This is a genomic window from Acidobacteriota bacterium, assembly GCA_026393755.1.
Classification (GTDB): Bacteria; Acidobacteriota; Vicinamibacteria; order Vicinamibacterales; family JAKQTR01; genus JBAXOX01.
The window spans coordinates 57366-172708 of record JAPKZO010000005.1 but is presented as its reverse complement, the minus strand read 5'-3'; the positions used below and the strand labels follow the sequence as shown (position 1 = coordinate 172708).

Below are 115343 nucleotides of genomic sequence, written 5' to 3'. Positions count from 1 at the left end.
CCTGTTCGGAGGCCTCGAACACGCCCGCCTGTCGCCCCTGATCGAGCAGCACCTGGAGCTCTTCCTCAGTGATCGGCACGTCCGGCCGGGGCGTGACGCCGACGAGACGCAGCACCACGCTGGTCGACGAACTGAGCACCCGCACCAGGGGCGAGAACACCCGCGTGAGCACGCCCATGGGCTGCGCCATCGCCGAAATGATCGCCTCGGGGTTCTGGAGCGCGAGCTTCTTCGGAACGAGCTCGCCGACGACCAGCGTCAGGAACGTGATGACCAGCACGACGATGCCCAGCGCGAGAGACGAGGCGTACGCCGCCAGCACGGGGATCCGTTCCAGGTGGGTTGCCAGCACACCCGCCAGCGTGGCGCCGCCCATCGCGCCGGCCAGCACGCCGATCAGCGTGATGCCAATCTGCACCGTCGAGAGGAAGTCGAGGGGGTGGGCGAACAGCGCGAGGGCCTTCTTTGCACGCGCGTCTCCGTCATCCAGGCGCTGCTGCAGGCGCGCCTTGCGCGACGACGCCATCGCGAATTCGGCGAGCGAAAAGACGCCATTCACCAGAATCAACACGATGATGAGAACGACTTCGAGGCTCATGTCAGACATGGGTATGTTACCTGTGCGCCGGTGCGCCCCAGCACCGCGGCTTCGGCTGTGCGGTTCGGTCGGCGGTCGTCGGAGAGCGCCTTGATTATACGACTCCGCCGTCTCTTCATCTCTTGAGCGCGGTCATCGCCCGGCTCAGGTTGGCGCGAGCCTCTGTGAAACCTGGTTTGAGACGCACCGCCTCCTCAAAATGCGTCATCGCTTCCGCGAGCCTGCCCAGGCGCTCCAATGCGACGCCGAGGTTGTTGTGCGTTTCGGCCGAGCCGGGATCATACCTGAGCGCCTCGCGGTACTGGGCCACCGCCGCCTCGAAGCGCCCGGCCCCGTAGAGGACGCTCCCGAGGTTGTGATGCGCAGGGGCGTAGTCGGGCTGAATCCGCTGCGCCTCCCTGAAGTGGATCACCGCTTCTTCCACGCGCCCCGTCCGCAGCAGGGCGTAACCCACGTTGTCATGGATCCTGGCAGAGCCTGGAGCGAGCTCCAGGGCTTCACGATATTGCGCGAGCGCTTCGTCAAACCTGCCCAGCGATTCCAAGGCGGTGCCCAGATTGTTGTGTGCCTCGAGGTGGCCCGGCTGGATCCGCAGAGCCTCCCTGAACTCCGCCACGGCTTCCTCGATCCGGCCGGCCTGCCGCAGGGCATTTCCCCGGTTGTAGTGGGCATCGGCGAAGTCCGGCTTGAGCCGCAGCGCCTCCTCGTGCTCTGCCAGGGCTTCTTCGACACGCCCCATTCTCGACAGCGCCACTCCCAGGTTATTGTGTGCTTCGGGGAAATCCGGCTTGAGCCTGATCGCGGCCTGGTACTGCGTCACCGCCTCGTCGAGCTTGCCCATCCCCTGGAGCACATTGCCCAGGTTGTCGCGGGCGTCTGCGTAATCCGGATCGATCCGGAGAGCCTCGTGGGCGTGCGCCAGGGCCTCCTCGCTCTTGCCCTTTCTCCGCAAGACATCACCGAGGTTGTGGTGCGCTTCCGCGAGAAACGGGTTGATCGCCAATGCCTCCCTGTACCGAGACTCCGCTTCCTCGAGCCGGCCCAGCCGCTGAAGATCCACGCCGAGGTTGTTGCACGCTTCGGCGAAGCGCGGAATTCGCCGCAGCGCTTCCTGGTGATAGGTCATCGCCTCTTCGAAGCGACCCAGCCGCTGCAATGCATATCCCAGATTATTGAGGGCCTCCGCCGAGGTCGGATTGAGCTTCAGGGATTGATTGACGTGCCGCATCGCCTCCGGAATGTCCGATATCCCGCCGCGAAGCTCTAAGGCGCCCAGATTGTTATAGGCGAGCCACGAGGCCGGATTGCGTTCGAGCGTCGTGCGATAGAGCAATTCGGCGTTGGCGTACTGGCCGCTATCACTCCACGTCAGGCACCCCAGCGGCGCGACCAGCATCAGCATCCCGGCGGCTGCCAGGGCTGGCCGGTTCCGGATCTTCCATCGTCCGGCAACCTCGGCCACTCCGGCGGCAAACACGGCAATGATGAACAGGCTCGGCAGGTATTGAAAGTGATCCGCTACCAACGAGTACCGGAACGGATACACGTTGAAGAAGCCCAGCACCGGAAAGAGCGTCCCGACGAACAGCAGCATCGCCGCCAGCGGCGCCCTCGTGCGCCTTCGCAGCAGCCAGAGGGCCGCGAGCAGCACGACCACGCCCAGCGGATAGAGATACTGCCACGCGGCGGTCTGGTCGATCTGCCAGCGGGGATAGCTGAAGATCAAGTCCGCCGGCCAGAGCAGTTTGGCAAGATAGAACCAGACGACGCGTCCGGCGATCAGGCATCGTTCCACCAGAGTGAACTGGAACTCGATCCCTTGAGCGCCGATGAGCGTGCGCTCGATCCACGCGGTCAGCAGGCCGCCGGCCGCGCCCAGTCCGAACCAGGGCAGCAGCGGCACGACGTCTCGCCGCCAGGTCAGCTGTCCGCGCTGCCACCAGAACACCACCAGCAGGGCGGCTGGCAACGTGGCGGTAACGGTCTTGCTCAGCAGCCCAAGGACGAACAGCCCGGCGGCCAGCGCATAGACCCGCCTCCTCCTGCTGTGGTCGAAATGCAGGTAGGCGAGTGCGGCGCCCAGGTAAAGTGCGCCCGACAGGGTGTTCTTCAACTCGGTGATCCATGCCACCGACTCGACGTGCACGGGATGCAGCGCGAAAAGGAACGCCGCCAGCACGGCTCCCGGCACTGCAAGTCTGCGCAGCGTCAATGCCAGCAGGAATGCCGACAGCGCGTGCAGGATGATGTTGACGAGGTGATACCCGAAGGTGTCGTCACCCCAGAGTCTGTGCTGGAGCCAGAATGCGGAGTGGACGACGGGGTAGTATTGCTGGGTCGCTCCCATCTCAAACCAGATTCGTCCCAGTCCTTCCGTCGAGCGCAGATCTCTGCGGGTGATATGGCCATCATCGTCCCACAACATGCCGCCATGCCACGCCGGATGATAGGCGGCCAGCGTGACCAGCAGCAATGCCGGCAGCAGAAGCCATATGCCCCACGTGCGACGGTTCGCCGCAGGTGGCGCCCGGCGAGTCGCTTTCATCCTAACGGGCCACTTTTCTGAGTGTGCGAACCACGCGTCCCGTCGTGCCGTCCTCGAGCCGGACGATGCCGCGGACGACGTAATCGCCCGGCGGCAGTGCGCCGAGGGGCACCGCGCCCGTCGCCACGACGCGCGATTCACCGGCGCGCGTCAACGCCAACGGCACGGCAACCAGAGCCGGCCCGTCCGGATCGCGGGCCACTTCCAACCTCGATGACAGGCGCATGCCCGCCGGGCCGCCGTAGATGTCGAATGACGCGATGGCCGCAGGTTCGGAGCCGAACTCGAGCCGCGGGCCCACGCCGCCGTCGCGCGAGACGCCGAGCATCAGAGAGCCAAGCGACAGCGGACCGACAGGAATGAGGTGCACCTCAACCACGTCTTCGGCCGCTCCCGGCCGGCCGGCCTTGTCGATGGCCGCCACGCGCAGCCGGTACGTTCCGGGCGGGACCGTCATCGCGCCCATGATCGGGCGCGCGATCGTCTCGGAGGCGAACCAGCGGGCAACGATGCGGCCGTCGCCGTCGACAAGGACCGCTCCCACCGAGTCGAGCGGCGCCACCGGATCGACCGGCTCGACGACGACTCCCACGCGGAGCCGCCCGTCCGGCTCGCTTACGGTGAAGCCGGCCGCGCGCAGAGGCACGTCCGTGAACGCCTCGCGGGAGCCGAGCAGTTCGGGGACAGTGAGCCGGGTCGCCGCCGTCCGCCGCGGCTGTTCGACAAAGGTGATCTCCGGACGAACGCGCACCGTGACGCCTCGGCGAGCGACTCGTATATCGAGAGACCGGCTGCGGCCGGACACGTCGCCGCGTTCGGGCTCGAGTTCGGCCATGTAGTATGCCGACGTTTCTCTCGCCACGCGGAGCAACGAGCCGGTACCCGCCGTATCGAGCGGCAAACGCGCGCCACCTGTGGCGCCTGCGAGGTGCTCGATGCCCTCGAGCGGGTTGTCTGATCCGAGGTAACCGACGCCGCCAATCGACTCGCGCCAGATCCCGCCGCTTATCCCGATATCGGCTGGCTGACTCACGTAGAAGTTCGCGCGCGCGGCGCTCGCAGTGATAGTGATGCGCCGGAAGTGCTGGACCAGCAATTCGCACATGCCCGGCCCGAGGGCCAATGGCGCATCCCGACGCGGGGCGGCGAGCCCGGCCGTAAACAAGACCACCGTGAGGGGCGACTGTTGGCCGGCCTGCCCCTGGAGGAATCCGTCGAGCGATTCAAGGAACTGGCGCGTGCGGCAGGCCAGCTCCGATCCGGTCTCGGTGCTGGACCCCTGTCCCGACACGCTCTCCATCGCCAGCCGGACGCGGGAAGTGTTTGACGTGAAGGGCACCGTCACGCCGCCAAAGGGTAGAGCGACGACCATGGTCTGGTCGGCCGAGGTCAACTGCGTCAGCAGCCCCTCGACCGCGCTGCGGAGGAGCGGTTCGCGTCCGCCAACGAACGATTCCTGATCGACAATGAGCGCGAGGCGCCGGCCGACCGCCACGTTCGCGTTGGTGCCGAACGGGGGTGGCAGGCGGGCAGCCGAGCCTGGCGCAGGGGGGGCCGGTGCGGTCGCCACCAGCCGCAGTACGCGGACGACTCTGACCCGGCTGTTGATCCGAACCTCCACCTCCTTCGACTGAAGATCGACCACGGGCGTGCCGTCCGCCTCCACGGCGACGAAATCGACCATGGGGCCAACCGGGCGTTCGGCGGCGAGACGAGATTGACCCGCCGACGCGGATTCGGATGCGGACGGAGGTGCACCCCGTGCTGCGACACCGGCGGCCAGTGCCACCACGGTAAACAGAAGAACCCCGCAGGGACGGCCTGGCGATGACATCAGCGGCTCCCGAGTGCTTCGACTCACAATCAGAGTAGCGTATCCCCGCACAGCTGCCGGTCACAACGCTAGCTCAGCATGTAGTCCCGAGGGAACAATCTTGTCACCGAACCTGTGCATCGAAGGACCGAGGGCAAAAAGAAAAGCCGGTGGAGCCCCGATGGGCCCCACCGGCCGGGTTGACGGGCCCGCCTCGTGGGGGAGGCGGGCCTTACAACACGACTACCAGGTGAATCGAACCATCAGCTGGCCGATCCGGCCGCCCGGATCGTACGTGTTGCTCGCATCGGTGTAGGCGCTGGTCACCTTGAAGTTGTTCGCCGCCCCCCAGTAGTTCGAATTGTTCGTGGTGGTGCTCGGGACGGCCGGGTTGTAGTTGGGTCTGTCGAAGACGTTGAGCACGTCGAGCCGCAACTCCATGTTCATCGAGCCGTGGATGTCGATGCGCTTGGTCACACCCATATCGAAACGGTAGAACCACGGCGCAAGCAGCAGCACATTGCGCGGCGCGCAGTCGCCCGCTCTCACTTGGACGCACGCCGCCGAGTTCGCCGGCGCGAGGTACTTGCCCGAGGGCGCCCCGAGGCTCGTGGAGTACCCATCGACCGTCGTGGGGCTCGTGTTGAACGCCCGCCGCGTGTTCAGGATCACGTCCGGCGGCAGCATCCAGATCTCGGTGAGGCCGCTCACCGACGTGCTCGCATCGACCGTGTAGTACTTGTACATCTTCTGGAGCTCGGACTTCGTCATCCCGACGAGCCGCACGTTGCCGAGGTCCTGCATGACCGTCTGCATACGGCCGACGCCGTTGACGCTCCAGCCGCCAATCAGAAGGTTGGCGATGGGGTTGACGTCGCGGCCGAACCGCTGGCCCCGGCCGAACGGGAGCGTCCAGTCCCACTGCATTTTGATCGCGTGGCGGACGTTGGCCGAGGGTCCCATCACGCGGCCGAAGCTGAAGCCGTCAAAAGACGACCCGCCCTCAGCCGCGAACTGGTAGTTGATGCTGGCCGACAAGCCATGCGACAGCCGCCGCCGCAGTTCGATCTGCAGCGCGTTGTAATTGCTGAACGCTCCGCTATCGGTGACGTTGACGTTGTTCACATCGGGGTTGAGCACGAAGAAGTTTGCCGGATATCCGACCTTCGCCGCGTTCGCCCGGCGTGTTGCGGTGCCGTCGAGATCGGTGGCTGCCGCCGTGGTGGGGTTGGGGTTCGAGGCGACCAGCCGACCGGCGATCGTCGTACTTGAGAACGTCGACGATCCGCCGGTGTAGGCCGCCGCGTTGTTGTAGTCCGTGCTGCCGTTGAGATAGGCCAGATAAATAGGCAGCGGGCTCGTGCCCGTGCCAGAGCCGAAGTAGGCAAACGAGCCCAGACGGGCCGGGTTCGAGCCTGCCGCGGCGTTGTTGGCCGTCAGGTTCGCCATCGCGAGCTTGAACTCATTCATGAACCCGTTGGCGACGAGGTTTTCACCCCGGATCTGGTTGTAGTTGAGCGACGACCACTGGTTGTAGCCGTGGTTGCCGATGTAGCGGATCTCAAGCGCGGTGTCCTTCGAGAGCGACCGCGCGAAGCCAATCATCCAGTTGTTGACCCGGGCGATCTGGATGTCCGGCGCGAACGCGTTGAGACTGTCGACCCGATTCGCCCGGATGGCGATCGGGTAGCTCGGATCCGGATTGAAGGAAGCTGAGTAGAGACGGCTCGGCTGGGAGAGCAGAACCGGCCACGACTCGCCCGCCGGCACCAGTCCCGCATTGGCGTTGCGCGTCAACGTCGTGCTGCCTCCGGGGTTTCCCCCGTACAGGCTGGTGAACACGGTCAGGCCCTGGCGCTCGTAGGACACATTGAAGCCGGCTCTCAACGTCGCCTGGTCCGGGTCGCCAAGGATAGTCCGGAAGAGGCCGGTCTTCCTATTCGGCCGCCACGCCACGCTCACCGAAGGTCCAACGTTGTTCCAGTCTTGCTTGTACCCTTCCGTGCCCTTCTCGAGCAGAACGAACTGGGGCGTCACGCCGCCGGTGGCGCCTGGCGTGAGGAACTTGCACTTGCTGTACAGCCCGCCGCTACCAGGGCCCGAGACGCCGCACACGCTCGCCATGGTGACCGACGACATCACGTTGGCGGACGGGGCAAACGGCGTTTGCACTTCCCAGCGCACGCCTCCCGTGAAGGTGAGAGTCGGCGTCGCCTTCCAGGAATCCTGCGCAAAGAGCGTGAAGACCTTGATGCCTCCCGGGTTGCTGACCGGGCCGAGCTCCACATACTTCCCGGATGCGTCGAGCACGGCCGCGCTGTTGATGCTGGTCACGCGACCGGTGAGCACGGCATACACGGCTCTCGCGGAGGACAGCACCGACGAATCGATTCCAGAACCGGTGAACATCGCGTTCGCCGGATCGTTGTTGGTATCAAACCCCAGCCGTATCCCTGAAACCATCTGCTGGCTGCCGGAGTCGGCGTTCGAGATCATGCCCGACGCGCCGAACGTCATCGTGTGCGCGCGTTTCTGCCACGTGAGGGTTTCGTCCAGGGTGTAGGTGGGCGAAGTGCGCCAGCTTGGGCCGTTAGAGGTATACCAATCTGTCGTGCTCGTCGGGGTCGTGATCGCGAAGCCTCCCTGGTCGGCGAAGCTGCTCGGCGCGTTGCGTGACGCGTTGGCCGCCGGTTGGCCAAAGGTCGACCCAGAACCGTAGGCCGTCGCCCCTCCCCGCAGCTCGTTGATGATGCTCTTGGACAACACCGACCGCACAGACAGCGACAGGAGCGGCCGAACCGACTTGAAATCGCGCTGGTTCGGCGCACCCGGGAAGCGGGGGTCGGCCGAGTTGAGGTAATCCGGCGTGCGTTTGGCCCTGATGACGGACCACGTGCCGCTCAGCCGGTGCTTGCTGGTGAGGTTATAGTCGAGGCGAACAGTCGGCTGCTGCTCGAACAGGGTCGCGGGGCTGTTGAACACGTACGTGTCGTACAACGGATCCTGTGCGGTGCGGGTGCCGGTCGTCTTCGTCGCCGCGTCGATCATCGACATGATCTTCGCCATCGTCGGATCGATCGTCGCGATCTGACCGTTGGCTCTCGCCAGATCGAGAAGGTTCTTCTCGCACACCCCCGTGGCGCACTGCCAGCGGAACACGCCACTGTAGACTGCCGAGTTGAAGACGGTGCGCGTGCGCGTGAAGCTGTTCGGGTAGACGATCTCCTCGTAGTGGACGAAGAAGAACGCCTTGTCCCGGCCGTTGAAGAGGCCCGGGATCATGATTGGGCCGCCGACGCGCCCGCCGTACTGACTCAGCTTGACCTGGTTGATCGGCAGGTGGTTGTAGATGTTGAAGATGTAGGGCGTGTTCATCTTGGGGTTGCGGTAGTACTCGTAGAGGCTCCCCGAGAACTTGTTGCCCCCCGACCGCGTCTGAAACGCCATCGTCACGGCGCCTGCCCCGGCGCCCGCCGTGGCACCGCTCGCCGCCAGGGTCACCGACACGGCTTCGACCGCATCCTGGCGCGGCGTGACGGAGGCGAAGAACGAGTCCGTGTTGCGCAGGAAGTTGTCGTTGTTGCTCACGCCGTCAAGCGTGATGCTCAAGAACCCTTCGGGCAAGCCGTTGATCGTCGAGTCCCGGTTGGTCCCTGGCGTGTTGACGCCGGGCAGGAACGTGATCGCGTTCAGCGCGTTACGCGTCGGGGTCGGCATCCGGGTGAGCTGGTCCGAGTTGAGCGTGGCCGCCACGGTGGCGGTCTCGGTGTTGATGAGTTCAGAGCTGCTCATGACGGTGACCGTCTCCGAGAGCTGTCCGACATCAAGAGTAAGCGTCACGGTCACTGGTTGACCTGGCGCAAGCCGGACTCCCTTTGCCACCGCGGTCTTGAAACCCGCCAGCGACGCGGTGACCGTGTACGACCCGGCCCCGAGCGCCGTCACCTGATACCGGCCATCCGCGCCGGTGACGGCCTCGCTGGCGTTTCCCGTTGCGTCATCCTTCACGATGACCGACACGCCGGGCACGACGCCCCCGGCGGAGTCTTTCACGACGCCGGAAATCGAGGCGTTGGATTGTGCGTAGGCTCCGGACACGCCGGACACGACCATGAGCAAGACGATAAACCCGCACCATACCGAACGTGACATGTCTGCACCCTCCCCCACAGAGGTACGAACGAGCCGTGCGTCCCTATAGCGCTGCCGCCGCTGGTTGGGAGCCGGCGATTGAGAAAGATATACGCGGGAGTCTACGTCCCTACCGGAGGACCGTCAATCACATTCTTCAATCTGACCCGGGAGGACCGAACGCCCGTTCTGTGAGTGAATCGTCGCGGGATGATCTCCCCTGGCCAGCATCCCGAAACTCTTGACTCGGGGCATCATGTGACCGCGCTTTCGAGCATCGTGATCGTGCCGGCATCGGCGTCGAGTTCCACCTGGACGCCAATCGGCAGCGTGAACTGGCGATCGACGTGGCCGATCATGGCGCCCGAGTACGCCGGAACGCCGAGCGGCTTGACATGGTCGTCGAGCACATCGGGTATCGTCAGCGACCCGAATCCCGCGCTCGGTGTGCACTTGTCACAGGTGCCCCAGACCACGCCTCTGACCTGGCCCAGAATGCCCGCCAGCTTGAGCTGCGTGAACATACGATCGAGGCTGTAGGGCTCCTCCTCGACGTCCTCCACAAAGAGGATGCTGTCGCGGAAGTCCGGAAGATAGCCCGAACCGATAATCGTCGTGAACACCGTCAGGTTGCCGCCCAGCAACTTGCCCCTGGCCTTGCCGCCCGTAATCGTGCGCGTGCGGTTCTTCACCGGCACCAACGTGTCGTTGGCCTCTTTGAGGTTGGCGAAAACGGCCGCCTCGCCGTTCCACAGCACCCGCTTCATCCAGTCGAGGTTGAACGCGTTCCACGTCGACGACCCGAGCGGGCCGTGAAAGGTGACCAGTCCGGTCCTGGCGTGGGCGGCGAGCAGTAACGCCGTGATGTCGCTGTAGCCGATGAGGATCTTTGGCGACTTCGCGATCGCGGCCCAGTCCAGCAGCGGTAGCAGGCGCGCCGCGCCCCATCCGCCGCGAATGCAGTGAATCGCGTTGACCGACGGGTCGGCGAACATCGCATTCAGATCAGCGGCCCGGTCCTCGTCCCGGCCGCCGAAGTAGCCGCGGCGATCGAAGACGTGCTGGCCGAGCTTGCCCTTGAGCCCGAGCGCGGTCAGCGATTCCAGCAGAATATCGACGGCGACCGGATCCCACTGCGCGCTCGACGGGATCACCAGACCGACGGTATCGCCGGTCTTCAGCCGCGGCGGCTTGACGATGGCGGGCGGGGGCGACGAAGGAGCGCGCTGGCGAATCGGGGGCGCCGCTGCTGCCGGTCGTGTGCCGGCCAGCAACGAGCCGGCCAGGGCGATGGTCGTCGATGTCAGGAGTTCACGGCGAGTTGGCATGGCCGCATCCTACGCCGTGAACAGAATCCGTGTAAAGGATACTCAAGGTCTGTGCCGGGCAGTGGCGCCCACGCATGAGTCCGCCGTTTCGTGCCATAATCAGCTGCAGTGCTGTCTGCAGTTTTCCTTGGAGATTCCGTGAAACTGGCGCGCATCTTTCAGTCGGCGGCGGCGTTGGCCGCGATCAGTCTTTGTGCCTGGGCGGTCACCGGCTGCAATGGTTCGCCGACTGCACCGTCAAGCGCCGCTGTGTACAGTCAGACCGACCTGCGGGTGGGGACCGGCGCCGAAGCCGTCAATGGCAGCTCGGTCACGGTGCAGTACACCGGCTGGTTCTACGACGCGTCGAAACCGAACCAGAAGGGCGTGCCGTTCGATTCATCGGTGGGCGGAACAGGGTTCACGTTTACGCTTGGCGCCGGCACCGTGATCGCCGGCTGGGACCAGGGCGTGGTCGGCATGAAAGAAGGCGGGCTGCGCCGGCTGGTCATCCCGTCTTCGCTCGGCTACGGGAACATTCGCTACCAGTCAATCCCGCCCAATACGACGCTGGTGTTCGAGATTGAACTGCTGACGGTGAATGTGACGCCGACGGTCGCGACGCAGCCGTCGGATCAGATCGTGACGGCAGGGCGAACCGCGACCTTCACGGCGTCGGCCAGCGGGACGCCGCTCCCATTGGTGCAGTGGCAGGTGAGCCGCGATGGTGGTTCGACCTGGACGAACATTGCGAACGCGGCGCCGTATGACGGAGCGACGACCACCACACTGACGGTGGCCGGAGTGACGACCGCGCTTGACGGCGCGATGTATCACGCCGTGTTCACGAACGTCATGGGCACGGTGACCTCGAACGCCGCCACGCTGACGGTGCAGTAGCGGTTCGCGGGTCTGTTTGGGGATCTCGCGGTCCCCGGCGCATAGGGTTCGCTGGCTCTCACCGGCGGGTGTGGGCGCTACTTCCCGAACGGGCGGAATCTGATCCCGATGCGATAAGCGGTCAGCGCGTCATTCATCCGGCCTTCGTCGCCGTCCCGCGATGCCCCCTTCAGAGTGGCACGCTCCACTTCCGCAAAGAGCCCGATCTTGGGCGCCGCCCAGACTTCGATGCCACCGCCATACAGCAGGCCCCATCCAGCCGTCCGCAGGGTAAATGACTGGGTGCCGCCGGTGAAGGTCTGCACGACGCCATCCGCGTCGGTATAGGTCCAGTCGTCGTGGGTCTGGACAGTCGTAGACGTGGCGCGGTGGTAATCCGCCCCGACCTGCAGGTACAGCCGGACCACCCCGAGCGGGAGCGCGACCTTGCCTTTCGCGGTAAACAGGGTGGTGTTGAGCGAAGACTTGAAGTTGAAGGACTGACCGGTGCCCCTGATGCTGACGTCGGCGGGCTTCGCGTAACTCGCCTCAGCCCCCAGGAACTGGGTGACCCACACGGTTACCCCCGCGGCATAGGTGAGTCTGGTGTCCTTGCCCGTGCAGTCGGTGACGTCCCCGCACGCGACGGCCGTCGCATCACGGTACGTGGCCAGGCCGCCCCCCGCGAAGAGGATCAGACCCGTCGGTGACGGTCTCCGCCCCCCCCGCTTGGAACTGATGCTTCCTGATTCCTCGCCGAGCCATTCTGTCGGCACGGGCCCCTGTCTCAACCACACGGCTGGCGCCGACGCTGTGACCTCGACGACCATCGTCGTGGCCTGGCGCATCAGGAAGACACCTGGCAATTCGCGCCGCGCGCATCCGATCTGTGGCAGTTCCGGCTGCAGTCCGGGTTCGACCAGCAGCACTCGCCGAAGCGTGCCGCACACATCGACGAAGATCTGGACATCGGCCTCGGTCCGGCCCCCGCGGGAAGACAGGTTCACGAGCAGCGTGGCTTTGCCGGTGTTGTCGGCCGTGGCGGTTCCAATCGTGGCTGCATTCAGCGCGAGCTCAATGGTTGCCCCTCGCGGCGCCTTCGTCACCATCACGGTCTGGGCCGTCGTGACGCCGACAACCAGGGTCAGATTGAGCGCAGCCGCAAACGCCAGCGGCCGCCAGGGTGCCATCATGCTCGCCTCCGTAAACTCATGGATACCGACGAGAGTCCAATCGCGCGTCTTCGTATGTTACCCCAGGTACGTTTCGCCGCTGGCATTCCGTCCACGGCGCTCGTTCACCGGCCGGATGGCCGCTGACGTTTCGCTGTAGAATTATCGAATGAGCTCGTTATCACCGGCTGCCGCGGCCGACGCTGTTCTGCGGGCGTTTCGCGAAAGGGCGCCGCTCGTCTGGCGCGATCGTGAACTTCCTGTCGACCTTATTCTGGGAGCCGGCGGTCTCGATCTGGATTCGATTGCGATCGTCGAGTTGCTCATCGCGTGCCAGTCCGCGGTTGGCATCCCGTTTCCGCCGGCCCTGTTCGATGAGGGTCCGCTCACGCTCCGCCGGCTGATCGATCACGCCACGCAGTCCGCCACCTGACCAGATGGACAGGCAGACGGCCAACCCTCTTGTCAGCACCGCGCACGACGACCGTTGGTATGCCAGAGAATCCCGATGGCAACGCGGGTCCCGGGTCGTGTACGACCGCGCGGCGAGGGCGCTGATCGGGCGAGGTTTCGCAGCGGGCGTTTGCCCACTCGGTTGGATTGGCTGCGCTCTGCACGCCTGCGGATGCCAGCCGCCGACGCGTCACGACGTGTCAGCCCTGTTTCCGGGTCTCTCCTCGCGCGAGGCGGTGCGAGTCGCCCGGGCGAGTGCGGCACTGCGTTTCAGGAATCGGGCAGCCATCGCGTTGTATGAGTCGAACGGCCTGACACGGCTGGCGCGCCTGGTCCGGGCCGAATGCGCCGGAGCACCGCCGCGGGTGATCGCCGAACGCACCAGCGGCCTGATTCTCCTGACGTTTCATATCGGTGCGCAATTCGGGGTGGCTGCGGCCGCCACAAGATGGGGCGTGCCGGTCGCGAGCCTGCGCATCTCGCCCATTGATGACGCCAACAGCCGCGCGCAGGCGTTGAAGCAGGCGATCGACACCGTGCAGGCGGGAGGAATCGTGTCGGTGACCGCAGACGGCCCGGGAGGCGCAAGCTGCGAGCCCGTCGCCTGCCTCGGCCGACAAATCCTGCTACGGCGCGGACCGATGGCGATCGCACGTATCACGGGCGTGCCGGTGATTCCCGTCGTGGCCCGATGGACGTCAGACGGCCACATTGCGGTGCGGGCCGGAGAGCCGCTTGTCCACGCGCCACTCGCGGCGGGAACCGAGTGCGATCGAGCGCTGGCGGCGGCGGCGGCGGGCTGGTTCGAGCAGCATCTGCTGGCGCACCCGGAGGACATCTGGCCGTACACGCTGCGCAATCTGCTCGGCGCGCCGATCCTGCACGACAGGCCACTAGGACACGAAGTACGCCCCGCGCAGAAAGTCGGGGTTGCCGACAGCCTTTCGTAGCTCCGCGTGGCGCAGTTTGCCTCCCGCCGTCCGGGGAATGGCCGACCGGGGAACAATCAGAACCGAAGACGGCATCACGCCGACGGCGGCAGCGGCGACTCGCTGGACGTCCAGCGCCAGGTGCGCCGCACGGCCACGCTCTGCTTCCAGCATTTCGACGACGACCACAAGGTCTTCGGTGGCACCTCCCGATCGGGTGATCCCGATCGCGGCCGCGCCTTGCACCCCGGCGATGCGCTCGACGGGTTCTTCGATTTCCCTCGGAGAGATTCCAACGCCGCCGCGCTTGATCATCGCCCTCGTGCGCGACCGGAGAAACACGTGCCCGTCACCGTCAATCATGGCGCGATCGCCCGGTTGAAGCCATCCATCGCGAAGCACGGCTCGCGTGCAGGCCTCGTCTCCGTAGTAGCCAGAGAACAGAAGGTCGCCCCGGATCTGGATCTCGCCCTCGACACCAGGCTGGCACGGCGTACCCGCCTCGTCCACCGTGCGGATGTCGACGCCCGACAGTGATCGGCCGCACGACACATTGCCGGCCTCATCAACCCGCAAGGGATCACCGGGCGAGCAACTGGAGACCGCGAGCGTGCCCTCGGTGAGGCCGTAGGCCGGCTGCACGATGCGCGTGAGGCCGAAGCGCTCCTCGAACGCCGTGATGGTGCTGGCCCGTATGGCCTCGCTGCCGTTGGTGGCAATCCGGAGTGAGCGCAGATCCACGTCTGACGGCGAGACGATCCGCGCCGCCAGCCGGTACGCGAAATCTGGTGACGTCGTCATCGTGGCCCGCACGTCGGAAATCAAGTGCAGCCATCGCCCGAGGCCCGTCGCCGACGGCCTGATGAGAAACGATGGGCATCCGTGGCCGACCGTCCCGAACAGGTGGCGCACGAGCCCGGAACTGTTGTGCAGCGGCAGCCAGTTCGCCAGCACGTCCCGCGGCGTCAATTCGTAGCGCTCCTGCATGGCCGCCAGCGCGCATGTCAGCGCCCGATGCGACACCGCACAGGCGCGCGGATCCCCGGACGTGCCGGACGTGAACTGGAGGTACGCTATGTCGCCGGGTTCGGGTGTGGCCAGGACCGATCGGTCGGCGGGACCAATCGATTGGAGCGCTGAGCGCGCCAGCACGATTGGCCCGCCAGTTCCTCCAGTTCCGCCAGTTCCGCCGATGTCGTGCTGCCATTGCTTCGCGCGTTCGTCGGTCGTCATCACGACCGACGGGGTGGCGATGCGGCAACGAAGATCCTGCGCGGCGCGGGTGAGGCCCGGATCGATGGCCACCGGGATCGCCCCGATCATCTGCGCTGCGTACACCGTGCGGACGAAGTCGAGGCTCGTTGGCAGCACGATCACGCAACGGCCCCCAGGCGCGAGACCCGCCGCCGCCAGTCGACAGGCCAGCCACTCCGCATCTTCATGCAGTTGACGATAGGTGAGGGCCTCGCCCTCAATGACGAAGGCCGTCTTGTCGGGGCAGTCGGTCGCACGAGCGGCGAGCGCTTCGATGATTGTGGCGTGTGTCATCGTCGACCGATCAGCGCGTCCTTCTGTGCGCGGGTCCAGCTCTTGATCTGAGCCTCGCGTTTCTGGGCGGCCGAGCGGGACTCGTGGGCCTCGACGTAGACGACGCGCACCGGGCCGCGTCCTGCGGTGTACTTCGCGCCGCGGCCCTCGTTGTGCGCGCGTTCGCGGGCGCCGACGTCAGTGGTGAATCCCGTGTACAACGTGCCGTCCGCGCAGCGGAGGATATAGGTGTAACAGGAGGAACGAGGGTGAGCCCCGGCCGCACCAGGTGCGTCCGCGCTGCCTGATGCGGTCGGGATAGACATGCGCTCGCCAGGGCGCTACGCGACGACCCTGATGACGACGCGGCGGTTCTGCGCGCGCCCCGCCTTGGTCGTATTCGGCGCCACCGGCTTCTCGACGCCGTAGCTGATGACGCTGATCCGGTGCAGAGGGATCTGGTGCTGCGCGTACAGGTAGCGCTTGACTTCCTCAGCCCGTTCCAGCCCCAGACGCTCGTTGAAGTCCTTGGGTCCGACGTTGTCCGTGTAACCTTCGATCTCGAAGTACGCGCCCTGGGGATTGGCTTTGACCTTGGCGATCAGTTCGTCGATCCGCGCCTTCGCTTCGGCCGGAAGTGTCGTCCGGCCGAACTCGAAATTCCCCTCTTCGGAGCTCAGCACAAGCGTGTAGATGATCCGCTTCGAGGCCCGGTCGAGCGCGTCGGCCTTGGCATCCACGGCCCCGGCCCTGGCGTCGGCAGCGCCCGCTGCCTTGCCGGCCTGGTTTGCGGCCTGCTGCGCGGCGTCGGCCTTACCGTCAACCACGCCGATCTTGCCTTCGTTGGCCTTGGTGCGCTCCTGGGTCGCCTCGATCGACTTGCCCATCGTTTCGACCTTGTCGTTCACCGTGCCGATGCGGGATGAGACGTATCCCTTGGTGGCGCAGGCCGATCCTCCGGCGATAGCCACGGTCAACAGTGCGACGATTCCAAGCGACGTTCGCATACAACCCCCTTCTCTATTTCTCACTGATGTTCTGACCTTTACCAGTCGGAGAACTGCCCGCGACGTACCCGCTTCTGGCCCTGATGAGGAGGCCCTTCTGGCGGGTCCGAAGCGTCAGGGCGTGCCAGCCCGCCTGGCTGCCCGGTTCAAACGCTATCTGGTACCACTGATGAAGCTCCGCCGCAATCTGGCGCGTCGCGAGGCTCGATTGGGCGGGGGCGCTGGCCGTAAACGCCAACCCGCCGGTGCGTTGCGCAAACAATTCGAGGGGCCGCTCGGCGGACGCCGCCGTTCCGCCGGACGCGCGCGCGACCTCCTTCGGATCGTCGAGCGGGGTCACCACCGCGATGACGTACACGGGCACGTCGATCGCGCTTGCGAGCTGTGAGGCCTCGGACGCCGACAGCCGGCTGCTGGTGTCGACGCCGTCAGTGACCACCACCACGGCGCGGCGCGAGCGTCCCTGAGCGACCACCCGCTGCCCGACCTCTGCGATCACGTCGTAAAGTGACGTCGAGCCATACGCGTCGAGGGGCTGCAGTTGCCGCAGCGCCGCGGCTGAGGCTGGCGCAAACGGCTGCTGCTGGCGAAGGCACGAATCAAACGTGTAGATCGCGACTTCGTCGGTGTCCGGATCGAGCCAGCCCACCAGCTGTCCCATCGCCTCCCTGGCGTGCGCCAGCTTCGATCCAACTTCCATGCTGCCGCTGATGTCGAGCACGATGGCCACGCTGGCGGCGGCGCGCTCGGAACTGAAGTCCACGATCGTCCGGCGTTCGCCGCCATCGAACAACTCGAAATCGGCACGCGACAAGCCCTGAACGGGCCGGCCTGATCGATCGCGCACCACGGCCGTCATCGCAACCATGTCGACCCCGCTGCGGTAGGTGGGATGCTCCTGCCGTGGCGGCGCCTGAGCCGCCAGGCTCGTGTCCAGGAAGATCAGACCGATAATGACGAAAAAGAAGGGTCGCACACTCATTCAGTACTTCAACAGGCTTGCCAACGGCTGCCGTGAAGTATATGCGATATTTGGGCCGGAATCACGCCGTTTCGGTGCGTGTCGCCGGGGGCGCCACGTCGTGTTTACCCGGTCTCCAGCCGAAGGATGTAATATCTACATCAGGCCATCGAACTTATGAATCTCCGATTGATTGCTGCAGCATCGCCGCCCCAAGCGGGGCGTCTGATCGCGATCGCCTTCGTGGCGGTGTCTGCTGTGGCTGCCGAGCAACCCGGAGCGTTGGCGCGCGCGCGGGCCGCCTACAATCTGCAGCATTACGACGAGGCTATCGCCGCGGCGCGCGAAGCCACCCGTGTTCCTGAGACGGCGGTTCGAGCGCAGTTGCTGATGGCCCGAGCTTCGCTCGAACGGTTCCGGGTGTCGGGTGAAGCCGCCGATCTCGCGACAGCCCGGACCACGCTGGCGGCGATCGAGCCGTCAACGCTCGCGTCCCGCGACCGCGGAGAGATGCAGATCGGTCTGGCCGAACTGCTGTTTTTCGACGACCGGTTTGGCGCCGCGGCCGATCTGTTCGAGGACGCGCTGTCACGGACGAGCGAACCGGCGTACGGCCCGCGGGAACGGCTACTCGGGTGGTTCGCGACGTCGCTGGATCGGCAGGCCCGGTTGGAGGAGACACCGGGACGACGGCGCATCTACAGGCGGCTGCTGGACCGGATGGTGGTCCAGCAACGGACCGGACCGGGCTCCGCCGCGGCGTCGTACTGGATTGTCGCGGCGACCTTCGGCATCGACAACGTTGAGGATGCGTGGGACGCGGCCGTCGCGGCGTGGATCCGGGCGCCGCTGACTCCCGGTGATGGCGTCGCGTTGCGGGCCGATCTCGATCACCTCGTGCTGGAGGTCATCATTCCGCGGCGGGCGAGGCTGGCCTCGGCGGGCGGTGCTGTGGAGCCGGCGGCAGAGGTCTTCCGCAAGGACTGGGAATCGGTCAAGCAGACGTGGCCGCGCCGGTAGGCGGTGCGGACTCGTGGCGTTTCGCCAGCAGCCCGGCCAGCGTCGCGGCCTTGTCGGCGAGCTGTTCAGCAAACGCCAGGTTCTTGACTTTCAGTGCGGCTTCCGCCTGCTCCGCGAATCGTCTGGCCTCATCGTACTGCGCGCGGCCATCGACGCTAAGCGTCCGAACGTCGATTCTGTCAAGATCGCGAGCCGCGCCAGTGAGCGTGGTCCGGATCTTCTTCTCGAGCTCACCCACCCTGGCCGTCGTCTGGAGCAACGCCGCCGGCGGCGCGGCGTCGGCCGCAGGCTTTGCCGGCGTGGCCGGCAGCGGCTCGGTCTTGTCCGGCTTCTCAATCCTGGTTGCGGGCGCCGACCTCTGGAGCGTGGCGCGCGGCGTGCGCCGCGCAGGTTTGGCATCAGCCGGCACGCCAGACGGCTGCGCTGCGGGCAGATCGGGCTCGCTCTCGAACGGCTCAATGATCAGGGCCGGCGGCGGCGGTACGTCGAGCGGAGGTCCCTCGGGCAGCGTGCGCGCATGCACACCAGCGCAGGCCATCGAGGCGGACGCGAACAGCACGACCAACGCGGCGCGCAGCAGGATCTTCACGCATCCATTATGAACCAAGTAGGGTGCGGACGTGCGGCGCCTGCGCCCGCGGCAGCAGCAGCCGAAACACCGTCCCGCGACCCGGGGTCGAATCAACTTCGATGTCGCCGTCGTGCAGCTGGACCGTCCGGTAGACGACCGACAGGCCGATCCCGCTGCCCGCCCCCTTCGTCGTGAAGTAGAGATCGAAGATCTTACCCAGGTGCTCGGGCGTGATGCCGACGCCGGTGTCTTCGAACACGACCGCGACGCGCGAGTCCGCGACAGCGGCGCCCGCGATCCGCAGGCGCCCGCCCTCCGGCATCGCCTGCACGGCGTTGAGGGCGAGGTTCAGGAACGCCTGCTCTAGCATGCCCGGGTCCCCGCGCAGCGCGGGCAGATCAGTGGGACAGTCGATCAGGATCTCGACCCCCTGGTTCCGGGCTTCCTCCGCGATCACCGCGACGACGTGTTCGACCAGGCTGTGAAGCGACACCGCCTGCAGCTTCAAATCCTCCGGCCGCGCGAACTTCAGGAATCCCTGGACGACCAGATCGAGCCGGCGCATTTCTCCGGCGATGATGGCCGCGTGGCCCAGTGCCGCTTCCACGTCTGGTCCGGCTTTGCGTCGTTCGGCCGCGCCATCTGCGGGCGATCCCGCCGGAGCCGACAGCCGCTGCTTCAGCAGTTCGAGATGGATCATCGTGGCGTTCAACGGGTTCTTGATTTCGTGGGCCACGCCCGCCGACAGCCGGCCGAGCGCCGCCAGCTTGCGCGAGTAGTTGAGCGTGGACTGGACTTCGCCGAGATACTCGAGATTGCGTGCGACGAGCATGATGCCGACGGTCCGGCCATCGCGATCCGTGATGACATTGGTCAGGATGAGCCTCTCGCCCTCGGCGGCCGACAATCCGACCGATCCCGGCTCTGCCGCCGCGCGCCGCGGCACCGTCGCCGACACCGGGCCGCACGACTGACCCGACCTCAGTGTGTCCTCCACGAGGTTCCGGTAGGGATGTCCCGGCGGCAGCAGCTCACTTACGGTCCGATCGCTCGGCTCTGGCGGAAGTGCGTCGCGCATGGCGGGGTTGGCGAAGAGCAGTTCCCCGTCAGGCGTGAACATCGCGACGGCATCTTCGAGGTGTTCGACCACCGATTCGAGGTTGGCTTTCTGTCCCGCCAGTTCCGATCGATCGGCGGATAGCTGTGCGCTGACGGTGTTGAAGAATCCGCCAAGGTCGCCGAATTCGTCCTGTTGCGGCAGGTTCACTGCCACGCCGGACTCCCCGCGTCCGAGCCGCGTGAGGCCGCTGCGAATCACGTGAATCGGCCGCAGCAGAACCTGCGCCAGGAGCATCGCGACAAGCGTGGCCCCAATGATCGCTGCCAGGTCGGTCAGGAGGGCCGGCTTCAGGGCCTTGGTCACCTCATCCTGTGTGAGCAGCATCGACACGCCAATCCGGATGGATCCGAATCTGCTGCCGTCCATCAGGAGGAGCGGGCGGTCGACTTCGAACCTGCGGCCTTCCCGCCCGTAGATCGCACGGAGCTGGGCGATCGCGCCCTGGTCGACGAGCGTCGTGAGTTTCGGGAGTTGGGGGAGGGTCTGTCCAATCCTCGCGGCATCGCTATGCGCGATGACGATGCCGTCCGCGTTGACCAGTGCGGCGTAGGTGAAGTTCTTGTAGTACGCGTTCGATTCGAGGATCGACCGCAGGCCCCCATCCGCGCGCAGGGTCTCGTAGCTGTCGCCCCCCTGCGCAACGACCTCCTGGGCGCGCTGATAGATGGTGCTTGCCAAGGACTCCGCGCGGGCGGCGCTATCCTCGACGGCCATGCGCGCCAGAGACGTCAGGTAGAACCCGCTCAAGACGACGACCGCGAGCCCCACGATGGACGTGACGCCCGCCACCTGCTTTGCCTTGACGCTCAAACGCATCCGCGCTACCCGCCTTCGCTCTCGCCCAGGATCCGGAAGCGGTTCAGTTTATTGTGCAGAGTCTTCAGGCTGATCCCGAGCATCGAAGCTGCGCGGGTCTTGTTGTTCTTCGTGAACTCCAGGGTCAGCAGAATCAGCCTTCGTTCCGCCTCGTCGACCGTCGTGCCCGGTGTGAGCGCCGCTGCCGGCTCGGATCGGGGTGCGGAGCCGGGCAGCCCCGGCAGGTCGCGGGCCTCGATGAACCGGCCCTTCGCGACGATCGTCGCGCGCTCGATCGCGTTGCGCAGCTCGCGGATGTTCCCGGGCCACGAGTACTCCTCGAGGATCCGCATGGCCTCGGGATCGACGCCTGCCACCGACCGGTCGTTCGACGCGTTGAACTCCTTGATGAACGCCTGGGTGAGCAGCGGCAGATCCTCGAGTCGATCCCGGAGCGGCGGCAGCCGGATCCCGAACACGTTGAGCCGGTAGAACAGGTCGCCGCGCAGCGTGCCTCGCTGGACTGCCTCGGCCGGATCCGCGTTGGTCGCGGCGATGACGCGGATGTCGACCGCCTGTTCGGTGCGGCCGCCGAGCCGTCTGAAGGACCGCTCCTGCAGCACCCGCAGCAGCTTGACCTGTGTCGCGGGCGTCATTTCCGCGACCTCGTCCAGAAACAGCGTGCCGCGGTGAGCGAGTTCGAAACATCCCTGCCGGCGCTCCAGCGCGCCCGTGAACGCGCCCTTCTCGTGGCCGAACAACTCGCTTTCGAGCAGCGTGTCGGGAATCGCCGCGCAGCTGATCGGCACGAAGGGGCCGCTGGCCCTGGGGCTGAGCCGGTGAAGTGTCTGCGCCACCAGTTCCTTCCCCGTACCCGACTCGCCCGTGATGAGGATCGAGGCTGTGGTCGGTGCCGCCTGCTCGATGATGTCGTAGACGGCGCGCATCGGCGCGCTGCTGCCGACCATCGATCCGAACGAGCCGTGTTCGCGCAGCTGGCAGCGCAGGACCTTCACTTCGCGGAGGGTCTGATGGCGCTCGACGACGTTCTCGAGGAGGATTTTCAGGCGCTGCAGATCGACCGGCTTGGTCAGATAGTCGTACGCGCCCTGCTTGATGGCCTCGACCGCCGACTCGACGGTCCCTTGTGCGGTCAGGATGACCGTGGTCGTGTCGTCGCCGCGCTTCTGGATGGCGCCGAGCAGCTCGAGCCCGCCCATTCGTGGCATCACCAGATCGGTGAGCACAATGCCGGGCGCGAACGTGTCCAGCTGTTTCAGCGCCTCGTCTCCGTCGCTTGCCGAGGCCACCGCGTAGCCCCACATGCCGATCAACTGCTCGAGCCCGACACGCGCGGCCTGATCGTCCTCGACGATCAGGATCCGCTCTGCCTCCCGGTTGCCGGGGCCGACGTCCACGATTCACCACTCCTTCGGAGGCCGAGTAGCCTCGTAACCGAGGTTGCCGCGCGGATGACGCTGAGACTGTTCCCTCGCTCCATTGTCCCGCGAGCCAGACCTCGCTGACAAGGGGAGGGTCGCGTTCCGGCGTTCCCCTGTTACGTTCAGCACACCTCTCCAGAAGCGATGCCTGCTACGCTGGATCATTGCGGAGAACGACAGGTGGTACCGTCGAATCGCCGCCGAGGCGGCGCTTTCGTCTGACGACGCGCTGCCGACGGGGAGGATTACCTGAACGAGGTGCTATGAACCACGCAGCCGGTCTTTGGATCGATCACAAGAGAGCGTTGATCGTGTCTGCCTCGGCCGATCGCGTCACCACCAGGACCGTGGAATGTGAATGAACATCGAGGTGATTCTCAATGCCAATTCGGGCGCTGGTTCCCCGACAGAGATCCGGCAGCGCCTGGCCGAGGCGTTCAAGGCGGGCGGGGCGGATCCGCGAATCTGGCTGGCTGGCAATGGAGTGGAATTGATCAACCTGGCGCAACGGACGGCCAGGAGCGATGCTGACATCGTGGTCGCGGGAGGTGGGGACGGCACGATCAACCTGGTCGCCACGACCATGATCGACTCCGGCAAGACGCTCGGAGTATTGCCGTTTGGGACCATGAACCATTTCGCGAAGGACCTCGCTATCCCGCTCGACCTTGAAGGCGCGGTCGCCACCATCATCGCGGGCCACGCCATCAGCGTTGATGTTGGTGAAGTCAACGGCCGCATCTTCCTGAACAACTCGAGCCTGGGTCTGTATCCGCGTATCATCCGCGAACGCGAGAGGCAGCAGCGCCTCGGCTGGGGAAAGTGGCCGGCCTACCTCTGGGCGGCGATCGGAGTGCTGCGGCGTTATCCGTTTCTGGACATCCGCCTGGACGTTGACGGGAAGGCGTTGACCGGTCGCACGCCGTTTGTCTTTGTCGGCAACAACGCCTACGACATGGAGCGGCTCGACATCGGGGGCCGAGCCTGTCTCGACAAGGGCGAACTCAGTCTGTACATGGCGAGCGGCACCGGGCGACTGGGATTGATCCGGCTGGCGCTGCGCGCGCTGCTCGGCGGCCTTCGTCAGGACAGAGATTTCATGGCTTTCGCGACTGAAGATGTGTGGATCGGCACACGACATCGGCGTGTGCGTGTGGCGCTCGATGGAGAAGTCACCATCATGGAGCCACCGCTTCACTATCGCGTGCGGCCGGGGGCATTGCGCGTGCTGGCGCCCGTCCACGACCGCGCACACTGACCGGCGAGGCCGGAGTGTCAAGGCGGAAGTGCGCATCCCGGCCATACTGCGAGGCACCTCGTGCGTTCGATAGTCCATCTGTCCGACCTCCATTTCGGCCGCGCCGACCATCTGGCCATTTCTCCGTTGATTGAGGCGATTGCGGGCATCGCCCCCGATCTAGTTGCCGTGTCGGGAGATTTGACGCAGCGGGCTCGCGCGCACCAGTTCAGGGACGCGCGTGCGTTTCTCGACCGCTTGCCGACACCTCAAATTGTCGTGCCGGGCAATCACGACGTGCCGCTCTACAATGTGGCCGCTCGATTCCATCACCCGCTGCGCAACTACCAGCGCCATATCACCGACGATCTGCGACCGTACTACGATGACGACGAGATTGCCGTTCTGGGAGTCAATACCGCGCGCTCGCTGACGATCAAGGAAGGACGCCTCAACGCCGATCAGATCGCGTGGATGAGTGAGCGGCTCTGCGCCCGCGACGCCAGAGTCGTGAAGATCGTGGTGACCCACCATCCCTTTGACGTGCCGGACGGTCTTGACGCCCGCAACCTCGTAGGGGGTGCGCGCACGGCGATGGAAGCGCTCGCGCGCTGCGGAGCGGACGTGTTTCTCGCGGGCCACCTCCACGTCAGTCACACATCACACAGCGCGACGCGCTACCGGATCAAGGGTCACTCCGCGCTCGTCGTGCAGGCAGGAACCGCCGCCTCCACACGCGGTCGCGGCCAGGCACACTCCTTCAACGTCCTGAGGATCGATCGGCCGCAGATCGCCGTGGAACGTTTCGAGTGGCAGCCGGAGCGCGGGGCGTTTGGCCTGGCGAAGCGTGAACGTTTTCGGCACACGTCAGACGGCTGGTCTCGACTCGACGTGGCGGGGGAGTCAGATCGCTGCGGCTGACGCGGTGTCATCGACCGATGGGTTGAGCGTGGTTGTCATGTCGAGGAGAGCAGATGCGCAGCCGCAGTCGCAAGCGCCCCGATATACTGTCAGAGGATGCGTTGCGACGAGCTTCGACTGACCGGGTCTGGCGGCGCGAATCGCGTCATGGAGGCCGAATTAAAGCGCCTCGTGATGCGGTCACCCTTCGAGGTCCGGGTTCCCAAACCCAGGCGCGAAGGCGAGTCGACGCTTCTCTATCCGTTCGATGCCCGCATCAGCTGGGTGGCCGCGTGCCATCACCGGACGTCTTCGAGGATCTCGTGGGACTTGTTCTCAAGTACCGCCGTGCGGCTCGAGCCGCTTTTCGAGGAGCTTCTACCGGCCCTGCAGGCAGACGATCGCCTGCCGGCCGCAAACCCCCTGCGCTTCTCGGTGGACCTCGGATCCGCCCATGATTTCGAAGCCTCGCCGCTGCAGCTGCGCGGGGTGGTGAAGAACGCGGTGGTCGAAGCGCTTCGGTCGCGCGGCGTGACGGCGGAGGTCGATGCCGACTCGCCGGACGTGGTGTTTGTCGCGCGGCGCGTCGGAACGCCGGAGAGTCGCCGCACGGTTCTCGGAATCGACATCGGTCTGGGCGCGCGACATCGCCGGGGCGCGCGCGTCGCCGCCGGCCCCGCTCCGCTGCGTGAGACGATGGCGGCGCAGTTGATCATGCTGTCGCGGTGGGATGCGCGATCCGAGCCGCTCGTGGATCCGATGGCTGGAGGCGCCACAATCGCCATCGAAGCGGCCGGCCTGGCAGTCGGGGCCGCGATCCGGCGTCCGGCGGATCTTCCGTTTCGGCATCTCGCGGCGTTTGACGGGCTGCCCGCCGAGACGCCAAACCTGTTTCCCGGCACCGTGCCGAGGATCCTCGCGCTCGACATTGACGAAGAGCGGATCTCCACAATGGTGGGGAACCTCCGGGCGGCGGGTCTGACCGGGCGGCCTCACGAAGACTCGATTGTCATCGGGCAGAAGGACATGCGCGCGTTGACGCCGGAATACGTCGCCGCCATGCTGCCGCGAGCGGCCGGCATGAAGCCGGGCGTCTTCTGCTTCAACCCGCCATACGGCGTCCGCATCGGCGGAGAAGAAGGGCAGGAGAAGCTGCTCGACCTTTACGAGGGAATGGGACGCGCCCTGGCGCGCTTCAGGGGCTGGCGCGCCGCCTGCTTCGTGGCCAACCCGGCCTTCGTCGGGGCGTTTGGCCATGTTCCGACGATGACCAAGCCGGCTACGAACGCCGAATTGCCAGGCGCCTTTCTCGTCTACGACCTGTGATTTGCGCGCCAGGTCAGTGGTCTTTGATCCACGCGCGGAATATCTTGGCGCTTCCCTCCATCAACGCCTGATGCACTCGTGAGTGCTGGGTCGACATCTCCAGGTCGCCCATGTCGTGGGCCCACTTGGAGTCGATGATGCCGAACGAGAACCGCTCGAGCAGGTCCGGGGGGCCGTAGATCGGATCCGGGATCATCTCGCCGAAATCCAGCACCTTCTTCGGACGCGCGCCGGCGACAAAGTCCATGTCGCAGCGCACCTCGTTGTTGTCCCGCAGCAGAAACGAAAACGTCTTGACCGCCCAGTCGAACTTGCCCGGGCCGAACCCGAAGAAGTTCGGCACCGGCGCGTAGTCGATGAAGGGGTACCCGATGGCCACTTCCAGCTTGTAGCCCGGCTGCGGGTGCTCGACGACGTGGACGAAACCGGGATGCTGCACCACCGAGACCGCTTCTTTGAGGACCTTCTTGAATGGGCCGAGCTTGATGACGAAATCGTGCAGGTAGCAGTTGTACAGCGACCACCGGTAGGTCGGCCCGATCAGGTTCCAATCCTGCACTTCGTTAAGTTGATCCTCAGGGTAGCGTCCGCAGTGGCCGTCGGCGGTGCAGTACAGCAGTTGCTTGAACGTGAACCCGCCGGCGTCGCCGTCGGAATAGACCCAATGCGACGAGTTCAGGAAATGCCGCAGCACGTAGTCCGTGAGCCGCTGCTCCGCGTTTTCGCCCGGGATCTTGCCGAACTCATTGTGCTGGAGCGCGCCGATCGCGGTGAGCGTGCGGCCGCCGATCGTCACGTCGGCAAGGTAGCCTAACGCCTCATTGTGCAGATCGTACTCACGATTCAACTTGAGACGGTGGAGCTCGATCTTCCGATTGGGATCGCGGGTCCAGCGCTCCAGTTCGAGGCCATCGGCGATTGCCACGTCGGTCTTTTCGACGAGCGACCGCTCAAAATCTGAGAAATCACGTGGGATGGAGGCGTCAGCTGGTGTCGGTTTTGTCATTTCTGATCGTCCTTCAGGAGCCTGGCCGAGTCTGATCCGTGTCGGGGCGGTGTGTCAACAGGGAAGGGAAGGGACAGGGAAGCGAAGACGTGACGAAAAACCCGCTCGACAGCGGCTATACTGACCTCGATTCGGCACGTCCCGGCCAGGGAGATCTGCGCCAGACGTGCCGCCAAGTCAAGGAGCCACGACGCTATGAAGTCCAGCCGCATCCTTCTCACGCTGGCGACAGCCTGCCTGTTGATCCTCGGGTCGCACGTCTTCGCTCAGGGGGGACAAGGCCGCCCGGGCGCGGCGGCTCCCGCTGCCGCAGGAGGCGCCAGGGCCGGCAAAGAGGCCGACCTGCTGCCGGCCGACCCCGTCATCTCGCAGCACACGGGCCGGTTCAACGGCCAGACTGTCGCCTACACCGCCGAAGTCGGATGGCTTCCCATCCGCGACGAAGGCAAGGTCGTCGCGAAGATGTTCTACGTGGCGTACACCAAGAACGGTGTTACCGACGCGAGCACCCGTCCGCTGATCATCTCCTTCAACGGTGGCCCGGGCACGGCGTCGGTCTGGATGCACCTTGGGTACACCGGTCCGCGCCATGTGACGTATGACGACGAGGGCTTCCAGCAGAGGCCTCCGGCGGGGCTCGAAGACAATCCCCAGTCGATTCTCGATGCGGCCGACATCGTCTACCTCGATCCGATCGGCACCGGCTTCAGCCGCATGGTCGAAGGTGAGGACCTCCACAAGTTTCACGGCAAGCTCGCCGACATCCAGTCGGTCGGCGACTTCGTCCATGCGTTCATCAACAAGAAGGACCGCTGGACGTCGCCGAAGTTCATTATCGGTGAGAGCTACGGCACGACGCGCGCCGCCGGCCTGGCCGCGTCGCTGCAGAGCCGCTTCCAGATGTACCTGAACGGCGTGATCCTGGTCTCATCCACCGATCTCGACATCGACCGCGGTCCGGAGATCGACTTTGCCACCAGCCTCCCGACCAAGACGGCCACCGCGTGGTACCACAAGCGCCTGGTGCCCGATCTCCAGTCGAAGCCGCTCAAGTCCGTGCTCGCCGAGTCGGAAGCGTTTGCGATGGAGGAGTACCTGACGGCTCTTGCGAAGGGCGATCACCTGACCGGCGAGGAGCGCGATGCGATCGCGGCGAAGGTGGCGCGTTACACAGGCCTCGGCAAAGACTTCGTCCTGCAGGCGAATCTGCGCGTCAGTTTCGATCGCCACTGGAAGGAGCTGCTGCGCGATCAGCGCCTGACAGTCGGCCGCCTCGACACGCGTTATCTGGGCATCGACAAGGACGCCGCAGGCGAGCGTCCCGAGTACTCCCCCGAGCTCGCGGACTGGAACGGGCCCTTTGGCGCGGCCATCAACAAGTACCTTCGTTCCGAGCTCAAGTACAACCCCGAGATTCAGTACAACGTCTGGGGGAATGTGCGTCCGTGGGCGGCCGACGACGGGGTGAGCGTCGGCGACATGCTCCGGACGGCGATGCGGGATAACCCGTACCTGAAGGTGCTGGTCCAGGGCGGCTACTACGACGCGGCGTGCGACTACTTCAACGCGATGTACACGATGCAGCACCTCCAGCCCGGCGGCGAGTTCAAGGATCGGTACCGCTTCGCGTGGTACGAGAGCGGCCACATGATGTACCTCCGCAAGGCCGACCTCAAGAACGCGAACGACGACCTCCGGAGCTTCATGGCCTGGGCGCTCGAGGGAGTGAAGGACTATCCGCGGAAGGTGAAGCAGGTCGAATGAGGAGTGCGCCGTGAGCGAGCCCGAAGAAGATTTCGCCTCGATGTTCGAGGCCTCAGTCAAAGCGACGCATTTCGACAAGGGCCAGACCATCGAGGGCACCATCGTCGCCATCGGTCCGGAGGTGGCGTTTGTCAACGTCGGCGGCAAGGGCGAGGCCGTCATCGACATCGAGGAACTGAAGAACGCCGACGGCGAACTCGAGGTCGCTCCCGGCGACCGTGTTCAGGCGATGGTGGTGTCGACCGAGGGCGGGCTCAGGCTTTCCCGGAAGCTGGCGCGCGGGGCCGCGACCGACAAGCAGCTCGAAGACGCGTTCCACTCGGGGCTTCCCGTGGAAGGCAAGGTCGAACGGGCCGTCAAGGGCGGATACGAGGTGCGCATCCCCAAACAGCGCGCCTTCTGCCCGATGTCTCAGATCGACACCGTTCGGAACGCCGCCCCCGCCGAGTACGAAGGTCATGTCTACGCGTTCCGGATCATCGAGTACAAGGAAGGCGGCAGAAACCTCATCGTCTCGCGGCGCGCGCTTCTCGAGGAAGAGCAGCGGGCAAACGCTGCGGAGATCCGGCGATCGATCGTCGCCGGCGCGGTGCTGACCGGCCGCGTGACCTCCGTGCGCGACTTCGGGGTCTTCGTCGACCTCGGGGCCGGAGTGCAGGGCTTGCTCCACATCTCCGAGATGGGGTGGTCCCGTGTGTCCGACGCGTCGCAGATCGTCTCGCCCGGTGACGAGATCGCCGTCAAGGTGTTGCGCGTCGACGACGAGACGCAGAAGATCGCGCTCGGGTTGAAGCAGCTCGGCACCGACCCCTGGTCGACGGTTCACGAGAGGTACGAAGTGGGCCAGGTGCGCACCGGCCGCGTCACACGCCTCGCGGAGTTCGGGGCGTTCGTCGAACTGGAGCCGGGGGTCGAGGGGCTGGCGCATGTGTCGACGTTCGCGTCGACGGCCCGCGCGGGCGGGTGGGCCCGCGCGGTCGCCGTGGGGACGATGGGGGCATTCGAGATCCTGAGCCTCGATCTCGAGAAGAAGCGGATTGGCGTCGCGCTGGTTCAGGAGGATTGGGCGCGGGCCGGCGCCGACGCCGAGGAATTGCGCGAGTATTCCGAGCGCCAGGATGTGGCCTCAGAGGAAGGATTCGGATCAATTGCCGCCAAGTTCCGCGGCGTGCTCAAGTCGCGGCAGAAATAGCGTGTCAGAACCTTGGCTGCGGTTCAGAGGTACCGTTGGAATTGTCCGCCACGCTTGGCCCCGCCGTCAGTCCTCCCGCAACGCGGACGTGGGCTGCAGGCGTCCCGCACGTAGCGCCGGAATGATCGTCGCGGCCGCGCCTATCGTCGCCAGCGTGACGGCTGCCGCGACGAGCGCGAAAGGGTCGGTGGGCGTGAGGCCGAACAGCATCGCCTTCGCCGCCCTGGACGCCATCGTCGCCAGCAGCGCGCCGAGCCCCAGACCGACGGCCACCAGCAGGATGGCCTCTCGCATCACCATCCGGATGATGGACTGCCGATCGGCTCCGAGCGCCAGGCGGATGCCAATCTCGCTTCGGCGACTGGCCACCATGTACGCCATCACGCCGTAGAGGCCGATGCTGGCCAGCAGCATGGCCAGTACGCCGAAGAACCCCGACAGTGTGGCCATCAGCCAATCCCGAAGGAGTGTCTCGCGCACCATGGTCGGAAAGGCGCGGAAGCTCAACGTGATCTCGGGATTGTGCCTGGCGGCGATCTTCGTCACCGCGGACCGGACGCTGGCCAGCGACAATCCCGAGCGCAGCACGACACGAAGATCCGAGCCGGGGTCGCGCTCCTGAGCGGCGGCCCTGTAGACAATCGGCTGAAATGGCTCCCTCAGGTCGACGTAGGTCGTGTCGTTCACCAGGCCGACGATCTCCGCGGTTGACCACTGCCGTGGCCCGGTCCGCATCTGGATCCGCTGTCCGATGGCCGACGTGCCCCCGAGATACCGCCGGGCGAACGTCTGATTGACGATCACGACGGTTGGAGATCCGCTGGCGTCCCGATCGTCGAAATCACGGCCGGCGACGAGCGGTGTTCGCATCGTCTCGAAGTACCGCGCGCTGACGTCGTTCATGCTGGCGGGGAGCTGATGCTGCGGGCGTCCCTCCAGCCGCACCTCGTCGCGCGCGCTCCACCCGCCGAACGGCACCATGGACACCTGAGCAGCCGACGTCACGCCGGGAATCGATCGCACGCCGTCGAGCAGCTCGCGCTGCAGTCGCAGTCGACGATCGGCAGGAACCGCGAGGCCGCCGAAATCGATGTCGGTCACCACCAGGTTGTCGAAGCTGAAACCGGTGTCCACTCCGGTCAGATTGCGCAGGCTGAGCGTGAAGAGCAGTGCGACCGTCACCATCACGAGCGACAGGGCGACCTGTGCCACGACGAGCGCGCGCTGCCACCCAAACCGCCCGCGGCTCGCCGTCAATCCCCGGCTGCTCGTCCGCATGACCGACTCGAGCGGCGCCGATGTCGCACGCAGCGCCGGCGCCAACCCGAAGAGGATCGTCGTCGCGACCGCCGTTGCCGCGGTGAACCCGAGGACCCGCCAGTCCAGGGCGATGGGCACGGACAGCGGATCGCGGCCGGTGCTCAGGAACGAGACCAGCGAGGCGCTGACGACTCGCGCCAGGATGGCCCCCAGCAGGGTGCCGATGGCGGCCAGCAACAGGCTTTCGGACAGCAACTGGCGGACGATGCGGCCCCGCGACGCGCCGGTTGCCAGGCGCACGGCCATCTCACGCGCGCGGGCGCCAGCCCTCGCCAGCAGCAGGTTCGCGAGATTGGCGCACGCCACGAGCAGGACCAGCGCGGACAACCCAAGGAGCAGCCAGAGCGGTGCCTCGTACCGCGTGCGCAACGAGGAGAAACCGCCGCCACGCGGGACGGCTTCCAACCGGAACTTCCGGTACGCCTCGATCTGTTCCGGATCCAGGCGCTGCGACACCGTCTCTCGGAACAGGGTCGGGGAGATCGTCTGCAGGTAAGCGGTCGCCCGTTCGACCGACCAGCCTGGCCGAAGGCGTCCCATCGTGGAGAGCCACCAGATGAAGTTGTCATCGAGCACGCCGGAGTCGCCGCCGAGAGCCCCGGCCGCGCAGATCGGGACCGCCACGTCGAACATGCGACCCACCTCGACGCCGTAGAAGCCTGCGGGCGCGACGCCCACGATGTCGAGCGCACGGTTCTCCAGCCTGATCGGCCGCCCGACGATGGTCGGGTCGCCGCCGTACTCGCGCTGCCAGAACGCGTGGCTGATGACCGCCGCACGGGAGCTGCAGCCACGCTGGTCGTCGGCGGTCGCAAGGAGGCGGCCGCGGGCAGCCGACACGCCGAGCATCTCGAAGAAGTTGCCGCTGACGAAGATGGCCTGTGCATATCTGATCTCGCCGCCCGACGCGAGATTGAGACGCATCGGAGCCCACGCCAGCATGCTGGAGAACGCGCGCTGGTCGGCGCGGAGCCGCTCCCACTGCGGGTTGGTCAGCTCGGCATATCGCGTGGTGACGTTGCCGGGGCGTGGCTCGGTGCCGGCAAGCCGCACCTCGACGAGCTGGCTGGGTTCCTTGACCGGGAGCGATCGGAGGCGCACGGCGTCGAGCAACTGAAAGATCGCCGTGTTGGCGCCAATGCCCAGCATCAGCGAGAGAAGGGCCACCGCGGTGAACGCGGGGTTGCGTCGCAGCAGCCTCGCCCCATAGCGGAGGTCCTGCCAGACGGTGTCGACGACGGCGAGCGTGTTCATTTCGTAGATCTCCTCGCGGATTCGGAGCACGTTCCCCAGCTTGCGCTGCGCGGCCCACCGGGCCTCGTCTGGCGCCACACCGCGCGCGATGTACTCGTCGGTCTCGATCTCGAGGTGCGCCTCGAGCTCCCGGGCCCGTTCCTCGTCCCACCGGCTGCGTCGGAAGAAGCGCGTCCAACTCATGCGATCACTCTGTGGCGGGCTTGACGATGCGGTTGACGGCCCGCACGAGGGCATCCCAGCGGTCTTCCCGCTGGACGAGGTGCTTACGCCCAATCGGCGTGAGGCGGTAGTACCGCGCGCGACGGTTGTTTTCCGAGGTGCCCCAGAAGGACGCGATCCATCGCCGGTCCTCGAGGCGGTGCAGGGCCGGGTAGAGGGATCCGTATTCGACCTGCAGCACCTCGTCGGATCGGCGTTCGATGGCATGTGCGATGGTGTGGCCGTGGGCGGGGCCGAGGACGAGCGTCTTCAGGATGAGCAGGTCGAGCGTCCCCTGCAGCAACTCGCCTTCGAGCGCCGCACTTCCTCGTTTTGGCATGTGGACGATCCCACTCCAGTAGATTATCTTCTGAACCGACCGACTAAGAGATTAGACGAGGGAGCGAGAGAAAAGGATCACGCGTGTTCGAACAGGAGATGATCCAGCGACGAGTGTGGATCCGGCGGTGACGCTCCTGCGCGATTGAGAGGCGAGAGACGGGGTCTGGAGCGCCTACTTGAGTTCCTTCAGCCTTGCTGCGGCCGCGGCATGGCCAGGCGCGATCGCAATCGCCCGCGTGTAGCACTCGCGCGCCTTGTCCAGGTCGCCGCTCTGCCGATACGCGTCACCAAGACCGACCTGTCCATCGGCGGAACGGGGATAGCTGGCGGCTCGATACGCGAGGACCTCAAGCGCTTTGGCGAACTTCTTCTCGCCAAGCAGACTGTTGCCAAGGCTCTTGAGCGCGTCTTCGTCGATCTTGCCCGCAACGCCGAACCGCTCGAGACGACCGTCCACTTGGGCCCGGATTTCGGCGAAGTTGCTCTCGGTGAGTGGGCGGGTGATCTTCCAACCCTGGAACAATGCGCGTAGCCCTTCGACGAGCGCGTCCGGAGGAACGTGTTCGCCATTCTCGATGACCCGGAGTCGACAGGTGAGTCCGGCAGGCGCTTTGATGCTGATCGTCTCCTTGAGCGCGCCGTTCAGGCTCACCACCGTCGGGTAGTCGTGCTCTCCCATCACCAGAATCAACTCGCGCCTGCCACCCTTGAAGCTGCCTACCAGGTTGTCCCGCGCGGATCGAAACGACGGCACGGAGAGCGTCGCGCTCGTCGCGATGTACGCGTTGGCGAGATCGGGATTTCGAAAGAGAGCATGCACGGCGGTGAACCCGGTATTCGACGTCCCGTAGAGGATCCGATAGTCCTCGGTGCGGTAGGCCTTTGCCACGCGAGGAAGCAGTTCGTCGCGGACGAAGTCCAGGTACTGATTGGCGCGCCCCCCATCCTTGCTGCCGTCCGGGTACGAGACTTCTTCCGGAAAGATGTCCTTCGACCGATTGGTGTTCTTGATCCCGACGATGATGAACTCGGGAATCTCGCTCGACCAAGCCGCCTGCCGGACGCCGCCGATGACCCCTGAGTTGAAGTTGTGCTCGCCGTCCATCATGTAGATGACGGGGTACCTTTCGGTGGACTCGTTGTACCGATCGGGCAGCGAGACCCAGAACTCGCGTGGTTCGCCGACCTTCGCGGATATCAGCGTATCCACGCGGACGGGAAGGGGCAGAGACGGGCTTTGCGCATCGGTCGAAGCCTGACCGAGCATCAGAGCGGCAAAGACGAGGAATACGGTTCGACCGACCATCGGCATGACTCCTTTCCTATTTCCGAACGGAAATGTCTTTCGGGACCAATCTCCCGAGCATGATGTAGGTCGGCGGAACTCGAAAAGCGTCACTGCTTACGGGGAAGTCCGTCCCCGGTACTTCACGCACTCCAGCTTCTGCGATAAAGCCGAGGTTTCCATGGGTGTCAGGGAACACCTGGAATCTCACGCCCGCGCCGAAGAAGGTCGAATAGACGAGTCGACTCTTCTTGATGTCAACAACAGAGACGAAGAACCTCCTCTTGCCAAAGAACGTGTTGTTGAACGTCTTGTCGCAGACCGGGTACTGGGAATACAGGGCGTTCTCGGTGAGGGGGAAATCCGGCGAGTTCGTCTCTCCACTGAGCACGACGCGATCCTCATCCAGGAAGAACGCACTCCTGACGAAGTCGAATTGACTGCCTCCAAACAGCGTCGAGTATTCCACCTCCATGTTGTTGGAATTGAAGATCGAGATGAAGCCATCTCTCTCTCCCTTGGATTCCCTGAAATACGCGCGATCTGAGAGTGGAAGACTCTTGGTGTTCGTGCTGCCGTAGATCATCAGTCGACCTGGCCTGGTCCAGATGAGATCGCTTGAAAGATAGCTCCCTCCACCGATATAGCTGAGGTAGAGGAGAGCCGTTCCGCTGTCATTCACTTTCGCGAGGAACAGATCCATGCCGTTCTCGAATCCGCCCTTCTCGGCCAGTTCGACCTTCTTTCGAATGGCATTAGCGGTTGCCGGCAGATCGCTCGACGCCGTATAGCCTGAGACGTAGATGTTGTTGTGGTCGTCGAGCGCCACACCGGTGATGCCGTCCTGGTCATTGCCTCCGATCAGGGCAGAGAACAGGAGTCTGTTGCCATTTGCGCTGAGCTTGGCGAGGAACGCATCCTGACCCGCGCCTCTTCTGCTGATGGTTCCACCTGTGACAGGGAAGTCCGGCGAGAGTGTCGCTCCCGCAATGACGACGTTGCCCTGGAGATCGACGGCAATTCCCGTTGCTGTCTCCTGAGCACTTCCACCAATGAAGGTCGAGAAGACAAGGCCACTTCCAGATGGGTTGATCTTGGTCACATAGACGTCGCCACCCCAGTCCTTCTCTCCATTGAAACTGGTATCGTAGGCCCCGGCGGTGACGGGGAAGTCGGCGGAATGGGTTCCTCCGACCAGGTAGATGTACCCATCCTTGTCAACGGCCAATCCAGTGTGATGTTCCCTTTTCGTGCCGCCAATCAACGTGGCGAATACGATCGTGCCCTCGGGTGTGAACTTGGCCACGAAGGCATCCGCCTCTCCCTTGAGTTCTCTTTGGAACGCTCCTTCGGTGGTGGGGAAGTTCCTGTCCCTCGTGTTCCCCGAGATGTAGATGTATCCCTTGCTATCGGTCACGATATCGAAGGCCGCACCATATTGGTCTATGTGCGAAAGGTAGGTCGAGAACCCAATGGTGTATGCCATGCTGTCCGCCGGCCGACCGGTTTGAGCGAGCGCAGCTCCCTGTGCAAAGAAGAGTCCAACGAGAACAGCAGCAGTCTTTCTCAACATCACCTTCACCTGTTTCCACTTGTATTCGTCTTGCCGCAATGTCGCCGAGAACGATGGCGGCCCGCCCGGCTGTCAGCGGCAGATTGCACGTGCCGCGTTTCCTGGAAGTGTTCGGTAGTCACGTACCGAACGCATGCAAATTGTGACCGGACCGGGATTACCAGGGACGAATCGGCGCCTCGCCGGGTCGGGTCGTCGGTGACTTGGCGGAGACGGGGCGGGTGTTCGAATATGGGACGACCTGGTCCACCAGAGGACACATGGTGGCCCAGGCTGCGTCATTGATCTCCGGAATCGTGACGCGCAACTGGCGCGCGCTGGGCAAGGACGAGCCAAACGGAGCGTGTCCCCGGTGCCCCGACCGTGCGGCCGCCCTTGGCACGATCTTGGCTTGACTCCTGTGTAGCCGACTCCGCGCCATGCGAGTGGGCCATTGAACCAAATAGGCAGCAATCCCGTCGATGAGACTGAGATGGATATCCAACGCCCTGCATCCGTCGCCCGGGCCCGCCGCAACCGCCGCATCTCCTGGGCAGCGGTCGGCCTCATTGCGATAGCTTCGGTCACCGTGGTGCTAGCACGCCTGAAGCCGGCGGCACCCACCGTCGACCGGGCCGCGGTGTTGACCGACACGGTGAAGCGCGGCCCGATGGTCCGCAACGTCCGGGGTCTTGGCACACTGGTCCCCGAGGAAATCCGGTGGATCCCGGCCGAAACCGCGGGTCGCGTGGAACGGATTCTGATCCGGCCTGGCGCCCTGGTGAAGTCCGACACGATCGTCCTCGAGCTGAGCAACCCGTCGGAGGCGCAGGCGTTGGCCGAACTCGAAGGCCAGAAACGCGCAACCGAAGCCGAATTGACGACGTTGCGCGCCCGCATCGACAACGAACTGGTGTCGCAGCAGGCGATGGTGGTCTCGATCGACTCCGAGTTCCGGCAGGCGACGCTGCAGGCGACGGCCGACGCGGAACTGGCGAAAGAAGGACTCAAATCGAGTCTCGAGAACAAGCTCTCCGCGATGAAGGCCGAGGCGTTGAACTCGCGGGTCGAGGCGGAACGCAAGCGGCTGGCGCAGATGCAGGGGTCGGTGGACGCACAGCTCGCCGTGCAGCAGGCGGCGGTCGAACGCATGCGGACGCAGGTCGTGCTGAAGCAGTCCCAGGTGAACGCGTTGAAAGTGCGCGCGGGAATTGCCGGCGTGCTCCAACTCGTGCCTGTCGAGGTGGGGCAGCAGATGGCACCCGGCGCGAACCTCGCCCGCGTCGCCAATCCGAGCCGCCTGAAGGCCGAACTCAAGATCCCGGAGACGCAAGCGAAAGACGTGCAGATTGGCCTCATCGCGTCGATCGACACGCGCAACGGACTCATTACGGGTCGCGTAGTCAGAATCGACCCGGCTGTTGTCGGCGGAACCGTCACCGTGGACGTGTCGCTGGAGGGTGAGCTGCCGAAAGGCGCGCGGCCCGACTTGAGCGTGGACGGGACCATCGAGATCGAGCGGCTGGCCAACGTGCTCTTCACGGGTCGCCCCGCTCTGGGTCAGGAGAACAGCACCATCACGCTGTTCCGGATCGGCCCCGACGGCGTCACGGCCGAACGGGTCAAGGTCACGCTCGGGCTTGCGGCGGTCAACACCGTCGAGATTCGCGGCGGCCTGAAGGAAGGCGATGTGGTAGTGCTTTCCGATACGTCGGCCTGGGATACCGCCGATCGGATCAGGCTCAAATAGGAAAGAATGTGGCCGGCAAAGACGGCCGGCTCTGACGCAGGCAACCATTCTGGAAGGGACCACGACGATGAGTGCGACCGCAGAACCGCTGATCAGGCTGGAGGGCGTAACCAAGGCCTTCTATACGGACGAAGTCGAAACCCACGCGTTGTCGGGCGTCCACCTCGAGATCAAGCGGGGCGAGTATGTGGCCATCGCGGGACCGTCGGGCTGCGGCAAATCCACGCTGCTCTCGATTCTGGGCCTGCTCGATACTCCGACCGCTGGCACGTATACGCTCAACGGTCATGCGGTGTCCGAGCTGAACCTGGCGCAGCGGGCCCGCATCCGCAATCGCGAGGTGGGATTCATCTTCCAGAGCTTCAACCTGATTGGCGATCTCACGGTGTTCGAAAATGTTGAGCTGCCGCTGACGTACCGCGGCATGGCCGCCGCCGAACGGAAGACGCGCGTCACCGCCGCGCTGGAGCGGGTAGGGATGGCGCATCGCGCGCGTCACCTGCCGAGCCAGCTCTCTGGCGGTCAGCAGCAGCGTGTCGCAGTGGCTCGGGCCCTGGTTGGCGAGCCGGCGATCCTGCTGGCCGACGAGCCGACGGGCAACCTCGACTCGCGCAACGGCGAAGCCGTCATGGAATTGCTGACCGAGTTGCACCGCGGGGGCGCGACCATCTGCATGGTGACGCACGACTCGCGGTTTGCGCGCAGCGCCGACACGACGGTCCATCTGTTCGACGGGCGCGTCGTGGACGAGAGCGTCGAGGCGACCGTCTAGACCGATCAGGTTTCCGGCCCTGCCCTGAGCTCACCCGAGTTGAAACCTGCGACTTGTCACGCGATTCCCAGATGAGCCGAGTCGAAGGGTAGAATAGGCCGCGCCGATCATCATGCTGACCCCGCAAGACTCGCCGCCCCGCGTACTGATTGCCGACGACGTACCCGACGTGCTGGAGGCGCTGCGCCTGCTTCTCAAGGGCGAGAAGTTCCAGGTCGTCACGGCCACGTCTCCCGATGCGGTGATTGCCCAGATTAGCGACAGTGACATCGACGTCGTGTTGATGGACCTGAACTACACCAGGGACACGACCTCTGGACAGGAAGGCCTCGATCTTCTTGCGCGGATCAAGGCGATTGATCACACCGTTCCCGTGGTCGTCATGACCGCCTGGGGCAGCGTCGATCTTGCCGTCGAGGCGATGCGCCGGGGGGCTCGGGATTTCCTGCAGAAGCCATGGGACAACGATCGCCTGCTGGCCGTGTTGCAGACGCAGATCGAGCTGGCGCGCGCCCTCAGGCGCAGCGTGCGGCTCGAGGCCGAAAACGAGGTGCTGCGGGCTCAGCCCCGGCCGACGCTGGTGACGGCCTCGCCCGCCATGGCGCCGGTCGTGCGGACGATCGAACGCGTGGGGCCGTCCGACGCCAACGTGCTCATCACCGGCGAAAACGGCACGGGCAAGACCCTGGTGGCCCAGGCGCTCCATGCAGCGTCCAGTCGCGCCGGGCGCGCGATGGTGACCGTCAATGTGGGCGGGCTGCCCGAAGGCGTGTTCGAATCGGAACTGTTCGGCCATGTGAAAGGCGCGTTCACCGACGCGAAGACCGATCGCGTGGGACGCTTCGAACTGGCCGACGGCGGGACGCTCTTTCTCGACGAGATCGCCAACCTCGGCATGGCGCAGCAGGTGAGGCTGCTCCGTGTGCTCGAAACGGGCGAGTTCGAACGCGTCGGCTCGTCGCGCACGCGGCGAGTCAGCGTGCGGATTATCGCGGCCACCAACGCGGAACTTGGCGACAGTGTCGCGGCGGGATCGTTTCGCCAGGACCTGCTGTTCAGATTGAACACGGTGGAAATTCGGGTGCCGCCGCTTCGAGAGCGGCGCGAAGACCTCGCTGCGCTGGCCACCCTGTTTCTGCAGCAGCACGCCCGCCGGTATCGGAAGGCCGTGACGAGCTTCGACGCCGGTGCCCTGCAGACGCTCTCTGAGCATCACTGGCCCGGCAACGTGCGGGAACTCGACCATGCGGTCGAACGGGCGGTCCTCATGACGCCGGGGCCGTTGATCCGGGCGGCCGACCTCAGCCTCAAGCCCCCGAAGGACGGCGTGACGCGCCTCGAGGAGATGAGCCTCGAGGAAGTCGAGGCCTTCCTGATCAAGAAGACCCTGGCCCGCTACGACGGCAACGTCAGCCTCGCGGCCAACACGCTTGGCCTCAGTCGCAGCGCGCTGTACCGACGGTTGCAACGCTACGGGCTATGAGCGATCCCGAGCCGCGGCGCCGCAGGCTCAAGTACGAACGTCGCATCCTGCTGATGACGATGGCCGGCGGAGCCCCATCGGTCGCGGTGGCTGTCCTGCTGATGTGGTCCGCCGGCGCCTCCGCCAGAGTGATCGTCACGGCGGCGCTCGCCCTCGGCCTCTGCTGGATCGGGTGTGCGTTCGCCGTCAGGCGGGCGGTGGTGTTTCCGCTCCAAACGCTGGCAAACCTGCTGGCGGGACTCCGGGAGGGTGACGCGTCGCATCGCGCGCGCGGAGCCGAGGCGGGCGACGCGCTCGGCGAAGTCATGATCGAGGCCAACGGCCTCTCCGCCGTGATCCGGGAACAGCGCCTCGGCGCGAGAGAAGCGACGGCGCTGCTGCAGCGGGTGATGGCCGAGATCGATGTGGCGGTCTTCGCGTTGGACGCGGAACGTCGCGTCAAGCTCGTCAACCATGCCGGCGAACGAATGCTGGGCCGTTCCGCAGAACGGCTGATCGACGCAGGCGTCGATGAGGTGGGACTCGCGTTGTGCATGGATGCCGACCCCGCGGTGTCGATGCCGATTTCAATTCCCGGCCACCCGGGTCGCTGGGAAGTGCGCCGAAGCGGCTTCAGACTGGGCGGTCTGCCGCACACGCTCCTCGTCCTCACCGACGTCAGCCGGTCGCTGCGCGACGAGGAGCGGATGGCGTGGCAGCGGTTGATGCGCGTGCTCGGTCACGAGATCAACAACTCGCTGGCGCCGATCAAGTCCATCGCCGGCAGCCTCGCGACGCTCGTCGCGCGCGCCTGGGGTCAGGAAGACTCGCGCGACGACATGAGGCGCGGCCTCGAAGTGGTGGCATCGCGCGCGGAATCGCTCGGGCGCTTCTCGTCCGCCTACTCACGCCTCGCCGGTCTGCCGCCTCCGCGCCGCCGGCCCATCCTCCTCGCCTCGATCGTCGCCCGCGTCGTCAACCTGGAGCGACGGCTTCCGGTGACACTGGTCGAAGGGCCCGAGGTGACGATCGATGCCGATCCCGATCAAATTGAACAGCTGCTCATCAACCTCCTGAAGAACGCGGTCGAGGCGTCCATCGATTCGTCGGGCGGTGTCAGCCTCAGATGGACGCGAGCCGATGGACAGGTCGAGGTGCTGGTCGAAGACGAAGGTCCGGGACTGGCCCAGACGGCCAATCTCTTTGTGCCGTTCTTCACAACGAAACCGGGCGGGTCGGGCATCGGTCTGGTGTTGGGCAGACAGATTGCGGAGGCGCACGGCGGGTCGCTGGTCCTCGAGAACCGGCAAGACCGGACCGGCGGCATCGCCCGCTTGCGTCTCCCCACGATCAAAACAATCTGAGAGGCAGAGATGCGGTGACGACACTGCGCTGCGAATGACGCGAGTCCTCAGACGGTGGCCCCGGCTCTGCTAAACGGTACGAAACGGGTCGAGGATCTTCCTGTCAGCCCAATAAATGTTTCCATCGTCTCCGCAAAAGAACAGATATTTTCCGTCCGGCGAGAGCGAGGGAAATCTGCCCGGGATCTGACTGACCCTTTGCGGGGCCGACCACGTGCCATCGCTCTTCCTGAAACTGACATGGATGAACATCTCTTCCTTGTCGCCGTTGAGGGGACGGTTCGAGGAAAACAGCAGGAAGGACTCATCGGGTGAGACATAGGGCGTGTAGTCGATCGCGTTTGGACGGTTGATGGCCTCGCCCAGGGGTGTGACGTCTGCATAGCCGTCGGCCGCATATCGGGCCCCGAAGATTCCGGTATTCCAAATCTTCGTCTTCATCTGCCCGGAGTAGTACGCCCGACCCGATCTAGTGAAGGAGGAACTCCCGTTCGGAACGAAGCCGTCAGCGCGAGCGGTACTCCATCCAGCATCTGTCTTCTCGACGTACTTCCTGACCCAGCCGTCTCCGGTATTGACACTGAAGAACAACTTCTTCCCATCCGGCGAGAACACGGCCGCTTGGGTGTTTCCATCTTTGGCAAACGGCGGCGGCTGCGGAGCCGACCATTTTCCGCTGACATTCTTCATGGACAGGATCTGCGTGGAGAACGTCTTCATGTCGACGGTGTTCCAGAACATCTCCCGACCGTCGGGGGAGATTTCCAGACGGCTGTGGATATTCCCTTTGGAAATGACTCCCGGAGCAAAGATGACAGGAGTCGTGCCAGGCGGATTCTGGCCCAGGTAAGACCCCGCCTCGGGAGTGGTTTGAGAGTGGCCGATCGAAGCCACAATCAAGAGGGGCAAGAGCAGAAGAGTCGTTGTCTTCGATTGACGTGCCGTGGCGACAAAGAAATTGTTCCGAGTGCCGGTCATCGCAACCACCTTTCACTCCCCTGAATCACCGTTGGATCCTCCGCGCGTCGAGTAGTAGAGTTTGGCACCCGAGTAGTCAGGGGCGCCGACCGACACGAACAACTGCGTTCCGTCGGGAGAGAACGCCGTGCCTGCCACCCACCGACTGATCGACGTCAGAATCTCAGGAGCAAAAGGCACCGGCGTGTTTCCTGGCAGTGTCTGGCCGAAGTAGATCCCCTTGAGGCGCGTCTTGAACGTCCCGACGGCTGGCTGAGTGGCCTGTCCGGAGACTGGGACTGGCCTGCCTGGACCGAAACCCCTGCCTGGGCGGGGCGGGTGCCGGCCACGAGCAGCGTCGCGAGGCAAATGACGGAACCGCATTTCATGGATGACCTTTCGGTAAAAGACGCGTCCATCCAAGCCTAAGCACTCCGCCGCGGGGCTTCAGGTCATTTGTGACCAACCTCGGACCGCGCGGGACCGATCGTGACCTTGCAGGGATGAATCCGCGTCATCGTGGGAGCGGCGGGTTCTCCCACACGCAATGGGATGTATCGAGAGGCGGCGGGCGCGAGTCCAGCCGTGTACGGCGTTCCGGTCGCTGCGGCGTCCCTAGAGTCCGTCGCGACGACAGGCCCACCATTCGCCGGTCGGCGCCTACCCGAGAAAGGGATCGAACACCTTCACGCCGGCCCGTTGGAAGTCCCGGGTGTTGTGCGTCACCACGGTGAGACCGTGATGGAGCGCCGTCGCCGCAATCATGCTATCCAGCAGCGGAAGGGACTGGCCTTTCCGCTTCAACTGGGCCACCAGGCGGGCCCACCGCAGGCTCACGCCTGCGTCCCATGGCAAACAGTCGATCACCTGGACGACAGACTCGAACCACGCTTCCAAAGCCGCCCGCTTTCGACCAGCCGGGTACCCGAGGACGCCGACACTCAACTCGCCGAGCACCACGGCATCCACGACGACTTGCCCTTCGTGGGAGGTCAGCCACTCCACGACCCTGGGATCGGGAGCGGGCTTAGTCGGCTCGCTCAGGACATTGGCATCAACCAGATACATCATCGTCGTCCAGGCGTCGCGACGTCATCGGTGGTCTCGCTGCGATCCATCGGTCGGAACCGGCCCTTGACCGGACAGGCGAGCAGCAGCCTCACGAGTCCCGCATTGCGCCGCCGCGCCAGGCGCGTCAACCGGTACTCCCCGCGCTCGACGCGTTCGATGTCGAACCGTTCGCCGGGACGGATGTCGTCCCGTTGGCGAAGCTCCGCCGGCAGCACCACCTGGCCTCTACTGGACATCGTCGTCGTCATGGCATGTAAGATAACGTCTTACCTTCGGCTCGTCAAGGCAACGCGGCATGCAGATGCCTGGTGAAACGCCAGCCGAGAGTCTCGACTCCGTGACTGGTCCATACTCCCACCGAGATGCCTCGAGTTCCCGTCGCTCATCGTGCTGGCGCCGTGGCAACCCTCTCCGCCATGGCCCTGCTGGAGTGAGCCGTTACTTCTTCCGGCCCAAGATCTTCTCCATTTCGTCCATCACGCGGTTCATTTTCGCCATGCACAGCTCGAACGGCCCGGAGGCCGCCATATCGACGCCCGCCTTCTTCAGCAGGGCGATGGCATAATCCGACCCGCCCGCGGAGAGGAAATCGAGGTATTTCCTCGTCGCCGCTTGGTCACCGCTCAAGACCAGCTCCGACAACGCCGCCGAGGCCGTGAACGCCGTTGCGTATTGATAGGCATAAAAGCCGGAGTAGAGCTGCGGAATAACCATCCATTCCGATTGGACGCCGTCATCCACGACACAAACGCCCTGATCGTGACCATAGTACTTTTTCGTGATCGCCGCATAGAGGTTGTTCAGCGTGTCGCCCGTGATCTGTTCGCCTTTTTCCGCCATCTCATGGATGCGCAGCTCAAACTCCGATATCAGCGTCGCCCGGAAGATCTTGATGGCGAAGCCGTCCAGGTAGTTGCCGAGCATCGAGAGCCGGGCCCCATCGTCTCCGCTCTGCTTCAGCATGGAATCAACCAGCAGCGCTTCATTGAACGTGGAAGCGACTTCCACAACGAACCTCGGGCAGGCGGCCGTCGCGAACGGTTGGCGAGCATTCGAGAGATGACTTTGCAGGGCATGACCGAGCTCGTGAGCCAATCCGCTCATGTCGTCGTACTTCCCGCCGTAATTGATCATGACGTAGGGATGGACATCATAGGCCCAGCCATTGGCGTATCCGCCCGAGCGCTTGCCTTCGGTCGGATAGACGTCGATCCAGCGGTCGGTAAACGCTTTCTTAGCCGCCGCCCCATAGGCATCACCGAGCGGCCGGAACGCCGCCAGAAGATGATCCCGCGCTTCCTCGAAGGTGTAAGACCGGGCGACGTCCGCCACGAGCGGCGCGGGAAGGTCGTAATAGTGCAGTTGGTCCAGGCCGAGAATTCTCTTCCGGAGTTTCAAATAGCGATGCAGGGTGCCCAGGTTCTCATTCACGTTGGCGACGAGGCCGCGGAACACCTGGCTGGGGATGTTGTCTCCATCCAGCGAGCTTTCGAGGCAGGAGTTGTACTTCCGCGCCTTCATCTGGAAGAGATCCTTCATGACCTGGGCGTTCAGGAGAGCGCCGAACGTGCGGCGATAATCATTCAGCTTTCCCATATACGCCGCCAGCGCCGTCTTTCGGTCTTCGCGGTTCGGCGATCTTCGCTCCTGAGAGAACCCGGATGGATCGAGCTTCACCCGCCTCCCGCCACTCAGGGTCACCTCGGGGTACGGGAAGTCCGCGTTGATCAGCAGGTCACGAATGCCGGACGGCGCAGCCGCCATCAATTCCGCGTCGGCGATGATCTTCTCTTCCCCCTCCGTGCCGGTGTGCGCGTGGCGGCGAAGAATGTCGTCCAAGTAGTGACGGTACGTGTCGCGTCTCTCATCGTTCTTGAGGAACGATTGAACTTTGGCGGGATCGATCGCCAGAATCTCGGGCTCGATGAAGGCGGCCTTTTCTCCAAACGCCGCGCCCAATTGGTTCAACTCCTGCTGGAGCGCCGCGGACGATGGGACGCGCATGTCCTGATCCAGACGCAAGTTCGCGTAAGTAAACAGCCGCGCGAATTCCTTGTTGAGATGCCCGACGAGATCGAGACATCCCAACAGCCGGTCGGCCGATTTGTTCAATGTGCCCTGATACTTCTCGAGACCAGGGAGTTCATTGGCGAACTTCTGTTTGGCTTCCTTCCAAGCCGCATCGGACGGATAGATATCGGCGAGGTTCCATTTATAGGGATCGGAGATCTTTCCACGGTCACGTTCCTGCGGCGTCGGTGTCATGGGCGCCCACGCCGCCAAACAGAGAAACGACAGAGTCGACACGAGGAAGGAACGCATGCCACCACCTCACGCGGAATTCGATCAGATGCATCATGTCACGGACCGGGCCGAGAGCCAGAAGGTCGACTCATACTCTTCGCTCATCGACTGGCATGGATGACCTTTCGGTGAAAGACGCGTCCATCCACGCCTAAGCACTCCGCCGCGGGGCTTCAGGTCATTTATGACCAACCCCGGTTCATTGATCGATGTATCCAGGAAACCTCTCTTGAGAAGAGGCACCATTACTCCCCGGCAGGAGCTGACCGAAGCAGGTCTCCTTGAGGCGCGTCTTGAACGTCCCGATGGCCGGCTGGGCAGCCCTTCCGGAAACCTGGAAGTGTTCTGTCCGGGCCTGAGGCCATGCCAGAGCAGGGCGGGCACCGACGACGAGCAGAGTCGCGAGACATATAACGGCACCGTACCTCATGGATGGCCTTTCGACGAAGGAAGTGTCGATCCAAGCGTAGGCACGCCCGGGAAGCGATTCACGTCATTTGTGACCAACGTCTGTTCGCGCGGGATAGATCGTGACCTTCCAGTGGCGAATCCGCTTCACCGCCGGAGCGCGCGTCGGCTCCAGTAAGGCCAGAGCCAACGAGCACGTGTGCCGCGGTCGAGGATGAGGAAGCACGGGTCGGGTTGCATCCGCATGCACATGCATGTATTCTGTCGAGTGAGGCTGGGACATATGCGGACGACCATCGAGCTCAAAGACGAATCGAGGGCGCGACTGCTGGACATCGCCGCCAGGCGGGGCGAAAAGGGCTTCTCGGCCCTCATCAATGAAGCCGTCGACCAGTACCTCGAAACAGCTGCCGCCGACGCTCAGCGGCGACGCGCGGCCCTCGGATTGCGCGGGCAGCTCGGGCGGGATGACGCGCGGCACTTGCGGGCGGCGACACAGGCACTCCGGGAGTCGTGGAGATGAGCATCATCGCTGACACCGACGTGCTGATCGACTACCTCCAGGGCGCCGAACCCTCGGCTGCCCGCGTCGCGCTCGAACTCGAGTACGGGGGCCTGGCGACCACCGCCGTGTCGCGATTCGAGTTGATGGCCGGGGCGCACAGCGTGCGGCAGCAGAAACTCGTGCGGGCACTGCTCGACGCCGTCCCGGCGCTTCCGCTCGACGGCGCGAGTGCCGACCGCGCCGCCGACGTGCGTCGAACTCTCGAAGAACAGGGGACGCCCATCGGCATGGGCGACAGTTTGATAGCCGGCATCGTCCTCGCGAACCACGGCGTGTTGCTGACGCGCAATACCAAGCACTTCGAGAAGGTTCGTGGCCTCCGCATTTCGGGACGACAGGAGGAGTGACCGCGTCTCGATGGCCGATACGGCGACCACGTAGATCGCGTTCCCTTGCGGCGTGTGGCGCGTGAAGAACAGGTACTTGCCGTCGGCCGACAGGTGAGCACCGTACTCATCGCAAATGCCTCGCGCGGGTGAGTTGTTGGGCAGGCACTTCTCTATCGCTTCCTCAGCGTCTCCAGCAAACTATCACATCGAATCCAGTGGATATCGACTCGGGTGAAATCGGAGGAACGCGAATAGAACAGAGGAGAATTCAGTGGCCTCCCGAGACTGCGACAGGCGCTTGCGGCGTCGGTCTTCGACCGAACCGTGTCTCATGGATGGCCTTTCGAAGAACGAAGTCTCCACCCAAGCCTAGGCACTCCGCCGCAGGGTTTCACGTCATTTGTGACCAATCAGGTACGACGCGGGACAGATCGTGACCTCGCAGGGGTGAATCTTCCGCTGTGTGCTCTACCTGAGTTTCGGATCGACGCAGTTTCCTCTCGCTCGTGTCAGTCAAGGTCGCACTCGCGCGTGCCTTTCGGCACGCGTCCGGCACGTGTCCATCCCGCATTCTCCCTATTCGGTCACATTTCGGCTGCACCTTCGCGATGGGTGCCGGAAGATCGAAGTACGGGCGAGTCACGTCGCAGGCGCTACTTCGCAGCGACGGTGGAACCTTCCAAGACGTCCAGCGCCTAAGACGCTGGCGCCGTGCAAGCTGGCACTGGGCGCTCAGCCACGACCAGCCCGCCGAGTGCACCGACGAGGAGATTTCTGATGCGACGAATGACATTGGTTGCGGCGAGCCTGTGCATGGTGGCCGCGGCCGAGTCCCCGCTTCTGGGGCAGACGACCGACACATTGAAGAAGCTGAACGCTGTCCTAGCCTCCTCCTGCTACAACAGCCCAGTCCTTCATCTCTCCGCCGACGGTACCGTTGTTCGAAAGGATGCTGACGGCGGGACGATGACCTTCAAGCTCGCGGAGATCGGTAGCATGACGGTCGATGCGGACAGCGAAGCCCACGTGCTGCTGAAGTGCAAGGCGGACGCGGAGTGCATCGAACGGGTCGTGGCGCCTGGCGCGACCAAGACGTCGATGAAGCTGCTCGCGTTCAGCATCAACTCGCTGGAGGTGGGCGACTCGGCGCTGCGCCTCTTCCAGGAGCTCAAGGCGCCAGTCGTGAAGACCGCCGTGAAGACGCGTCCAATGTCCTCGGCGTATTCAACGATCTGACCGAGATCAGTCGGATCGTGCACCGATACGGGGCACGCCTGCTGGTGGATGCGGCGCAGTTGGTCGCCCACCGCAAGGTTGCGATGGAGAGCAGCGGCATCGACTATCTCGCCTTCTCCGCCCACAAGGCGTACGCCCCGTTCGGCACCGGAGTGCTGGTGGCCAGAAAGGGGCTTCTCAACTTCAGCCCCGCCGAGACGGAACTGATCCGGTCGTCAGGCGAGGAGAACGTCGGGGGTATTGCTGCGCTCGGCAAGGCGCTCGTGCTTCTGCAGCGGATCGGCCTGGACGTGATCCAGGAGGAGGAGCAGGCTCTGACCGCGCGAGCATTGCTCGGCATGGGGCGGGTCCCTGGCCTCAAGATCTACGGGATAGCGAACCCGGGGTCGTCTTCGTTCGTCCACAAGGGCGGTGTCATTCCCTTCGACCTGAAGGGCGTCATCTCACACAACGTGGCTCGGAACCTGGCCGCGCGCGGAGGGATCGGCGTGCGATCCGGCTGCCACTGCGCTCATCTGACGGTCAAGCGCATGCTCGGCGTGCCACCATGGGCGGAGCGGCTTCAGGGCGTGATCCTGACCGTCCTCCGTCGTTTCGAGCTTCCCGGCGTTGTCCGGGTGAGCCTGGGCATCGAGAACAGCGAAGAGGACGTGGACACGCTGATTCACGTGCTGAGCGGTATCGCGCGGCAGCCGAAGGGCGGGCCTTCCAAGAAGAAGGCCCGGCAGCAGATGGACGAATTCTCTGAGGCTGCGGCCCAGAGAGTCTACTGCTGACCGACGACGCGAAGATCGTGTCCGAGGTGCATGGTGGGACTACCGCAGGATCTTGGTCAGCACGTGGTGGTATTGCTGGCCCACCGGGATCTTCGTCCCGTTGCGGGTCAGCAGAATCCAGCCGCCCTTGGTCCAGGGTTGCGCCTCGCGCACCTGCCCGAGGTTGACGATCCAGGAGCGGTGGACGCGGAGGAAGCGTTGGGGATCGAGCCGCGTCTCGACGGCTGAGAGGGTGCTGCGCAGGAGGTGGCTCGCGCGCTCGCATTGGATGCGGACGTAGTTGCCGGTGGCCTCGAGGCAATGGATGTCTGATGTCGGCACGAGGACGTACCGTTCGCGTTCGCGCACCACCAGATGCGGCCTGACCGACTGCCGGCGCTCGTGCATCTCGAGCATGGCCTGGATGCGCTCGTCGAGTTCGTCCCGGTTCGGCCGTCGCACGAGTTCGCGCACCCGGCCCAGCGATTCGGAGAAGCGCTCCGGGTCGATCGGCTTGGTCAGGTAATCCAGGGCGTGCAGCCGAAAGGCCTCGAGCGCGAACTGATCGAACGCCGTAACGAAGATGATGATCGGCAGCGGGCCCTCGTTGCGCCAGACCTCCGCCACTTCCAATCCACTCAGCCCCGGCATCTGGATGTCCAGGAAGACCACATCGGGAGTCAACTTCCGCACCGCCTCCAGCGCCGAGGGCCCGTCAGCCACTTCGCCCACGACCTCGACGTCGGCGTGGTCGGCCAGCAGCGTGCGCAGCCGCTCTCTCACCAGCGGCTCGTCATCGACGATCAGGGATCGAATCATGTGCGTTGCTCGCGAAGAGGAATCTGGATCGTCGCGCAGAAGCCACCGTGTGGCGACGTGTCGATGCTCAATGTGGCCCTCTCACCATAGATGGCAGCGAGGCGCTCCCTTGTGTTGCTGATGCCGAGGCCGTGACGCAGAGGAACAGCCGCACCCAGTCCGTCGTCCTCGACCGTCAGAAGCAGCGATGAACCGTCGGATCCGGCTCCGATCTTCAATCGGCCTGGACCGACCTTCGCGGAAAACCCATGGCGAATGGCATTGTCCACGAGCGGAAGCACGATCAGGCTGGGCACCTGGACGTCGAACAGGGAGTCGTCCACGTTCCATTCGACGTGCAGGCGCTCTCCGAATCTGACCTGCTCGATTTCCACGTATTTCCGGGTCAGGTCCAATTCCGTCCGCAGGCTCAGGGTCTGGCTGGACGCGTCGTCGAGCATCGCGCGCAGCAGGGAGGACAGGCGGACGAGAAGCTTGTCAGCGGTCCCGGGATCACGATGGAGCAAGGTCGAAATCGCCTGAAGCGCGTTGAAGAGGAAATGTGGATGAAGCTGGCGCTGCAGCAGCGCGAGGCGGGCTTCGCTAAGCTGACGAGCGAGCCGCCCCGCTTCGATCTCCTCCTGCTGCCGGGCCTGTGCATGCTTCATGGCCGCGGACCCGAGGAGGATCACGAAGTAGACGAAAGGGACGTTGAGGAAGCCGCCGACCAGATTCATTGTTGTCGGGATCAAGGCAGTGAGTTGGGACACATTCCACCCCGACTCGCTGCACTTCCAGATCAGACTGATGGTGCGCAGGATGAGCCAGTACGGGACGAAGACCAGGACCATGCCGAGCATGTGCGCGCCCAGAAAGCCCCCCGCGCCGAGCCGTTTGCTCTGGATGCGCCTGTCGAGGGCGAGGACCATCGGGGTGAGAAAGGCCCAGGGCATCAGGCCTCCCACCTCGGTCAGAACCAGCTTCTGCCAGGGCAGGCCCGCCAGCAGTCCCTGGAGGATCCAGGCCAGGGCCAGGCTCCCGAAGACCACGAGACGGAATCCCAGCCGGTCCCAGGACAGGAGAAAATCCGGCACGCGCCGGGTGTTGGTCGCCGAGTCGGCCATCATCATCGAACCTGCCGGAACAACTCTACGGCATTCTCCCCGGTTCGTGTCACGGTGCCGGGACTATTTGTCAAGGGACCATCTCGACGCGCCGTTCCGGATCGCGCTGGGTGAAGGCGGCGGCTACGACAACGTGACCTCGAAGACGCACCGCTTGCTCCCGCCGAGTTTCGACTCCTTGAGTGTCGCCTTGACCGGTCTTCCGAAGACGCTCTCGAACGATTCCTTCTGATACCCCACCGAGCAGTTGCAGAAGAAGGGCAGTGTTCGCTTGGCGTCCACCAGCGGGCAGCTGCATTCGCCTTCAGCCACCGCAACGGTGATGATGCCCTTCTCCTTGTCCCACGAGAACTCGGTGCCCCAGTTCTTCCTGGCCGTGGCGAAATACCCTTCGGGATCGCCCTTGAACTTGGCGGCGAGTCCGCCCAGCTTGGCGCATTCCCGGCCCGTCTTCTCGAGGATCTCCGCGCACGCGGGCGCCGTCGGTCCGGCGGCCATGAAGCCGACCATCTTTGACACCTGATAGCGGGCGAATGCCAGGCGCTGGTCCGGGGCCTGAGCCGTTGTGGCCGCCAACACCTCGGATGGGTCGAGCACGCTCAGCACGCATCCGCACACCCCGAGCCCGCACGCGCTCTTCAGAAACTCTTTTCGATCCATTTCTCCTCCTTCCCGAGCGTTGTTGTCCGCCGCTCGGTGATTCGCTAGGAGGATTGTCTGGACTCCGTGACCCCAACGCAGCCCAAATGTGACGGGCGCGGGAAAAGAGGGGATGAAACCACTACCGCGCGACCTTGCTCAGGATCGTGATGCGAACTTCGTTGCCCGTATCCGCGAGTTCCACTTCCGGCGCATTCGTAGTCGCCCAGCCGGTCGCGTGCCTTCCGGCACGCGGCTGGCGCGTGTTCATCCTGCGTTCTCCTGATTCGGTCACATTTCGGCTGCATCTCCGCCCTGGGTGACGGACAATCCAGGGACGGGCGAGCCACGTCGCAGGCGTTTCTTCGCGGCGACGGGCGATTCTTCCGCGGCGCTCCGCGACGGGCAGCCCGCCGAGTAAACCGATAAGGAGGTATCCGATGCGCCGAATGGCATTGATTGCGGCGAGTCTGTGCATGGTCGCCGCGGCCGGGTCCCCGCTTCTGGGGCAGACGGCCGACACGTTGAAGAAGCTGAACGCTGTCCTCGCCTCCTCGTGCTACAACAGCCCAGTCCTTCAGCTCTCCGCCGATGGTACCGTTGTCCGAAAGGATGCCGGCGGCGGGATGATGACGTTCAAGCTCGCGGACATCGAGAGCATCACGATCGATAACGACCGCGGAGCCCATGTGTTGCTGATGTGCAAGGCGGGCTCGGCGTGCATCGAACGGATCGCGGCGCCTGGCGCGACCATGACGTCGATGAACCTGCTCGCATTCAGCATCAACCCGTTTGAGTTGGGTGACTCAGTGCTGCGTCTCTTCCAGGAACTCCACGCGTCCATCGTGAAGACGCGCGGGTGATTGCGCCGAATCGTACCTCCCGAAGGACTACGAGGCGGATGCCGTCAGGAAGTGGCCGCTCGTGATCTACCTGCACGGAGGCTCGGACAGAGGGACCGATCTGAAGAAGCTGTACTCATCCGGGATTCCCGATCAGGTCTACAGGGGACGGGAGTTCCCGTTCATCATGCTCGCCCCGCAATGTCCGGAGCATCTCAGGTGGTCGACAGATGACTGGTTCGAGAACTTCTACAAGGAAGCGGCCGCCAGGTACAGGATTGACGCCGACCGGATCTACCTGACCGGGCCGAGCCTTGGCGGCTCGGGCACTTGGTACATCGCCGCACGGTATCCCGGGACGGTCGCGGCCATCGCCCCGATCAGCGGATTCACGAGCCATCTGGACTACATCGACAAGAACATCGACAAACTGGTGGACATGCCTATTTGGGCCTTCCACGGGAAGCTGGACACCGTCGTCCCGTTCGGAGAAACGGAGCGAATCGTCACCAGGCTGGAGGGAAGGAACCGGATTCTGAGATTCTCGGCCGAACCCGACATCGGCCACTCAATCCACTGGCAGATCTATCCGGGCCGGGAGATCTACGACTGGTTGCTCCGATACGACAGGAAATCGAGAAAGTGATGGCCCGCGCCCGCGAGCCGCGATTCTTACCAGGCCGCGTCATACGACCGGGGCGTCCAGGCCGATACGGACGAACTCCCGTGCCCCGGGGATTCGCGCCTCGAGCCCGGCCGCGAGAGTGTTGAGCATCTGGATCAGGTGCCGGCAGATCTTACCGTGCGAGACGCCAGCCAGCTTTTCCAACGCGGCGCGGGAGCGATCGATGCTGATGAGCGCGATCTTCGCAGAGCCTTGCGCATCCTCCAGCTCGCCGAGGATACCGCGATCGGCCCGCGCGGCGGCCACGAGCGCATGACCAGCTCGTGCCGCGAGAAAGACGTGGTACCAGGCGAGCACTTCTTGGGGACATGGCGGCCGGCCAAGAACACCCGACGCGGGCGGTCTCCAGCCTGTTCTGGTCAAGAGGAACGCGGCACCGACGGCGAACTGATTCGCAGTACGGACCATCTCCTCGTCAGCGAGGATGGGCTGGTATTCTCGCTTGGCGTCTCCGGCCAACACGGCATCGAGGCCACGCGTCGTATCGCCGTCCGCCGCCGCGACCTCGCGCGTGAAAGCGATCAGGTCCTTCCTGTCCATAGGGGCGGCGGCTCCGCGCCGCGCCTCCCATTCCCGCTTGACGCGATGGGACGCGCATCGGGCTGTGACACGGCAGTACTCGCACCAGTCGTCGCAATACTTGTAGACGCCTCGAATCTCTTTCACCGAAGAACTGGCGGTCATCGTGGCTGTCGACATGGTTCCTCCTCGAATGAGTGCTGCAGTGGCCACCAGCGGCATGCAGTCCGCCCGTGCAGAAAGCACCGAGCGTGCCATCCCGGAATCCTGGGACAGGCGGAGGATCGTCATGAGCCGAGATGCAGGAATGATCAACGTGGCCGGGGCCTGACGCCGCACGCTGGTGCGTCTCCTGCACACTCAAGTTGATCGTCCCGCGGGGAAGGATGGCAGAAATCTCAATCGGGAGGTCTGCGAGCGGTGGCAGAAACTGCCAAGACAGCACGGCGATCCGACACCGCTCTCTTCATCGCGTGAGCCCAGTCCCGCTCCGGTCGCGGAGGACCCGTCTGGATCTTCTTCGACAATGCCATCCCTGTCGCGCTGGCTCGCCGACTCGGTTCGCTTCTGCTGACGGAGACAATGGAGGGACGGCGGGATGTCGGGCTCGATTCGGTGGACGGCGCCACCCTCGCGTCACCACAAGGCCCCGCCTCCTGTCGGACCGCTGCCGCAGACGATGGAGGTAATGCCCGGCAATCAGCTCTACATCGCGAAGGAGGGTCTGAACCCTGGTCTCCGGGACAGACTGCGTCGCCTTGCGGCATTTCAGAACCCTGAGTTCTACAAAGCACAGGTGATGCGGTTGTCCACGTACGGCAAGCCTCGCACCATCGCCTGCGCGGCCAGAAAGAGGGGATTCGAGCCCAACGACTCGAGCCACGACCTCAACGCGGCCCACGCACTTCAGCCCCAGACCTGCGGCGACAGAGAACACGAATTGGTCGCCGGAGTCCCCTGGAGTCGACCCCGGTTGTGGAGACATTGTGGAGACGCGTTGCCTCTAGATGGCGTCCTCGAAAAGGCAAGTCATTGATAGAAAAAGAGTTGGTCAGTGGAAAGGCAGCCGGACGGTGTCAGCGGGGAGGTCCACCTTCGCAACGCTGCGGCTCGATGCAATCCTCACGTTGCTTCGGCGAGACAGACTTCGCGTGTCAGGTGGCTTGCCAAGACGAAGCTCACCCGAGGCTCAGGCAAGCCGAGGTTGAGCGAAGTCTGGAGGCGGCGGGAGTCGAACTCTCAGGAGCACCTTTTTCGCAACCCATTGATGGCGTCCGACTTCTGGTCTAAGTGCTTGCTGGAAAAGAAACTACCCGCCGTCTTCCGAGTGCGCCCGCGTTCTCCCTGGTCCTCTCAAATCGACCCCGGTTGTGGAGATATCGTGGAGACGTCAAACTCGCCCCCGCGCGCTCGGACCGTAGCCAGAACACCTACTCGTGGGGACACTCGGTCGTAGAGCCGGTCGGCCTCCCAGGCACCTTGAGCGTTTGCTGTGGCGCATTTCTATCCGCATCGCGCGATCCTCGCGCGAGCTCAGACACTCCGATCCTCCAGGTTATTCCCTCTGCCCTGAACTTAGGTAGTGCGCCAGCGTCTCGCGCCGGGCGAAAAGACCGCTCTCCTCCGCGGTATCCAGCGCCGACTGGAAGCTCTCTAACGCGTTCACGTCTCCCCACATCATGCGTCCCTGCCCAATGGCCTCGTGCAAGTGGGTGGCCAGAACTGGAAAGCGTTCGAGCCCCTCTGCGACTTGGTCCACGAAAGCCTGCGCCTGATCGAACTGGCGCAGGTCCATGTGAGCCTTCGCCAGCTGTATGAGCGAAAACAGGACCCACGGATCCATTCCCTGGTTCCGGAAGTGCAATATCGCCTGCTCCAGATGCGCGATCGCGACCTGTGCTACCGATTCGCCGCTCGCTTCACGTGCGATGGCGAGTCCGCCGACTCCGACATGCCAGCGTCCGATGGCCAGCTCGCGCATGCCCAGCGCAAAACCGTCACCCACTCGCACGGCGTCCGCGAACTCGGCATCGTCCGCCGTGAGAAGTCCGGGAACGTCCTCGGACGTTGCGCTTAGGAGCAGGGCGTGGACGGCGACGACGCGAGCGGCACGAACAACGTCGCCGCTGCGACGTGCGCCGTCCAGCGCCCTCTGAGCGGTGGCCACGCCAATGGACACCATGCGCTCGTTCGCATTCAGGACGCAAACCTGGGCCGCAGCCAGCCAGGCGTCGGCGAGCTCCTCATCCGATCGCGGCTGAAGGCCTTCCCACTTGCCCTCGAGGATTCCCCTCAGCAGGGTGATCGCAATGACGCTGGCCTGGTGGCCGTCGTTTAGCCAGAGCCATAGGCACGCCAGCCACGATGCCGCAGCGAATCCGGCCTCACTGCCGTGGAGCCTCAACAGGCTCTGAGTCGTTTCGACACTGGCGTTGCTCTGGGCGCCGTTCATGTCGGGCACAGCGACGAACCGGCCCCACGCAGCGCCGAGCCGTCCGTATTGGAGCTGCATCGTGCAGTAGTCGGCTGTGCCCCTCTCTTCGTACAGTTCCTTCCGGACGAGGCGATCCAGGATGCGTACGGCAGCGTCCGCCTGTCCGATGGCCTCAAGGAGCGCGGCCAAGCACAGTCCAGCGGCGACGGGGGACAGAGCCTGCGCCCACTTCTTCAGGTTCTCCTCGAATTTGGCGAGTCCCGCCGTCGTCTCCTCTCGGTTCCACACCGGCTCCGATATGCCGAGGGTCTGGCAAACTGGTGCGAGGTAGCCGGGAACCGTCGCAATCTCGAAGTGGCCGTTCGTCCCGTACGCTTCCTTAAGGATCTGCGCGCCCCTGCGCGGGCCGGAACTGCCAGGGTGCACGAGGAAGGTCGCGCCGGCGCTCCTCCGCGCACCGGCCACGAGCCCCAGATAGGACGGGTCGGCTTCCAGGTCGTCTGCCGAGAATCCCGCATAGACCCAGTAGCCGGCACACAACTCGTTCAGACAGGCCACGAGGTGCTGCGAGCGCCCCAACTTGCGCTGCTTGAGCGTGTCGATCATTGACCGGTGATCGCTCACGCATCCGTGGATCTTGATCACGGGCAACGGCCCACCACCGGCGCGGAGGCGCTCCAGCATCCCGACGTATCCGGCATCGTCGTACGCAACTAGGCACGCTACGCCACGCTGCTGCAGCGCGCGTTCGATCAGCCGATCGAAGTTCGTCGTTACCACGGCTCTGAGTGCGCCGCCGGCCGCCAGCGCGGCGATCGCGTCGTGTGAGGAGTTCACGACATCGACATCGAGAGACTGGAGCGCGCGGAAGTAGCGGTCTCCACACATCTCCTCGATGAGCTGCGCCTGGTAGTCGGGAGGGAACCTGTCGGCGTCACGCTCCGCCGCGATCACCGGCATGAGCTTCGACAGCCAACCAGGCCTGTCGACGGATGATTCGAGTCGCCGACAAAGTGCGGACGCAATGGCGGCATTCAACGCCTTCCACCCGGGAAGCGCAGACGGCCTCCCGGCCGACACCCCCGCCCCGGCCAGCACAACGACAGCGCCCTTTCGTGCGGACTCTTCGAGTTCGTCGGGCATAACCCCCTGGGACCGCTGGCGCCCGCCCGGCGGAGAATACGCTCCTGTTAACTTAAGCGAACGGCCGTTGGGACGTTACGGTCTGCAAGCGGGAGTGGTCCGGCCCGGCTCCAAATGATCGCCCCGAGATCGAAGGCTTCTCCTCGTCGGCTTCGACAAACCAGCCGGAGCTCCCCAAGTCACACTTTCCGCCACGTTACAGCGAACCACAGCTCGCTCATAGCGTTTGTCTTGAAGTAGAGGTCCAGCTCCCCGGTCGGCCCGTCGAAGGTTGAGGGGAGCTTGTCGAGTTCACACTCATGAATACCACCGAGCACGGCGTTCTTCTTCAAGACTCCGATGGCGTCTCCGCCACGCTTGTCTTCGAAGACGTTCACAGCGCTGTGCAGGCCGCTCGCGAAGAGCCTGACAGCCTTCACCTCGTCGAGCATTCCTTGGCTCCAAAACGGGTAGTGCACCTCATCCAGTTTGATGGCCAGTTTGAAGCCGTTATCCTCAGCGGTGGCATTCTTGAATGCCGCCCACTCGGACGAGAATTCGTGCCGGACAGAAAAGAGCCGTACTGAGCCGGCGGCGCGTGCCTCTTCAATCGCGACCCTGACGTTCTCCGCCGCCGCCGTCTTGAGCTGCACGCCACCGTCGCGCGCCGTGTACTGAATGTGCAGCACGACGTCGGAAATGGTGTCGTAGTCGAAGAGCCTCGGCTCCCCCTTGCTCGGGTTGGCGGGCAGCTCGAGCTGCCAGTCGCCTACGGCGCCCTTGCCTTCGAATAGCCCACGCTGGATGCCGTCCAAGGTGCTGCGCTCGGGCTCGAACCGTCCGCTGTCGTTGCTTCCTCGGCTCGCGACCATCGATTCGAGTTCGTAGTCGTCCTCGAACCTCGGATCCTCGTCCCCGTTGCGCGCGTAGCCCTCAGTCGCCACGGCGCTCTTGCGGACTTGGCTCTTGATCAGCCGCAGCGTGCAGTTGACACCCGTATAGGGACCAGTGACGCACGGAATGCCCAACGCGACTGAGTGGATGCGGCGGAAGTACATCCCAGGGAGGTTGAGGTCAAAGAGCTCCTCTGGAACGGAGAACGTGCAGCGGCCCGTGGCGCGCAGCTGGATGACGGCCAGAGGGTCCAGTTCGAGCAGGCTTGCATTGAGGTACAGATTGGCCTCGTGTGCGGACTCGCTGTGCGCCATTTCCATGCGCTTGATGTCGAGGTGCAGCTTCTCGCCGGCGAGCAGTCCTTCCTTCCCGCCGAGGTATCCGGGCTGCACGAAGGCGAGGCTCTTGTCGCCCAGTTCATGCTGCAACGCGCGCTCGGCCTTCTTGGCGACCTCGAACGCGAACTCGTAACACTGCCGGTACACGCCCTTCAGCTCTCGTTTCATCCAAGCGTATAGAGCCTGATTGGTGTTCTTGCCGCCCCGCTCGCCCTTGAGGAACTCCTCGATGCGCTTGCTCTGCTCGATCTGCTTCTTGTGGTTGCGCCATTCTTTCTCGGCAATTGCCTCGCGGATCCATGCGGCCACGTATTGCCGGTAGATCTGGTTGATATCCCCTGCGGCCAGGTTGCTCTGTAGCGCCCAGTCCTGCTGCCTGCGCGCGTAGCCGCCGATCTTTGCGGCGCGGCCCGCCTCATAGCCGCGGTGGGCGCCCACCGCTCGTGAGATACCAGCTGCAATCTGCAGCACAGCCGCGATGTCCGCGCCGCCGATGCTAAAACCGGCACCAACGCCGAAGGGCTTGATATCGGTGGCTATCGTCGGGATCGGGCGCAACACCGCAGCGATTGTGTCCAGCGCTGCCGCTGTGTCCTGCGACCTTTGTGCATCGGCGAGCTTCTCGAGCTCCTCCACTTCGTAGCTGCTGAGCGTCTCGATCTCGCCGCCAGTCGTTCCGCCCGCCTTCTCCGAGATGTCCATCTCGATGGCGCGCCGCGGGAGATCAGGCTCCTTGGACTCGAAATCCATCTTCGCCAGGCGGTCCTTGGACAGGTCGAGCTCGTCCGGGTCGACAATCTGGATGTCGCCCTCCTTCGCCCCAAGCAGCATTTCGTAGTACTCGTAGCGCTCGACTGCGTTACGGAACGACTGCCGCAGGGCCTCGCGCGACTTCGCCGCCTCTCGCCATTGGGCGTACTTCACGGACTCGGAGAGCGCGAGGATGGTGCCTTCGTGCTGCGCGCGCATTATCGCCAGGACCTCGCTGTCTTCCTTCTCCATCGCTGCAAGCAGGTTTGCGCCTAGGGACTTAACCTCCTGGCAGAGCTCGGCCGCCTTCTGTGCCAGGTACTGGAATCGCACCAAAGGCAACGGCTGGGTCAGTCCGGCGACGACTGCGGTGACATCGAGCCCCGCCGCTACGCCTTTCGCGAGCAGAGCCGGGTCGATCGGTGGCTCGAACAGCGGAAGCTGCCGATAGGCGCCGGCGAAGTTGAGGCTGTTGCGGATCTTGAACAGCCGGTCCGCAACCGTGTCCCAGTAGCCGATCAGCTTCTCGTTCGCAGGTGCACAGAAGTAGAGCGCTTCCCGGCCGACCCCGGCGAGTTGCTCGATCGACGCGCCATCCGATCCCGCTTCCGTCGTGACGCCGGCGAAGGGGAGGTCGGATTCAATCTCGGTCAGGACGTTGCTGAAGGCGTCGAACGCTCTTCCCGACTCGCGCGCATCTCTCTTCAGCGACGCGTAGGTGGCGGGTCCAACCTTGCCCTTTCGTGGTACGACCTGCGGTCGGGGTCCCAGAATGCCCGCCGCCTCGACGTACCGGTCTGCCGCGTCATCGACGGTTTCCGGCCGATCCTGTCGGAATAGGCTATCTCCCCAGGCGACGAGATTGTCCAAGTACGCCATCACGGCCTTGTGCATGTAGGCCGAGGGACGGAAGCGCGCGACAAGGTGCGGGCGAAATGGGTTCGCCATCCACCTTTGGATACATTCAACAGTCCGCTGCTTCAGCGCGAGATCGGTGCCGGTCGAGAGATTGACGAGGATGTCTGCGATGCTTCGCGTGTCGGTGGTCCGCAACGGCCGGAATTTCCAGTAGCGCTCGGGGGTCAGGCCATCGCTATCATCGGTCGGATCAAAGATGTACTGGAACCACTTCTGTGCCTCGTCGAACCGTTCATTCCGGCTGAGATGAATCGCGACCGCGAGGGGGATGTGGTAGAAGAGTTCCCAGTTGTAAACGGCATATCCACTTGCCGGACCGACCGGGTCGAACGCAAGCTCCCTCATCGGGTACGGCGGCCGAACGAGGGCGGACGGACGGTATCCGAGCCACGAGAAGACCGGCTCGTGGAGTTCGGGCCGCGGTTGCCATTCGACCAACGTGAGCGTTGTCCCAGCCATGAGTCCGAGGGTCGTGCTGGCTCCAGCCAACTTGAGCTCGGGGTTGAACGTCAAGAGCCGCAGAAGATGCACCCCGGTCAAAGTGACCTTGGTCCCCGCGGGCAGCGTTCTCGCTATGTCCTCGGTCATCCGTACGGGTACGTTCTCGAGGTTGAGACTCAGCCTAACATCTGCCGGGAGCGCCACACGTACGCCGAAGGGCAGAACGCCGTACTTGCCGTCGCCCGTTCTCACCGGGATTCCTTTGCCGGCCGTGGCAAGACCTCCCTGCTCGTCCCTGACCAGGATCAACTCCGTGTTACCGGTGTCGGCCTCCTGCACGTTGGCAACGCCGCCAACTCGCGCGCCGGCAGCACCGGCGAGGCGCGCGACGAGCCTGTCAACGAAAGGATGAGAATGGGGGTAGAACCGGAAAGTGACATCACCTGCGATTGGCTTCGGCTCCGATGTCCCCGGCAGGAAACGTTGAGTCCGCGCTATTCGTGGCATCGTACCTCCTGCGGTCCGTTCATCGAATCACCTTCAGCATGAACGGGTCGTCAAGGCGAAACCTCGGCGCCCAGCCGTTGAATTCTCTCAGGCCTTTGTCATGACTTGGCTGGACGAAGAACGCGTTGGAGCCGTCCTGATAGAAGAAGGGCTTTGAGTGCACCCAGGTGTACTGTTCCGAAGAGTCTACCGAGTCCACTCCTGAGTAGTCCGGGAATGTCAGACTGGCGCGATGCGCGCTCCTGACTGTCGGCAGAGTAGGCATCCCGAACTTCGTGAGAATCTCCTGCTGGTCGATCTTGAGCGGATCGCCGACGCTGTACCTTGCGAACTTGCGGCCTTTGTGCTGATAAGGAATCCAGGGCCAAGCGGGGTTGGGCACCAATTCCGGGGGGCAGTTCCTGTTCATGAGGCGAAATGCCTTGCCGAAGGTGTAATCGCATTCGCCGAAGGCAGTCCTGTGGGCAGGCACCACGACAAACACGACTTCGGACCTGTCGGGTGAGCGCCCCTGTTCCGAAACGACCCTTCGATATATCTCGAGATCGATGTAGTAGGAGCAACTGCCGACGTCAGGGACTTGCACGCTTCCGCAGTACACTTTCTTCAGGTACGAATCCCAGAAATGCGAGAGCCATTCCAATGCAAGCGTTGCCGCATCAACCGGAACGGTGACCGAGTACCATTGCTCGAAGGTGCTGACGTTGAGCACCGACTTCGGGATGTACTCGGCGCCGACGTTCAGTGTTCCGTTCAGGCAGAAACGGATAAGCACCGCACCGTCGGCGCTTTCCTTCGCGGCAGAGACCGACGCTGAAGCGGTGTCGTAGACGGACAACTCCGGGCCAAAGTCCGGGTCGACGTATCCGCTTGCCTGCTGCGAGCCCCACTCACCCTGGAAGTGATCACACCAGTTGAGCTGTACGTCCATGCGCTTCCGCGAGATCTGGCTGGGGACTGACTTTGCCATGTCTTCAAACGCCTTGTTCCCGCTGTTGTTGTCCTCAACTGCCCGCTCCATATATGTCAGCCAAAACAGATGCACCCTCTGCTTCCAGACGATCACGACGAGGTTGTTGCCCTGAATCTCAACCGGCACTGGCTCCCAAGGCGTCCACTCGGAGCCGTCGTAGCTGCGATAGAAGTGTTTGTGCGGAGGGTTATGCGTACGGCCGATGGCGTGTAGCGTTCCTGGACGCGGATCGTCTTTCCCCTCCATGTATGTCGTGACGATGTCCAGTCGGGCGATCTGTTCAAGCCCCTTCAGGTAGGCGAAGTAGGCATCTTCCGCCAGTTCGTCGGTCACGTCGCCCTGCAGGAGACTCGCTTCCAGATCCTTGAACAGGTGCGTCTTGTCGTCCCGGAACTCAGGTTCAAGCCAGTTCTGTGGGAACAGCCAGATCTTTCGATTTGCCTCGAAGACCCGGTAGTGCTTCCGCCAAGCCCACTGGTCTTTATTAATGGCGGCAGGCGAGACCCAGGGCTCTTTGCCGTCGAGACAACGTTGGACAAACCTGCGCACCGATTCCAGCGCGAGGCGAATGCGAGAGGTTCGTACCACCGGCTCCATCTGCGGGTCTATCAGGAAGTGTTCAAACAGCGCTTCGGCTGTCGGGAACCGTTCCGGGTCGCTGCCCATAGCCGAGGCGACCAGCGCATCGCGCTTCATACGCCTGAGACGATCTGATATCGGCTGCACGATGCGCAGCCAAGCCTGCGGATCGTAGTTCGCTCTTACGGCAGAGCGCAGGTGTGTCGCGATCGGGAAGCCGCTTTCGCCCTCACTGACGATGGCCATCGTTCTGAAAAGCTCGTCGGCCGACAAGCCGAACCGTTCGACAATCTGCAAGGCTTCCCAGATCCTCCAAAGCCCTTTCTCGTTGGCGAAATCGCCCCGGGCCTTGAGCTCCAGCTCGCTACTCACCGACACGGTTCTGGCATCGATGAGGCCGAACCTGGTCGCGATCTTCCGTACGACTGAAGGATTGCGTTGCGTCAGGTCGGCCATCCGCTTCCAGGGTGCGTCCGCGTCTGCGTTGGAGGACTGGCTGGCGTCGTCGGGTTCGCGCAACGGATTGCGCGCGCTCTTCTCGACGCATTCGAAGATGCCGATGAGTTCATCCTCGCCGCCTGCTATCTCGCGCTTCAGGCGGGCGTAGTTGATCACGCGCAGGATCTGCTCGAAGAGCGATTGTGGTGATGGCAGATCCTCGTCCTCTGCCGCGTCCGCAGCCATTTGCTCGATCGGCAGCGCACCCCAGTCGAGCCCGTCGAAATCGTCCCTGTGGCTGAGGAGATAGCGCGCTTCTCTGCTGTTGAGTTCGAGTGTGCGGACGATCTGCAGCGCCTTGCCCATGAGGATCCTGGCACGCTCGAACCCCTCGATCGCGGCCGCCGGATAGAGAGTGAGACGACTCAACGGGCCGCGCGGCAGGTTCTCGCCGAGCACCTCGAGACGCGCTTCGCCATTGCCGAGGTTCCTGAAGAGAACGCTCAGGCGATAAGGGACGCCCCGGTGGAGATCGACGAGTACGCCCACCTCGTCGGCATCCGTCTCGGCGGTATGCTCCACGACCACTGGTTCGGGTTGCAGATCGATCCTGAACTCAACGCTCGCTGCCTCCTTTTCGACAAAGGCGAAGAACCGGTAGGCACCGTTCCTGGGCACTTCCAGGAATCCCTCGAACCGGGCGCTTCTCGCGGCGGTCGGCCGAAATGTCTCCGCGGTGCCTGGGTGAAGCTCAGTGGTGTCGATCGAAGCGGTGGTAAGCGGATCGTCATTGATTCGGGTCGCCTGCGTCGCCGAATCCGACCGGAAGTAGGTCGCGCTCATCCCACTTCCTGGGAACCGGGAGAAGGAGTCGAGCACCGGCCTGTTCTCGCGGTCAGCCATAAGGGTGGAATCGCCAAGCAGTAAAGCGGTCGTGTCCGGATCTGCGGCGAAAGTGGAAGCCAGGCTCTCGGCCGCGAACCGGTGGATGAGGCTCCGGCGTACTACTGCCGAGACCGATTTCCACAGGTCCACCCTGCCTTGTTCCAAGGTCTGCGGGAAGGCGCCGAGTTCCGGGGCATCGAAGATGCCGTCAAAATCCATGGCGTCGAGAACACCAGCGCGAAGTCCTTCGACAAATAGCTTGCCCTGGGTCTGCACGCTGGCAGGCGACACGTCTTCCGAAGACGTCTTCCCGAGAAGCCGCGCCGCGACGGTCGGGTGTGAAGCAACGTCAACCAGGTCGTCGCGTTTGGCGTTGCCGAGCAACCCACGATATGAGAGTTGCTGCTCACCCTGCGCGGCATCCGCCGGATCCGGTATGAAGGATACCCATACCGCGGGCTCGAGGACGAAGTCCCTCGGGTCGAGGCTGTCGATTGCCCTGATCGGAAGACCCGCCGCGAACTCTTGATTGGCGGCAGCACGTCCTACGCATGCCTGGATCACGGATCGGGCAACGACGGCGCCCTTCGTTTGGACGTCGTCGAGCAGGCGTGCCAGAACCCCTTCCACCGGGCTTCCTTCCGTCAGTTGGAGAATTTCGGCCTTCTGCTCGTCGAGCAAGACGCCGTAGTAGCCTAAGCGTTGCACGCGCCGGGCCTCGTCGTAGCTCGCTCGCAACGGGTACCTGCCCGAGAAGAGGCCGGGGAATGCCTCCGAGTCGAGCTTCTCGTCGGGATCCACATCATCGGCGAGCGCTTCGTTCTCGAAGGCGTCGAGGATCATCTTCACGGCCTCGGCGAAGGCGAGGCGCGACTTCTCTGCGAGTTCGTCGAGCATTTCCTTCAACCGCACGCGGAAACTACCCACCTCGGTACCAGCCTGCACCGAGCTCCTGAGCGCCTTGAGCCGCTCTCGGCTCAGTATCCCGCGACAGGTCATCCGCAGCTCGCCCCTGATGTCGTCGTAGTGCGCCGAGATCGAGGCTTCCCCGTCGAAGAGCGAAAGGCGCGCCCTGCTTGCCTCGGACAACTCGGTTGACCATGTCGCCACGACCTGCTTCTCACCCTTGAGGACGTCGAAGACCTCCTTGGCGGCCGCGGGACTGAGGTAGAGCTCCATCATTTCCAGCAGCAGGTCATCGGTCACGGCGGCCGGGTTTTCCAGCGCCTGGACCTGGACGTCGATGTTTCGGATCCCCTGCGCGGTCGCCCGGGCAAACGCCGACATCGCGCCGATCTCCCCGCGATACCTGCCCACCGGGTCGAAGCGGTGACGAAGCAGGTAGTCAAGGACCTCCACCTTGAATCCGCCTTGCTTGATTGTTGTAGCCGCCGCAACGAAGCGGATGGTCTGGCGGAACGGATGGTCGTCGTCCAGCTTGGTGATGTGAGCAACCTCGAGCGGCTTGAAGGGATTCAATCCCGACAGCGCCTTCAGCGTGATGAGCTCTTTGATGGATAGCTTCAGCAACTTGCTGAGCAGGCCGTAGCGGTATAGCAGCGAGACGTTGGCGAGCGTCAGTTCTGTGGCCAGGTCGAGGCCGGCATCTTCGAGCACGCGTCGGACGTCGCCGTCCTTTAGCCCCAGCGCGCCCTGGAGCACGGCGAGCTGTCCCTCCATCTTCACCTCAGGGTTCTGGAGGTATTCGCCGAGAGGGTCGTCAAATATGGGGTCCGCGTCTGCCTCACGGACAAGGCTCGGCGCGAGAAAGAGCTGCGCGTAGAACGACGCCCTTCCCGACGTGGGGATATCGGACCACAGGCAGATCAGCTTTTGCAGTCCGTCCTTCCCCGGATTGAGCTCTTCGGCGAGGTACTTGAAATGCGCCAAGTACAACAGCGCAGTGCGAAAAGCGTCGGCGCGGTTGTCCTCGGTCACGGGAAGGGAGGCCTTCGGCCAGAAGGCCGCCAGTGCCATGTCGGTTTCCTCGATGGTCCAGCCAAGCCTGCGCCACAGCCTTACGAAAAGGTTGATGCGGAGGAAATCGAGGCTCTCGGCGGGATGGTCTTCCGCCGCCTCGGAATCCGCGTACTCTAGATAGGTGTTTCCGAAGTCGCAGCGCACGACGCGCGGATCGAAGCCATGCCGGTCGCGGAGAACCAGGGCTTCTCGGAACTTGGATGGCCAGAGCTTCTCCAGTTCCTCCTGGGCACTTGTGTGGCGGGCCGCAAAGGACTGCTGGTACTTCAGGCCGAGCTCTGCGAGCCGCTCCTCGAATAGGCGCTGTGTCCCTGCGTACTCCGACGTGCCGGGAGCGGCAGCGGTACTGCGGTTCTCGAAATACCGGACTGCATCCCCGACCTCAACGCCGAGCTTCCAGAGCAGGCCGAGGTCCGGCAGGCCGGGATTGACGAAGCGCGTCTTGACGACGTCCACAAGTTCGCGGTAGGTGACGCCGAGCCGCCGCGAGAGGGTCTTCGCCGAGCGCAGCTCGCGGCCAGCCACAGTGGGCGACGCGTAGCCGTAGAGCTCGTACCAGCCGTGCCCCGACGAGCCTGTCAAGATCGCGTATTCCGACGGCGAGAGGCTCAGGCATTCTGCGCAAATCTGCGCCCGGTAGTACTGCCGGGGTTCTTCGCTGGCAAACAGTTCCAGCTCATCGACCTGGCGGAAGGCCTCCAGCGCCTTCCACATTGGAGTGTCAAAGTGGTCAAAGAAGAGGCGCACTGTCTCCAGCCAGAGGTCGAACGGTAACGCCAGGGGATAACAGTCCTCGTCGCGCAGCTTCTTATAGGCATCGGGAAGGAGATTCTGCGGTTCGGCCAGCAACTCCGCGGTCGTGGCCTGCCCCGTGTCGTACCTGACGTAGGACTGCATCAGGTCGTCCTCGGGGGTGTCCGCGGCCTCGGGATTGAGGAGCCAGTACTCGAGGATCTCGTTGACGAGGTCTATGTAGGGAAGGGCCGTGTGCGTATTCTCGCAGGTGAGCGGGATGTGGGGCAGGTCCGGCCTGTGTCTCAGGAGGATCTGGTACGGCGTCAGTTCCACCAGGGGGGGGTCGGCAGGGTGCGCGGAATTCCAGGTCTCGAGCCTTTCCACACTCGTAAAGGGATATGGTGCGCCGCCGTGCCGCTCCTTCCAGCCCTGCGTGAAACCCGCCCAGGACTCATTGGTACTGTCGTAGGGATTTGGGTCCGCGTGCTCGAGGAACCGGAGCAGGTCAACGAAGTACGCCGCCGGGCTCAAGACCGACCGGCAGTCCTCGCACTCGCAGAAGTCGGTCGAGCCAAGCAACTGCTCGAGCGTCGGATACTGGGAAACGAGCTGCTGCATCGCCATCCGGCGCGGATTGTCCGTCGCAAGACCCTCACCCGAGCCCGTCGTCGGGTCCCCGGAAGATCCGGAAACCGCGGCGGCCGAGGGACCCTCCAGGGTCTGTGCGATCGCCACGACGTTGAGAGCGGTAGCGTGGATTAGCGCGGCCTTCCGCTGCACCAACTGCGCCAGGCCCGCCAGGCGTTCTTCCGACACCCGTCCCTGCTTGAATGCGGCGAGCTTCTTTCCTTCGCGCAGGAACGATTCCTTGAATACCTGCGGAGAGAACGCGCTCACCTCCCTTGCCGAGTGGAGGCCGAGCTTGTAGAGCACCTGAAGCACCTCCCCATCGGGGGCAATCTGTGAAAGGCGTACGAGCGTCTTCACGCATTCCACGACGCGGCGCTTGAACCGAGCCTCCGCCCGTCCCCCGAATCCCGCCTGCTCCTGCTTCACGAGCGCGGCCAGGGAGTTGCGCAGTCTGGCCGCATTGGCCGTTCCGCCGATGGCCTTCGCGAATCTCGGGTTCCTCGATTCCTTCTTGAGGAAGCCAGACACGGTCAGCCGCTGCAGGTCACTGCGCCGGAGTGCCTTCGTCACGGCCGCTTTGGCTGTCTTCGCCTCTCCTCCCCTTAGGCCGCTGAACATCTCCCGTGCAATCTGCTTCCAGTTGGCCTGCATGAAGCGGAGGGCCGCGCGCCGGTCGAGGTCCTTCCGCTCGCCCGCGATCATCTCGGCGCGCAGCTCTCGTGTCGGAGCCACCCTCTTGAAGAGGGAACCCTCGTTCTCCTTGAGGAACCGCCCCAGCGCGGTTCGTCCGAGCTCGAACCCCGCTCTTTCGGCGTCGGTGAGGAAATCGACCACGTGGCCGCTGATCTCGTCGTGCTCCTTGCGGCTCCTTCCGAGGAGCAATTCGGGGTCTCTCCCCTGGATCCTTCGCCGCAGCGCCTGCAGCGGATAGCTCTCGCGCACCTTCGCAGCCATCTCGACGGCATAGCTGCGGACGCGTTCCCGAGCAGTCTCGCCCGGAAAGCCTGGCGGAACGAGGTCCTCCTGTTTCTTGCCCTCCTCGCGGGCGACCTTGGCGACCAGGGTCTCCCACTTGGCGGCATCGTCGTACCCGCGGTCTGCCAGCCAGGCAAGACCAAGCGGTGCGGCCGCCTTCCTTGCCTCCGCCTGCAGCCGCTCGACGAGCGTGAGGTTGTTGAGCGTGAGAAAGCACAGCTTGCCCTGAAGCCTGAGCTCCTCGATCTGTGGCGCCGGAAGCTTGTCCTGCAGCGATTCCCAGAGCGCGGCGTCGTCGCCCTTGTGCGTGAAGTAGGTCTGGGTGAAGGTGTTTTGCTGAGAAGGCGTCAAGCCGGAGATCTTAAGGAGATTTGCATAGCTCGCACTGGAGCCCGGCAACTTGAGTGTCGGCAACGTCTTCTGCGCGAACTTCGTGAATGCCTCTACAGCAGCCCGAACGCCGCCCTTGCCTAGCGCCACCTGGCCCGATGCTGCCGCCTCGGTCAGTGTCTCCTCCACCGTTCGAGGATCGACCATACACAGGCGCTGAGGTTCGCCGGGCAACCCAGAGCGCATGAGGGCGTACAGCGGCTCGACCTTCATGCCTGTATCCGCCTTGAGCTTGACCGCCATCGCGGCCTGCGTGATCAATGCGCGATTGACCTGCGCCGACTTGGAGAGCAGCGTGCGATCGCTCCTCTTTCCGTCCTCGTGCAGGTTGGCAAGTGCGTCGAGATTCGGAAGGTACGGGGCGAGGGACTCCTTCAGTCTCTCGTACTCGGTCGTCGGACGCTGGACCTGCCCCATCAGCTCGATATTGAGCACCAGATACCTGGCCGCGTTGTGCTGTACCTCCGAGATAGAGGACTCCCTCTGGTTCCTGCCGTTGCCCCGAACCGACCGTACTTCGGTGTTGAAGACCTGCGCGGGCTCAGCCTGCGCGGAGACGCGATTCTTGCCCACCCTCTTCGGCTTCGGTTGCGGATGGTAGTCGAGGGAGTAGTAGCCGCCCTCCTGGGTCAGGCAATCGCATAGCATGACCGGTGCAGCACCGAACGCATGATGGTAGAGTCGGAGCCGCAGCCCCTTCTGGGCGGGACGGTTTCGCAGCAAGATGCGTCCCACGACAGAATGCTTGCCAGAAGCCTTGGTTGCAGTCTTCGTCAGAGCGGCAAGCGTTGCGTCATCATAGATACCTGTGGGTGTCAGACCGCTAGCATTCTGGAAAGCGAGCAAGGCATCGTGCGTTCCAATGCCAAAGTCGCTGGCGGCAGCTTCCGTAAGTGGAACGTCGTTGCCGATCCAGCGCAGCAGACCCTGGACCCGCTGCACCTCCGGCCCGCTGGCGTTCATTCCGATATTCATCGCGGAGTTCGCCATGTGACTGCCTTTCCTGGAAACAGAAGAAGTCGATCACGCCGACGCTGAACTTCTGCGCTTCCACCCTCATGCCGTCACGCGCCTCAATACCAGCTCGTCATGGTCGCCACGTGCTTCAATCCGCGGGATCCAGCACAGTCCGTCTCGGCTGCCGGAGTCTTCAGAGACTCGATGGCAATGTCGCAGTATTCGGATGTGCCTCCCCCCGGCTCGACCACTGGACACTCAGCCCGAGCTCGGCGTGAGGCAGCAGCCGCAACTCCACGGCGAAGGGCCAACCCTTAGTTGATGAAGCAACGAACACCCAGAGTCGTTCCGTCTTCACCTCGGAACTCTGCATCCCCTTCGCCGACGCTCCAACGGCCTGAGCGGAACGCCCAGTCACTGGTCTATTGCACCCCTCGTTAAGCACCATGGTGTCCCTTGGTCTCTGTCGCTGCCGCCTCACTCGACAAGCGATTCAAGGAGCCCGAAGAAAGGATTGGCTTGTCGCTGGCGCTCCAGGTACTCATTCTGGGCGATGCGCCGTTGTTCGAATTCGTGCTCTTGTTCAATACGTTCTGCTTCAGCGTTCCACGCCTCCGCCTGTGGATAGGCGGCGAGGATCTCCTGCCGCTCCGCCTCCGAGAGACACCTTCCCTGTTGCTGTTCGAGATCGCTGATTTCAGCTTCAGCGCGTGTCATCTGGCGGCGAATGTACTCACTCTCGTCAGCGACATCGCTCGGCGCGACACCGCTGTGCACGCTGATCTTCAGAGCACCCAGCTCCTCCAGGGTCTGCTTGGCGTTGAGCTCCCGTGTGAAGTAGTCGATTCTGGCCTCCTCTCCTGGAGCTAGAGTCGCCAAGACACTTGCGCGGGTGGCGACCCGCTCCTTCCGACGCGACTCGAAGCTCTGCTTACCGCTCTCCTGCAGCAGGTAGAGATTCGCAGCCGCGACAGGGAAGGCTTCAATCGCCACCTGCCACCTGACCTCCGGCGTAGGGCCGATGAACTCCGACGTTGTCAGCGGGGTAGCCGGCCGACCAAGGCCCGGGCGCTCGGGGAGCTCGGGCACGCGATTCCCGGCCACGCCGAGTTCGGCTACGCCGACGTAAGGACCCCCACCTGACGGCACCCTGATGGGCGCCGTGGGCGGTCCCTTGGCCGGCGGAGCTGACTTGCTACCTGCAGGCGGTGGCGCTTGACCCTTTTGCCAGCGCTGGTGGGACGGCGTCTTCTCCACTTCGCTCTTGAAGTTGATCCGATCATGGCGCTGTGGCTCGAACCCGGAGTCGTCCTTGTAGGTGACCGGAGAGTTGCGCATCGCCGCGTACACATTCGGCGCGACGACCGGTCCCGCGGGATCCGCAGCTATCCACCTCCCGATCCACCCCGCGTAGTACCTCGCTCCGTGGTAGTACAGGCCCGTCTCCTCATCCCGTTCCTTGCCCGTGTAGCGATACCGCTTCGGAGTCTCCGTCTGACTGCGCACCGCCTGATACGACGTGCTGCCATAGGGCGCGTACTCCTCGTAGGAAATGATCTGCGCGTGGTCGTCCAATTCCAGGCAGGCCGAGCCGAGGTGGTTGCCGAATTGGTAGCGCGGAAGTTGCTGCGGTACGCCCGGCTCGTTGCCCTGTGTACGCGTTTCCACCAGGGCGATGCGTTCCTTGTCGTCCATGATGTGCAGCGTCTCACGCACGAGGGGGTTCACGCCGTTCTTGCGACAGATCTCGAAGCCACCCAGATAGATGCGCTCGTTTGTGACCTGGCCCGTGCCTGACTCAGTCACCTTGCGCACGCGCTGCCCGGCGGGATCGTAGACATACCAGGTCCGCTCGCCTTGGTGGTGCAGCCCGTCCGCGTCCCTAACGTTGACCTTCTGGCGTTGCGTCATTTGCAGCTGGTCTTTGAAGTCCCATTGCATGACCTGCAGGTGCGGCATGCGCAACATGTTGCCGTGCACGTCGTACCCGTCGCCGAGGGTGCTGTACGTCTCGGTCGTGCCTCCGACGGTCGTGCTGCTCAGGCGATTGCTCTTCTTCGCCGGTTGCGCTGGTGTACCGGCACCAGCCGGGATTGACGGCTCGGTGAGGCTGTCTTCGTCGTGACTGTAGGCCCGCGTCCAGCCCGGATGAACCGGATCAGTCCCGCGGTGCTCCATCGTCCGGAAATTGCCGACCTTGTCGTAGGCGTAACGCTCCAGGTAGCACCCCATCACGTTGGCGTCGTTGGGACTGAAACGCCCCGCCAGATCGCCACCGAGAACGCCCACTCGTGGCGCGTCGTTGTAGGAGTGAGGAATCGGCGATCCACCGACTTGCCCCAGGTGTTCGCGCCCCGTGGCCTCGATCAGCCGGTAGACGGCATCGTACGTGTACTCCGCACTCGGTTCGACGCGCTTGTTCTTGAAGTAGATGGTCTGCAGGGCATCGTCGCGGATGTGGGTGATGTTGCCGGACGGGTCGTAGGTGTAGTGAAGATTCTGCAGGCCGCACGACTTGCCGGGTGGCGGATTCTGGGGTGCCGCAATGGTCGCAGGGGGAGGTTGGGGGTTGTCGCAATCGTTGGTGAACGACGCGGCTTGCCCCGTTAGAGGATCCACTCCGCGACGCGTGTACAGGTGTGTCAGGCGGAAGGTCTCGGGGTCGTAGGCGTAGCTCGTCCTGATGATCCTGCCGTCTTGGCAACCACGATCGATGGACCTTCGCTGTCCCTTGGCATCCCAGTCGATGTTCGTCACCGCATGGAGGTTCGCGGTGGCTGGATCAAGCCAGCCTGCTGGTTCGGCGTTCTGGTTGAGCCAGGCGTGCACCTGCTCCAGCAGGTTGGCCTCGTTGTAGATCTTCTGGATGATGTTGACGGTGCTGCCCTGCTGATTGCTGTGGGGCGCAATGAACTGGGAAGGGCGGTTAAGTGCGTCGTACCGAGTGCGACTCGAGTAGGTGTCGGTGTCCAACTGAACAGCAGCCGACCAATCCACGGTGGTCCTGTAGGCAGGGATTGACTGGGCAGACCTGGCAAACTGGCGCTGAGTGCGGAGCGAGTTGCCTTTGAAGTCGAAACTGGTGTTCGCGGCAACGCCTGCCTGATCCAGGATTTCAACCACCTGGCCTCGCAGGTTGGCGACTTCCGGGTTCGGGCGAGTCTCACCGTACGTCGTCCGCCCCACCAGGAGTTCGGCAGCCGAGCCCTCTTGCAGGAAGGAGCCCGTTGGCCGCCGCAATGGGTCGTAGGAGGTGCGCAACCGGTGGTTACGGCTGTCCCAGGCGCAGAGCGGCTTGGCGGCCACGTCGTTCAGCGTCCAGCGCTCGCCCGCTTCCATGCTGGCTTGATGAACTCGGTTGCCGAGCATGTCGTACTCGCAGCGCATGACGACCCGGTCCTTTGCGTCGATGACCTCGCGCTGGTTGCCTTCGATGTCGAGGATGATCCGGGTGTGATGGAGTTCTTCGATGGGCGGAGCGGCTGAGGGCGTGTCGCTGTACTTGGACTTGTTGCGTGCGACGGTGAGGAACGTGCGGCCGAGCGAGTCGGAGTGGGCGACGGTGGGTGTCGCGGCGTGAACCCTCGTCTTCTCTGCCGTCCGTGTCTCGTTGGTGCGATCGGCGGGATCGGGATACCGCGCCGCGAGGGCAGCCGCATTGGCCGCATTGGTGCGGAGAGCATGCCACGTGGGCAGATAGTTGGCAGTCGTCAGGCGGCTGAAGAAGTCGCCCACATCGGTATCGGTCTTCGGGTCGGCCACAAGCACGGTGTCATTGACATCCCAGGTCTCCTGCCGCCACGGGTCGAAGACCACCTTCTCCCAGGTGTGGTTGGGGTGGAGGGTGGCGACCACGCGCTCGACCGGGTCGTAGAAGAGCACGGGGCTGACGCCGATCTGGACGTCGAACTCAAAGCGGTGGGTATCGGTGAAGAAGGGCTCGTACTGGCGCAAGGGCTTGCCCTTGTTGTTGAAGACGGTCCAGCCGCTCCCCACCCAGCGCGGGCTCATGTCCTTCCGGGTCGGGACCGGCTGGCCATCCGCGCCCGCGATGATCTTGCCTGTCGGGTCGCGCGTGGGACCGGGTCCCGGCTCGGCCTGGATCTTCTTCTGGATCTCGCGCCCGAATCCGTCGGAGTAGGAGAAGCTGACTTTGATCCGCAGGCCGCCAACGGGCACCGGTTCGCTAGCATGTGTCTCGCGGACGAGGGTCGCGGCGAAAGCGGGTGTCTTCTGTTCCGGATCGGGCTCACGCCAGTAGGCGGTCAGGTCATAGACGGAGCGAGTAGTGGCGTCGTCGAGCAGCGTGGCTGCGATCGGTCTGGGATTCGCGAGGAACTGGTCGATCTCCGCCTGAGTCAGGTCCCGGCGGAACGTTGCGGTCAGTCGGTCGCCGGGGACCGGAACCTCCTCCGGCTTCCCCATCACCGCGGTGCCAACGACCATGCCGAGAGCGTCGAAGGCTGCGGCAGAGAGGTTGCGGTTGGGGTCCATAACCAGCGCGGGCTGCAGGACCCGATAGTCCTGCATGCGACGAACGAGTGGCTGCACCGGGTCGACATTGCGTTCCCCGACGGTGACGCGGTTTCCCAGGACATCTCCTAGAGCATCGCGCGTCTCCTCGACGAGGAGGTCATAGGTATCGTAAGAGACGAGGCTTTCGGTACTGACTGCATTGGTGTGGAAGGGGTCGCGGTAGCGGTGCGGCAGAAAGAAATGCTGCCGGGCGTACGCCAACTCCCGAGGCGAGGCATCGCCCGAGTTTGGGGAGTAGAAGATCTGCCCGGAGGGAATCCACCAGTCGGCGTCGCCCTCGGTGTGCACGTAGCGGCCTTCGTCCTTGAGCATAGCGTCGCCAACCCGGCCACCGTACACTTCCGCGACCAACCCCGGCGTGAAGGCGAGCTTGTAGCTTTCAAAGGGCGACGCCAGAGCGTGCAGCTCGCCCAGCGGCAACGGCCCGGCCAGGTTGTCTCGCCGGTAGTAAGTGCGCACGTGCTCGATCAGGCGCTTCTCGCGCCGTCCGGCGGTCGGGTCCTTCGCGTACTCGATGGCGGTCGCCGTCGTCCCAGCATCGAGAACCTCCTGGAAGGTGAAGCGGTTCCCTTCCGCAGGAGGAATCAACTCGGTGACCTCGTACGTGCGCGATTCGCAGGGGAGGGGCGTGCGGTGATCGTAGTCGGCCTCGACGGCGTTGGTGGACCGGTTCTCGGTGTAGCTGATGAGGGTCTTTGTCTGCTTCTCTTGGTCTCTTGGATCAAGGTCGTTCAAGGCGGGATTCGGCACCTTCGTCACTCTTCGCTCATCGTCGACAAGGCGAATCTCCTTGCGGCGCCCGTATCCAACCGCAGCGGACTTGAGCACGTTGCCGAATTCGTCCACTTCGAGCGTCAGCGCGTGACCGATACGCGGGTCGGCTGGGTCGCGCTCGTAGTGGTAGCTGATCGATTCACGCGCGTGCGTGAAGAAGATGCCGTGACGATTGTCTCCCTGGGGTTGTAGCCTGCGAACAGTGAAGTTCTGCTCCGTGACGGTGTAGGGATGTCCGTGGGGGTATTCCGCCGTGCCGGGCCCGTCTAGGGCGTAGACTTCTTGGCGCAGCATGGAGCCCTTGAGCGCACGACAGGCTTCGCGCTCCTCGGCGAGAGTCAAGCCATCGGGCAGAACGGTGTCGTCGAGCAGGAGCGCACTCGCCTCGCGATTGTCCAAACCAGGCTCGCGGTAGTACTCCCCAGCATCGTTGGCGTCGAGGAGGCCAGCGAAGTAGTTGGAGACGTGGGCGCGCCCGAGGTACACGCCGGTGTGGAACCATGTCTTCGTGAGAACCGGTGGCACATGGGAGGACGCCTCGATGTTGGTTCCTGCAGGCGCCTGACCACCGGGGTTGAGGGCGGCGAATTCCTCGGTGTCCCATTTCTCTATCATGCCGAAGCCGCGCACCTCACGCTCGGCATCGCCGTCGAAGTAGCCATGGTGGTACGCATAGCGCGTGACGAACTGGTTGCCACTGATGCGATCGCGAGTGACGACACGCTCGACGACGTGCACAGGGAAAGGCAGGCGCGTCACCCACGGCCGGCCACCGCGCTTGTCCGCCAAGTAGAAGCGCGTCGAGGGCGCGTAGTGAACCTGTGTCTCCGCACCAAGGTTGTTGACCGACTTGATCAGGAGATGGGGCTTAGCGCAGCGGAACCTCGCCAGCTCCAGCGGGTAAGCGTCTTCCAGCAGAAGTCGAGTGAGGTGTACGACATCGCTTCCGCTGGGGCTTTGGCCGACCAGTGTCTGAGTCTCAAGACGCAAGCCTACGCCGGAGAAGCGCTCAGGCGTATAGATGGATGAGCCGAAGAGAAGCCGGTTCAGATCCTGTAGCAGAGCGCTTTGGAGCGGCGTTGGGTCAGTTCCGACGCCGTGGTAGGTCGCGAGTGCTGCGACCGTTGACCCAGACAACTGACCAGCAAGCCAGGAGTCAACCGGTCTTCCCGGGCTTGTCAACTTGCGTGCCAGTGAGGGGAGAGCGACGAGATCATTCCGTGAAAACGCAGAGGAAGAGCCCATTAGATCGACGCAACGCAGTGGCTGGCGTGCATTGGCAGATAGAGGTGACGACCACACCAGACAGGCGGTGCCGTTGCCAAACAGGTCAGCCGTCGTGACTGAGGAGGCATTGTCGACACGCGGGAAGCTGTCCAGGCGGCGCGCGTCGCTCAACCGGTTTCCCGACTGGTTGAAGTAGAGACGCACTCCATCGCGAGCCAGGTAGATGATGTCGCTGGTGCCCGAGCCGTCGATGTCGGCCACACGCACGCGGCGGTGGTCGAAGTGGTCTGGATGATCGAACCCTCGGACGTTGTCCAAGGTGACCTTGGGGCCAAACCAGCCGTCCTTGCCCCCACCCAACGGCCAGTAGCACACCTCGTTGTTACGGATGCGAACAAGGTCGGTGAGCCCGTCGCCGCACATGTCGGCGAGGTAGATGGACTGCGTGCCGTCCGCGAAGACGACGTGCGGGCCGCGTTCTTCGTCCCAGGATTGGCGGACCCTTCGGGCAGACCCAAATCCTTCTTCCGCCAGGGACGGGTACCAAGTGAAGACATCGTGCTCCGTGATCAGAACGTCGGCATGGCCGTCCCCATCCAGGTCGACAAACCGAAGGTTCGGGTCATCCCAGCGGATGTTGGGCAGCTGGCGGAAGCTCCGGAACGGTGCCCAATCCTCGTCATAGGTGCGCTCGTAGAAGCCCGGTGTAGAACCGGCGAGAGTCACCAGATCCAGCTGTCCGTCGCCCGCCAAGTCGAGGAGTTGCTGGCGGCCTTGGCCCAGTGCTGCCATCGATGGTTTGGAAGCGACCGTTTGGAGCGGCCCGAAGCGGCCACCCCCCAGGTTCGGCTTGTAGAACCAGCCACCCGCCTCTTCCTTCAGGATCCCGGAGACGCCCTCGCCCTCCAGGTCCACCCACTGTGTCGATCCGTCCAACCCTCCGGGCAGGTTCTCGAGACTCTCAGCGTCGAGTTTGAGGACCTGATCCTGGATGGTCGACTTGCTGTACTCGAATTCTAGCGGCGGTAGGGACTTCTTGAGGTACGTGGAATAGGGGACGCCTCCGCGCACGACTACGCCCTGGGTGTCATCCCGCACGTATCCCGACTGCGTGACGGCCCGAATGAACGATGCGAAGCGGGTGCTCCCCTGATGGGCCAGCTCGTCTTCGATGGTGATGGGCTTCGTGTAGTCAAGGTCGGCGTATTCGAACTCGGTGGACCGAACCAGGCCGTCGTAGCCCTTCTCTCCCGTAGGAAGGTCGGGAATGTGATGGAACATGAGGACCCGGCGGACGCGACGGTACGTGCGTAGCTCCGCGACCCCGGCGCGATAGGAGCTGAACGGGTCCGGGCGGACTTCCCACGGACTCCGCGGAAGGGGTGAGGCCAGGACATACTCATGCTTGTTGGCTTTCGGCTTCGCTGGGCTGAGATCGACCTCCTCGTAGTGGCCCTCGTCGTAGTCGAAGACGACTTCGAACACCCATGTATCGCTGGGGAGTTGACGTGGGTCTGTGGCCTGCCAGGTTGCGCGATCGCGATTCGGTTTCCGGTTCCCGTACCAAATGCGCTTGAGGTAGCGATTGGCCGTCCGCACACGATTTCGTTCGTTGGCTTGGCTGCGGTCCACCTTCGCGTCGTTCTCCCTGGCGTATACGTAGACGATGGCGTTGCCCTTGTCGTCGTAGCTCTGGCAGATCAACCAACTGAAGACGCGCGTCCCGTCAGAGGGGTTGAAGATCCGCGAGTCGTCGTCCTTCCCGTACAGCGTCGTCACGTTATCGCGTGTAATCGAGCGCCAGTGAGTCTCGCCGGTTCCCTCTTTCGTCCAGCGCTCGATGCGGGCAACGAGCCCTTCGATGCGTGGCCGATACCGGCGCACGCGGAAGCCGTCGCGTTCGTCTTCGTGAATCACCAAACCGCCCTCTTGGTCGCGCACCCAGAATCCGTCTGGATCTCGCTGGCATGCTGGGTGTTTGGCGGTCCAGAGTCCGTCGAGGTCTTGCCGGTACACCGGTACCAGGTCTTCAGCGCCGGAGAGAATGAAGACATCCGAGTCTTCCGCATCGCAGTACCGGGGCAGCCCCTTGTCGGTCTTGCGTGCAATCGACGGAAGCGAAAGGCTCCAGCCGAATCCGAAGGGGCCGTTCCCGGAGCCGGAATCGTACGAGAGCGAGAGCTGAGGTCCGAAGCCCGATCGCCCGGGGCTCGTGACGATCGGCACGGACATGGAGCCCGTCCCCGTCACCGGGTTCGCGGCGAACTTTTCGCCCATGCCACGGATTGCTCCGCCGCCCTTGGGAAGTGAGATGGAGGGCGCGGCCAGCCTCTGGTCGGCGTCAGGACGACTCGACGTTCGTTCCGGCGAAGCCATGGTTGTTCAACCTAAGCTGGAACTCGTCGCCTTGGAATCCTGACAGGGCCAGTCTTGCGACAAGATCTTGGTTCCATGAAGACTCCACTTTCGCCGACCACTCCGCCACGACGCACACGAATTGCGTACGCGGGCATGGTCCCGCCTCGGTCGCCGATCGGGTTCTCATGAGACGACGCGAGATGTCCGAAAGGAAGAGCGCGAACGCGACGGAAGCCGCCGAGGCCCCCGCTAATCGGTGGTGGGACTCCCGTTCTTCGCCCGAACCGCCCGCCGACTCCTCCGAGCAGCATTACTGCGATGCCCGCAAGAACACCGACGAATACTGGTCTGGGAATGGTGATGCGGCCGACCCAGAAGGGGGCCGACGCGAGCGCGAAGCCAACTCCACCGAAGATGAGCAGTGAACCGCCGGTGATAAGCAGTTCGAACAGAACGAATTGCGGGAGGCTAGAGAACTCTCCAACAGGACGAAGACAGAACGACGCGAGAGTGCAGGCGAGTAGCGGACCGGTGGAGAGTCCCATCACGAATCCAGCGGTTGCCACCGTGGGCCGCTTCGCGCTTTCCATGCCTCGAACCTCCACACTCGCGCGGTAGTCCGGCTAGAACGAACGCATCATACACCTGCGACCGAGCGAATTCTCCCCGAGACTCGTGGAGGTGGCGGGATTCCGCCCGGAGTCTCTAACGTTGGCGTACACACGTATTCCGCACGCAACGGGTGGCGTAAGTTTCCCCATCAAGTAGACAGGCTGAAAGTGGACGCCCCAGCAAGTTGACGTTGGTCCGTAGACGAGACAGCTCCAGGGTAGAGTCGGAGGCCCTCTGGGAGTCCCTGACGGGCCGGGATCGCGATTGAGGGATGTCGGAGCAATAGTTGCGGGTCGCCCGGATCCGAGATGTCATGGTTGATTCTTTCCGGCCACCCCGGGCTGGGCCTCGAGCAGCCTGATCGCGCTGTCGATCGCCGACGGACTCAGGTGCATGTACCGCTGCGTTGTGCCGAGGTCCATGTGGCCGGCCAGTTCTTGGATCGCCCGAGCCGGCGCACCGCGCATGGCCAAGTGTGAACAGAACGTGTGCCGGAGCATGTGGACGCCAGACCGCGGCAATTGCGCACGACGCGCCGCGCGACGCACGTAGACCTGCACGATCTTCTGTGTGAGCGATTGCCCGCCCTCCTGGCAGAGGACGCGTTCGCTCCGCAGATGCCTGTGGGCTCGAAGTGCCGCCGCGAGGCGGGCTGTCATCGGCACGTAGCGCAACCGGCCGCCTTTGGTGGTCGTCACGTAGCCTCTCCAGTCCGATCGCTCCACGCAGATCTGCTCCTTTCGGAAGTTCACGTCGCCCCATCCGAGTGCCATGATCTCGCCGCACCGCATGCCGGCCTCCCCACCGAGCAGCACGACGAGATGGGCACGGTTTGATCTGGCGGCTGCCGCTATTCCGCGAAGTGGCGCCGCGCGAATGCTCGGCCGGAGCCGGACTTGAGGTAGCGTTCGAACTTTGCCGCCAGCGATTTACTCGCAAACTCGACCACGGCGGTCACTCGCCACGGCCCGTACTTGGTGGAGTGGAGCGCCCGTCCATTGTTGTGCGCAGCAAGTCGGTTCGTGACGTTCGACGTCAAGCCGACGTAGTGCCGACCATGAACACGTGTGCTTTCGAGGACGTAGACAAAGCGCTTGGGTTCCGTGGACACACTGGCCTCGGTAGCAAATTCGGAGCCAGCGTTGGGACGCCGTTTCTGGAGCGTTTCCGCCGAACTGTGGAATGAGTGCGCAAGATCTGCAGCGGAGGAGATTCTGGGGAATCGCAGATTTTGCCAGATGGCCGAGGGCGTGGAAAGCAAAGGTCCGCCATTCGCGGCGGTCCGCCTTCGCAACGCTGCGGCTCGATGCAATCCTCGCGTTGCTTCGGCGAGACAGACTTCGCGTGCCAGGTGGCTTGCCAAGACGAAGCTCAACCAAGGCTTAGGCAAGCCGAAGTTGAGCGAAGTCTGGAGGCGGCGGGAGTCGAACCCGCGTCCGAAAGCACATCGCCGACGGGATCTACATGCGTGTCCACTCTTGATTGGTTCGCCGGCCGCGTGAAAGAGCAGCGAGAAACCGCGGCCAGCTAGCCCCGATGACGATTCGCCAAACGCGCGTCGGAACCGCTCGCGCCAGCTAGCCTGCGAAAATGACATCCAGCCCTGCCGTACAGGCCCGAACAGAGTGGACGTCGCGGTTAATTAAGCCGCGAGAGCGAGCTGCGTGTTCGCAGTTAGGTTGTTTTCCACCGGATTAACGAGTCGATGGGGCTCGGCATGCACCCTTCGGTCCAGTACCCCCGTCGAAGCCGTATCGCCCCCACGTGAGACAGGACACATCCGCCTTCGCAACGCTCCGGCTCGGTACTCTCCTCGCGTTGCTACGGCGGACTTCGTCGCCACTCCAGCGCCAGGAGTCGCTCAAGCTCCGTCACTGGTGCCGCGACCGCCATCCGCCTTCGCAATGCTTCGGTTCGATCCTCTCCTCGCATTGCTACGGCGTGATGAACAAGTTCAGTATGCGCTTCGGTCGAGAAACGTGTCAAACCGCGGCACCAGCGGCGTCTCGCGAGACGAAGAGTCATTCACCGACGTACCCTCGCGCCAGAAGTCGGATCACCCAGCGACAGAGAGGGAGAACGTCGGCTGGCCGCAGCATCCCGTCAACCCGCTCACCTGCCTGCGCTTGTGGCATAATCGGTCCGACAACGGCACGACAGAACAGGATGCGGATGGGTATGACACTCGACGAGCAACTCACCGACATCATCGCGGCGGCCAGGCGACAGATCATGGCCCGGGTCGACGAACGCATCAAGAACTTTGCGGGGGAAGTGGATCAGGCCGCTGCCTCAGATTGGGAGGCTGCCATCCGCGAGGTGCGGCTTGCTGCCGACGGCGAGATCGTCGAGCGCTCACAGGCAGCCATCGCTGCCGCCCGGACTGAGGCGGACCGACGCGCGCAGGAAACCGTGGCTGCCTCCCGGACCGAGGCGGACCGACGCACGCAGGAGGCCGTGGCCGCCGCGCAGGCCGAGGCCACCGAGCGACTGGCCGACGCCGCCGCCGCAGCCCAGGCCGATCTCGAGCAGCGCGTCGAGCAGGCAGCCTCCGCCGCACGCGCGGCCGCCACGCTGATGGCTCGGGCCGAGGCTGAACGGCGTATCGCCGCAGCCGTCGCCGACGCCAGGCGCGAGACCGATGAGACGGCCCGACAGACGGCAAGCCAGGCGCTGGTCGAAACGCACGCGGCCGCCCGTCAGTCCGAACTCGCTCAGATCGACCGCCTCGTCGACGCGGTGCGCCGCCTGGACGGGGCCCGATCGCTCACCGACGTGCTCAACGCGCTGGGCGAGGTGACGTCACGCGAAGCGCCGCGCGTCGCGCTGTTCCTCGTTCGTGGCAGCCGACTTGCGGGCTGGCGGGCGACGGGCTTCGGAGCCGCGGCCGATCCGCACCCGATCGATGTGGCAAGCGATCAGACCAGCCTGCTATGGCGAGCCATTGCGACGGGCCAGCCGCTCGGCACTGCGGGTGCGGCTTCCGGTGATGGTCTGAAGCCGCCATTCGGGGAACTGGGTCCTGACGCGGCCGGACTGGCGGTTCCGGTGCTCGTGGGCGGCGAGGCGGTGGCGGTTATCTATGCCGATGACGCGGCAGAGGGGCCCCGCACGGTACCGAGCGCGTGGCCGGAGGTGATCGAGGTACTGGCGCGCCACGCGGCACGCTGTCTCGAGGTGTTGACCGTGAGCAGGGGAGTCTCGCCGGCCGCGACCGCACAACCCCTGCCGGGTGGCCCCCGCGTCGCGCCTGCTGACCGCAGCGTTCCGGCGCCCCGCGCCGAAGACGACGAGTCCGCGCATCGGTATGCGAGGCTGCTGGTGTCCGAGATCAAGCTGTATCACGAGGCGGCTGTCACTGAAGGGCGGCAAGGACACAATCTGGCCGAACGACTCCGGACCGAGATCGACCGCGCCCGCACGCTCTACGAAGCGCGGGTGCCGATTGAAATCCGGACCCGCACGGACCACTTCGGCCAGGAACTTGTGCGCACGCTCGCCGACGGAGATCCCTCGCTGCTTGGGGCCTCCTGGAGATGAGGCATGCCTGGCGATCGGGTCAAATACTCCTGCTCACATGTTGTTGTACCCTGGCGGTCGCCAGCGATCCGGCCGCGCGCGCACGCGGTCTCTTTCAGGATTCGGACACGGCGCAGTCCGAGTTGCGTCCGACGGTACACCCCGCGCTCCCCGCGCAATTGAATCGCTACTGGCTGGTGCCTCCCGATGGATGGCGTCCGGGTCCGGCCACGATCGTATCGGCCTCCAGCGACCTCGCGCATGCTGGTGACCTGATTGCGCTCAACCAGGCGGCCAAGGCGCTCTTGATCATCCGTCCGACCACGCTCAAGCCGACGCCGCTCTATCACTACGCGTTGTACAACAAGGGCCTGGCGGAGCTGGCGCTCGAACGATTCGAGCCGGCCCGGCAGACGTTCGCCGGATTGCGCGCGCTGGCGCCGGCGGGCTACCTGTCGGAAGGAGCCGCGCTCAAGGAGGCCGAAGCGGCCGAAGCGCTCAATGACTCTGGGGCCGCGGTCGCTCTCTATGAGGCCGTGCTGCTGCACAAGCCGGCCGCTCCCGACACTGTGCTGATGCGCCTGGCCCGCGCCGCGCAAGGCGCTGGAGACGGGGCGCGCGCGCTCCGAGCCTACGAGCGGGTGTACTACGAGTGGCCAACCACGGATGCCGGCGATGCGGCGGCGCAGGCGCTGGCTTCGCTTCGCCGGGAATCGATCACGGCGGCGTCAGCGCGATTCAAAGAGGAACTGGCGCGTGCCGAACGCCTGTTCACCGCGCGCCGCTTCGCGCAGGCTCGCGAGGGATTCGAGCCGCTCCTGCCGCACGCGACTGGCGAGGTGGCCGAGCGGATTCAACTTCGTCTGGCGGAGTGCGACTACTCGCTCCGGCGCTATCAACGCGCGAAAGACGCACTGGCGCCGCTGCTTCCAACCGGGGCGTATGTTGCCGAGGCCCGCTACTACGCGATGCTGGCCGCGAGGGGCCTCGGGGCCGACGACGAGTACACCGGGCTGGCCAGAAAGCTCATCGACGAATTCCCGACCTCGTCGTGGGCCGAGGACGCGCTGAGTCAGCTCGCGTCCCACTGGATCGTGGCCAACGAGGACGAGCAGGCCGACCAGGTCTTCCATGAACTCGTCGCGCGCTTTCCCGCCGGGCGTTACAGCGAGCGCGCGTATTGGAAGATCGGCTGGTGGGCGTACAGGCACGACCGGTACCAGGAGGCCGCCAGCGCCTTTGATCGCGGTGCCGTGACGTTTCCGCGGTCAGACTACCGGCCTTCCTATCTCTACTGGGCCGGCAGGGCCTGCGAGCAACTCGGCAGTCGGGAAGCCGCCGACGTGCGCCTTCTGTTGGCCGTCGCCGACTACGCGAACACGTACTACGGGCGTCTGGCCGCGGGCCTCTTGCGCGCTCGTCACGTTCCCGTGCCGGCTGGCGCCGACGCCGCTCGCCGGTTTGCGCCCGAGCTGCCCGCGCCTGCGCCGGATGCGGCCGCCGACGTTCCCGTGGAGACCATCCGGTGGTTGATCTCGGCCGAGATGTACGACGAGGCGCTCGACGAAGTGCAGTTCGCCGAGCGCACGGGGGGACCGACGCCCGTGCTCCAGGCCACGCGGGCGTGGCTGCTCAGCCGTCGAGGCGATCTGAGGCCGGCCATCACGCTGATGCGCCAGGCGTACCCGCAGGTGCTGGCGGCCGGCGGCGAGACGATCCCCGACGCGGTCTTGAAGATCATGTTCCCCCTCGACTATTGGCCGGCGCTCCGCAAGTACGCGGCGCTCCACGATCTGGATCCCTATCTGGTGGCCGCACTGGTCGCCCAGGAGTCCACCTTCGATCCGAACGTGAAGTCCGCGGCGAATGCGGTCGGCCTGATGCAGATCCTGCCGTCCACCGGGCGGCGCTACGCCAGGATCATCGGCCTGCGGGGGTTCACGGCCAAGCAGTTGACGGTGCCTGAGATCAACATCCGGATCGGCACGGCGATCTTCGGAGACCTGATACGCCGGTTTGGCGGGGAGCACATCGCGCTGTGCGGGTACAACGCGGGAGACTCGCGCGCGGCGCAATGGGCCGCGAAACGTCCGGGCATGCCGCGCGACGAGTTCGTCGACGACATTCCGTTCCCGGAAACCCAGAACTATGTCCGCCGAATCCTCGGAACGGCCGATGATTACCGGCGGCTGTACGGCGGGACGGATGCGGCGACGAGAACGCGGCCCCCGAAGTAGGGCGCGATTGATCGCGGCGGGTTGAACCCCGGGTCTGACGCACAGGAGTTCAAAACCGCACGACGCCGCCGAAGTACAGGCCGCTCAGCATGGCCGCTCCCTGCACCGTGGAGTCCTTCACGTTGTCCACCGTGACCGCGACGTCAATCTTCCGATAGCCGGCTTGTGCGCCCAAATTGTTCGTGAGGTTGTACGTCGCGCAGACGTCGTACTCCGTGTAGTGCGCGGTCGTGTCCTTGATGAGACTCGAGGGCAGCTTGAAATACGAGTACTCCCCGGTCACCGAGAACCCGGGCGCCAGGTACACACGGCCGATCACGCCGATGGCCGGGATGGGGACCTTCGCTTCGGCGACCTCGTTGCCGACCACACTGTTCAGTTGAATCTGCGCCTGGGTGATCTTGGCCTCGAGCACGACACCGAAGAACCCCGAGTGATTCGACACGAAGTCGTACTCGTAGCCCAGTCGATAGGTCTTCCACTGGAGATCGGATTCGACCGGGAGACCGGCCGTATACTGCCGGCCATTGAAGTACACGGTGGCGTTCAGCGTAGCCGTCGACGTGTAGGTCAACGGGAGATAGGCGAAACGGAATTTGTGATGGGTCGCGGGTCTGAGTACGACGCGGATGTCGTAGATCCGTTTCTGCTGAATGCCAAGATCACCTTGGGCGTCAATCGTGGTGCCGCTGATACCAAGTCCGTCACTCGACACGACAAAACTGGGAGCGGGATTCCACAGATTGGCGCTGATTTCAACGTGGTAGTTCTCACCCTTCTGGCTGGCCGACCCGTAGCCCGGAGCCGGGAGAGGGCGATACTGAGCGTTGGCCGGGGATGCGGCGATGCCCGTGACCACGATGAGGATCACGAGGCACGGCAGCAGCCGATTCAGCAAGCAGGTCTTCATAGCGCAGACTCCTGGCGGAAGAGGAACCGCGATTGGGCACACACCCCCGTGTGCAAACGAAGTGCCTGCTGGGATAGGCATGAGGAGAATATCACGAGAGACACGAGAGACCATCACTCCCGGAGTGATTGTCCCTCCGCGGCTGAGATATTCACTCCGGGAGTGATGGTCACCCGGTATGCTGAAGAGGACGCATGGCGACCGGACACGTCCGACAACTAATTGAGTACGCGCTGCGCTATCGCCGCAGTTTCGGCCTCGGCCTCGTGTGCACGGCGCTCTCGACCGTCATGTCGCTCACCGCCCCGTGGGTATTGAAGTACGCGGTGGACGACCTGACTGCCGGCGTGTCGATGGCCAAGCTCCGGCTCTACGCGAGTCTGGTGCTCGGTCTCGCGCTTGTCGGTGGAGTGTTCCGGTTCCTGATGCGACGGATCCTGGTGGGTGCCTCGCGCCACATCGAGTACGACCTGCGCAACGCGTTCTTCGCGCACCTCCAGCGCCTCCCGCCGGCCTACTTCCACGCCAATCGGACCGGCGACCTGATGTCGCGCGCCACCAACGACCTCAACGCGGTGCGCATGATGATCGGGCCGGCGGTGATGTACTCGGCCAACACCCTCATCGTGTTCGTGGTGGCGCTGGCGCTGATGCTCCGCATCGACACGAGACTGACGCTGATCGCGCTGATTCCGCTGCCATTTGTCTCGGTCGGCGTGCGGTATTTCGGCGCCCTGATCCACCGGCGCTTCGAGCGAATCCAGGCGCAGATGTCCGACTTGAGCGCCGTCGCTCAGGAGGCAATGGCCGGCGTCCGCGTGGTGCGCGCCTACTCCCAGGAGTCGGCCGAACTCGACCGGTTCCGAGATGCCAATCGTGAATATGTGCGCCGCAATCTCAGGCTGATTCGGCTCCAGGGCGTGTTTTACCCGGGCCTCGGGCTGCTGCTCGGCATCGGCGGATTGCTCGTGCTCTGGCTGGGCAGCCGCGAGGTGATGGCCCACCGGATGACGATTGGAGAGTTCGTCGCGTTCAACGCGTACCTCGGCATGCTGACGTGGCCGATGATCGCGTTCGGCTGGGTCGTCAACATGCTGCAGCGCGGCACGGCGTCCTGGAAGCGGATGCTCGAGGTGATGTCGGCGGTGCCCGCCGTCTCGGACAGACGAGCCGGAACCGCAATCCGGGAATCGGGGGACATACGCGGGGCGATTGAGATCCGGAACCTCACCTTCAGCTACAACGGACGCCCGGTCCTGCGCGACGTGTCGCTCAGCGTCGCTCCCGGCCACACGCTCGCCATCGTCGGCGCGACGGGCTCGGGCAAGAGCACCCTCATCAATCTGCTGCCGCGGCTGTACGAGCCGCCGCCAGGCTCGGTGTTCATCGACGGCGTCGATGTCGGCGAGATCCCGCTGCACGTGCTGCGCGGCGCCATCGGACTGGTGTCGCAGGAGCCGTTTCTGTTCTCCGAGAGCATCAGTGAGAACGTCGCGTTCGGCGTGCCGCCGCGCAAGAGCGATGCGGCCGCGACTGGTGCCGCAGGAGAAGAGCATTCCGTCGAAGGCGCATCGGCGGTCGCCAGGCTCGACAAGGACGTCGAGGGGTTTCCAGCCCGCTACGAGACGTTGGTGGGCGAACGCGGGATCACGCTGTCTGGCGGACAGAAGCAACGGACCGCGCTGGCGCGCGCCGTCATGACTGATCCGCGCATCCTGATTCTCGATGATGCGCTGTCGGCGGTGGACACGTATACGGAGGAGGAGATCCTGTCGCGGCTGCGCCACGTGATGAGCCAGCGCACGTCGATTATCGTGTCGCATCGGATTTCGACCGTGCGCGACGCCGATCAGATTGTCGTGCTCGGCGACGGGCGGATTCTCGAACGCGGCAGTCACGCCGAACTGGTCGCCGCAAACGGCGTGTACGCCGGGATGTTCCAGAAGCAGAGGCTCGAGGAGGAACTGCAGGAGGCATTGTAGGGGCGCGATTCATCGCGCCCGGCACACATTCCATGTCGACTCAAGACGACGAGATTGTCGGCAAAGCCTATGACGCCGTGCTGATGCGGCGGCTGATGGGATACCTGCGCCCGTACTGGCTGTTCGTGCTCCTCGCGTTCGCGGCCATCGTCGGCGGGTCGCTGCTCCAGCTCGCCCAGCCCTATCTGATGAAGCTCGCCATCGATCGGTACATCGCCGCCGGCGACGTCGCCGGGATGAACCGCATCGCGCTGCTGTTTCTTGGTGTGCTGGTGGGGTCGTTCGCGCTCGAGTACATCCAGACCTTCGTGCTGCAGATGATCGGCCAGCGGATCATGTACGACATGCGGATGCAGATCTACGGGCACCTGCAGCGGCTGGACATCGCCTTCTACGACCGCAATCCCGTGGGCCGCCTGATGACCCGCGTCACCACCGACGTCGACGCGCTCAATGAACTGTTCACCTCCGGCGTGGTGTCGGTCTTCGGCGACATCTTCACCCTGGCGGGCATCATGATTGTGCTCGTCACGATGAACTGGCGGCTCGCGCTGGTCGCGTTCTCAGTGCTCCCGCTGATCGTCGTTGTCACCCAATGGTTCCGCCGCAACGTGCGCGATTCGTACCGTACCGTTCGCGCGTGGATTGCGAAGATCAACACCTTCCTCCAAGAGAACATCACCGGGATGGCCACGGTGCAGCTCTTCCGGCGCGAGGCGCGCAACTACAGCCGGTTCGACGACATCAACCGGGGGCACCGCGACGCGAACATCGAATCGATCTTCTACTACGCCGTGTTCTATCCGGCGATCGAAGTGGTCGGCGCGCTGGCGACGGCGCTGATCATCTGGCGCGGCGGAGGCGACGTGGTCCGGCACGCAGTGACGCTCGGCACGCTTGTGGCCTTCATCCAGTATTCACAGCGGTTCTTCCGGCCGATCAGCGACATGTCGGAGAAGTTCAACATCCTCCAGTCGGCCATGGCGGCCTCCGAGCGGATTTTCACGCTGCTCGATACGCCGGTCGTGATTGCCAGCGCCGCACAGGCCAGGAGCGCGGCGTGGAGGGGGCACGTCGTGTTCGACCACGTCTGGTTCGCGTACGCCGGCGACGACTATGTGCTGCGCGACGTCTCGTTCGAGGTCAAGCCGGGCGAGCGAGTCGGCATCGTCGGCGCGACGGGGGCCGGAAAGAGCACGATCATCAACCTGTTGATGCGGTTCTACGACGTCGGCCGCGGGCGCGTGCTGGTGGACGGCGTGGATATCCGCGACATCGACCTGGCGGAACTGCGGCGTGTGTTCAGCCTGGTGCTCCAGGACGTGCACGTGTTTTCGGGGACGATTGGCGGCAACATCCGCCTCGGCGACTCGAGCATAGACGACGAGCGCGTGCGCGCGGCGGCGCGCGCCGTGCACGCGGACCGGTTCATCACACGACTGCCGCAGGGGTTCGACACCGCCGTGGCCGAGCGGGGCGGGACGCTCTCGACGGGCCAGAAGCAGCTACTGTCGTTTGCCAGGGCGCTCGCCTTCGATCCGCGGATTCTCGTGCTCGACGAGGCGACATCGAGTGTCGACACGGAGACCGAACTCCTGATCCGGGACGCCCTGCACGTGCTGATGGCCGGCCGCACCACCATTGCGATCGCGCATCGGCTGTCGACCATTCAGGACGTAAACAAGATCCTCGTCCTGCACAAGGGCCAGCTGCGGGAATCCGGCACACACCAGGAATTGCTGGCGCTGCGGGGGATCTACTACCGTCTGTATCAACTGCAGTACAAAGACGAGGAGCGGTCTACTTCTTTACGATCTTAATGTCCCCGCTGAACGACGTGACTTGCAGCACCGCGGATCCGTCGCCAAACGTTCCCTGCAGGGTCTGGCGCATCCGCCGGCCGCGGCCACGCGTGGAGTCCCCTCCCGCTTTCGGTGTCAGTGCCAGATCGCTTGTCACCTCACCACTGAAGGTCGAGGCGGAGAGCTCGATCCCCATCTTGTCGCTGACAACGATGCTGACGTCGCCGGAGTGCGAGGTCAGCTCGTACCGTCCTCCCTTGGCCAGGGGACCGCCGAACGTGATGTTGCCGCTCACCGACTTGAGCGCCGCGCGTGGCGTGACAATCTGGTCGCACGTCACATTGCCACTGATGCTGTTCACTTCCAATTCGCTGGCCCTGACGTCCATCAGCTTGACGTTGCCGCTCACGCTGCTCGCGCTCAACGCGCCGGTTGACTTCGACGCCTGGACGTGGACGTTGCCCGAAATCGACTTGACCGCGCGCACGTCGGCCGCCGAGGCCACCGTCACGTTCCCGCTGATGCTGTTCAGGTGCATCTCACCGTCCACGGCTGAGACCTTCTCATCACCCGAGATCGACCTCACGATCAGCGCGGCCCCACGGGGCACTGTCACGGTGTAATCGACCGACACGCTGTTGCTGCCTCTCCGCTCGGGGTAGCGCGTCCGTACTTCGACGCGATTGGCCGCGGCCGTGACTTCGATCGTCACTTCCTTCAATTCCTCGGCGGTCCGGCCCTTCTTGACGGCAGCGATGATCACGTGATCACCCGATCCGCCCGTGATGACGATGTCGCCGGCGATGTTCGAGAGCTCGAACGTCCCGCCCTTGGCAAGCGGAACCGTCTTCGAGAACGCCTCGGTCTGCTGCGGGGCGTCGAGAAGGGACAGTCGGGCACCGGCCGGCGTTGCCGCACGGCCCGATCCCGCCAGAAGCAGAACGTTGACAACGACAAGCGCTGAAATGAGTCGACAGATCTTCATGGTGGCCCCTGATTACGATTTGCTCAGGCCCCCGATGAGTCTGGCCGCGCCCGCCTGGTCGCCCCTTCTCATGACGTTGATGAGCGCGACGGTGTCTTCGAGCAGCGCCACCTTCTGCCGCAGCGCGTCAAACAGGCTCGTCTGGGCGAGCTGACTGGTCGGCTGTGACGTGATGGCAGCGCGGCTCTCGCGGATCGCCTGATCGATGATGCCGAGATTCTTCTGAAGCGTGGCGGCCACGGCCGGATCGAGTGCCGCGTGCTCGGTCGCGACGATCTTCTCGAGTCCGGTAATGGCCTGCTGGTAATTGGCATCGGCGATCCGCAAGTGCTCGTCAACATCTTTGACGGTGTCAGGCGCGGAAGGGTGCACTGCCGTGGCAGCACTTTCGGTGGACGGGGTTTGCTGCGGAGACGGCCGAGGCCCTCGCAGCACGACGACACTGGTCACCACCGACAACACCATGACAGCCGCCATGGCCAGCGCGACGCGGGTGGCGGTCCAGAATGCCCGAGGTCTGGCGGGCGCCTCAACGGCCAGTTGCTGCGCGATCCGCGCCCACACTTCGGGCCGTGGCCGGCGGGCCGGCAGATCACCGGCGCTGCGCCGGATCTCACGCAGGTCGTCCGCCGTGCGCCGGCACGATTCGCACTCGGCGAGATGGGATTCAAGCTGCTGACGCACGGCAAGGTCCAGCCGGTCGTCGACCAGGTCGTCAATCAGCGGGCCCATCCGCTCGCACTGACGCGGTCCGGGTTGTGTGGTGTCCATCACCAGGTTCCTCGTCTCCCAGCCGAACCAACTCCGTCTGCCGGAGCCGCCACGCGCACGGCCTCATCGGCAGAGCCGCCTCGTAGATACGCCCGCAGGCGGAGGCGGGCCTTGTGCAGCAGCGATTTCGACGTGCCTTCCGCGATGCCGAGCATGTCGGCCACCTCGTGGTGTTCGTGTCCCTGAACGTCGTGGAGCACGAATGCCGCCCGGTAACTTGGGGGCAGTCGCGAAATGGCCGATTCGAGATCAATCCGGTCGAGCGCCCGATCCGGTCTCCACGACGGGCTCGCCACCGGTTCCAGGCTCTCGACGTCGTCTATGAAGTCGGTGACCTTCCGCTCTCGGCCCTTGCGGCTTCGCAGGTGATCTAGACACGCGTTCACGGCCATCCGGTAGAGCCACGTGCCGAGGGCGGCCTCGCCACGGTAACTGTCGATTCGGCGGAATGCCTGCAGGAACACATCCTGCAGCAAGTCCTCGGCATCGGCCGCGCTTCCCGTGATCCGGCAGGCCACCGTGTAGAGCCGGCCGCTGTGACGTCGATAGAGTTCCTCGAACGCGACCATCTCGCCGCGCCGGCACCGGGCCGCCAGATCCCGGTCCGATCGATCGGCTTCTGTCTTGTTCGACGTAGTCATGGCCCCTCTGAGTTGCCTCGCGCGCGGGGGAAATCTGCACGCGACCGCTGCTCCGACGATACGGCGCGTCTGCCGGGATGGTTCCCGGCGCCGGTCGTCAGAACCGGAGGCGAAGGCCCGCGGTCGCCTGGACGCCGCCAAGTCTGACGCTTGTGGAGCTGCCAGGCACGGGCGAGAATGATGCGGTCGCCCGCGAGAACCGGACGAGGCCGCCAAACCCCACGTGCCGGTTCACCAGATAGGACAGGTCCAGGCCGGCAGTAAAGCCAACCCCCGTTTTTCGGACCGTCCGGGAGTCGACGCCGGTGAGCGTCGCCGAGTCGAAGGGATACACCTCGGAATATCGGGGCAGCGTGGCCATCTCCTGGCGCGTCGTGAAGTACGCCGGCCCGGCAAACAACATCACATCGACGGCCCGTGCCGGCCGGACGAGCCAGGACAACTCCGCCGACGTCATGACCTCGTCCCGATTGAGGTCGTTCACCACCCCCGACACGTTCCGAAACTGATTAAAGTAGAACGGATTGGGCAGCCGCGCGGTGATGGCGGCGGACCCGGCCCGGTCGAACCGGGAGACGCCCACGCCCAGATACAGATTGCCCCCGATCCGGACGCCCGCGCGACCGGCGACAACTCCTGCGCTGACAAACCGATACGAGGCGGTCATCGTCCCGTCCTCACCGTTCAACTTGAATGTCACATTCGATGTGAATGCAGACGTCCCGGCTTGGACCCCGCCATCCACGTGGATGTACCCGGTGTCGGCCCGCTTGCCTGATGTCTGGGCATCGACGCGCCCCGCCGCCATCGCCACCAGGGCTGCCGCCGCCAGCGTCAAGAGAGAATGTCGTTTCATGTCGTTGTTCCTCTGAGTTCGTCCACGTCGTTTCCGCGTCATGATACTCCGACGGCCGTCCACGCCTGGGTCACGGCCTGCTCGACGTTGCTACCCACTCCATACAAATCTCGTGCCGCCTGAATCGTCGCGCCCCGCGCCACCGAAAATGTCGCACCCGCCGGGAGCATCTGCGTGAAGGCCCGGAAAAACACTTTCTCGATCTTGTCGCGCGCGGCGCTGCCGACGCCGGTGACGCTGAGCCCGGACGTGCGATCGGTGCCGCCTTCGATCGCCAGGTAGAAGGCGTGATTGGAGATGCCCGAGTTCGTGTGGACCCCGCCGTTATCGGACGTGCCCAGGTACCGCTTCGAATAGTGATCCGGATCGCCGAACGCCGCGGGGTTGGCCATCGACCTGAACCCGCTCATCGGCGTCGTGAGATCCTCGCCGAGCGTGTAATCGGCCTTCAGATAGCCGCTGCCGGCCGGCTGAAAGTAGAATTCCGCGCTCGTGCCCATCATGTCTGAGAACGATTCGTTGAGCGCGCCGGATTCGTTCCTGTAGATCAGGCTCGACGAGTAATCGGTGATGCCGTGCGTGAGTTCGTGCGCGACGACGTCGAGGGCCCCGGCGAAGTAGTTCCACCTGTATCCGCTCACCGTCGCCTCAGGCGGCAGGCCCTCGCCGTACACCATGATTCCGTCGCCGGCGTAGAACGCATTCAGGTAGTAGAGATTCAGTATCGGCGAGGTGACCGTCTTCCAGTCCGCGCGGTTCACCGGGTGCACCACACTCTTCATCGTCAGGTTGTGCCCATCGAGGCCTGATCGATCGAACCGTTTGTAGAAGAAGTCAAACGTCCACCCGGTGTACGCGTGCGCGTCAACGGTCGCCGGATCGGTCCAGGTGGTGTCGGTGCTGGCGCTCATGTCGGAGAGGCCGAGTGTGATCAAGCCGCTCAGGAGCTTCTGAGTCCGGGACAGATCGCCCTTCAGATCGAACGTATAGATCGTCGCGGGCCTCATCTGGTCCCACGCCACGTGAGCGCCGCTGCTGAGCGTCACGCTGACCTTCTTCTGATCGCCCAGCACGCCGATGCCGGTCCCGATCTCTGTCTGGAGGTCGCTGTAGCTCGACACCAGATCACCGGTGTGCGCGTCGATGAAGTACACGATCAGATCGTCAGCGGTGGCGAGGCGGACGCGGTACGCCAGGGCGAAGCCGCCGGCGTCGCGGGGCACCACGAGCAGGTCTGGCGGCCTGGTTGGCTCCTGCCTGATCCCCGCAAGCCTCGAGGCGGCCGCCGAAGCATCCTCGCCGCTGAGCGTCGGCGACGTGTCAACGTCGATCGCCGGGTACACCGTGCCGAACGCCGATATGAGTTCAGTCCCTTCGAGCTGGCGGACGATTTCTCCCCCGAACACGCGGACGCCCCGATGGTACTGGTCGAGCCGCTGGTGGCGGCGTCCGCCCATCAGTTGATCGCGTTCCGAGGTGCGCAGCCGCAGCTCGCCTCCGCGCATCATCCGGCCGATCTCGGCATCCCAGGTGCGCAAGTCGGCCGCCCGCGTCGCGCCGATCTCCCGTGGCCGAGCCTGCCGCGAGTCCTGCGCGGGCCCGCCTTGCGTCGGTCCGGCCATCAGCAGGACCGGCGCCGCCAGGCAGATCGCCAGCAAGGCAATCGGCCAGCGTCGGCCTCGTATCAGCGCACGCATTGCACCTCCGTGTCGTGAGCGTAGGCGAGCCGCTGCGGCGTGTCAACAGGGGTCGGGCGCATCGCGCAGGCCGTCGCGCTGGTCTTCGCGCGGATCTTACGCCGGCGCCGGCGGGAGGAGGGGTTCACGCGGCCGCCTCATCGAGAAACGTCAGTGGATCGATACCGATGTCCTCCGGATCGACCGGGGTCACGATGCGCGGCGGCGGCCCGATCATGGTGTCGTCCATCCAAAGCGCCAGGTCCACCGGCGTCGTCAGGCGGCGTCCATCGGCGTCGATGACGACGCGGACGGCTGGACGAGACGGATCGGGCGCGTGCGTGCGCAGAACGACAGCCAGCGCGCCGGTGTCGAGTCTGACGACGTTGCCGGGAGGATAGATCCCGAGCAACTGGCTGAACCGGCGGACCAGATGCCGGTCGAACCGGGTGCCGTCGTTCTGCTGCAGGACGGCCTGGATGCGGTCGGTCGGGAAGGCCTGCTGGTAGGTGCGCTGCGACCGCATGGCGTCATAGACGTCGGCGATGCCGCAGAGCTGAGTGGCCAGGTTCAGGCCCGCCCGAACGGCGGTTGCCGGGTACCCGGTGCCGTCAATCCGCAGGTGGTGTTCGAACGCCACCACAGCCGACAGCGGCGGCAATTCGAGCTGCCGTCGAAGAATGTCGGCCCCATCCACCGGATGCCGCTGCATAACGGCGAACTCCGCGTCAGTGAGCTTGTCGGGTTTGGTCAGGAGTTCGGCCGGCGTCCTGATCTTTCCGATATCGTGCATCAGGCCGGCGGCCCCGAAATGGCGCAGCGGCGTGCCGTCGACGCCGAGGCTCTTGGCCTGCGCCATCGTCAGGACGCTCACGTTCACCAGGTGCGTGAACGTGTAGTCATCGTACCGGCACATGGCAGTCAGGGCCATCATCGCCCGACGGTTCTGCCCGACTCCGCAAGCGAGATTCTCGACGATCGCCATCGTGGCCACCGGATCGGGCGCGCCTTCAGCGCGCGTCTGCTCCCACAGCGCACTGACGCTGGCGACCGCCTGCTGGTAGGCCTCTCGAAGGGCGCCGATGTTTCGGCGACCGGTCGACTCACCGTGCTTCTGGAGGTACAGGCGCCCAACGTGAATGTGCGTGGTGCTGTCGACGGCGGCGACAGCGCGGTCGCCGTCGCCGGGTCGGGCGCCGGCCACGGCCAGGGCGTGCACGAACGTGAGGAGTTCGTCTTCCGTCACGCCGGGGTCGATGGCCAGACGCTCGATGCCGGCCGCCCGGAACCGTTCAGCGATTTCAGCCGCACCCGTCGCCTCCAACATGGGGATTCCGTCCACCACGATCTGCCGGTCGACCAGTCCAATGACCACGGCAGCGTGTTCGATCTGCAGGCGCTCCAGCGTCTCAACCAGCTGCCCGGTGGCGCGCGCCACGATGGGGTGATCAGCCGAGTACAGCTGAATCGCCCTGGTCGCGGAGGCGAGCCCCTTCAGCAAACTTTCCGAGATCTGCACCTGGCGGGCATCATCGGTCATAACGGATCTCCCGGCGCTCTTCGATTCACGACTCTGGTCACTGCTCTCCCTGGCGCGCCGCAAGGAGGCGGCGCGCGGCCGATCTGGCGCCTCGTGGTCCCGCGCCGGCGGCGGCGCGAAGCGCCTCAAGCGCGTCGGGCGTGCCGATGCGAGCGAGGGCCTGGAGTGCCAGGCGGCGAAGCGCGACGATCTTGAACGGGGCCCAGACACCTCGCTTGTTGGTCACCTCGGCCAGCGCCTCGACGGCGGTCCGGCCGCCGATGGCGCCGAGTCGGAGCACCGCGCGTTCGTACACCTGCCACATCGGGCCACGGCAGGGAGCCAACCGAACCAGATGTGCCAGCATCGGCAGCGCATCTTCGTTCGGAAGGGTGGAAAGCATGCCAGTGATGACCGAGCGGGCATGTTCGGTTCCCGTGCTCAACGCACGCGTGAGCGTCTCGAACGCGGCCTCTGTGCGCATCATGGCAATCGCGCGCGTCGCGTCTCGCTGCACCTGCGGCTCCGCATCGTCGAGCAGGCTCTCGAGATCGAGCAGCGCGTCATGACCGCCGAACTCGCGCAACAGTTGCACCGCCGTTCGGCGGACAGCCGAATTCGACGATTGCTTCAGCCGTTCGACGGCCTGCCGCCCCCCGGCGCCCAGGTCCAGGAGAACCTCGACCAGGTGCTGGCGCGCCCGCGTGCGTTCTTCGCGCGAGAGCACTTCGGCCAGCGGCCCGACAATCGACGTGCCGAGGGCGTGGCAGAAGTGCTTGGCGGCAGCGACGATGTTCTTGTCGGTCGTGTCGAGGTGGGTCGCGACGTGGCGCATCACAGCCGCGTTCAGCGTGCGATCCAGGAGGGATCCGGCCAGCGTCTGCACGGAGGGATCGGGGTGGTCCTGCGCCTGGCGGTGTATCGATCCGACCAGGAACGTGGCTGACGGAAAGTCGCCGAGGACCACCAGCGTGTCGACGCGGGCGAGAGCCAGATCCGCCAGTTCGCGCCAGCGGCTGGCATTGAGCTGCAGACGCATCAGGTCCACCAGCATCTGTGAGTCGAGCAGTCTGACGGCCGATTCGTCCACCGAGCTGATCCAGGCCGCCACGCGGTCAGGCGGGTCGGTTCGGTCCTGATCCAGGTCCACGGCGCGGTCCGCAATCCGATCGAGTTCGGCGCCGTACGTGTCTGGGACGAAGCGCTCATCGGAGTACGAGAGGAGGAACATTTCTGATGACTGCCACGCGACGGCGGCCGTGTCGTCGACGGGCTCACCGGTTCTCTCGACCGACTTGCGCGCCAGATTCAGAATGGCCGAGCGCCGGGAGCGGTCGGGCGCGAGGCCGCAGAACGCGTCGGCAACTGCCGGCGAGGTGCCGCGGCCGTTGCGCACCTCTGATGCGATCAGCCCGGCGATCGCGGCGTCGTCGATCCGGCGCGCGACGTCCGCGATGAACCGGCCGAAGCTGGCGCGCGTGCCTGTTCTCGACGCGTTCACCATCGGGCCGAGGGTGGCCAGGGGCAGCCGCGCCGCGGCGTCGGCGATGGCCGACATCACCGAGTCGAGCGCGTCAGGCTGTGTTCGCGCCACAAACTGTGCGACCGCGTGGAGCAGTCCCGCCAGCTGCTCGGCGCCGCCTTCCCGATTCCCCACGGTCCGTTCAGTGATCGCGGTGAACAACTCGCCGATCTGCCCCGGACGATCGAGGACCTCGCTGATCAGATCTATCGTCCAATCGTCCAGCGCGACCCGATCTCCCTCGAGACACTCGGCGACGATTTGGTCCCACGTGGCCCGATCGCCCCGGATGCGCTCCCGAAGGAGCTCCTGGAAGTCGATGCGGCGCAACTCAATCCTGGATTGACCCTCCGAGGACCACAGACGTGCCAGCCCGCCCCGAAGCCGAGCCTGTCCGGGAGGTACGCCGAGGACGGTGAGGAAGCGGCGCCACAACGCCTCGTCAGTGTGCGGCTGGACGACGACCTGTGCGACCTGATGGGCGTAGAGCAGCGCTGCCAGTTCGGCGACGGCGGCCTCCGGTTTCGCGATCTGGCGGCCGCCAACCAGCAGCGCGTCCGGTGTGACCGCGAAGCCGAGCGGACCCGACGTTGTCGCGGCCTCTGCGGCAGCGGTGAGAGCGAGCAACGCGCTCGAGACCGTCGGATGTTCCCCCGGATAGAGCACCACCGCCCGGGAGGCGGCCTTACACGCGCGCGCGAAGCTCGTGAGCAGCGCGGCGGTCTCGGCCGGCACCGGTTCGAGTGTGACGCCGTCGGATTCAGCCTTCTGCGTCATGCGGGCACCTGGCTGGGCGCGTCGAGTCCCAGGCTCTTCGCGTCGACCGCTTCGAGCACGGAGTAGGGATGCCGGCCTTGATCATCACGGTCGGCCGTATCCACGATCCATGGCCGGTCGACCCGATCGTTGTGCGAGTCGATGAGGATCCTGACAATCGGCCGGAATGCGTCGGTGGCGTGCTCCGCCGTGACGATGCCGAGCTCTCCGGTCTTCAGGCGCACGCAGGTGCCGACGGGGAAGATCCCGACCAGCGAGATGAACCGGCGAAGCAGCGTCGGTTCGAACGCCTGGCCCGACTCTTCCGCCAGCATCCTGCGGACACGAGCCGCCGGCAGCCCGTCACGATAGATCCGTTTCGTCCGCAGCGCATCGAACACGTCGGCAATCGACACGAGCATCGTGCAGAGGTTGAGCGTTCGCGCCCCGACGTTCTCGGGGTAGCCGCTCAGGTCCTGTCTCAAGTGATGCTCGAAGGCGACAATGGGTGCGAGCGGCGACATCTCCGGTATGTGACGGAGAATCTGAGCGCCGTCCACGACGTGCCGTCGCATGATGGAGAATTCCTCGGGGGTGAGCTGCTCAGGCTTGTTGAGGATCTCGCGGGGCGTCTTCACCTTGCCGATGTCGTGCATGAGGCCCGCCAGCCCGAATTCGCGCAACAGTTGCCCCTCGATGCCCAGCGTGCGCGCCTGCGCCATGGTCAGCAGCGACACGTTCACCATGTGTGTGAACGTGTACTCGTCGTGCCCCTTGAGTTCGGTGAGCGCGAGCATCAGCGTCCGATCCTGGGTCATCGACGTCGCCAGCGCGTCGATGATGAGGTGCGCGGCGTTCGGATCGGGCTCATCGCCGGCTACCGCAGAGCCCCATAACGCGTCGGCCGCGGCCACGGCCACCCCGTACACCTGCCGGGCGGCGCCGACATCCATGATGTCGGGCGTCTGGTCGTCCGTCGAAATCGTACCCACCGACACGCCGGTGATCGGCGTCCCAGCCAGGCGCTCGGACAGCGGGCGGGTGTCACGATCCGCGATCACGCCGACAAACGTCCGCAGGCCCTCCTGCCCCATGTCCTTGGAGAACGTCAGCTTCCCGACTTGGCGCTCGCGGAAATGGCGGACGAGCCCGGCGGAACCTGCCGATCCCTTCAGCCTGGTTCCGCCCACCACGACGTCGCTGCCGAAAAAGCCAATCGACAGCGTGGGCCGGCTGCGGAACTGCTCCTCGAATGCGGCGAGCAGGCCGCCGACGCTCCGGTTGACGATCGGGTGGGTGGGTGAGTACAGAGCGTTGGCTCGGATGGCAGCGACCAGCCGCTTGACGAGGTCATCGAGGGGTCGTGGGTCTTCCGCCGTCATGTTCTCGTGCCCCGCGCCAGTCGCGCGTGTCCTCTCGACAGGACGTCGCCATCGGTGACCGCCTGGTCGAGGGCCGCCAGGGCCGCGTCCGTCTTCATCGATGCCAGCACGCCGGCTGCCGTGCGCTTCACACGACTGGCCCTCGCCAGCCGCAGCCAACTCCAGGCGCCGAACGTCCTGGCGATGGCCGGGACGGCCGCGTCATCATTCACGAGACGCAAGGCGCGAAGCACGCGGATGGCGAGCTCGTGCTCCGGCCCGAGCGGGTCGATCGTGTCGAGCGTGGCGGCCAGCAGCGGCGCAGCGCGCCGTTCGCGACTGGCGGCGAGCGCGTCGACAACCAGATGACGAAGCGCAGACGGGCCATCCCGCAGCGCCGCGATCACCGGCCGCAGGGCCGAGCTGTCGTCGATGCGCACGAGCGCGACGACCGCATCTCGCGCGGTTCGGACGTCCTCTCCGCCGATCAGCTTCTGGAGCACGGCGATGGCCTTGTCGGTGCCGATGCGGCCGATGCACTGAAGTGCGGCGCGGCAGACGGCGCGGTCCGAGGATTCGATCAGTTGAGTGAGCGGCGCCACCGCTTCGTCGCCGAATTGCACGATGACCTGGTCAAGACGATGGCGACCTTCGCCCTCGGGTGCGGTCAGCATGGAGGGAACGAGCGATTCCAGCGCTGCCGGGCCGAGCTGATGACAGAACCGCCCGAACCACGCCAGTTGCGTGCTGTCGAAATCGGCCAGCGCCAAGCTCATCTCGCTCAGCGACGTCGAGCGGGCAATCGTCTCGAGCGCTTTGCTGCCGGCCTCCGCGTGGTGCGGCGACCGGTCCGAGGCCGTCGTGTCAAGCGTGTGGACCACCCGATCGGCCTCGACGGTATCGGCCGACATCAATAGATCTTCGGCCAACGCCGCCAGATCGTCTGCGGTCTCGACGATCTCGCCCTGCCGTTCCTCCAGCGCAAACAAGTCGAGCAGAAGCACAGATGAGAGCGATCGGATCGAGTCGGACGACACGGTGCGCATCCATTCGTCCATCTGAGGGGGTACGCTCAGTCTCAACTGGTGTGAACGCGACTCGGCGTCATCCAGGCTGGCAGAGTACTCGGTCGAAGTGTAGGCCACGTCGCCGGGCCCGCTGAGCATCTGTTCAAGTGAATGGAAGGCGGCACCAATGCCTGCCGCGCCTTCGTCGATGTCAGGTGCCGAGCGTGCTCGTGCCAGGCGCAGCACCTGCTGCTGCCGGGCGGGATCAGGAGCAAGCGTGCTGAACGCCGCCGCGATGCGGCCCGAGGCCTTGCCTTCGGCCGCGAGCGATCGGGCCAGCATGCGCGCCACCTGATCGTCATCGAACAAGTTGCCCATCGCCGTGGTGACGTCCGAGCCGCTGCCGGACTCAGTCGACTCCGCGACCGCCCGCATCACCACCTGGGGATCGAGCCGGGAAGCGGCCTCTGCGAGGTTGCGCAGCGTGGCCGACTTCTCGTCCGGAGACTGGGCCTCGACCGCCCGCACCAGGCGCCGAAAGGTCGTCAGCACAGTGGCGGCCTGCGCCGCGACCACTGCCGACTGTGGTTTGCCGGCTGCGAGGGGCGCGACCTCACGCGCCAGCGATTCGATCGCATCAGTCGAACGGGCGATCTCGAGCAGGCGCTGCTGGACTGATGAGCCTTCAGTGGGCCGGCCGCTCGACATCGACGACACGATGGACTCCCAGACGTCATCATGCGCGGTCGAGTCAGCCCGTGCTGGGGCGTCTGACCCGGCGCCGGGGGGGGACAAGAGAGGCGGGCCGCCGGCCGCCGGCCCCCGGTCGGCCATCAGTGCCTCAAAGTTGATCTGGTCGATTTCCACGCTCTGGTGGCCGGACTCAGCCCACGCTTTGGCAGGCCCTCCGAGGGCGCGGACGGCGTCGGCGTCCGCGATCAGCATGCGGAGCAAATCGGAGAGCACGGCCGGGGTGGTGGGGGACGGAAACCGCAACCGAAGCACGTCGTGGTCATGGAGCATCGCGGCCGCTTCCGTGACGCGCACGTCGCGCGCCAGCGCCGCGCCGTTGACCATCAGGGTCACGGGCGTCACTCCGATTGTCAGATCCGAGTGGGCCTGTAACGCGTCGACGGCTCGCGCAAGCCGATCCAGTGCCGTCAACGACGCTGGGTGGTCGGGCGAGTACATCTGCCAGGTCCGCGCCGCCGCGACGAGCATGCGGGCGAAGCTCGCCACGTCGCCGGCGGCGTTGGGAGGCACGGTGTGCGAGTTGGAGGCAGACATAGACTGAGCCGCCCGCCTGGAGCGGCTACACAGGAATATCGGCACTTCGAGCCCGCGACTTTCGCTATACTTCTGATTCCCATGCGTGCCGTCGACATCATCCGCAGAAAGCGGGACGGATTCGGGCTCACCCGCGACGAAGTCGACAGTTTCGTCACGGGCGCCACCGATGGATCCTGGCCCGATTACCAGATTTCCGCCCTGTTGATGGCCATCGTGCTCCGCGGGATGGGAGACGAGGAAACAGCCTGGCTGACTGACGCGATGGCTCGATCAGGGGCCAGATTCGACCTGGCGAGCCTGCCCGGGCTGAAGGTGGACAAGCACAGCACCGGCGGCGTGGGCGACAAGACCTCGCTCATCCTTGCGCCCCTGGCCGCTGCCTGCGGCGCCATCGTCCCGATGATGTCGGGACGCGGGCTGGGACACACCGGAGGAACGCTCGACAAGCTGGAGGCGATTCCGGGCTTCAAGGTCGATCTGTCGGCCCGGGAGATCGTCGATGCGCTCGCCGAGGTGGGATGCGTCATCGTTGGCCAGACGCGTGACATCGCCCCGGCCGACAGACGCTTGTACCGTTTGCGGGACGTGACAGCCACGGTGGAGAGCATTCCGCTCATCACCGCGTCGATCATGAGTAAGAAGCTCGCCGAGGGGATTGACGCCCTTGTGCTCGACGTCAAGGTGGGGCGCGGCGCGTTCATGAAGACAGCGCCGGAGGCCGACCAGCTGGCTCGAGCGATGGTCAGCGCCGGGCGGCTGGCCGGAGTGCGGACCGAAGCGCTGCTGACGCGGATGGATGCGCCGCTCGGCCGAGCCGTCGGTAATGCGCTCGAGGTGATCGAGTCGATCGAGACGCTGCGCGGCGAGGGCCCTCCGGATCTGACGGGGCTGTCGGTGATGCTGGCGGCGCGGATGGTGCTGATGGCGGGGCGCGCCGAGACGGCGGCCGAGGCGGAGCGCCTGGTTCGAAGTGCACTGGCTTCAGGCGAGGGGCTCGCCAGGTTCCGGCAGATGGTGGCCAGGCAGGGCGGCGATGTATCGGTGGTCGACGATCCGGCCCGCCTCGCCCTGGCGTCGGGACGCGAGATCGTGCGCGCGGCTCGGTCCGGTTACGTCACCGGGCTCGACGCGATGATGGTTGGCCGGGCGGCGGCCGCCCTGGGCGCCGGACGGGCCACTGCCGAGGACCGGATTGATCACGGCGTCGGAATCAAGGTGCTGGCCACGCCTGGCGCACTCGTGCGCTCGGGCGGACCCGTTCTGGAGCTGTACCATCGCGACAGTCTGGGATTGCGCGACGCCGTCGACCTGGCCGGGCAGGCGATCGAACTGGGTGCGGCGCCGCCGGCGCCGCAGGCCCTCATGGTCGGCGAGATTACCTGACCGCTTTGCTGGAGATGGCATGAGCACGACACCTGTCACGACGTCTGGCCGCTCGGGCTGGCGCCTGTCCTCGACGGAAGTCTGGATTTTCGCCGGCGGCGCGCTGGCAGCGTTGCTGGCCGTTCTGCTGGCCAACGTCGGCGGCGTGCCCAAGGCGCAGCCGTTCGCCGGCGCCATCGTCATTCTCGGCATTGCCTACGCGCTGTCCAACAACCGGCGGGCCATCGATCTGCCGACCGTGTTGTGGGGCCTTGGACTGCAGATCGTCTTCGCGCTGATCGTGCTGAAGAGCGAATGGGGTCAGCGGCTCTTCAGGGATCTGGGTGACAAGATCACGTGGCTGCTCGATTTCGCCGGCGTCGGCTCGGCATTCGTCTTCGGGCCGCTCGGCGACAGGCAGGGCTGGCCCCGCATCATGACGGCGGTGCTCGGCGCGGACGGGGCTCGCTACTCGATGATCTTCGCGTTCCAGGTGCTTCCCACGATCATCTTCATCGCGGCGCTGTTCGCCATCCTGTACTACTTCGGCGTGATGCAGTTTGTCGTGCGCATCTTCGCGTGGGGCATGCGGAAGGTGATGAAGGCGAGCGGCGCGGAATCGCTCAACGTCGCCGCCAGCATCTTCATGGGCCAGACCGAGGCGCCACTCACCATCCGGCCGTACCTGCCTAAGATGACGAATTCCGAATTGATGACCGTTATGACATCCGGCATGGCACACATTTCGGGAGGCATCATGGCGGCCTACATCCTGTTCGGGATCGAGGCGAAGCACCTGCTGACGGCCGTGATCATGACCGCGCCAGGCACGCTGATGATGGCCAAGATGTTCGTGCCGGAGACCGAAGAGCCCGAGACGATGGGCACCATCAAGCTGGAGGTGGAACGGACCGACGTCAACGTCATCGACGCCGCTGGACGCGGGACGGGCGAGGGGCTGCACCTGGCGCTCAACGTCGGAGCGATGTTGATCTCGTTTCTGGCGCTGGTCGCGCTGCTGAATGCCCTCCTCGGCATCTGCGGGTCGTTTGCGGCGGCCAACCTCGGGATGACGTCGCTCGCCAACCTGAGCCTGCAGCAGGTGTTCGGCTGGGCGTTCTCGCCGGTTGCCTGGGCAATGGGTGTCCCCTGGAAGGACTCGCAGATTATCGGGAACCTGCTCGGCACGCGCATGGTGCTGAACGAGTTTGTCGCGTACGCGCAACTGGGGAATTATGCCGGCGCGACGGCCGTGCACGCGGCGGGATCGCTGTTTGGGACCATTGATCCGAAGTCGTTCACGATCGCGACCTTCGCGCTGTGCGGCTTCGCGAACTTCAGTTCGATCGGCATTCAAATCGGTGGAATTGGCGCGCTGGCGCCCAACCGGCGGCACGACCTGGCCCGCCTCGGATTGCGGGCCATGCTCGCCGGCACGCTGGCGAACTTCATGACGGCGACTATTGCGGGGTTCCTGCTGTGATGGACGACTATTCGAAGATTCAAGATGCGGCCGCCTTTGTGCGCGAACGCGTCGGGGACGTGCCTCGCGTGGCCATCGTCCTCGGGTCCGGACTCGGGGACCTTGCGCAGACGCTGGATGCGTCCGTGTCGATGCCCTATGCCACGATTCCCGGATGGCCGGTCTCGACCGTGATCGGGCACGCGGGCCAGCTCGTGGTCGGACGTGTGCGCGGACACCGAGTCGCTGTGCTGTCAGGCCGCGCACATTTCTACGAGGGGTACCCAATGGCGTCCGTGGTGTTCGCCACGCGCGTCATCGGTGCGGCTGGCGTCAAGAGCGTCATCCTGACCAATGCCGCCGGCGGGATCAATACGTCCTTCTCGCAGGGCGCGTTAATGGTGATCGATGACCATCTCAACCTGGTCGGCACCAATCCGCTGATTGGCCCCAACGACGAACGACTCGGGCCGCGATTTCCCGACATGACCGAGGTCTATTCGAAGCGGCTCCGCGGACTGGCCGACGAAGCCGCGAGTCACATAGGGCAGGTCCTGGCCCACGGGGTGTATGCCGGGCTGCACGGGCCGAGTTACGAGACGCCGGCCGAGATTCGATACCTTCGCACGATTGGCGCCGACGCGGTCGGCATGTCCACGGTGGCCGAGGCGATTGTGGCGCGCCACATGGGGATGGAAGTGCTCGGCTTGTCGTGCATCACCAATATGGCGGCCGGCGTGTTGCCGCAGGTTCTGAACCATGCGGAGGTGATGGAGACCGCGCAGCGCGTCAAGGGTGCGTTTATCGCGCTGCTCCAGGAGATCGTGGAGCACATCGGAGAACATCGTGAACAACCACACGCTGGTTGACGCCGCGCGCCAGGCACGCCAACGGGCGTTTGCGCCCTACTCGACGTTCAAGGTCGGAGCCGCGCTCGAGACCGCCGACGGCACGATCGTCACCGGCTGCAACATCGAGAACTCCACGTACGGTCTGACCGTGTGCGCCGAGCGGGTCGCGGTGTTCAAGGCCATTTCCGAGGGTCATCGGGCATTCACGCGCATCGCCGTCGTGGCCGACACCCAGGAGCCGACGCCACCCTGCGGGCCCTGCCGTCAGATTCTCTGGGAGTTCTGCGGAGACATCGAAGTCATCCTGGCGAACCTCACCGAAGAGAAGGGCCGCTACAGGATGAAGGACCTCCTCCCGCTGCCCTTCGACGCCCGCCTGCTGCGGCCCTGAGATCTCCCGCGCCCTTCTTGTATGATGAAGGGAATATGCTGCCAACTATAGACTGGCAAGACGATGCCGTGGTCATGATTGACCAGCGGAAGCTGCCCGGATCCGAGATCTGGGTCCGGTGCCGCACCGCGAACGAGGTGGCGAAAGCCATCAGAACCATGGTGATTCGCGGGGCGCCAGCGATTGGCGTGGCGGCGGCCATGGGTATCGCGATGGGGATGCGCCGCAGCAAAGCCACCGGGACCCGGGCGTTTGCGACCGAGTTCCAGAAGATCTGCAACACCATGGCGGCGACGCGGCCGACCGCCGTCAATCTGTTCTGGGCCATCGAGCGCATGAAGCGTACGTTTGCCGCGCTGGCCCAGGCCGGCGCGTCGGTCGACCAGATTCGCGCCAGCCTCGACGGTGAGGCCCGCCTCATCCACGACGAGGACGTGGCCAGTTGCCGGGCGATGGGACGGCATGGCGCGGAGCTCGTGCCGGACGGCGCTCGCATCCTGACTCACTGCAACGCCGGGGCGCTGGCCACCGCCGGGTACGGCACGGCGCTTGGCGTCATTCGGGGAGCCGTGGAGCAGGGAAAGCACGTCACCGTGATCGCCGATGAGACGCGTCCGTTCCTGCAGGGCGCGCGCCTCACCGCATGGGAACTGGTGCGCGACGGCATCGACACGACGGTGATCACCGACAGCATGTCCGGCGCGATGATGCACCAGGGGCTTGTCGACCTGGTGGTGGTGGGCGCGGATCGCATCGCAGCCAACGGCGATGTGGCCAACAAGATCGGTACCTATTCGGTGGCCGTCCTGGCGAAGGCGCATGGCATCCCGTTCTACGTTGCGGCGCCGCTCTCGACGGTGGACCTGGAGACGCCCGACGGATGGCGCATTCCGATTGAGGAACGCAATCCCCGCGAGGTGACCCACCTCGGCGCGACACGGCTCACGCCGGTGGGGGCGAAGATCAGGAACCCCGCGTTTGATGTGACGCCCAGCGCTTACGTCACTGCGATCATCACCGAACGAGGCGTGTGCCAGGCGCCGTATGCGGACTCCCTGCGCGAGGCAGTGAATGGCGCGCGGGAATAGTAGCCAGTAGTCAGTAGTCGGTAGACAGTAGCAAGAAGCAAGAAGGAAGAAGGAAGAAGGGTCTTGTAGGGGCACGGCATGCCGTGCCCGGACGTGAACTGACGTCACCCATGCGCATGCTCGGAATCGAATCATCGTGCGACGAGACGGCGGCCGCCGTGGTCGAGGAGACCCCTGAGGCAGCGAAGCCGTGGCTGGTGCGATCGAGCGTCGTGGCCTCGCAGGTAGAGATTCACCGCGAGTGGGGTGGCGTCGTGCCGGAACTGGCCTCGCGCCAGCACCTCCGCGACATCTGCGGCGTGGTGGAGCGAGCCCTGGCCGAATCGCAGACCGGCCGCGGCGATCTCGGCGCGATCGCGGTGACTCAGGGGCCGGGGCTGGTCGGGAGTCTGCTGGTCGGACTCTCATTTTCGAAGGCGCTGGCTGCCGTCTGGGATCTCCCGCTGGTCCCGGTTCACCACCTGGCCGGCCACATCGAATCGCTGTTCCTGCAGCACGGCGATCTGCCGCTGCCGGCCGTCGTTCTGGTCGCCTCTGGCGGGCACACGAGTCTCTACGAGGTGCGTCAGCCCGGACGCTACGATTTGCTGGGCAGAACGCGAGACGATGCGGCGGGAGAGGCGTACGACAAGGTGGCGAGGCTGCTCGGGCTCGGTTACCCGGGAGGGCCACTGATCGATAGACTGGCACCGCTCGGCGATGATCGCGCGATGGCGTTTCCGATCGCCAGGATGACGCATCCGGATCGCAACGCGCCGTTCCTGAAGGGGCAGTGGGATTTCAGCTTCAGCGGGCTGAAGACCTCGGTGCTGCGCTACGTGAAGGCCCGGGGCGCCGGCTGGACGCCGAGCGCGGCCGAGACCGCCGATCTCTGCGCGAGCTTCCAGCGCTCGGTCGTCGAGGCGCTGCTCGATCGGACATTCGCGGCCGCGCGCTGGTGCGGGGCTCGCAGCGTCGGCATCGCCGGGGGCGTCTCGGCCAACAGCCGGCTTCGGGCCGATGCTATGGCTGCGGGTGTGCGGGTCGGCGTGCCGGTCTTTGTGCCCTCGCTCGCGCTCTCGACCGACAATGCCGCCATGATCGCCGCCGCGGGGCTTCGGCGTTTTCACGCCGGCGTGCGCGCCAGCGCGGACCTGAACGCGGATCCGTCGCTGCGGCTGGAGTGACCGAGGAGGCGATCAGGCCTTCGCGGCCACCGCTTTCTCCCTGGCCGCCGTTCTGAGCAGCGAGAGTCCCGTGTAGATGACGACGATGGTAACGAGCCATCTGACCTTGGAGAGATCCAGAAGTTCCGTGAAAAAGAACAGCGCGAGCGCCGACCCGAAGATCCCGCCGATGGCCAGGCCAACGGAGGCGCGATGGCTGTGTTTCTGCTTTCGAACAAATTGCATGCTGGCAACGGGCATCAAGAATGCACAAGCGCCCATCATGATTGGGTATGCCGCACTTGGAGTCATTCCCAGCATGCTGATCAGTACCATGCACGGCGCGTAGTACCCAATGCCGAGCGGCATGATGGCACCCAGCAGGAGGCTCGCCAGCAGGGCGAGGGCCAGCTTCCCGCCGGTGACGCCGAGCACGACGCCAACCACCGCCGACGATTCGACGAAGCCCGCGACTTCCGGCGTCTTCGCTGCCTTCTCGGCGTCGGTCTGGGGGATCTTGACTTTGGACCACTCCCGGCCGGCAGTCACCAGTTCCAGCGGCGCACCGGCCTTTAGCGCGACGACCTGTTTGCCCGTCGAGTTGGCCTCGGCTCGAAGCACACCCTCTGCGGCGCCCACGCGCACGGCGTCTGACGGCATCATGCCCGTGGCCTTGGCGAGCATGAACCCCCCGGCGATGAGCAAGGCGACGCCCATGGCCACTTGGATCGCCCGCCTCGGCAAACGTGAGACGACCCCAGCCCCGAACCACGACCCGGCAACCGCCGTGACGATCATGAGGATCAACGTCACTGGATCGACGGCAATCACGGCGATGCCGATAAACGCCTGTGTGATCGTGGGCAGGCAATGGCCGACATTGAGCGTGCCCGGGATCAGTTCGTCGGCGACCAACTTCCGGAGCCGGACGTAAGTGGTGGTGGTGGCGAAGCTCCCGATGCCGAGCGCGTCAAAGAAGTTGGCAAAGAAGCCCACCGCGACGCGTTCGGCGTCCGGCGCGCCGGGATCGGGCATGTCGGGGTGCCTTCGCACCTCGCTGATCCACACCGCGATGAACAGAACGGCTAGAAACCCCAGTGCGATAAAAAGCGCCGTAATCACTCGCGCCTCCGTGTGGAACAGGGAACAGACTCGTTGCGGCAATTGTCGGGCGAATATATCATGCCGCCGGGGGAATAGATGACACCGACGCGCGATGCAGCCTGGGCCCTGTTGACCGAATACACGCAGAACGAGAGCCTGCGCAAACATGCGCTGGCGGTGGAGGCCGCGGTCCGTGGCTACGCCCGACGGTTCGGCGAGGATGAGGAGGCCTGGGGCGTCGCCGCGCTCCTCCACGACTTCGACTACGACCGCTATCCGGATCTCACGGACCATCCTTTTCGCGGGGCCGAGGTCCTGCGTGAGCGGGGCTACCCCGAGTGGCTGGTGCGCGCCGTCCTCTCCCACGCCGACCATACCGGCGTCGCGCGCGAGACGCGGCTCGAGCACACGTTGTTCGCGTGCGACGAACTCGCTGGATTCGTGACCGCCGCCGCGCTGGTGCGTCCATCGAAGAGCCTGATGGATCTGGAGGCGAAGTCGGTGGTGAAGCGGATGAAGGAAAAGGCCTTCGCGCGCGCGGTCAACCGGGACGACCTGCGCCGTGGCGCCGAAGAGATTGGTCTGCCGCTCGACGAGCACGTCGCAAGCGTCATTGCCTTCATGCGGGAGAAGGCGGACGAGTTGGGGCTGCGGGGGACGCTCTGACGGGACGGTAGGGATTCGCGATTGGCTAACCCCTGACCCCCGACGCCTAATCCCTGTTCCAGAGCCCCGTGCGACAAGCACGAGGGAAGAATTCGAACCGAGTGCTCCGAGTCCTCGTATCTATCTGATGAATATGACCGATCCACCTGCCGACGCCATCGTCCAGATTGAGCACCTCTCAGTTGTCTACGGCAAGCAGGCGGCGCTGCTCGATGTCACTGCCGCATTCCCGGCCGGCGCGGTCGGCTTGCTCGGGCCCAACGGCGCCGGCAAGTCCACGCTGCTCAAGGCGCTGCTCGGCTTCGTCAAGCCTACAAGTGGACGGATGCAGGTGCTTGGTCTCGATGTGGCCGTATCGCCGTCCGCGATTCGCGCCAGGCTCGGATACATGCCCGAGATCGACGCTCACATCCCCGGGATGAACGCGGTCTCATTTGTGGCGTACTGCGGCCAGCTGGGGGGGCTGCCTCACGTCGATGCGATGCAGCGCGCTCACGAGGTGCTGCAGTACGTCGGTCTTGGCGAGGCGCGCTACCGGAACGTCGAGACCTATTCGACAGGGATGAAGCAGAGGATCAAGCTGGCCCAGGCGCTCGTGCACGATCCCGATCTGCTGTTTCTCGACGAACCGACCAACGGCATGGATCCGAAGGGGCGGGAGGAGATGCTGGAGCTCATCAGGGATCTCGCGCACAACAAGGGCGTCAACCTGATTCTCTCGTCGCATCTGCTGCCAGACGTCGAGTACACCTGCAATCACGTCGTCGTGTTGCACCAGGCCCGCATCGCGACGCAGGGTCCGATTGACGACCTCAAGGGGCCGCGCGGCAGCGCCTTCGAACTGCGCGTCAAGGGCGATCGGGTTGCGTTTGCCCGCGTGCTCGAGGCCGCAGGGATGGTGAGCAAGGCGGCCGAGGACGACATCATGCGTGTGTTCGTGCCCGACGACAAAGGGGCGCTGGCACTGTTCCAGCTCGCCGCCCGCGAAGGCATGCAGGTGCGCCACCTGCGGCCGAGTGTCCCGACGCTCGAAGACGTGTTTGCCCAAGCGGTGGGCGAGGAGTAGGCCGTGCCCATCCACGATCAGAGTTACCGCCGCTACAAAGGCCAGCGCTCGCCCAGCGGACGTGCGTGGACCGTGATCGCGGCCGCGGGCGTCAGGAACATGCTGAAGAAGAGGGCGTTTCTCGGCCTGTTGATCGTCGCCTGGCTGCCGTTCTTTTATCGGTCGGTCATGCTGTACCTTGCGGCGAACTTTCCGCAGATGTCGATCCTGTCGCCTTCACCGGAGATGTTCCGCTCGTTCCTCGAGCAACAGGGCGTCTTCGTCTTCTTCATCACGATCTTCACCGGCGCCGGGCTCATCGCCAACGACATGCGCGCCAACGCGCTGCAGATCTACCTGGCCAAACCGCTCGATCGCGCCGAGTACATCGCCGGCAAGTTCGCCGTGCTGGCCTTCTTTCTGCTGCTGGTGACCTGGCTGCCCGCGACCATGCTCGTCGTGGTCCAGATTGTGTTCGCCGGCAACCTGACGTTCATCTCGTCCAACTTCTTCATCCTGCCGGCGATTCTGGTCTACACCGGGATCGAGACGACGGTGCTGGGACTGGTCATGCTCGCGCTGTCGTCGCTCTCGAAGAGCGCGCGATTCGTCGGCATCATGTATGCGGGCATCATCTTCTTTACGCAGGCCCTCTACAGCGTCGTGTACGCCGTCACCCAGGACAGTTCCTTTTCCTGGATGGCCGTGTCGACCAATCTGGCTCGGCTGTCCTACCTGATCTTCCGGCTGCCGGGCCGGTTCGAGACGTCCGGGCTGGCCACTGTGCTTGCCTTGGTTGCGACGGTGGCGCTCGCCCTCTTCGTGCTGGAACGGCGCGTGCGCGGCGTGGAGGTGGTGACATGACGCCGCTTGTGGTGGCCGATCACGTTTCGAAGTGGTACGGCCAGGTCATCGGCCTCAATGACGTGAGCGTGTCGATTCCGACCGGCATCACCGGACTGCTGGGGCCGAACGGCGCCGGCAAGTCGACGCTGCTGAAGCTGCTGACGGGCCAGCTCAAAGCGAGCAAGGGCTCCATCACCGTGCTGGGGGAGGCGATCTGGGGAAATCCGGGACTGTTCTTTCGCGTCGGCTTCTGCCCGGAGCAGGACGCGTTCTACGACCGGATGACCGGCCTCGAGTGGGTGTCCGGGCTGGTCCGGCTCAACGGATATTCGGAGTCCGAAGCGAGCGCGGCGGCCCGCACGGCACTCGAGCGGGTGGACATGGTGGACGCGGCCGACAAGAAGATTGGCGGCTACAGCAAGGGCATGCGCCAGCGCGTCAAACTCGCCCAGGCCATTGTCCACGATCCCGAACTGCTGATCCTCGACGAACCGTTGTCGGGCATGGATCCGATCGCCAGGCGCCGGACCATTCGTCTGATCAAGGAATGGGCTCGCGCCGGCAAGAGCATCATTGTCTCCAGCCACATCCTGTACGAGATCGAAGCGATGACGTCGAACATCCTGCTCATCAACAACGGCCGCATCCTGGCCGAAGGTGATGTGCACAGCATCCGCGATCTCATCGACGAACATCCGCACACCGTGAACGTCCGCGCGGACCACCCGCGCGACCTCGCCCGCGCGTTCCTGACTCGAGACGACGTGTTGAGCCTCAGGCTCGAGCAGGAGGCGATCATCATCGAGACGTCGAAGCCGGACAGTTTCTACCGGTACCTGACCGAATTGGCGGCGTCGGGCCAGGCGGGCACGATTACCGAGGTCACCTCGCCGGACGACAACCTCCAGGCGGTTTTCAAGTTCCTCGTCAAATGAGCACCATGACACCCGACATGAACGTCACGGTTCCTATGGCCGGTCCCTCACTGGCGGGTCCCGCGATCCGCAAGGCTCCGAGCTTTGCGACCGCGGTGCTCCGCGTCTTCGACCTGTCGCTCGGTCAAATGCTCTGGTCGCGCCGGACCATCTTCCTGGGCCTGGTCGTCGGGTCACCCGTGGCGCTTGGACTGATGCTGAGGATTCTCGACGCATTGGGCTTCGCCGGGACGATTCGGATGGGTGGCGCGGCGGTGACCGGGCCGACTGTCTTCGGCAACATGATCTGGCTCCTGTATCTTCGGTTCCTCGTGCCCGTGCTGGGGGTGTTCTATGGCACGTCCCTGATAGCCGACGAGGTCGACGACAAGACGATCACGTACCTGTTCGTCCGCCCGATCAGCCGGCGGGCCGTGCTGGTCGGCAAGTACCTGGCGTACGTGGTCACCACGGTGTTCGTGGTGCTGCCGTCGGTGGTCGTCCTGTACCTGTGCGTCCAGCCGCTCGGCCATGGCTCGCTGGCCGAAGGGTTCATGGGTCTGCTGATCGACCTTGGCCTCCTCGGGGTTGGACTGGCCGCCTACGGCGCGCTGTTTGCCCTGATCGGGGCGGGCATCAAGCATCCGCTCGTCGTCGGATTGGTCTTCGCCTTTGGCTGGGAGCAGGTGGCGCTGGCGCTGCCCGGCTACCTCAGGAAGTTCACCATTGCCTACTACCTGCAGGCGCTGGTGCCTCACGTGATGCCGGCCGACGGCCTGGGGAGCGCCTTGCAGTCGCTGTTCCGGGACGTTCCGTCGCCGACGATGAGTCTTTCGGCCATCTTCGTCGTGATCGTGGTGTGCCTGGCGATCGCCGGATGGATGGTCGAGAAGCGAGAGTACGTCCTCGAACAGTAGTGCGCCCACGCCGAGTGCTTCGACTCGCCCGAGGGCTGGCGCGCTGGCACGACGCGGTACAGCCCGGGCGCTCGCTCAGCACTCAGTCCTGAGGGGACCGGGCCGTCATTGCGTAGGGGAATCGAAGGACTGAGGGAACTTCCATCTTTGACGGCCGTATAGTCAGAGTAAGAGGCGAGGCATATATGACCGGAAAAACACGCTACTTCCTGATCGGTTCGGCTCTGGTCTTCTTCGTCGGGCTGTCGATTGGCTTGGTGGCTTACTACGGCGGCATGCCCCAGGGGCTGTTCGCCTCGAATACGGGGCCGGCGGAGCTTGCGCTGGTTCCCGAGGATGCGGCCGTCGTGGCGTACGCCAACGTAAAGCAAGTGATGAGTTCCGATTTGCGTCAGCGCCTGCGCCAGTTCGGCGGGCCAAGCGACGAGGGCCGGGACGAAATCAGGACGTCCACAGGCATCGATATCGAACAGGACATCGACCACGTGGTGGCGTTCATGGACAAGCGGCAGGATGGTGCCCCGTCCCACACAACCGATGGTCTCGTGCTGGCTCGCGGCCGGTTCGATCAGGGCCGGCTGGAGGCGTTCGCGCGGGAGAAGGGCGCCACGATCGAGGACTACAAGGGCAAGCGGTTGATCAGGCCAAAGGCTAAGGCGGAGGAGACCGGGCATGGTTCCGAAGCCGACCTTGAGGTGGCGTTCCTGGAAAGCGGGCTGGTGGCGATCGGTCCCAGCGCGGTGGTTCGTCGCGTCATCGACGGGCAGGGCGGAAGATCGAGATCGGCCCGCGATAACGCGGACTTGATGAAGCTCATTGCCGACCAGCGCGAGTCCAGCTTTTGGGTGGTCGGACAGTTCGCGGCGATTACGTCTCAGGCGAAACTGCCTCAGGCAGTGACGGACCGGATCCCGCCGATTACGTGGTTCTCGGCCGGCGGGCACGTGAACGGCGGCGTGCAGGTGATGATGAAGGCGGAGACCAATTCCGACGAGGCCGCCAACAACCTGCGGGATATCGTTCGGGGGTTTGTCGCGTTGGCGAAGTTGCAGGCGGGGAACCGGCCGGAGGCGCAGGCCCTGTGGCCGAACGTCGAGATGGGCGGCACTGGCAAGACGGTGTCACTGTCGTTCGGCGTCACGACGCAGCTGATCGACGTCATGACGCCGAAGAAGCGCGGCTCCGGCGCAACGCCGAAGCCGGCGGCGCCCAAGGGCCCCGAGACGCCAGAAAAGCCCGTAAAGTAGCCCAGACTCGAGCCGGGGCGCGCCAGCACGGCGCGCCCCGGCGTCTTGACTATCCAGGAACACTCACCTACACTTCCTCCATACCCAAGGCCCTATTTCTCGCCATGCATTCGCGGCCGCATGTCGCGATTCGACTTCGGAATATGCGCACGTCCAGGGTTGGAGGCACTTCTGCCAGTGAGTGACAACGTCTTCGTCTACGGAACCCTGATGGGCGGCTTCGACAGGCGTCGTCGAGCCGGTATCGATACGCGCATGCGGCTGATCGGCCGAGGCTCGATCGAGGCCGCGCTCTACGATCTCGGGATCTTTCCCGCCGCGATTCCCGCGCCAGACGGCCGTGTCTGGGGCGAGGTGTACGAAGTCGAGGACGATCCGTCCGTACTGACCAAGCTCGACGAGATTGAAGGGTATCGTTCCGCGGAGCCGGATGTCAGCCTCTACACGCGCGTGCAGGTGCCGGTGGCGCTCGACGACGGGCGTGTCGAGATGGCGTGGGTGTACTTCTACAATGCTCCGCTCGGCCGCGCGGAGCGCATCGCGTCTGGCGACTACCTCGAGCACCTCAGGGTGAAGTAGGTTCCCTGGACGGGCGGGCGCCGCGCGCCGCCCGCCGCTCGGAAACACCCTTGAGGTATGCCGCGATGGCGGATACCGCGTGCGGAGGCAGATCCACGAACTCGATTCCCGCTCGATAACGCACCAACTCCCCGGCCAGGTCTGCGACCCGGCAATGGGCGACCCGGCCCTTCACGACAATCGTACAGTCATCCAGCTCAAGCCGGACAT

General features: G+C 64.7%; 82 protein-coding genes, 1 other RNA gene and 1 pseudogene (2 of these 84 cut by a window edge). 37 read left to right on the top strand and 47 right to left on the bottom strand.

Annotated elements, in window-relative coordinates:
- From NTV05_01905 to NTV05_01885, 5 genes are all read right to left on the bottom strand, one after another.
- A protein-coding gene (locus NTV05_01905) for a hemolysin family protein (protein ID MCX6543149.1) crosses the window boundary here: on the bottom strand, nt 1–607 show its beginning. 683 nt of this gene lie to the left of the window's left edge; 607 of the gene's 1290 nt are visible here — the first part of the coding sequence; its start codon is at nt 605–607; its stop codon lies off the left edge, out of view.
- A 106-nt stretch (nt 608–713) separates the two neighbouring features.
- Entirely contained in the window at nt 714–3143 is a 2430-nt protein-coding gene (locus NTV05_01900; protein MCX6543148.1) for a tetratricopeptide repeat protein, read from the bottom strand.
- 1 nt (nt 3144) lies between these two features.
- Nucleotides 3145–4827, bottom strand: a complete 1683-nt coding sequence (locus NTV05_01895) for a hypothetical protein (GenBank protein MCX6543147.1) — start codon at nt 4825–4827, stop codon at nt 3145–3147.
- A gap of 372 nt (nt 4828–5199) precedes the next feature.
- Complete coding sequence (locus NTV05_01890) at nt 5200–9108, bottom strand: carboxypeptidase regulatory-like domain-containing protein (protein MCX6543146.1); 3909 nt, start codon at nt 9106–9108, stop codon at nt 5200–5202.
- 233 nt (nt 9109–9341) lie between these two features.
- The gene (locus tag NTV05_01885; GenBank protein ID MCX6543145.1) at nt 9342–10415 is read right to left on the bottom strand and encodes an LD-carboxypeptidase; all 1074 of its coding nucleotides are present in this window, start codon (nt 10413–10415) and stop codon (nt 9342–9344) included.
- Nucleotides 10416–10553: 138 nt separating this feature from the next.
- Between NTV05_01885 and NTV05_01880 the strand changes: the two genes are divergently transcribed.
- A complete protein-coding gene (locus NTV05_01880; GenBank protein ID MCX6543144.1) occupies nt 10554–11294 on the top strand; it encodes an FKBP-type peptidyl-prolyl cis-trans isomerase in 741 nt (246 codons plus the stop codon).
- A gap of 77 nt (nt 11295–11371) precedes the next feature.
- Here the strand turns inward: NTV05_01880 and NTV05_01875 are convergent, their stop codons facing one another.
- Nucleotides 11372–12466, bottom strand: coding sequence for a hypothetical protein (locus NTV05_01875; protein ID MCX6543143.1), 1095 nt, complete (start codon nt 12464–12466; stop codon nt 11372–11374).
- A 148-nt stretch (nt 12467–12614) separates the two neighbouring features.
- Here NTV05_01875 and NTV05_01870 point away from each other — a divergent pair, with 148 nt between their 5' ends.
- A complete protein-coding gene (locus NTV05_01870) occupies nt 12615–12878 on the top strand; it encodes a hypothetical protein (protein MCX6543142.1) in 264 nt (87 codons plus the stop codon).
- Nucleotides 12879–13095: 217 nt separating this feature from the next.
- On the top strand, nt 13096–13848 hold the full coding sequence (locus NTV05_01865; GenBank protein MCX6543141.1) for a hypothetical protein: 753 nt from the start codon (nt 13096–13098) through the stop codon (nt 13846–13848).
- Here NTV05_01865 and NTV05_01860 read toward each other — a convergent pair.
- Genes NTV05_01860 through NTV05_01845 form a run of 4 tightly spaced genes read right to left on the bottom strand, consistent with a single transcriptional unit; the run spans nt 13792 to nt 17343 of the window.
- Entirely contained in the window at nt 13792–15375 is a 1584-nt protein-coding gene (locus NTV05_01860; protein MCX6543140.1) for an AMP-binding protein, read from the bottom strand. The two genes, NTV05_01865 and NTV05_01860, sit on opposite strands and share 57 nt — an antisense overlap.
- The gene (locus tag NTV05_01855; protein MCX6543139.1) at nt 15372–15680 is read right to left on the bottom strand and encodes a GIY-YIG nuclease family protein; all 309 of its coding nucleotides are present in this window, start codon (nt 15678–15680) and stop codon (nt 15372–15374) included. Before NTV05_01855 ends, NTV05_01860 begins: the two co-directional genes overlap by 4 nt.
- A 15-nt stretch (nt 15681–15695) precedes the next feature.
- A complete protein-coding gene (locus tag NTV05_01850; GenBank protein ID MCX6543138.1) occupies nt 15696–16361 on the bottom strand; it encodes an OmpA family protein in 666 nt (221 codons plus the stop codon).
- Nucleotides 16362–16374: 13 nt separating this feature from the next.
- Entirely contained in the window at nt 16375–17343 is a 969-nt protein-coding gene (locus tag NTV05_01845; GenBank protein MCX6543137.1) for a VWA domain-containing protein, read from the bottom strand.
- A gap of 156 nt (nt 17344–17499) precedes the next feature.
- On the opposite strand from NTV05_01845, the gene NTV05_01840 reads away from it, so the two are divergent.
- A complete protein-coding gene (locus NTV05_01840; GenBank protein MCX6543136.1) occupies nt 17500–18342 on the top strand; it encodes a hypothetical protein in 843 nt (280 codons plus the stop codon).
- On the opposite strand, the gene NTV05_01835 is transcribed toward NTV05_01840, so the two are convergent.
- From NTV05_01835 to NTV05_01825, 3 genes are read right to left on the bottom strand one after another with little or no spacing between them, the layout of a single operon-like run.
- Nucleotides 18317–18931, bottom strand: a complete 615-nt coding sequence (locus tag NTV05_01835; GenBank protein ID MCX6543135.1) for a hypothetical protein — start codon at nt 18929–18931, stop codon at nt 18317–18319. The genes NTV05_01840 and NTV05_01835 overlap by 26 nt on opposite strands.
- A gap of 7 nt (nt 18932–18938) precedes the next feature.
- Nucleotides 18939–20849: an ATP-binding protein gene (locus NTV05_01830; protein ID MCX6543134.1), complete on the bottom strand. Its 1911-nt coding sequence runs from the start codon at nt 20847–20849 to the stop codon at nt 18939–18941.
- A 5-nt stretch (nt 20850–20854) separates the two neighbouring features.
- Nucleotides 20855–22246, bottom strand: a complete 1392-nt coding sequence (locus NTV05_01825; GenBank protein MCX6543133.1) for a sigma-54 dependent transcriptional regulator — start codon at nt 22244–22246, stop codon at nt 20855–20857.
- A 382-nt stretch (nt 22247–22628) separates the two neighbouring features.
- Here NTV05_01825 and NTV05_01820 point away from each other — a divergent pair, with 382 nt between their 5' ends.
- The 3 genes from NTV05_01820 to NTV05_01810 all read left to right on the top strand — a co-directional run bounded on the left by NTV05_01820 (nt 22629) and on the right by NTV05_01810 (nt 25733).
- Nucleotides 22629–23528, top strand: coding sequence for a diacylglycerol kinase family lipid kinase (locus NTV05_01820; GenBank protein MCX6543132.1), 900 nt, complete (start codon nt 22629–22631; stop codon nt 23526–23528).
- 60 nt (nt 23529–23588) lie between these two features.
- Entirely contained in the window at nt 23589–24428 is an 840-nt protein-coding gene (locus tag NTV05_01815) for a metallophosphoesterase (protein MCX6543131.1), read from the top strand.
- Between the two features lie 147 nt (nt 24429–24575).
- On the top strand, nt 24576–25733 hold the full coding sequence (locus tag NTV05_01810; GenBank protein ID MCX6543130.1) for a hypothetical protein: 1158 nt from the start codon (nt 24576–24578) through the stop codon (nt 25731–25733).
- Nucleotides 25734–25746: 13 nt separating this feature from the next.
- Here NTV05_01810 and NTV05_01805 read toward each other — a convergent pair whose 3' ends face one another.
- Nucleotides 25747–26739, bottom strand: coding sequence for a hypothetical protein (locus NTV05_01805; GenBank protein MCX6543129.1), 993 nt, complete (start codon nt 26737–26739; stop codon nt 25747–25749).
- Nucleotides 26740–26934: 195 nt separating this feature from the next.
- On the opposite strand from NTV05_01805, the gene NTV05_01800 reads away from it, so the two are divergent.
- Both NTV05_01800 and NTV05_01795 read left to right on the top strand, forming a co-directional pair.
- Nucleotides 26935–28503 carry a carboxypeptidase gene (locus tag NTV05_01800; protein MCX6543128.1) on the top strand — a complete coding sequence of 523 codons (1569 nt, stop codon included), beginning with the start codon at nt 26935–26937 and terminating at the stop codon, nt 28501–28503.
- A 10-nt stretch (nt 28504–28513) separates the two neighbouring features.
- Nucleotides 28514–29695 carry a S1 RNA-binding domain-containing protein gene (locus tag NTV05_01795; GenBank protein MCX6543127.1) on the top strand — a complete coding sequence of 394 codons (1182 nt, stop codon included), beginning with the start codon at nt 28514–28516 and terminating at the stop codon, nt 29693–29695.
- A gap of 66 nt (nt 29696–29761) precedes the next feature.
- Here NTV05_01795 and NTV05_01790 read toward each other — a convergent pair whose 3' ends face one another.
- The 4 genes from NTV05_01790 to NTV05_01775 all read right to left on the bottom strand — a co-directional run bounded on the left by NTV05_01790 (nt 29762) and on the right by NTV05_01775 (nt 35670).
- Nucleotides 29762–32452, bottom strand: coding sequence for an ABC transporter permease (locus tag NTV05_01790; GenBank protein ID MCX6543126.1), 2691 nt, complete (start codon nt 32450–32452; stop codon nt 29762–29764).
- A 4-nt stretch (nt 32453–32456) separates the two neighbouring features.
- Nucleotides 32457–32810, bottom strand: a complete 354-nt coding sequence (locus NTV05_01785; GenBank protein ID MCX6543125.1) for a PadR family transcriptional regulator — start codon at nt 32808–32810, stop codon at nt 32457–32459.
- Nucleotides 32811–32984: 174 nt separating this feature from the next.
- Entirely contained in the window at nt 32985–34118 is a 1134-nt protein-coding gene (locus NTV05_01780) for an alpha/beta hydrolase-fold protein (protein ID MCX6543124.1), read from the bottom strand.
- A gap of 16 nt (nt 34119–34134) precedes the next feature.
- Nucleotides 34135–35670 (bottom strand): SBBP repeat-containing protein, encoded by a 1536-nt coding sequence (locus NTV05_01775; GenBank protein ID MCX6543123.1) that lies wholly within the window; start codon nt 35668–35670, stop codon nt 34135–34137.
- A gap of 472 nt (nt 35671–36142) precedes the next feature.
- Here NTV05_01775 and NTV05_01770 point away from each other — a divergent pair, with 472 nt between their 5' ends.
- The 4 genes from NTV05_01770 (at nt 36143) to NTV05_01755 (ending at nt 40997) form a co-directional block, all read left to right on the top strand.
- A complete protein-coding gene (locus NTV05_01770; GenBank protein MCX6543122.1) occupies nt 36143–37399 on the top strand; it encodes an HlyD family efflux transporter periplasmic adaptor subunit in 1257 nt (418 codons plus the stop codon).
- A 67-nt stretch (nt 37400–37466) separates the two neighbouring features.
- Nucleotides 37467–38171: an ABC transporter ATP-binding protein gene (locus NTV05_01765; protein MCX6543121.1), complete on the top strand. Its 705-nt coding sequence runs from the start codon at nt 37467–37469 to the stop codon at nt 38169–38171.
- 112 nt (nt 38172–38283) lie between these two features.
- Nucleotides 38284–39654 carry a sigma-54 dependent transcriptional regulator gene (locus NTV05_01760; GenBank protein MCX6543120.1) on the top strand — a complete coding sequence of 457 codons (1371 nt, stop codon included), beginning with the start codon at nt 38284–38286 and terminating at the stop codon, nt 39652–39654.
- Nucleotides 39651–40997, top strand: coding sequence for an ATP-binding protein (locus NTV05_01755; protein MCX6543119.1), 1347 nt, complete (start codon nt 39651–39653; stop codon nt 40995–40997). Before NTV05_01760 ends, NTV05_01755 begins: the two co-directional genes overlap by 4 nt.
- A 69-nt stretch (nt 40998–41066) precedes the next feature.
- On the opposite strand, the gene NTV05_01750 is transcribed toward NTV05_01755, so the two are convergent.
- The 5 genes from NTV05_01750 to pepF all read right to left on the bottom strand — a co-directional run bounded on the left by NTV05_01750 (nt 41067) and on the right by pepF (nt 45347).
- On the bottom strand, nt 41067–41975 hold the full coding sequence (locus NTV05_01750) for a hypothetical protein (GenBank protein ID MCX6543118.1): 909 nt from the start codon (nt 41973–41975) through the stop codon (nt 41067–41069).
- A 12-nt stretch (nt 41976–41987) separates the two neighbouring features.
- Nucleotides 41988–42155 (bottom strand): hypothetical protein, encoded by a 168-nt coding sequence (locus tag NTV05_01745; protein MCX6543117.1) that lies wholly within the window; start codon nt 42153–42155, stop codon nt 41988–41990.
- A 459-nt stretch (nt 42156–42614) separates the two neighbouring features.
- Nucleotides 42615–43025 carry a type II toxin-antitoxin system VapC family toxin gene (locus NTV05_01740; GenBank protein ID MCX6543116.1) on the bottom strand — a complete coding sequence of 137 codons (411 nt, stop codon included), beginning with the start codon at nt 43023–43025 and terminating at the stop codon, nt 42615–42617.
- Nucleotides 43022–43261, bottom strand: a complete 240-nt coding sequence (locus NTV05_01735; GenBank protein MCX6543115.1) for an AbrB/MazE/SpoVT family DNA-binding domain-containing protein — start codon at nt 43259–43261, stop codon at nt 43022–43024. The genes NTV05_01740 and NTV05_01735 overlap by 4 nt, the downstream gene beginning before the upstream one ends.
- A 202-nt stretch (nt 43262–43463) precedes the next feature.
- Nucleotides 43464–45347 carry an oligoendopeptidase F gene (gene pepF, locus NTV05_01730; GenBank protein ID MCX6543114.1) on the bottom strand — a complete coding sequence of 628 codons (1884 nt, stop codon included), beginning with the start codon at nt 45345–45347 and terminating at the stop codon, nt 43464–43466.
- 673 nt (nt 45348–46020) lie between these two features.
- Here pepF and NTV05_01725 point away from each other — a divergent pair.
- From NTV05_01725 to NTV05_01710, 4 genes are all read left to right on the top strand, one after another.
- Complete coding sequence (locus tag NTV05_01725) at nt 46021–46260, top strand: hypothetical protein (GenBank protein MCX6543113.1); 240 nt, start codon at nt 46021–46023, stop codon at nt 46258–46260.
- The gene (locus tag NTV05_01720; GenBank protein ID MCX6543112.1) at nt 46257–46649 is read left to right on the top strand and encodes a type II toxin-antitoxin system VapC family toxin; all 393 of its coding nucleotides are present in this window, start codon (nt 46257–46259) and stop codon (nt 46647–46649) included. The genes NTV05_01725 and NTV05_01720 overlap by 4 nt, the downstream gene beginning before the upstream one ends.
- Before the next feature lie 759 nt (nt 46650–47408).
- A complete protein-coding gene (locus NTV05_01715) occupies nt 47409–47867 on the top strand; it encodes a hypothetical protein (GenBank protein ID MCX6543111.1) in 459 nt (152 codons plus the stop codon).
- Between the two features lie 17 nt (nt 47868–47884).
- Nucleotides 47885–48643, top strand: a complete 759-nt coding sequence (locus tag NTV05_01710; GenBank protein ID MCX6543110.1) for an aminotransferase class V-fold PLP-dependent enzyme — start codon at nt 47885–47887, stop codon at nt 48641–48643.
- A gap of 39 nt (nt 48644–48682) precedes the next feature.
- Here NTV05_01710 and NTV05_01705 read toward each other — a convergent pair whose 3' ends face one another.
- From NTV05_01705 to NTV05_01690, 4 genes are all read right to left on the bottom strand, one after another.
- Nucleotides 48683–49441, bottom strand: coding sequence for a LytTR family DNA-binding domain-containing protein (locus tag NTV05_01705; GenBank protein MCX6543109.1), 759 nt, complete (start codon nt 49439–49441; stop codon nt 48683–48685).
- Nucleotides 49438–50550: a histidine kinase gene (locus NTV05_01700; GenBank protein ID MCX6543108.1), complete on the bottom strand. Its 1113-nt coding sequence runs from the start codon at nt 50548–50550 to the stop codon at nt 49438–49440. Before NTV05_01700 ends, NTV05_01705 begins: the two co-directional genes overlap by 4 nt.
- Before the next feature lie 117 nt (nt 50551–50667).
- Nucleotides 50668–51204, bottom strand: a complete 537-nt coding sequence (locus NTV05_01695) for a hypothetical protein (protein MCX6543107.1) — start codon at nt 51202–51204, stop codon at nt 50668–50670.
- Between the two features lie 121 nt (nt 51205–51325).
- Nucleotides 51326–51454, bottom strand: coding sequence for a hypothetical protein (locus tag NTV05_01690; protein ID MCX6543106.1), 129 nt, complete (start codon nt 51452–51454; stop codon nt 51326–51328).
- 169 nt (nt 51455–51623) lie between these two features.
- Between NTV05_01690 and NTV05_01685 the strand changes: the two genes are divergently transcribed.
- Nucleotides 51624–52046: a hypothetical protein gene (locus NTV05_01685; protein ID MCX6543105.1), complete on the top strand. Its 423-nt coding sequence runs from the start codon at nt 51624–51626 to the stop codon at nt 52044–52046.
- A 25-nt stretch (nt 52047–52071) separates the two neighbouring features.
- A pseudogene (locus NTV05_01680) lies at nt 52072–52671 on the top strand (dienelactone hydrolase family protein).
- A 39-nt stretch (nt 52672–52710) separates the two neighbouring features.
- On the opposite strand, the gene NTV05_01675 reads toward NTV05_01680, so the two are convergent.
- From NTV05_01675 to NTV05_01655, 5 genes are all read right to left on the bottom strand, one after another.
- A complete protein-coding gene (locus NTV05_01675) occupies nt 52711–53409 on the bottom strand; it encodes a hypothetical protein (protein ID MCX6543104.1) in 699 nt (232 codons plus the stop codon).
- Nucleotides 53410–54784: 1375 nt separating this feature from the next.
- Nucleotides 54785–56806 carry an SIR2 family protein gene (locus tag NTV05_01670; protein ID MCX6543103.1) on the bottom strand — a complete coding sequence of 674 codons (2022 nt, stop codon included), beginning with the start codon at nt 56804–56806 and terminating at the stop codon, nt 54785–54787.
- Nucleotides 56807–56985: 179 nt separating this feature from the next.
- The gene (locus tag NTV05_01665) at nt 56986–60633 is read right to left on the bottom strand and encodes an insecticidal toxin protein (protein MCX6543102.1); all 3648 of its coding nucleotides are present in this window, start codon (nt 60631–60633) and stop codon (nt 56986–56988) included.
- A 19-nt stretch (nt 60634–60652) separates the two neighbouring features.
- Nucleotides 60653–68953, bottom strand: coding sequence for a neuraminidase-like domain-containing protein (locus NTV05_01660; GenBank protein ID MCX6543101.1), 8301 nt, complete (start codon nt 68951–68953; stop codon nt 60653–60655).
- Between the two features lie 699 nt (nt 68954–69652).
- Nucleotides 69653–77989 (bottom strand): toxin, encoded by an 8337-nt coding sequence (locus NTV05_01655; GenBank protein ID MCX6543100.1) that lies wholly within the window; start codon nt 77987–77989, stop codon nt 69653–69655.
- Nucleotides 77990–78270: 281 nt separating this feature from the next.
- Here NTV05_01655 and NTV05_01650 point away from each other — a divergent pair, with 281 nt between their 5' ends.
- A complete protein-coding gene (locus NTV05_01650) occupies nt 78271–78495 on the top strand; it encodes a hypothetical protein (protein ID MCX6543099.1) in 225 nt (74 codons plus the stop codon).
- Between the two features lie 498 nt (nt 78496–78993).
- Here NTV05_01650 and NTV05_01645 read toward each other — a convergent pair whose 3' ends face one another.
- From NTV05_01645 to ssrA, 3 genes are all read right to left on the bottom strand, one after another.
- A complete protein-coding gene (locus NTV05_01645) occupies nt 78994–79536 on the bottom strand; it encodes a site-specific integrase (GenBank protein MCX6543098.1) in 543 nt (180 codons plus the stop codon).
- On the bottom strand, nt 79533–79793 hold the full coding sequence (locus NTV05_01640; protein MCX6543097.1) for a GIY-YIG nuclease family protein: 261 nt from the start codon (nt 79791–79793) through the stop codon (nt 79533–79535). The genes NTV05_01645 and NTV05_01640 overlap by 4 nt, the downstream gene beginning before the upstream one ends.
- A gap of 295 nt (nt 79794–80088) precedes the next feature.
- Nucleotides 80089–80444: a transfer-messenger RNA gene (ssrA, locus tag NTV05_01635) on the bottom strand.
- 416 nt (nt 80445–80860) lie between these two features.
- On the opposite strand from ssrA, the gene NTV05_01630 reads away from it, so the two are divergent.
- A complete protein-coding gene (locus NTV05_01630; GenBank protein ID MCX6543096.1) occupies nt 80861–82222 on the top strand; it encodes a hypothetical protein in 1362 nt (453 codons plus the stop codon).
- A gap of 122 nt (nt 82223–82344) precedes the next feature.
- On the top strand, nt 82345–84438 hold the full coding sequence (locus tag NTV05_01625) for a transglycosylase SLT domain-containing protein (GenBank protein MCX6543095.1): 2094 nt from the start codon (nt 82345–82347) through the stop codon (nt 84436–84438).
- 49 nt (nt 84439–84487) lie between these two features.
- Here NTV05_01625 and NTV05_01620 read toward each other — a convergent pair whose 3' ends face one another.
- Complete coding sequence (locus NTV05_01620; GenBank protein ID MCX6543094.1) at nt 84488–85348, bottom strand: YfaZ family outer membrane protein; 861 nt, start codon at nt 85346–85348, stop codon at nt 84488–84490.
- Nucleotides 85349–85542: 194 nt separating this feature from the next.
- On the opposite strand from NTV05_01620, the gene NTV05_01615 reads away from it, so the two are divergent.
- Entirely contained in the window at nt 85543–87330 is a 1788-nt protein-coding gene (locus tag NTV05_01615) for an ABC transporter ATP-binding protein (GenBank protein ID MCX6543093.1), read from the top strand.
- A 32-nt stretch (nt 87331–87362) separates the two neighbouring features.
- Nucleotides 87363–89150, top strand: a complete 1788-nt coding sequence (locus NTV05_01610) for an ABC transporter ATP-binding protein (protein MCX6543092.1) — start codon at nt 87363–87365, stop codon at nt 89148–89150.
- On the opposite strand, the gene NTV05_01605 is transcribed toward NTV05_01610, so the two are convergent.
- The 9 genes from NTV05_01605 to NTV05_01565 form a co-directional block, all read right to left on the bottom strand.
- Nucleotides 89131–90117, bottom strand: a complete 987-nt coding sequence (locus NTV05_01605; GenBank protein ID MCX6543091.1) for a DUF4097 family beta strand repeat-containing protein — start codon at nt 90115–90117, stop codon at nt 89131–89133. The two genes, NTV05_01610 and NTV05_01605, sit on opposite strands and share 20 nt — an antisense overlap.
- Before the next feature lie 12 nt (nt 90118–90129).
- The gene (locus NTV05_01600) at nt 90130–90888 is read right to left on the bottom strand and encodes a zf-HC2 domain-containing protein (protein ID MCX6543090.1); all 759 of its coding nucleotides are present in this window, start codon (nt 90886–90888) and stop codon (nt 90130–90132) included.
- On the bottom strand, nt 90888–91529 hold the full coding sequence (locus tag NTV05_01595; protein MCX6543089.1) for an RNA polymerase sigma factor: 642 nt from the start codon (nt 91527–91529) through the stop codon (nt 90888–90890). The genes NTV05_01600 and NTV05_01595 overlap by 1 nt, the downstream gene beginning before the upstream one ends.
- 97 nt (nt 91530–91626) lie before the next feature.
- Complete coding sequence (locus NTV05_01590; GenBank protein ID MCX6543088.1) at nt 91627–92385, bottom strand: hypothetical protein; 759 nt, start codon at nt 92383–92385, stop codon at nt 91627–91629.
- 38 nt (nt 92386–92423) lie between these two features.
- Nucleotides 92424–94082 carry a M4 family metallopeptidase gene (locus NTV05_01585; GenBank protein ID MCX6543087.1) on the bottom strand — a complete coding sequence of 553 codons (1659 nt, stop codon included), beginning with the start codon at nt 94080–94082 and terminating at the stop codon, nt 92424–92426.
- 124 nt (nt 94083–94206) lie between these two features.
- On the bottom strand, nt 94207–95601 hold the full coding sequence (locus NTV05_01580) for an HD domain-containing protein (protein ID MCX6543086.1): 1395 nt from the start codon (nt 95599–95601) through the stop codon (nt 94207–94209).
- A 37-nt stretch (nt 95602–95638) separates the two neighbouring features.
- Nucleotides 95639–97879: a HEAT repeat domain-containing protein gene (locus NTV05_01575; protein MCX6543085.1), complete on the bottom strand. Its 2241-nt coding sequence runs from the start codon at nt 97877–97879 to the stop codon at nt 95639–95641.
- Entirely contained in the window at nt 97876–99240 is a 1365-nt protein-coding gene (locus NTV05_01570; protein ID MCX6543084.1) for an HD-GYP domain-containing protein, read from the bottom strand. Before NTV05_01570 ends, NTV05_01575 begins: the two co-directional genes overlap by 4 nt.
- Nucleotides 99237–101513, bottom strand: a complete 2277-nt coding sequence (locus tag NTV05_01565; GenBank protein MCX6543083.1) for a HEAT repeat domain-containing protein — start codon at nt 101511–101513, stop codon at nt 99237–99239. The genes NTV05_01570 and NTV05_01565 overlap by 4 nt, the downstream gene beginning before the upstream one ends.
- Before the next feature lie 81 nt (nt 101514–101594).
- Here NTV05_01565 and NTV05_01560 point away from each other — a divergent pair, with 81 nt between their 5' ends.
- The 6 genes from NTV05_01560 to tsaD all read left to right on the top strand — a co-directional run bounded on the left by NTV05_01560 (nt 101595) and on the right by tsaD (nt 107836).
- Nucleotides 101595–102899 carry a thymidine phosphorylase gene (locus tag NTV05_01560; protein MCX6543082.1) on the top strand — a complete coding sequence of 435 codons (1305 nt, stop codon included), beginning with the start codon at nt 101595–101597 and terminating at the stop codon, nt 102897–102899.
- A gap of 19 nt (nt 102900–102918) precedes the next feature.
- On the top strand, nt 102919–104361 hold the full coding sequence (locus NTV05_01555) for a NupC/NupG family nucleoside CNT transporter (protein ID MCX6543081.1): 1443 nt from the start codon (nt 102919–102921) through the stop codon (nt 104359–104361).
- Complete coding sequence (locus tag NTV05_01550; protein ID MCX6543080.1) at nt 104361–105209, top strand: purine-nucleoside phosphorylase; 849 nt, start codon at nt 104361–104363, stop codon at nt 105207–105209. Before NTV05_01555 ends, NTV05_01550 begins: the two co-directional genes overlap by 1 nt.
- A complete protein-coding gene (locus NTV05_01545) occupies nt 105187–105582 on the top strand; it encodes a cytidine deaminase (protein ID MCX6543079.1) in 396 nt (131 codons plus the stop codon). The genes NTV05_01550 and NTV05_01545 overlap by 23 nt, the downstream gene beginning before the upstream one ends.
- Before the next feature lie 35 nt (nt 105583–105617).
- Nucleotides 105618–106670 (top strand): S-methyl-5-thioribose-1-phosphate isomerase, encoded by a 1053-nt coding sequence (gene mtnA / locus NTV05_01540; GenBank protein MCX6543078.1) that lies wholly within the window; start codon nt 105618–105620, stop codon nt 106668–106670.
- A 110-nt stretch (nt 106671–106780) separates the two neighbouring features.
- On the top strand, nt 106781–107836 hold the full coding sequence (gene tsaD, locus NTV05_01535) for a tRNA (adenosine(37)-N6)-threonylcarbamoyltransferase complex transferase subunit TsaD (GenBank protein ID MCX6543077.1): 1056 nt from the start codon (nt 106781–106783) through the stop codon (nt 107834–107836).
- 12 nt (nt 107837–107848) lie between these two features.
- Here the strand turns inward: tsaD and NTV05_01530 are convergent, their stop codons facing one another.
- Nucleotides 107849–108937, bottom strand: a complete 1089-nt coding sequence (locus NTV05_01530) for a hypothetical protein (protein MCX6543076.1) — start codon at nt 108935–108937, stop codon at nt 107849–107851.
- A gap of 78 nt (nt 108938–109015) precedes the next feature.
- On the opposite strand from NTV05_01530, the gene NTV05_01525 reads away from it, so the two are divergent.
- The 7 genes from NTV05_01525 (at nt 109016) to NTV05_01495 (ending at nt 115133) form a co-directional block, all read left to right on the top strand.
- Nucleotides 109016–109585 carry an HD domain-containing protein gene (locus tag NTV05_01525; protein ID MCX6543075.1) on the top strand — a complete coding sequence of 190 codons (570 nt, stop codon included), beginning with the start codon at nt 109016–109018 and terminating at the stop codon, nt 109583–109585.
- Nucleotides 109586–109718: 133 nt separating this feature from the next.
- Nucleotides 109719–110651 carry an ABC transporter ATP-binding protein gene (locus tag NTV05_01520; protein MCX6543074.1) on the top strand — a complete coding sequence of 311 codons (933 nt, stop codon included), beginning with the start codon at nt 109719–109721 and terminating at the stop codon, nt 110649–110651.
- A gap of 3 nt (nt 110652–110654) precedes the next feature.
- A complete protein-coding gene (locus NTV05_01515; GenBank protein MCX6543073.1) occupies nt 110655–111494 on the top strand; it encodes a hypothetical protein in 840 nt (279 codons plus the stop codon).
- The gene (locus tag NTV05_01510; GenBank protein ID MCX6543072.1) at nt 111491–112411 is read left to right on the top strand and encodes an ABC transporter ATP-binding protein; all 921 of its coding nucleotides are present in this window, start codon (nt 111491–111493) and stop codon (nt 112409–112411) included. The genes NTV05_01515 and NTV05_01510 overlap by 4 nt, the downstream gene beginning before the upstream one ends.
- Complete coding sequence (locus tag NTV05_01505; GenBank protein ID MCX6543071.1) at nt 112408–113307, top strand: ABC transporter permease subunit; 900 nt, start codon at nt 112408–112410, stop codon at nt 113305–113307. The genes NTV05_01510 and NTV05_01505 overlap by 4 nt, the downstream gene beginning before the upstream one ends.
- A 185-nt stretch (nt 113308–113492) precedes the next feature.
- Complete coding sequence (locus NTV05_01500; GenBank protein ID MCX6543070.1) at nt 113493–114554, top strand: hypothetical protein; 1062 nt, start codon at nt 113493–113495, stop codon at nt 114552–114554.
- 177 nt (nt 114555–114731) lie between these two features.
- Complete coding sequence (locus tag NTV05_01495) at nt 114732–115133, top strand: gamma-glutamylcyclotransferase (protein MCX6543069.1); 402 nt, start codon at nt 114732–114734, stop codon at nt 115131–115133.
- On the opposite strand, the gene NTV05_01490 is transcribed toward NTV05_01495, so the two are convergent.
- Nucleotides 115120–115343, bottom strand: the 3' portion of a protein-coding gene (locus tag NTV05_01490) for a PilZ domain-containing protein (protein MCX6543068.1). Its footprint extends 133 nt past the window's final position; the window shows 224 of its 357 coding nt (coding positions 134–357); its start codon lies off the right edge, out of view; the stop codon is at nt 115120–115122. The genes NTV05_01495 and NTV05_01490 overlap by 14 nt on opposite strands.

Excerpts from the sequence above, each read along its gene's own strand:
- NTV05_01900 (MCX6543148.1), bottom strand. The coding sequence starts at position 3,143 with ATGAAAGCGACTCGCCGGGCGCCACCTGCGGCGAACCGTCGCACGTGG.
- NTV05_01895 (MCX6543147.1), bottom strand. The coding sequence starts at position 4,827 with ATGGTCGATTTCGTCGCCGTGGAGGCGGACGGCACGCCCGTGGTCGAT.
- NTV05_01890 (MCX6543146.1), bottom strand. The coding sequence starts at position 9,108 with ATGTCACGTTCGGTATGGTGCGGGTTTATCGTCTTGCTCATGGTCGTG.
- NTV05_01885 (MCX6543145.1), bottom strand. The coding sequence starts at position 10,415 with ATGCCAACTCGCCGTGAACTCCTGACATCGACGACCATCGCCCTGGCC.
- NTV05_01875 (MCX6543143.1), bottom strand. The coding sequence starts at position 12,466 with ATGATGGCACCCTGGCGGCCGCTGGCGTTTGCGGCTGCGCTCAATCTG.
- NTV05_01870 (MCX6543142.1), top strand. The coding sequence starts at position 12,615 with ATGAGCTCGTTATCACCGGCTGCCGCGGCCGACGCTGTTCTGCGGGCG.
- NTV05_01860 (MCX6543140.1), bottom strand. The coding sequence starts at position 15,375 with ATGACACACGCCACAATCATCGAAGCGCTCGCCGCTCGTGCGACCGAC.
- NTV05_01855 (MCX6543139.1), bottom strand. The coding sequence starts at position 15,680 with ATGTCTATCCCGACCGCATCAGGCAGCGCGGACGCACCTGGTGCGGCC.
- NTV05_01850 (MCX6543138.1), bottom strand. The coding sequence starts at position 16,361 with ATGCGAACGTCGCTTGGAATCGTCGCACTGTTGACCGTGGCTATCGCC.
- NTV05_01845 (MCX6543137.1), bottom strand. The coding sequence starts at position 17,343 with ATGAGTGTGCGACCCTTCTTTTTCGTCATTATCGGTCTGATCTTCCTG.
- NTV05_01840 (MCX6543136.1), top strand. The coding sequence starts at position 17,500 with ATGAATCTCCGATTGATTGCTGCAGCATCGCCGCCCCAAGCGGGGCGT.
- NTV05_01830 (MCX6543134.1), bottom strand. The coding sequence starts at position 20,849 with ATGCGTTTGAGCGTCAAGGCAAAGCAGGTGGCGGGCGTCACGTCCATC.
- NTV05_01820 (MCX6543132.1), top strand. The coding sequence starts at position 22,629 with ATGAACATCGAGGTGATTCTCAATGCCAATTCGGGCGCTGGTTCCCCG.
- NTV05_01810 (MCX6543130.1), top strand. The coding sequence starts at position 24,576 with ATGGAGGCCGAATTAAAGCGCCTCGTGATGCGGTCACCCTTCGAGGTC.
- NTV05_01805 (MCX6543129.1), bottom strand. The coding sequence starts at position 26,739 with ATGACAAAACCGACACCAGCTGACGCCTCCATCCCACGTGATTTCTCA.
- NTV05_01800 (MCX6543128.1), top strand. The coding sequence starts at position 26,935 with ATGAAGTCCAGCCGCATCCTTCTCACGCTGGCGACAGCCTGCCTGTTG.
- NTV05_01790 (MCX6543126.1), bottom strand. The coding sequence starts at position 32,452 with ATGAGTTGGACGCGCTTCTTCCGACGCAGCCGGTGGGACGAGGAACGG.
- NTV05_01785 (MCX6543125.1), bottom strand. The coding sequence starts at position 32,810 with ATGCCAAAACGAGGAAGTGCGGCGCTCGAAGGCGAGTTGCTGCAGGGG.
- NTV05_01780 (MCX6543124.1), bottom strand. The coding sequence starts at position 34,118 with ATGGTCGGTCGAACCGTATTCCTCGTCTTTGCCGCTCTGATGCTCGGT.
- NTV05_01775 (MCX6543123.1), bottom strand. The coding sequence starts at position 35,670 with ATGTTGAGAAAGACTGCTGCTGTTCTCGTTGGACTCTTCTTTGCACAG.
- NTV05_01770 (MCX6543122.1), top strand. The coding sequence starts at position 36,143 with ATGGATATCCAACGCCCTGCATCCGTCGCCCGGGCCCGCCGCAACCGC.
- NTV05_01765 (MCX6543121.1), top strand. The coding sequence starts at position 37,467 with ATGAGTGCGACCGCAGAACCGCTGATCAGGCTGGAGGGCGTAACCAAG.
- NTV05_01760 (MCX6543120.1), top strand. The coding sequence starts at position 38,284 with ATGCTGACCCCGCAAGACTCGCCGCCCCGCGTACTGATTGCCGACGAC.
- NTV05_01755 (MCX6543119.1), top strand. The coding sequence starts at position 39,651 with ATGAGCGATCCCGAGCCGCGGCGCCGCAGGCTCAAGTACGAACGTCGC.
- NTV05_01750 (MCX6543118.1), bottom strand. The coding sequence starts at position 41,975 with ATGACCGGCACTCGGAACAATTTCTTTGTCGCCACGGCACGTCAATCG.
- NTV05_01740 (MCX6543116.1), bottom strand. The coding sequence starts at position 43,025 with ATGATGTATCTGGTTGATGCCAATGTCCTGAGCGAGCCGACTAAGCCC.
- NTV05_01735 (MCX6543115.1), bottom strand. The coding sequence starts at position 43,261 with ATGTCCAGTAGAGGCCAGGTGGTGCTGCCGGCGGAGCTTCGCCAACGG.
- pepF (MCX6543114.1), bottom strand. The coding sequence starts at position 45,347 with ATGCGTTCCTTCCTCGTGTCGACTCTGTCGTTTCTCTGTTTGGCGGCG.
- NTV05_01725 (MCX6543113.1), top strand. The coding sequence starts at position 46,021 with ATGCGGACGACCATCGAGCTCAAAGACGAATCGAGGGCGCGACTGCTG.
- NTV05_01720 (MCX6543112.1), top strand. The coding sequence starts at position 46,257 with ATGAGCATCATCGCTGACACCGACGTGCTGATCGACTACCTCCAGGGC.
- NTV05_01715 (MCX6543111.1), top strand. The coding sequence starts at position 47,409 with ATGCGACGAATGACATTGGTTGCGGCGAGCCTGTGCATGGTGGCCGCG.
- NTV05_01705 (MCX6543109.1), bottom strand. The coding sequence starts at position 49,441 with ATGATTCGATCCCTGATCGTCGATGACGAGCCGCTGGTGAGAGAGCGG.
- NTV05_01700 (MCX6543108.1), bottom strand. The coding sequence starts at position 50,550 with ATGATGATGGCCGACTCGGCGACCAACACCCGGCGCGTGCCGGATTTT.
- NTV05_01695 (MCX6543107.1), bottom strand. The coding sequence starts at position 51,204 with ATGGATCGAAAAGAGTTTCTGAAGAGCGCGTGCGGGCTCGGGGTGTGC.
- NTV05_01690 (MCX6543106.1), bottom strand. The coding sequence starts at position 51,454 with ATGAACACGCGCCAGCCGCGTGCCGGAAGGCACGCGACCGGCTGGGCG.
- NTV05_01685 (MCX6543105.1), top strand. The coding sequence starts at position 51,624 with ATGCGCCGAATGGCATTGATTGCGGCGAGTCTGTGCATGGTCGCCGCG.
- NTV05_01675 (MCX6543104.1), bottom strand. The coding sequence starts at position 53,409 with ATGTCGACAGCCACGATGACCGCCAGTTCTTCGGTGAAAGAGATTCGA.
- NTV05_01670 (MCX6543103.1), bottom strand. The coding sequence starts at position 56,806 with ATGCCCGACGAACTCGAAGAGTCCGCACGAAAGGGCGCTGTCGTTGTG.
- NTV05_01665 (MCX6543102.1), bottom strand. The coding sequence starts at position 60,633 with ATGCCACGAATAGCGCGGACTCAACGTTTCCTGCCGGGGACATCGGAG.
- NTV05_01655 (MCX6543100.1), bottom strand. The coding sequence starts at position 77,989 with ATGGGCGAAAAGTTCGCCGCGAACCCGGTGACGGGGACGGGCTCCATG.
- NTV05_01650 (MCX6543099.1), top strand. The coding sequence starts at position 78,271 with ATGTCCGAAAGGAAGAGCGCGAACGCGACGGAAGCCGCCGAGGCCCCC.
- NTV05_01630 (MCX6543096.1), top strand. The coding sequence starts at position 80,861 with ATGACACTCGACGAGCAACTCACCGACATCATCGCGGCGGCCAGGCGA.
- NTV05_01620 (MCX6543094.1), bottom strand. The coding sequence starts at position 85,348 with ATGAAGACCTGCTTGCTGAATCGGCTGCTGCCGTGCCTCGTGATCCTC.
- NTV05_01615 (MCX6543093.1), top strand. The coding sequence starts at position 85,543 with ATGGCGACCGGACACGTCCGACAACTAATTGAGTACGCGCTGCGCTAT.
- NTV05_01610 (MCX6543092.1), top strand. The coding sequence starts at position 87,363 with ATGTCGACTCAAGACGACGAGATTGTCGGCAAAGCCTATGACGCCGTG.
- NTV05_01605 (MCX6543091.1), bottom strand. The coding sequence starts at position 90,117 with ATGAAGATCTGTCGACTCATTTCAGCGCTTGTCGTTGTCAACGTTCTG.
- NTV05_01600 (MCX6543090.1), bottom strand. The coding sequence starts at position 90,888 with ATGGACACCACACAACCCGGACCGCGTCAGTGCGAGCGGATGGGCCCG.
- NTV05_01595 (MCX6543089.1), bottom strand. The coding sequence starts at position 91,529 with ATGACTACGTCGAACAAGACAGAAGCCGATCGATCGGACCGGGATCTG.
- NTV05_01590 (MCX6543088.1), bottom strand. The coding sequence starts at position 92,385 with ATGAAACGACATTCTCTCTTGACGCTGGCGGCGGCAGCCCTGGTGGCG.
- NTV05_01585 (MCX6543087.1), bottom strand. The coding sequence starts at position 94,082 with ATGCGTGCGCTGATACGAGGCCGACGCTGGCCGATTGCCTTGCTGGCG.
- NTV05_01580 (MCX6543086.1), bottom strand. The coding sequence starts at position 95,601 with ATGACCGATGATGCCCGCCAGGTGCAGATCTCGGAAAGTTTGCTGAAG.
- NTV05_01575 (MCX6543085.1), bottom strand. The coding sequence starts at position 97,879 with ATGACGCAGAAGGCTGAATCCGACGGCGTCACACTCGAACCGGTGCCG.
- NTV05_01570 (MCX6543084.1), bottom strand. The coding sequence starts at position 99,240 with ATGACGGCGGAAGACCCACGACCCCTCGATGACCTCGTCAAGCGGCTG.
- NTV05_01565 (MCX6543083.1), bottom strand. The coding sequence starts at position 101,513 with ATGTCTGCCTCCAACTCGCACACCGTGCCTCCCAACGCCGCCGGCGAC.
- NTV05_01560 (MCX6543082.1), top strand. The coding sequence starts at position 101,595 with ATGCGTGCCGTCGACATCATCCGCAGAAAGCGGGACGGATTCGGGCTC.
- NTV05_01555 (MCX6543081.1), top strand. The coding sequence starts at position 102,919 with ATGAGCACGACACCTGTCACGACGTCTGGCCGCTCGGGCTGGCGCCTG.
- NTV05_01550 (MCX6543080.1), top strand. The coding sequence starts at position 104,361 with ATGGACGACTATTCGAAGATTCAAGATGCGGCCGCCTTTGTGCGCGAA.
- mtnA (MCX6543078.1), top strand. The coding sequence starts at position 105,618 with ATGCTGCCAACTATAGACTGGCAAGACGATGCCGTGGTCATGATTGAC.
- tsaD (MCX6543077.1), top strand. The coding sequence starts at position 106,781 with ATGCGCATGCTCGGAATCGAATCATCGTGCGACGAGACGGCGGCCGCC.
- NTV05_01525 (MCX6543075.1), top strand. The coding sequence starts at position 109,016 with ATGACACCGACGCGCGATGCAGCCTGGGCCCTGTTGACCGAATACACG.
- NTV05_01520 (MCX6543074.1), top strand. The coding sequence starts at position 109,719 with ATGACCGATCCACCTGCCGACGCCATCGTCCAGATTGAGCACCTCTCA.
- NTV05_01510 (MCX6543072.1), top strand. The coding sequence starts at position 111,491 with ATGACGCCGCTTGTGGTGGCCGATCACGTTTCGAAGTGGTACGGCCAG.
- NTV05_01505 (MCX6543071.1), top strand. The coding sequence starts at position 112,408 with ATGAGCACCATGACACCCGACATGAACGTCACGGTTCCTATGGCCGGT.
- NTV05_01500 (MCX6543070.1), top strand. The coding sequence starts at position 113,493 with ATGACCGGAAAAACACGCTACTTCCTGATCGGTTCGGCTCTGGTCTTC.